This window comes from Rhizobium mesosinicum, from assembly GCF_019511345.1.
Lineage (GTDB): Bacteria > Pseudomonadota > Alphaproteobacteria > Rhizobiales > Rhizobiaceae > Rhizobium > Rhizobium mesosinicum.
The window spans coordinates 56649-166895 of the sequence record NZ_JAEUAK010000004.1; the positions used below are offsets into that span (position 1 = coordinate 56649).

The following is a 110247-nucleotide window of genomic DNA, read 5'->3' on the forward strand; positions in this document are numbered from 1 at the left end:
AAATCCGATACTGTGCGCAGATGCGCGATCGCTTCCTTATACTTCGTGTCGCCGTAGAGCTTGCGATACCGCTCGCCGAAAATATCGGCGATGAAGTCTGATTGCCGGAAGGTTTCCACCGCCGTCAGGAAATCGTGCGTCAGCCGCTTCACGCCCTCCGGCATGTGGGCGGGTGTCGTTTCCTCGCCGGGATCGAGATCGCCGTTCAGGCCGAGCAGCATGCCGCCAAGGATGGCCGCCAGCAGCAGATAGGGATTGGCATCGGCACCCGCCACGCGATGCTCGATGCGCGCCGCCGGCCCGTTGCTGTCAGGAATCCGGATCGCCGTGCCGCGATGCCCGTTGCCCCAGGTCAGGTCGGTGGGTGCGAAGGATCCCGGCTGGAAACGGCGATAGGAATTGGCGAAGGGCGCAAAGACGAGCTGTGCCTCCTGCATGGTCTGCAACAGGCCTGCCGTCACCGATTTCAGAAGCTTCGGTTCGCCTCCTTTGGCGTCGAGGATATTATTGCCGTGACTGTCGATGATGCTCGCATGCACATGCAGCCCTGAGCCGGCTTGGTCCGAATAGGGCTTGGCCATGCAGGTGGATTTCAGCCCGTGCTTGCGCGCCGCCTGCTCGGCGACGCGCTTCAGGTAGAGGCAGTCGTCGGCGGCCGCCAGGGCATCAGGTCGGTGCAGCAGGTTCACTTCGAACTGGCCGGGACCGAATTCCGCCGTCGTCGCCTCCGCCGGCAGGTCCATCGCCTTGGCATAGGCGCGCAGTGTCTGCAGGTAGTCGTCGAGTGCATCGGCGGCGCGCATGTCATAGAGCTGGAAGCCGTTCGGATCGCCGCGATAGGTCAGGCTTGCAGGCGGGGAGGGGATGCCGGTCTCGCGCCAGCTTTCCTCGATCACATAGAATTCCAGTTCCGTCGCCACGACAGGCGTCAGCCCGCGCTCGGCATAGCGTTCGAGAACGGAGGCGAGAATACCGCGCGGGTCCATGAAGCTGCGCCTGCCGTCGAATTCGTGCATGGTGGCAAGCACCTGCATGGAACCCTCCGGCGCCCAGGGCATCGACGTCAGGCTGCGCTTGTCGGGAACGAGATTGCCGTCGGGGTCGCCGATCGTCAGCGACAGGCCCGTGATATCGTCATTGTCGTCGCCCCAGATATCGAGCGACTGCGTCGAGGTCGGCAGGCGAATATCGCCGGCCCAGACCTTCTTTTCGGCCGAAAGCGGCAGCTGTTTGCCGCGCAGATCGCCATTCATTCCGACAACAAGGATCTCGAAACGCGGATCGCCCGCTTCAGCCTCTTTGCCCTTGCTCGTCATGACCTTGAAAATCCTCTCGCAGAAGGCCAAGGTCGTAAACCATCACCGGAAGCCTTTCAATCCGAAGGTCTAATCATGTCCGATACTTACCCGCTGCCCAATCTTGCTGCGATCGATGCCGCCCATCATCTGCATCCCTTCTCCGACATGAAGAAGCTGAATGCCGAAGGCACGCGCATCATCCAGCGCGGTGAGGGCGTGCATATCTTCGATAGCCACGGCAAAAAGTATCTCGATGGCTTCGCAGGCCTCTGGTGCGTCAATATCGGCTACGGCCGTAAGGAAATCGCCGATGCCGTTGCCAGGCAGATCAACGAGCTTCCCTATTACAATACCTTCTTCGGCACGACCTCGCCGCCGACTACGCTGTTGGCGCAGAAGGTGACCTCTAAGGCCGGCCCGCGCTTCAACCATATCTTCTTCACCGGTTCTGGTTCGGAGGCGAACGACACCTGGTTCCGCATGGCCCGCGTCTACTGGGCTGCCGTCGGCAAGCCGCAGAAGAAGACGGTCATTGCGCGGCGCAACGGCTATCACGGCTCGACGGTTGCCGGCGCCAGCCTCGGCGGCATGAAATACATGCATGAACAGGGCGACCTGCCGATATCAGGCATCGTCCATATCGGTCAGCCCTATTGGTATGGCGAGGGCGGCGATCTCTCGCCTGCCGAATTCGGCCTGAAGGTTGCCCGCGAGTTGGATGCCAAGATCGATGAACTCGGCGAAGAGAATGTCGCAGCCTTCGTTGCCGAACCGGTCCAGGGCGCTGCCGGTGTCATCATCCCGCCGGAGACCTACTGGCCAGAGATCGACCGCATCTGCAAGGCCCGCAACATCCTGTTGGTCACTGATGAGGTCATCTGTGGCTTCGGGCGGCTGGGCGAATGGTTCGGCCATCAGTATTTCGGCGTCGAGCCGGATTTTGCACCGGTCGCCAAGGGACTTTCCTCGGGTTACCTGCCGATCGGCGGCGTGCTCGTCAGCGATCGCATTGCCGACGTGCTGATCAACGAGGTCGGCGATTTCAACCACGGCTTCACCTATTCCGGCCACCCGGTCTGCGCTGCCGCAGCGCTTGAAAACCTGCGCATCCTGGAGGAGGAGAAGGTGGTCGAGCGTGTGCGCGACGATATTGGCCCCTATTTCGCCAAGAAATGGGGCGCCCTTGCCGAGCACGATTTCGTCGGCGAGGCGCAAAGCATCGGTCTGATGGGTGGCCTGCAGCTCGCCTCTGACAAGAAGACCCGCACCCGTTTCGAAAAGCCCGATCCGATCGGCGCGCTGGTGCGCAATCATGCTCTCGCAAACGGCCTGGTGCTGCGCGCCACCGGCGATCGCATGCTGGCCTCCCCGCCGCTCGTCATCAGCCATGAGGAGGTCGATGAGATGGCGCGCATCGCCAAGATTGCGTTGAATGCTGCCTGGAAGGAGTTGCGGGCTTGAAGCCTGTCGCGCAAAGTGTGCAGCGGTTTTGCGACAACGACTGCGTCAAGCAAAGGCTTAAAGCGTGGCAAGCAATCCGAAGGATTGCGACACGCTTCAGGGATGGGCGACAGCATAAGCGAATTGATAGGTGTCACCCGGCCGGCCATAGATATAGGGCAGGGCAACGATATGCGTCTCCGGCTGCTTCAAGCCGTTTTGCGCAATGACATCCTTGAAATAATATTCTGGCCAGGCGGGCGGCGTTCTGCCCTTGTCATCGCGCCAGACGAAGACGACGGGATGTTTAGCATCCACCTGGAACGTCGGCTTGAAGTCCGGATAGAAATAGGACTGCACCGGGGTGCCGGGCATCTGCAGCCGCATATTGCCGTCCAAATGCGGATCGTATCCGACGATGAGCCCCGGCTCGCCGCCGATCTCCTTGCGGATGGTCTCGGCGAAGCTCGCGTACGGGATGTTCAGCCGCTGATACTTGCCGAAGAGCGGGCCATAATAGGCGCGCATGGCGAGCACGGCCAGGACTGCACCCATGATGACGCCACCGACAGCGATCGATTTGCGCAGTGGCGCTCCTGCATCGACTTCGGCACTTTCGGCCTTCATGCAGATATAGAGCGGCAGGATGAGGAAGAGCGGCGTCAGCCATCGGTCGGCGACGTTGTCGACGCCGGCAAGCAGGATCATCAGCGCAATGGCGCCGATCTCGATCAGCAGGATGCGACCTGCAATTCTTGTCCAGCGGCTGGAGGTGCGCCACATTGCCGGCAGCGATTTGGCAAAGAGCGCCAGAAAGATGAAGACCGAGACGCCGGCGATGCCGATCATCGCGGAGATGAAGCGGAGAAAGCCGGTCGATACCTGCGACAGAAAGCTCTCCTCGTCACCGGTCATCTTGTGCAGCGTTCGGTCGAGCGCAAGGTCGAGGTGCTGCAGGAACCACACCGCGTGCGGCAGCACGATAGCGACCGACAAGACGATCGTCAGCCCAAGTCGCCAGTCGAAAATCCGCTTGCGGAAATCGGTGTCGATGAGGGCGGCGACCAGGGCAGCGGCGGGAAGAAGCGCAAAATTATACTTCGATATCACGCCGATGCCGGTCGCGATGCCGACGATGGCATAGGAGATTGTCGAGGGCGTCTTCAGCGTGCGGAAAAAGCCGTAGAGGAACAGCGAGCCGGCAAAGATCGTCGCCACCGAATGCGTCAGATCGCGCTGCGCCTCGAAGACGACCTGCGGCACGGTAAGCAGGCCGAGCGTCGCCACCACCACCAGGCCGTTGTTCTTCAATGTCAGCCGCGCCGTCAGCCAGTAGAAGACGTAGGAGAGGAACAGCATGCTGCATTTGAGGAACGACAGCGAAAACAGCGACACGCCGATGAGCGATGTCACGCCGTACTGCATCCAGTTGTAGAAGGGCGGCTGTGAATTATAGCCGAAGGCGAACCATTGCGAGAGCAGCATCTGCTCCGCCTCGTCGAGCTCCAGCGCATTGGGAATGCTGAGCCGCACGATCAGGTGGAGCAGAAAATAAGCTCCGAGTACCGCCAGGATCAGATGTGGCCGGCGGCTGAAAAGACTCTTCACGTTCAGCTTTCTCGGGAGAAGATCTGGCGCACGATGTAGTTCGGCGAAGCATCGTCGCGGTAATAGGTCCGAGCGATCATTTCCGACAGAATGCCCGTCGTGATCATCTGCACCGAGGACAAGAGCAGCACGACGCCGACCATCAGCATCGGCCGCGTGCCGATATCGTTGCCCATGATGAACTTGTCGAAGCCGAGATAGATGAGGATCAGGGCTGCAAGGCCGCCGAGGCCAAGGCCGAGCGAGCCGAAGAAATGGCCCGGACGCGCCTTGTAGCGCATGAAGAACATCACAGACAGCAGATCGAGGATCACACGGAAGGTGCGTGAGATGCCGTATTTCGAGGTGCCATGCTGCCGCGCGTGATGGGTGACGGCCATTTCGCCGATGCGCGAGCTCGGCACGACGCCGGCAACCCAGGCCGGGATGAAGCGGTGCATTTCGCCCATCAGCTTAACCTGTTTGATGATCGAGGCGCGGTAGATCTTCAGGCTGCAGCCATAATCGTGCAGCTTGACGCCGGTGATGCGGCCGATGAGATAGTTCGCGCACCAGGAGGGGATTTTGCGCAGCAGCAGCCCGTCCTGGCGGTTCTTGCGCCAGCCGACGAGCAGGTCGAGTTCGCGCCGTTCCAGCTCCGAGACCATCGAAGGGATATCCTTCGGATCGTTCTGCAGGTCTCCGTCCATGGTGGCGATGAGCCGTCCCTGCGCTGTATCGATCCCGGCCTGCATGGCGGCGGTCTGGCCGAAATTGCGCTGCAGCTCGACGATGCGCAGCGCCAGCCCTTCGCGGTTGACGAACTTGCGGGCATTGACGAGCGTTGCGTCCGTGCTGCCGTCGTCGACGAGGATCAGTTCCCAGCGATGCGGATAGTCGGTCATGGCCGCGGCAATGCGCTCGACGAGCGGGCCGATGCTTTCTTCCTCGTTGAAGACAGGAACGACCAGCGATAGTTCGAGCGGTTGCACCTGATCATTCGTACCGCGAATGGACTCTACCGTTGTCTGCAACTTTCATTTCTCCTAAAAGGCGCGGCAATGGAAGACCGATGAAAACCAGCCGCCGCAGCCAAACTTAGGAAGCCTGATACATGAAGACCCCGAGTGTTGAAAGCGGGCAATCCTGGTTTCTGCGCAATCGCATGAGCCTGCTGACGGTCGCAATCGTCGCAGCTTACGCGCTTTTCATCGAATGGTTCTGGGGCTGGCCGGTCATATTGGAACAATGGGCCGCTGTCGGCCCGCGTCCGGTCATCGGCGCGCTGATACTCCTGACCAGCACCTATTTCCTGCGTACATGGCGCATCTACGATTATTTTCCACGGGAGACGGCGGGCCGTTTCGCAACGCTCTTCCGCGTCACCCAGATCCATAACCTCCTGAACATCATGCTGCCCTTCCGCGCCGGCGAGACCAGCTTTCCGGTGCTGATGCGCACGGAATTCGGCATTCCCCTGACGCGCGGCACCTCCGCTCTGCTGGTCATGCGGCTGTTGGACCTGCATGCGCTATTGGCGGCTGCCGGCCTCGGCTTTGCTGTAGCCGCCTCGAACGCAGCTCTTGCATGGCTTGTCTGGGTCATCTTCCTGTTCCTGCCGGTCTTCGCCTTTGCTGCCCGCAAGCCGCTGCTGCGCTTCGGTGCAAAACTTCTGCCGGGCAAGGCGCAGGTGCTGCTTCATGAAATCGAGAATGGACTGCCTTTCGATGCCGTCGCCTTCAGCCGCGCCTGGGCGATGACGATCGTCAACTGGCTGGTGAAGGTGCTGGTGCTCGCCTGGGCGCTCGGCCTGATGGGCGTCATGCCGATGGCGGCAAGCTTCGGCGGCGCGTTGGGCGGTGAGCTTTCCTCCGTCCTTCCGGTCCATGCGCCCGGTGGCGTCGGCACCTATCCCGCCGGCATCACCGCCGGTGCGGTCGCCTTCGGCGCATCGAGCGAACGCACGGCGCTGGATGCGCTGGCCCAGGCAAGCGTCAACGCCCACCTGCTCATCATCGTCTCTGCCCTGACCGGGACCGCCATCTCGCTTCCGCTCGGCCGCCGAAAAGCCTGACGACATCTCCGCAAATTCTGTCATATTAACAACGTGAGATTGCGATAGTTTCTGTTTTCGCTTGAATTCCATGACGAGGGAGGGGCTTCATGGTGGATCTGCGGACTTTCGGGGAAGTTGAGAATGTCGTCCGCAGCCGCCTGCGACGGATGAAGCCGGAGATCGAGCGATCGCTGACGCAGATCGCCGAGGGCAACCCGCTCGCAGCCGAGACCCAGACGACGAGGCGCATCGACAGACTCCAGGTCAAGGCCGGTCTCAGCCGCGAAGAAGCGGGATTGATATCGTCGGCGATCGACATGATCGCCAGGGACAAGGGCGCGCGCGCCGGAAAAATGCCGGGGCCGGAAGCCATTCTCGGATCGACGCTCGATTTCGTCGGCGTTTCCTTTCTGGAGCGGGGCCGCCGCGCCGCTGATGCGGTCGGCCGTATCGCCTTCCTCAACGAAGGACCGCAGGGAACCGGCTTTCTGGTCGCGCCCAACCTTCTGCTGACCAATCATCATGTGATTGAATCGGCCGCCGCTTCCGGCAAGTTTCAGGTTCAGTTCGATTACGAATATGACGTTGCCGGCCGGGCGCGCAATCCGACGTCTTTCCTGTTCGATCCCACGCTTTGTTTCGTGACCGACAGTATCGAGGGATTGGATTTCACGCTGATCGGCATCGGCGAACGACGATCAGGCACCCGTCGCCTCGAAGAGTTCGGCTTCATTCCGCTCTCCGATGCCAGCGACAAACATATGCTCGGGGAGATCGCCAACGTGATCCAGCATCCCGATGGGCGGTTCAAGGAACTGGTGCTGCGCGAGAACCATCTCGTCGCCCGCGACGAGACCCAGCAGGTTCTGCATTATGTCGCCGATACCGAACAGGGCTCTTCCGGTTCGCCGGTCTTCAACAATGAATGGGAGCCGATCGCCCTTCATCACTGGGGCGGCCCCTGGCTGGAGGTGATGGGCACAGACGGCAGGCCGTTGGCGCGCGAGATCAACGAAGGCATTCGCATCAGCGCCATCGTCAGGTATTTGCGCGAAGCAAGGCTCGCCGGCGCCGGAGCAGAGGCCGTGCGCCGCGCGCTCGCTGCGTGGGACAGCGCGCGGCGCCCGGAAACCAATGCGACAGGTGCGCCGCTGAAGCCGACGGAAGAGAGGGTTCCGGAGGGACCGCAGGCCGCTGCCATACCAAAGCCGGGAACACCCAATCCACGCCACAATCCGGACGGCTCGGTAACCTGGACCTTTCCGATCGAAATCAGCGTGCGTGCGCCGCTGGCCGCTCCGCCTGTCGTGGGGCGGACGGGTGGTGGCCAAGCTCACCTGAAGACTGGTCCTTTGACGGGTGGTGCGGCCGAAGCCGCCAGCTGGGAGACGGAGGATTTCAGCGATCGCGGTGGCTACGAGCCGGGCTTCGTTCCGGGACATAGCATTCCGCTCCCCGATTTCAGCGGCACGGGATGGCGGCCCGCCAAGAATCAGATCCCGCCGGCTGGCGGCGATCCGAACGAGCTGCCCTATCACCATTTCTCTATCGTCATGAATGCCGACCGTCGCCTCTGCGGCGTCACTGCCGTCAACATCGATGGCGGACGCATCAAGGCGATCAATCGTCAGGACAAGACCGTCATCGACGAGCCTTCGCTGAAGGATCTTGGCGTCGAATCCATCGGCGCCGATGGCGCGGAGGCAAGTGACGATTTCCGCCCGGACCGTCGCGTCCTGCTCGAGGAACAGATGAACCGCCCGTTCTACGAGAAGCAGATCGTGAAGGGCTTTCTCGATACGAAATCGCCGGAGCGCACAGCGCGCATCTTCCAGAAAGGACATATCGTCCTGCGCGGCGATCCGGCATGGGGTTCGGAGACCGAAGCGCTGAGCGCGGAACGTGATACGTTCTTCTATACGAATGCAGCTCCGCAGATTGGCTTCTTCAATCAGGGCAGCGCGCTCGACCGGCCGGGTTCCAAAGGCAAGCTGCGCTGGCGGGCCGTGGAAACATATGTGCTGCGAAACGCCGTGACCATGAAGCAGCGTGTCAGCGTATTTGCAGGCCCGGTCTTCGACGAAGCCGATCCGCCGTACCGCTTCGCCAGCAAGGTGCCGCTGCGCTTCTGGAAGATCGCCGTCTGGAGCGATCGCGACAGCTTGCGCGCGATCGCTCTGCTTGCCGATCAGAAGCCGGTGCTGCAGATCATGCCGGAGGCAATCTCCGCCGAAGTGCTCGGACCGGAAGCCTATGGCGACGAGGAAGAACTGGCGCGCGTTTCCGAGTTTCTGTCGAGCGTCGAGGAAATCGAAGCATTGACGAAGCTCGATTTCGGCGATCAGCTTCGCACAGCCGATATTCGCGCCGGTCGGGCAGCCACACCGGCGATCACGCTCGACCCTGCCGATCTGGAGCCGCCACGCTCCGGAACATCATCAGGCGCAGGCCCGGCGGGCAGGGCGCGGCCGCGGCGTAAACGTTCCTCATAAGGAAGCCGCGAGCTCTTCGATACGCCTGAGCAGAAAGACCCGTTCCGGTTCCTGCCGGCAGAATGTGAGCGCCGTCTTGTAAGCTTCGATCGCTTCGGCCCGGCGTCCAAGCCGGCGTAGGAAATCCGCCCGCGCCGAGTGGGCGAGATGATAGGTCGAAAGCTGACCCTTGCCGATGATGGCGTCGACGAGCGCAAGCCCCTTTTCCGGCCCTTCCGCCATGGCGATTGCGACCGCACGATTGAGCTCGGCGATATCGGACGGATGGGCAGCAATCAGCAGGTCGTAATAGTAGGCGATCCGCCGCCAGTCCGTTTCCTCGATGCTGTCGGTCTTGGCATGCTCGGCGGCGATGGCCGCCTGCACCGTATAGATGCCGATCTCAGGTGTCCGCATGGCGCTCGCGAGCAGCGACAGCCCCTCGGATATCTTGCTGCGGTCCCAGCAAGAGCGATCCTGATCGGCAAGCAGCACCAGCGCCCCGTCACCGTCCTGCCGGGCAGCGCGGCGCGATTCCTGCAGCAGAAGTAGTGACAGGAGGCCCGCGACATCCGGGTGCGGCAGCAGAGTCGCCAGCAGCCGCGCCAGCCGGATCGCCTCCGCCGTCAGGTCGGCGCGCACGATCCTCTTACCCGAGGATGCCGAATAGCCTTCGTTGAAAACGAGGTAGATGACATGCAGTACCCGGTCGAGCCTTTCGGGCAGCTCCGCTCCTACAGGCACTTCATAAGGGATTTTCTCCGTTTTGATCCGGTTCTTGGCACGAACGATGCGTTGAGCGACGGTCGGCGCCGGCACCAGAAAGGCATGGGCGATCTCTTCCGTCGTCAGTCCGCAGACCTCGCGCAGAGCCATCGCCATCTGAGCATCGGCGGCAAGGGCCGGATGGCAGCAGATGAAGATCAGCCGCAGCATGTCGTCCTCGATCGGTTCCATGTCGCCGATTTCCGTTTCCGTTCCACCAGGGTAAAGCCCGTCTTCGATATGCTGCAGCGAGGCGTTGAAGCGCGCCCGCCGCCTGATATGGTCGATCGCCTTGAAGCGGCCGGTCGAAACCAGCCAGGCAACGGGATTGTTGGGCAGGCCGTCGACCGGCCATGTCCGGGCCGCCGCCGCAAAGGCATCGTGCAGTGCTTCCTCCGCCCGGTCGAAATCGCCAAGCAGGCGGATCAGCGTTGCGAGCACACGGCGCGAATGCTGTCGATAGAGGTCCTCGATCACCCGTTCCAAGTGCCTATCCTCACTGCGGCAGGGTGAGCGTTCTCACCGGCCGCAATTCGATCGACCCGACCCGGACGCTTGGAATGCCCGCGACGACCTTGCGCGCCTCTTCGAGATCAGCCGCCTTGATGATGTAGATGCCGGCCAGATGTTCCTTCGTCTCGACATAGGGGCCATCGGTCGAAGACAGAATGCCTTGGCGCACTCTCAGCACCGAGGCACTGTCAGGACCCTCCAATGCATCGGAGTGAATCATGATGCCCTTGCGCTCAAGCTCCTCGTCATACTGGAAATGCGCCCTCACGAGTTCATCGCCTTCGGCCTGCGTGAGCGTGCCGTCCACATCGGCGGAATTATAGATGAGGCAGACGAAGCGCATGGCTATCTCCCATCCCTTATCGAATAGGCCGGCCGGATTTCGACCGATGCATATTTGAGGATAGGGAAGGTGGAAATGATCGACTGTGCTTCCGCCATATCCTCGGCCTCGATCACCACGAAGCCGCCGAGATGCTCCTTGATTTCGGCGAAGGGGCCATCCGTGGCAGTGACGGTGCCGTTGCGAACGCGGAGCGTCACAGCCTGCTCCGGCTCGTAAAGCGCCAGCGCGCTCAGCATATGGCCGCTGGCGCGCCATTGGTCGTCGCTGACGATGCATTCCTGCGTGAGTGTATCCCACTCCTCGCGGGGGACGCGTTTGCTTTTTTCGGTATCGAACCAGATCTGACCCAGAAACTTCATGATATGACCTCCTCAGCCAAATTCGTGGATAGGGCGAACCTCGATCGCGCCGAGCTTTGCCAGCGGAATGCCGGCGGCAATACGGATAGCGTCATTGAGGTCCTTGGCGTCGATCAGGATGAAGCCGCCGAGCGCTTCCTTCGTCTCGATGAAGGGGCCGTCGGTGACCGACATCTCGCCGCTGCGCACCCGGACGGTGACCGCCGACTGTGGCGACTGCAGCGCCTGGGCGACGATCAAGTGACCGCTCTCGGCAAGATCGCGGTCATAGGCAAGCGAATCCCGGTCGAGCTTGTTCTTCTCTTCCGGAGACATGGCCGACAGCGCCGTGCCGGCGAACCAGACCTGGCAAAGATATTTCATTGCTTATCCTCCACGCAGTGCTTTCACAGCCCTTGGACGAACAGCGTAAGCGCTTTTCGACAGGGAAGAAAAATATCTTTTTAGCGGCCTGCGTGTCGAAAGATCGAGGCAACACTCGACAAGGCTCCGTCTGACAACATCGAGGAGATGGAGCAATGAGCATGCTTGAATTCGGAATAGCACATCTGATCGTCACACGCGGTGCACGCAAGATGCCGCCGCTCGAGAATGCCGAGGTGATGAAGGTGCTGGTCAGGACCGTGATCGCGCTCGCCGCGCTTGCCGGCCTTGTCGAGGCGCTGCAGCTCGCCGCAAGCGCCTAGATAAAAGGCAGCCCGGCTGCCGGGCTGCCCTCGATATCTTACTGGAATGCCGTTTCGAAGAAGCTGCGCAGCTTACGCGAATGCAGGGCTTCCGGCGGCATGGCGGCAAGCTTCTGAATTGCTCTTATGCCGATCTGCAGATGCTGGTTCACCTGCGTGCGGTAGAAGGCGGTCGCCATGCCGGGCAGCTTCAATTCGCCATGCAGCGGCTTGTCGGACACGCAGAGCAGCGTTCCGTAGGGCACGCGGAAACGGAAGCCGTTGGCGGCGATCGTTGCCGATTCCATATCGAGCGCGATGGCGCGGGCCTGCGACAGGCGCTTCACCGGGCCTGCCTGATCGCGCAGTTCCCAGTTTCTGTTATCGATCGTACCGACCGTGCCGGTGCGCATGATGCGTTTCAGCTCGAAGCCTTCGTAGCCGGTGATCTCGGCAACGGCAGCCTCGAGCGCCACCTGCACTTCAGCAAGTGCCGGGATCGGCACCCAGACCGGCAGGTCGTCGTCGAGCACATGGTCTTCGCGCATATAGGCATGCGCCAGGACATAGTCGCCGAGCCGCTGGCTGTTGCGCAGGCCGGCGCAATGGCCGAGCATCAGCCAGGCATGCGGGCGTAGCACGGCCACGTGGTCGGTAATCGTCTTGGCATTGGAAGGACCGACGCCGATATTGATCATGGTGATCCCGGCATGGCCCTTCTTCTTGAGATGATAGGCCGGCATCTGCGGCAGGCGGGCAAGTGTGGCATCCGTTTCCGGAACGCTTGATCCTGCCAGCGTGACGATGTTGCCGGGCTCCACGAAGGCCGTGTAGCCTTCGCCGCCTTCAGCCATCAGCTTGCGTGCCCAGGTGCAGAACTCGTCGATGTAGAACTGGTAGTTCGTAAACAGCACGAAGTTCTGGAAGTGCTCGGCACCCGTCGCCGTATAGTGCGACAGGCGGGCCAGCGAATAGTCGATGCGCTGTGCGGTGAACGGCGCCAGCGGTGAGGGCTCGCCCGGCGGCGGCAGATACTCGCCGTTGGCGATCTCGTCGTCGGTCGTGTTGAGGTCAGGCGTATCGAAGAGATCGCGCAGCGGAATATCGACGAAAGCCGCCGCAGACGCTTCCACATGGGCGCCTTCGCCGAAGGCGAAATGCAGCGGGATTGGCGTCGAGGATTCGGACACGACGACAGGCACGTTGTGGCTCTTCATCAGGAGCAGCAGCTGCTCCTTCAGATAATGCTTGAAGAGCTTCGGCCGCGTCACCGTCGTCGTATAGACGCCCGGTGCCGTAACATGACCATAGGAGAGGCGGGAGTCGACATGACCGAAGCTCGTCGTCTCGATGCTGACCTGCGGATAGAGGGCGCGATAGCGGCAGGTGATCGGCGCCCCTTGCGCGAGCTTCGTGAAGCTGTCGATCAGGAAAGAGGTATTGCGCTCGTAGAGCTCGGTCAAAGCTTCGACGGCTTTTGCCGGATCATTGAAGGCCTGCGGCTCGAAAGGGGGAGGGGACGAAATGTCAAAAACGGACAGAGGATAGATTCGTTTGCTCATGAGGCATTATAGAGAGTCGTTTTTAACAAGCAAACGACGCGCGGAGGCTGAGACCCGGATTTTTCAGATATGCTTCCAGGTCTCAGCGGATGGTGGTGCAGTAACCGCCGCTGCTTGCGAGGCACGTATAGTTCGCGCCGAAATGCGACTGCTGTGCGCCGCCGCCGCCGGTACGCACGACGACTGCCGAAAACGAAATCGCGAAGATCGCCGCAAACAGCGTTATGATTGTAAACCGTCTCGCCAGAATGAACACGTCCACGTCCTTACCCCGATATACGCCCTTCATGGTGCTGTTTTGCCATGGTGCGGCTGAACGGGTGCTGAGATGGCGGTTCATTTTGCGTTCAGTTTCTGAGGCCGGCTAAGGTTCTCAGAACCTGCCTGCGCGAGGCGGGTCTCAAAGGCGAGTCCAGGTCTGCGTTTTACAGAAGACCTGCATCACGCAGCCCTGCATCCTGAGCGAGCTGCCGGAGATGCTGCCCGAGCCGCTATAGGTCTTGTCGTCGGCCGGATCGGTGATTTCACCGCTATAGCTGCCGCCGGTGCCGGATAGTCTGCCGATCTTCTTGCCGGCATATTTGCCCGTCTTCAGCGTGATGCAGTAAGCGCCGCCGCAGGGCGCAATGGCCGCCGTATCGCCGGCGCGGGTCTTCCAGTTGCCGACGATCGGTTCGTCCGCCTGTGCAAAGCCTGCCAGTAGTGCCAGCGCGCCGGCAATAACGAGGGTACGGATCATCTCTTCCTCCATGAGATATGAAATGGCGCGAAAATAACTGACGCGAACGTAAAGGTAAATACGGCGCGGGAAGCGCGTGAAATCGCTCTTTCGTGGACTGTTTTTTATCGGGATCGTCTGGTCGACGCTGACTTCACGGTAAATGAATCCTCAATTTCCAAGTCTGAATTTTTCGTAAAAGGCATGCGAAAATCCTTAGTTCGCGGGGATTCCGATGTTTAACAAAAATCCAATTTTACCAAGCGTTTGCACTTTGTTTGCGTCAAATTAAGCATGCATTTTAGGCGTTTTTTGAAAGCCGTTTGGCATAGTGAACCCATCAAACGAGCGGGGCAAACCCGCCGGACCGGAAAGGCCGGAAGCTACAGAAGATGGCAAGGCCCGAAGGTAAAACAGGGTACGTCTTGACAGGCTAAACAGGGATAGAACCGATGGCACGCTTTGAAATGCACAATGCTGAAACGGCCACCATGGGTGGCGAAAACAACAGCGCCGATGTCTTCTGCGAAATGGGTCTGATGTATGCGACCGGCCGTGGTTGCGCGATCGATCTCGTCTCCGCTCACAAGTGGCTGAACATCGCCGCAATCAAGGGCAACGACCGCGCAGCCGAGCTGCGCGCCGATGTCGCCGCGACGATGAGCAAGATGCAGCTTGCCGAAGCGCTGCGCGCTGCCCGCGAATGGATGACGATCCACTAAGATCGTCCCCTCCGGTAACAAATCGACAAGAGCAAAATAACAACCTCAAAAGAGGGGAACTGGCGGGCACCTTGGACGGGGCCGATGCCAGGAGAAGGAAACCGCGACCGGCTTGTCCTCTGCCGGCCGCGGTTTCTCCGTTTGGCTTACTCGTTTTCAGCCGAGCTTCTTCAGCACCAGCGGCAGCGCCTCTTCGAGCAGCGCCATGTCCGCTTCCGGCCCGACGCTGACACGAATGCAGCGGTTGAGCGGCGCCACACCCGGCATGCGGATGAAGACACCGTGTTCCATCAATCCATCGACGATCGCCCGCGCGTAAGCGCCATCGCGTCCGGCATCAACGGCCACGAAATTGGTGGCGGATACCAGCGGCTGCAGGCCATTCGTCCTGGCAATACCGGCGATCCTGTCGCGCGCGGCATGGATTTTCCCGATCACTTCGGAAAGATAGGCCTGATCCTTGAGGGCTGCGAGCGCCGCGACCGTCGCAAGCCGGTTCATGCCGAAATGATTGCGGATCTTGTCGAAGGCCTGTGCCGTGCCCGGTGTCGAGATGGCATAGCCGACGCGGGCGCCGGCAAGACCATAGGCTTTGGAGAAGGTGCGGGTGCGCACGACATTCGGCAGGTCGATGAGGGATTGGATCGACGGCAGCGCCGAGGCTGGGCCGGTCTCGCTATAGGCTTCGTCGAGGATCAGCAGGCAGGTTTCCGGCAAGGCGCGCGCAAAGGCGACGATCTCTTGGGCATCCCACCAGCTTCCCATCGGATTGTCGGGATTGGCGAAATAGACGAGCGGCGCGTTCTCGCGCTTGACGGCGTCGAGCAGCGCCTCGAGATCCTCACGGTCGCCGGCATAGGGAACGGTGACCAGCCGGCCGCCGAAACCGTTCACATGGAAGTTGAAGGTGGGATAGGCGCCGAGCGAGGTGACCACGGTGCCGCCGGGCTCGATCACCAGCCGCACGATCTGCCCCAGCAATTCATCGATGCCGCCGCCGATGGCGATATTGGCCGGTGTCACTCCGAGATGGGCAGCAAGCGCCTCGCGCAAAGCGTAGTTTTCCGGATCGTTGTACTTCCAGATATTGCCGGCCTGTTCCCGCATGGCTGCAATGACCGAGGGAGCCGGGCCGAAGCCGTTTTCATTGGCGCCGATGCGCGCTTCGACCTTTAGGCCACGCTGGCGCTCGATGGCCTCGGGGCCGACGAAAGGGACAGTGGAGGGCAGGGCGCTGGCAAGCGGCGTGAAGCGCGAGAAGGCAGACATGCGAGGGCAATTTCCCGAAACTGTTGAAAAAGCCGCGCAACAATAGGCTCTCGCTTTGCCAAGGCAAGCAAGATTATTTCACACCCTGCGCTTAGACGCGGCTGCCGTTGCGGCGCGCGTCGATCGCCTCGGTATTGCCGATCATGAAGTCGGCGCGCACGACCTTGCGCAGGACATCCAGCTCGATGAGGTTGATGAAGCGAACACCGATCCGTTCGTGATGGCGGTAGACCTCGGCACAGCCGATGCGGTAGGCGAGCCCCAGGATATTCAGGTAATAATGCTTGGGCAGGCCGGCCGTGGTGGACACGACGAAGGTCGCGCCGCCCTGGGAAATCTCGAGAATTTCGGCGCTGCGTATGGAAATTCCGGTCAGGCAGGGACGAACGGCGACGATGCGGGCCGGCCGCTTGACGTTGAATTCCTCCCAACGAATGTCGTAGACAGCCGACTTCACCGTGGCGAGGTGCGTTGCGCGGAGCATTTCCATTTCGCATTCTCCGTCAGGCAATTCAAATTTCGGGCTGTTCGACGAAAGGCTCACACGAATGTTTTTCACATTCGTCAAATATATAAGTACCATTTTAACGAGTTCGACATTTGTGCGTTAGCGGCACATCCATTGTGCCGTCTTGGGAACGAGCCGTCGTCGCTCAGGCCAGCATCTTGCCGCGCAATAGCCGCCGGCAGCGCCAAGTGCCGTCAGAAATGTTCCCCAGGCCATATCCACCAGGCTCATCGCGAGGGGCGAGCCTTTGGTGTCGACAGATGAGGGATGTCGCAGGGCTGCGAGCCGCCAGTCCCAAAATGGCACCATGGAGAAGTGCCGTGCCGACCGAGCCGCTCGAAAGCCCTGGCAAGACCGCAAGTATGACGACGGCGGCCGCGAAGAACAGATAGTAAAGCGCCGCGATGCCGAGGTTCGGCTCTGGAAGCTTCAAATCGCCCAACTGGTCCCGATAGAAGGTGCGGGCGATGATGCCGAGCCGTAAGGCGTCAACGACGGCAAGGGTGAAAAGGCAACCGGCATAGGCAACAACAGCAGTTTTCATCGTCTCTGATCTCCCGCTTTGCCCGTTCTACGCCTTGGCCCGCCTTGCGGATCGCCGTCGATTCTCTTTGCGTGGATTTTTCCCGAACTCTTTCAACTGTCCGGCGTTTTTCCTTAGCGACGCGTCGCCTCCAATCATCAAAGCGAGGAAAACTCAAATGACAGATGTCAAAGTTCCCTGGGAATCCTGGGTCGTCGTGTGCGATGGGGCGAAAGCCCTGATCCTGCAGAATGCCGGCGACACCGAGCTGATGAACCTCCAGGTCCGTGAAACTCTCACGCAGCCCAACCAGCCGACTCGCGAAATCGGTACCGACAAGCCGGGCCGATCCTATGCGCCGGACGGTCTGAGCGGCAGCGCGATGGAGGAGACCAACTGGCAGGACCAGGCGGAAGAAGAGTTCCTGAAGGAGGTAGCCGGAAAACTCGATGAATTGGTGCATGAGAAGGAAGCGCGCCGTATCCTTCTCGTCGCTCCGCCGCGCGCGCTCGGTGCGCTGCGCCCCAATCTCAGCGCCGATGTGCAGGCGGCGATCTCAGCCGAAGTCGCGAAGGATTATACCAACCTTCCCGTCGACCAGATCGAGCGGCACCTCGCCGCCTGATCGCGATAAGACATCACCTTCGAACGCGGGCCACGTGGCCCGCGTTTTTCGTGCGGCCGAGAATCGGGCAATCAGAGGCTAGTTTCGAAACTCAGCCGCAGCACGTGATGAAGGAACTCGGGGTTCAGCAGCATGTTGAAACTGATCGTCACGAACTCGTCTTCGCGCTTGACCATGGTCGCGCCGATCTCGTCGTGAATTCCGAGGATCTCCAGGAAGAAATTCTGCGGCATCTCCACGCTGGGGCTGACCTCCAGCAGCGCGCCGGCAAGCGTGATCGTACGGATCAGGCAGCGGACTTGCGTACCTGTGCTGAGATGATGGCCGACGAAGATGATGTTGCCGGGCCGGTCGAGGCTGAATTCCTTATAAGCCTGTTCGGGCTTGGGATGTTCTGTGTCGGGCTGTATCTGAAAGGCCATATCAGCCTCCGCTTATTGTACGATCGGAGTTTAACGCAGGATTGCTGACAACTGCTGAACAACATCTTTAAAATTGGAACCTTGTGCAAAATTGAACGGCAAAACGCATCTGTTGCCGGCAATATTGTCCTGAATCCGCCCAATTTTTCAGAGGCCTTGTGCCGCCATTGACTTATGGCCTGTCGTCACGCATAGAGAAGCCGGTTCGAGGCACCGGCCGCTCGCGGATGAATATCCATGGTGAAGCCCTCGCGATCATGGTCACAGCCCCTGTGCATGCTGACTGACGGCAATGCGAGCCCCCCTGACAGTCGAATGGCATGCCTTTGAAAGGCTGAACCCATGACTATGACTTACCCTGCGGTCGACGAGCTGAAAGCCCAGGCAAAGCGCCTGCGCCAGGCCATGGCCGAACGCGGCAGCGAGATCACCCACGCCGCCGCCCTGGAACTGATCGCCCGCCAATATGGCCTGCGCGACTGGAACACGCTCTCTGCCCTTGCTGCCAAGCCGAACGACAAGTCGTCGTCGCCGATCTTCGTCGGCGCCCATATCCGCGGCCGTTACCTGAACCAGCCGTTTGCCGGCAGGGTTCTGGCATTGTCGGCCGTCCCGGGCAGCGAGTTCTACAGGATCACCATCCATTTCGATGAGCCTGTCGACGTGGTGACCTTCGAGAGCTTCTCGGCCTTCCGCCAGCGCATCCATGCCCAGATCGACGAGAACGGCATCTCGCCGCGCAAGACCTCCAACGGTCTGCCGCATCTCGTTCTCGATATCTGACAGCCTGATCGCTGCCCGCAACACCCGGATTCCGTCCATGACTTCAACTTCGCAAACGAATGCATTCCTGATGGGCTCGCTGCCTTCGGTCTTTGCCCGCACGGCGCTGCCGATCATCCTGATCACGACCATAAACGGCCTCTTCGCCGTGGTGGACGCCTACTTCCTCGGCGCTTATGTCGGGGCCGGCGCTCTCTCTGCCGTTACCCTCATCTTTCCCGGCCTGATGATGCTCATCGCCCTGCAGTCGCTCGTCTCGAACGGCATGGCGAGCATCCTTGCCCGCGAGCTCGGCGGCGGCAATCGCGATGCCGCCAGGCGCACCTTTGCGGCCGCCCATGTGCTGGCAATCGTGGTGGTGCTTGTCATCAACGTGATCTACTGGACTGTCGGCTGGAGCATCGTCGGCAATGTCGCGGCAGGCGACCTCACTGTAACCGAAAATGCCCGTACCTTCATCGGCATCATGGTCGGTGCAGCACCCGTTGCCTTCTTCCTGTCGCTCAATATCGACGCCTTGCGCAGCGAGGGCCGGATCGGTTTCATGACGATGGTGATGCTGGCCGCTACGGCGCTCAACATCGCCGCCAACTGGTTCTTCATGGCGGTCCTGCAATGGGGCGTGGCGGGTTCGGCGCTCGGCTCGGTGCTGGCGCAGGCGATCTGCCTGGTTGCCGTGCTGATCTATCGCTGGCGCGATGAGCGCGCACTTCGTCCGGCATCCCGTTTTCCGCTTGCGGACTGGTGGCCGATCCTGGCGCTCGGGGCGCCGATGAGCCTCGGCTTCATCGGCATCTCGCTCTGCTCGGCAGCCGTGATCTTCAATCTCTCGATCTGGGGCGAGGGCGATTATGTCGCGACTGTTGGCGCCTATGGCATCATCACCCGCGTCATGACTGTCGCCTATCTGCCGCTGCTCGGTCTCAACATCGCCTTCCAGACGATCTGCGGCAATAATTATGGGGCAGGCCTTTCCGAGCGCGTCGGCCACAGCCTGCAGATTGCCCTGATCGCGGCTCTTATCTATTGCACCGGCGTCGAGATTACGGTCGAGCTGCTGGCAAGCCGCCTCGGCCACGTCTTCGTTGCCGACCCCGTCGTCATCGCCGAGGTGTCCCGCATTCTGCCCTGGACGGTCGGCGCCTATTTCCTGTTCGGCCAGATGATCGTGCTGTCAGGCTATTTCCAGGCGATTGGCGATGCCAGACGCGCGGCGGTGTTCGGCCTGTCGCGCGCCTATCTCTTCACGTTGCCGCTCACATTCCTGCTGCCGCATCCCTTCGGTGAAATGGGTATCTGGATGGTGCCAGTCTTTGCCGAAGCCTGCATGTTCCTGCTGGCCCTCACTGTTCTAGCGCGTAACGCTAGGCGGCTCGGCTGGCGCTATGGATTGTTGCCCGCGTAGGCAAACGAGGCCGCGCCCGTCCGGCGCGGCCTCGTTTTTCAATCCTTGCTGGCTGCGGATGCTGCAGCAGCCTCCGCTTCCCCGAGTGCCTGCGCACATTCTTCGCAGCAAACCTCGACCGTCTTGCCGCCAAGCTTGACGCTGATGGCGTCAGGTCCGAGTTCGCAGTCGCAGGCAGCGCACGTGGTCTTCTTCATCTCATCATCCTCCGGTTGGCTCCCGTTTGGGGCAGGATCATAAGACCACTGCTCGCCTCTCGCCGCTGTCGAATTCTTTAGCGACTTTAGGCCCGCAGCCGCGTCGCGCGCTGGAACTCCGCCGGCGTCTGGCCATAGGCCTGACGGAAGGATGCGGTGAAATGGCTGTGGCTGGAAAAGCCGAGATCGAGGCCGAGCGCCGTCAGATCCTCGTACTCGCCGAGAAGATCGAGCGCGCGGGCGAGCCTGAGCCGAAGCTGGTAGCGATAGAGCGGGGTTGCCTCCACCTGCTGGAAGACCTGCGTGAGATAGACGGGCGAAACGCCGACTTCCGTTGCGATCTCGGCAAGCGTCCAGCGTCGCGCGAGATCGGAGGAAAGCACGAGCTTTGCCCTGTCGACAAGCTTCTGGCGACCGGCACTGGCGCCCGCCGAATGTGAGGTGCGCTCGCCGAGCGAGCGGCGCACGAGAGTGAGCGCCAGCGTTTCCGCTTCCAGGGTCTCGGCAACACCTCGGCGCAGCCCATGGCGAAGAAGCGCAACAAGCGCCTGTGCGCGCGGATCGATGCGCCGGCGCTGGCGTTTGAAACCGAACAGCTCGCCCGCCTGCACCTGATCCCTGGGCGCAAGTTCGGCCAAAAGGCATTCGTCGATCGAAAGATCGATACAAGCATCGCCGCCCTCGACCGGATGGCTGATGCGATAGCCTTGCCCGGCATTGAAGAACAGCATCTGATTGGCTTCCGCCACCGTGTCGGTGCGCCCGACATGACGCATGAACACGCCGCGATAGGGATAGACAAGGCTCGTCTTGTGGGCGCATTCCTCGTCGCTCTTGTGACGGCATTCCCCATTGCAGACAATGTCACGGATCGCGACAGTCTTCGTCGTCAAGAGCAATACGGTCGAAAATTGCGACATCGGTCTTTCCGGATTTTTGCGCGGCGAGCAGTGCCCACCGAGGCACCTTATCACAATCCCTTGTTGCTCCAGTAGTGGCTTGAGATATGCACGTCGCTTTCGATCTGGCCGCGGGAAAGACCGATATCCTTCAGCTGATCGTCGGACAGCTCCAGTACGGCGCTGCGACTGCGATGCTCGGCGAGCTTGCGTGCCGTCCAGCGGAAAGCAGCGACGATGCCTGCAACAAGCCGTGATTGCCGGGCTTCCGTCGGGTGGGTGGTCTGGGCATAGGCTGTAAAGCTAGAGCCGCGCATGGTGTTCCTCCATCCATTGCGTTTGAATGGGGAGATTGAACCATCTGCGCGGCTCGCCCGCTGTCAGATTATTTAGCGATCTGCAACCGGATCAGGCTTTCAGCAGCCATTCATGCTCAGGCGCATTATAGAACTTCCAGACGCGCTTTGGCCCGGCCATGACATTGAGATAATAGAGGTCATAGCCATGCGTCGCGGCGCAAGGGTGATATCCTCTGGGCACCAGCGTCACGTCGCCGTCTTCGATGGCCATCGCCTGATCAAGTGAGCGGTCATCCGTATAGACGCGCTGGAAGCCGAAGCCCTGCGGCGGATTGAGGCGGTGGTAGTAGGTTTCTTCCAGCATGCTCTCGTGCGGAAGATTGTCCTGGTCATGCTTGTGCGGTGGATACGAGGAGGTGTGGCCGCCCGGCGTGATCACCTCGACGACGAGCAGCGAATGCGCCGAACTATCATCCTCAGGCATGATATTGTTGACGTAGCGTACATTCGTGCCCTTGCCGCGGGTCAGCGGCGGGTGCGTGCCGGGCGGAATGGCCTTCGCCTCATAGGTTCCGCCGCCGGGTGCGGAGCAGACGGCAAGCTCGAGATCCGTCTCGGCCGTCACCGACCACGTCGATTCCATCGGGATATAAAGAGCATGCGGTGCGCCGTCGAACGGGCTCATGCGCTCGCCGAGCGTGCCGAAATCCCTGGTACCGGCCGAAGCCTTGCCCTTGCCGCTCACCCAGACGAGGCAGACCTCGCGTTCGCCGGTTTCGCCCGATGCCGTCTCGCCCGGTTTCAGGCGGTACATATCGAAGCCGACATAGGTCCAGCCGGCGCTTTCCGGCGTGACATGGGTGACGCGGCCATGCGTGCCTGATGGTTTTACCTTGAGGTTTGGCATTGGTGTTTTCCTCCTGAATTGGTGGATGGGGCCCCCTCATCCGGCTGCCGCCACCTCTCCCCGGCGGGGAGAAGGGACATGCCGCACCGCCTCGTTCCCCCTTCTCCCCTGGGGGAGAAGGTGCCCGAAGGGCGGATGAGGGGGGCTCCGGGCTCCAGCAGTTTTGTAGTTATCCCTTCGGGAAACCTTCCGTCTCCACCGTGTAACCAGCCGCGGTCATCACCCGCATCAATTCCGCATGGCCGATCTCCGCCATCTTCTGCGGCGGCGCCTTGCGCGGATCCTGTTCGGCTTCGACGACGAACCAGCCTTCATAACCGTAATCGGCAAAGCGCCTGACGATCGCGCCGAAATCGAGCGAGCCGTCGCCCGGCACGGTGAAGGCGCCGAGCGCCACCGCATCGAGGAAGGACTGCTTGCTGCGGTCGAGCCCATCGACGACAGACTTCCTGATATCCTTGACGTGCACATGGTTGATGCGGGCGTGGTAATTGTCGATGGCGCGCAGCACATCCCCGCCGGCAAAGGCCAGATGCCCGGCATCGAGCAGCAACGGAATGCCCGCACCCGAATTCTTCATGAACGCATCGAGCTCAGGCTCGGTCTCGACGACAGCCGCCATATGGTGGTGATAGGAAAGCGGCATGCCCTGCTCGGCGCACCATTCGCCGAATTCGGTGACGCGGCGCGCATAGGTCTTCATCTCGTCATCGCCAAGCCGCGGCTTGGTCGCGAGCGGCTTCGAACGGTCGCCCTGGATGGAGCGGCCGACTTCGCCATAGACGATGCAGGGCGCATTGACGGCCTTGAACAGCTCAATCATCGGCGCGATGCGATCCTTATTGGCCGCAAGCTCCTCGTTGACCAGCGTGCCGGAGAACCAGCCGCCGCAGAGCGTCACGTCGGCAGCGCGCAGGATCGGCAGCATTTCCTGAGGGTTGCTGGGGAAACGTCGGCCCTGTTCCATGCCGGTGAAGCCGGCGCTGCGGGATTGCCGCAGGCATTCTTCCAGAGATACGTCGTCGCTGAGTTCGGGAAGGTCGTCGTTCCACCATGCGATCGGCGACATGCCGAGTTTGGCCTTCATCTATAGTCTCCTTGAAAACATTGCGGAGGAGCGTTTCCGCTCCTCCAGAAATTGAGAATGATCGATCAGCCGACGCGCTGGGCGGCGCGTGCCTTGACATAGGCCTCATGCGCCTTGTTGACCTCGCCGCGCGGGCTGACTTCCGGCACCGCGACATCCCACCAGTGGCCGCCGGCATCCGTGGTGATCAGGGGATCGGTATCGATGACGAAGACCGACGTCCGGTCGTTCTTCTTCGAATCGGCGATCGCCTGTTCGAGTTCGGCAATTGAGGAAACCTTGACAGCAATCGCCCCCATCGCTTCGGCATGCGCGCGGAAATCGATCTCGGGCATGACTTCGTGATAGGCGTCCTTCAGGAGATTGTTGAAGTTGGCGCCGCCGGTTGCCATCTGCAGGCGGTTGATGCAGCCGTAGCCGCGGTTATCGAGCAGCACGATGTTGAGCTTGAGGCCGAGCATGACCGAGGTCGCAAGCTCGGAATTCATCATCATGTAGGAACCGTCGCCGACCATGACGACCACGTCCTTTTCCGGATGCGCCATCTTGGCGCCGAGGCCGCCGGCAATCTCATAGCCCATGCAGGAGAAGCCGTATTCCATGTGGTAGCTGCCGGGGATGGTCGCCGGCCACAGCTTGTGCAGCTCACCCGGCAGGCCGCCGGCTGCGCAAAGCAGCGTGGTCTTCTCGCCGCCGATCGAGCGAACGACCGCACCAATGACCTGTGCGTCGGAGGGCAGGGCGGCATTGGTGGCGCCCATCGCCTTGGCGGCGGCCTCCAACCACATGTTCTTCTCCTTCGTTGCCTTTTCGGCAAGGGCTGCCGGCGCCTTCCAGCCGGAAAGACCCGCGGAGAGCGCCTTCAGTCCCTCGCGCGCGTCGGCAACCAAGGGATGGCTGTCATGCTTCAGCGCGTCATAGGCCGCGATATTCAGGCTGAGCAGCTTGAAGTTCTCATTCTTGAAGAGCGCCCATGAGCCGGTCGTGAAATCCTGGCAGCGCGTGCCGACGGCAATCACCAGATCGGTTTCCTCGGCAATCGCATTGGCAGCCGACGTGCCGGTCACGCCGACGGAGCCGAGTGCCAGCGGATGACGCTCATCGATCGCCGATTTGCCCGCCTGTGTGACGACGACGGGAACGTCATGGGCTTCCGCAAAAGCCGTAAGCTCCTTGGTGGCCTGCGAATAGAGAACGCCGCCGCCGGCGACGATCACCGGCTTCTGCGAGGCCTTGATCAGCGCAATGGCATTGGCAAGCTCATCGGCGTCCGGCTGCGGACGGCGCACCGTCCAGACCTTCTCGTCGAACAGGCTTTCCGGATAGTCGAAGGCTTCCGCCTGAACGTCCTGGCAGAGCGACAGCGTCACCGGACCGCAATCGAGCGGATCGGTCAGCACCTGCATGGCGCGCTTCAGCGCGGTAATGATCTGTTCGGGCCGGGTGATACGGTCGAAATAGCGTGAAACAGGACGGAAGGCGTCATTCGCCGATACCGTGCCGTCGCCGAAATCTTCGATCTGCTGCAGCACCGGATCGGGCGCACGATTGGCGAAGATATCGCCGGGCAGGAAGAGGACGGGAATACGGTTCACATGCGCCACCCCGGCAGCCGTCACCATGTTCAGCGCGCCGGGGCCGATGGAGGTCGTGCAGGCCATGAAACGCTGGCGGAAACTCGCCTTGGCATAGGCGATTGCCGCATGCGCCATACCCTGTTCGTTGTGCGCACGGTAGGTCGGCAGTTCCTGGCGGACCTGGTAGAGCGCTTCGCCCATGCCGGCGACATTGCCGTGACCGAAGATCGCCCAGACGCCGCCGAAGATCGGCACTTTCTTTCCGTCCACGATCGTCATCTGCTTCTTAAGGAAATGCGCGACAGCCTGCGCCATCGTCAAACGGATTGTCTTACCCATCGGGTCCTCCCGCACCTTTACTCTATCTGTTTTCCCCTCCCCAACCCCTCCCCACAAGGGGGGTTAACCTGCCGGGCTCTCCGCGTTTCATCACACCCTCACATCCGCAAGAACGTTAGTTTGTGATGTCAGGCGGAGCCTCAAGCTAAGTCCCTCCCCCTTGTGGGGAGGGGTTGGGGAGGGGTCTAAATTCTATCTCTACCGAAGCCCACGCGTTTTCAGCCAGGCCTCTGTCAATTCCTTGAAGCGGCCTGCCATGTCGGCAATCGCTTCCTCGTCATTCAACTTCCCCGAAAGCCAGCCGCGCGCCGCGTCGGCAAAGATCGTCCGGCCAACTGCAAAGCCCTTGACCGAGGGCGCAGCCAGCGTCGCCTCGAATCCTCTGACCAGTTCGTCGGCAGGAGCCTCCAGCCCGAGCAGCACGATACCGCGGCACCATGGATCATTTTTGGCAATCACGGCATTGATCTTTTTCCAGGCGCCGGTTGAGGCCTGCGGCTCCAGCTTCCACCAGTCCGGCTTGATGCCGAGCGCGTAGAGTTCTTCCAGCGCCGTCGACACCGTGTCGTCTGTCAGCGGCCCGTTCTTGCTGGAGATGATCTCCACCAGCAGCTCACGTCCGACCTTGCGCGCGGCTTCGAAGAGCGTGCGCAGCTTCTCCTGCTGCTCCGTCTTGAGCGCAGCCGGGTCGTCGGGATGATAGAAACACAGGCACTTGATGCAATGGTCGAGCGGCCACTCCACCAGTTGCGAGCCGATATCCTGGCTAAATTCGAAACGCAGCGGCTTGGAGCCAGGAAGCTCGACCGGCCGACCAATCCAGGTGAAATCCTTCTTGGCTGCATCGAAGAAGGCATCGCGGCCGAAGCGCTCGTCGATCAGCATGCCGTAACCCCGACGGCCATCGGCAACGCGGGCAGCAGCTTCCACCGCCAGTCGCTTGAAGGCGACGATCTGGTTATAGTCGACGCTGAGCTCGTCGCAGACAGCGGTCAGCTGCGAACGATGGTCGATGGCGAGCGCCATCAGAAGCGGGATGTCGCCCTTGCGGGTCGAGGCCCAATGGATGTGGTTGATCGCCTCGTCCTTGCGCAGCGCGCGGTGGTTGCTGCCGTTCTTCAGGAAGAAGTCGAGTTCCGCCCAGGTCGGATATTCCGGCGAGCAGAGAAGACGGGAGACGGCAAAGGCCCCGCAGGCATTCGCCCAGGTGGCGCAGGTCTTCAGCGGTTCATCCTTCAGCCAGCCGCGCAGCAGGCCGGACATGAAGGCATCGCCCGCACCAAGAACGTTGAATACCTCGATCGGAAAGCCCTGGCCGACGATGCCGTCTTCCAGATTGTCACTGATCGGGCCATCATAGACGATGCAACCCATAGCCCCGCGCTTCAAGACGATGGTCGCAGGCGAAAGGCGTCTGATCTCCTTCAACGCACCGAGAACGTCATCGGCACCCGATGCAATCAGGATTTCCTCTTCCGTGCCGACGATCAGGTCGCAATCGGGCAGCGTCTCCTTCATCTTCGAGGAGACGCGGTCCGACTTCACATAACGCTCGAAACCCTCGGCATGGCCGGCAAGGCCCCAGAGGTTTGGCCGGTAGTCGATATCGAAAATCACCTTTCGACCGTTCGCCTTGGCAAGGCGGATCGCCTTGCGCTGCGCGGCCTCGGTATTCGGCCGGGAAAAATGCGTGCCCGAGACGAGCACGGCGCGTGAGGACTTGATGAAATCCTCGTCGATATCGCCTTCGTCGAGCGCCATATCGGCGCAGTCGGAACGATAGAAGATCATCGGCGAGACGCCCTCGGCCTCCACTGCCAGCAGCACAAGCGCGGTCAGCCGATCCTTGTCGGTCTTGATGCCTTTCGTCTCGACGCCTTCGCGCGCCGACTGCTCGATGATGAAGCGCCCCATCTGCTCGTCGCCGACGCGGGTGATCAGCGCCGATTTCAGCCCGAGCCGCGCCGTGCCGATCGCGATATTGGCCGGGCAGCCGCCGACGGACTTGGCAAACGAGCCGATATCTTCGAGCCGTGAGCCGATCTGCTGCCCGTAAAGATCGACGGAGGATCGGCCGATAGTGATCACGTCAAGTGACGGCTCCGGCTGCGATCCCGGATTCGATTGTGCCATGATGTCCTCCCGCTAGATTTTTACGCGGCCTGGACCGTCCGCGAATTTTGAATAATGAAACATTGGTTCCGTCTGTTTGTCAATTCGGAATATTTATTCCATTTTGGTCTTCACGGGCTTTGCGTGCTGTAATTTGCGTCGTCGCTCGGCAATGGCAACCGGCAGCGCCATGGTGAGCGCCATGGAGGCCGACAATGAACGGAAGCCGGCGAAATCGGCCTCCGCTATTTCAAACCAGTGCGTGGCGCAGGCAGCGAGCGGCGAGAAGGCCGAATCGGTGATCGCAATGACCGGCACACCGCGATCGGCAAGCTCCTGGCTCTGATTGAGGCTGTCGGCCGCATAGGGAGAAAAGCTTGCCGCAATTGCCGCATCGCGCGGCGTGGCGAATTGCACCATCTCCGGATCGACGCCGTTTGGCGAGGCGACGATCTGATGGCGGATGTTCAGCTTCGAAAAGGCATAGGTCATGTGCGCCGTCAGCGGATAGGAGCGCCGCTTGGCGATGAGATAGATGGTCTCCGCCGCCGCCAGGATATCGACGGCCTTCGCAAACGTGTCCGTCTGCACGGTCGCCGCAAGCCGGTTCACCGACTGGCTGGCGGCCGAAATGAAGCCGGTCAGCAGCGTCGCATCCTCGTCATCCCCGCCGGACTGTTCCAGCGTGACGAGGCGTTCCTCATAACTTAGCGTCCGGTCCCGCAACCGCTCGCGAAAAATGCTCTGGAGATCGGAGAAACCCTCATAGCCCAGGTGATGGGCAAGGCGCACCAGCGTGGAGGGCTGAACTTCCGATGCCGCGGCAATGCTGGCCGTCGTGCCGAAGGCGATTTCATCAGGGTTGCCGAGCGCGAAGGCAGCCACCTGCGCCAGCCGCTTCGGCATGCTCGCCTTGCGCTCGATGATCGTACTGCGCAGGCTTTCGAAATCCCGCGGCACGCGCGGTCTTTGGGTGTCACTGTCCATGCTGATGGCTCAGAAGATGAAACAAATATTCCATATTTCGGAGCTTAAACGATTTCCATGAAGGCGCACAATTGTTTTTATTGAGCTGAAACTCAAGGGTTTTAGACAGTTTCGAGAGGGTGGGGATGGAATGATGGTTCAGGAGCTGCTTGTCAAAATGATCCAAATATTCCAAAAATTCTCAAGGAGTTCAGGAGGAGACCCAGTATGAAGCCACTCGGCATCGGTTTGATCGGCACCGGCTATATGGGCAAATGCCATGCGCTGGCATGGAATGCGGTGAAAACGGTGTTCGGCGATGTCGAGCGGCCGTGTCTCGTGCATCTTGCGGAGGCGAACGCGGAGCTCGCAGGCGTCCGCGCTGCCGAATTCGGCTTCGAGAAGGCGACGGACGACTGGCGGGCGCTGATCGCCGATCCCGATGTCGATGTCGTCTCCGTCACTACGCCCAACCAGTTCCACGCCGAAATGGCGATCGCCGCCCTTGAGGCCGGCAAGCACGTCTGGTGCGAAAAGCCGATGGCGCCCGCCTATGCCGATGCCGAGCGCATGCTGCAGACCGCCAGGCAGTCCGGTAGGGTCGCCGTACTCGGCTACAATTATATCCAGAACCCGATCATGCGGCATATCAAAACGCTGATAGGCGAGGGCGCGATCGGCTCCGTCAATCATATCCGCGTCGAAATGGACGAGGATTTCATGGCGGATCCGGATGGACTCTTCTATTGGAAGAGTGAGTTGTCGGTCGGTTACGGCGCACTCGACGATTTCGCCGTCCATCCGCTGTCGCTGCTCTGGTATCTCTTCGGCCATGTGGAAGCGGTTGCCGCGGACATGGTCAAGCCCTATGCCGATCGCCCGCTGAAAGAAGGCGGCCGCCGCGCGGTCGAGAATTACGATGCGGCCAATGTTCTGATGCGCCTCGGCGGCGGTATCTCGGCGGTGCTCATGGCAAACCGCGCAGCCTGGGGCCGCAAGGGTCGCATCGCGCTGCAGATCTACGGCTCGAAGGGGTCGATCCTCTACGATCAGGAGCGTATGAACGAATTCGAGCTCTATCAGGCCGAGGGACGAGGCTCCGAGCAGGGCTTCCGCAAGATACTGGCGGCTCCCGCCCATCAGCCCTATGATCGCTTCATCCCGGCCCCCGGCCACGGCCTCGGCTTCAACGATCTCAAGATCATCGAATGCCGCGAACTGATCCGCGCGATTTCCGGAGAGCCGGCGTCTATCGTGACATTCGAAGACGGTCTCAGGATAGAGAAGTCGGTTCATGCCATGGCACAGTCTTTCCATGAGCGCCGCTGGATCGAGATCGGCTGAGGCAAAACCTACGCTTCCGTTGACGGCGTTTGGGGCAGGGGATAGGCCTTGTCTCTGTCGAAGGACTGATATTCGGGAGTGACATCGTGACGGACAGACTGGTGATCATCGGCGCGGGGCAGGCAGGCTTCGCATTGGCAGCCAAGCTGCGTGCGCTGAAGGATGAGCGTCCGATCACGCTGATCGGCGCCGAGGACGTGCTTCCCTACCAGCGCCCGCCGCTATCGAAGAAATATCTGCTGGGCGAGATGTCCTTCGACCGCCTGCTCTTCCGTCCCGAGCATTGGTACCCAGACAATAATGTCGAGATCCGCCTTTCGACCTGGGCCGAGCAGATCAAGCGTGATGCGAAGCAGGTCTTGCTGCAGGATGGCTCGGTTCTCGACTATGGCACGCTTGCAATCGTGACGGGCTCGACGCCCCGCCGTCTGCCGGCAGCCATCGGCGGTGATCTGGAAGGCGTCTATGTCGCCCGCGACAAGCGCGATGCCGATCTGCTGGCAGAGGAAATGCGGCCCGGCCGCCGTGTCCTCATCATCGGCGGCGGTTATATCGGCCTTGAGGCTGCTGCCGTCGCCCGCCATCTCGGCCTGGAGGTAACCGTCATTGAAATGGCCGACCGGATTCTGCAGCGTGTCGCTGCCAAGGAGACGGCCGATATCATGCGCGCGATTCACAAGAGCCATGATGTGACGATTCGCGAAAAGACCGGACTGAAGCATCTCATCGGCAAGAATGGCCGCGTTTCCGGTGCCGAGCTTTCCGACGGCGCCACCATCGAAGTGGACTTCGTCATCGTCGGCATCGGCGTCGTGCCGAACGATCTTCTAGCGAAGGAGGCAGGGCTGGAAGTCGGCAATGGAATCATCGTCGACGAATTCGCGCGCACATCCGACCCTTCGATCTATGCTGCCGGCGATTGCGCCAGCCTGCCGTGGCAGGGCGGCCGCATTCGGCTCGAATCTGTTCAGAATGCCGTCGATCAGGCAGATGCCGCAGCCGCCGTCATCGCCGGCGGCAACGAACCCTATGACCCGAAGCCCTGGTTCTGGTCTGATCAGTATGATGTGAAGCTGCAGATTGCCGGCTTCAATATGGGCTATGATGACACGCTGCTGCGCCCCGGGGCCCGCGAAGGAGCGAGCTCCGTCTGGTATTTCCGTGAGGGCAGGCTGATCGCCGTCGACGCCATCAACGACGCAAAAGCCTATGTGACGGGCAAGAAGATGCTGGAATCAGGCATCAATCCGGATCGGGCGATGCTCGCTGATCCCTCCGTCGATCTGAAGCAATTGCTGAGCTAGGCGGAGCCAGTTCGCCCGGCTCTGCAGGCAGTTCCAGTTTTGAACTGTCACCATCGCGTTTGCCGCCTAAATAAAGCAGGTGTGAAAACTTCAAAAAAAGCTTGATCGTACCGGGGAATACCCATATCAGGGCTCCCACCGGAGAGGTGGCCGAGTGGTCGAAGGCGCTCCCCTGCTAAGGGAGTATACCAGAAATGGTATCGTGGGTTCGAATCCCATCTTCTCCGCCATCTGTCTTTTCATTAATGAAGTCAGATGGATGCAGCCGGTATCAATCCAGTCATAACATTTGCCGCGACACGATTTCGCTTGCCGCAAATCGGGCTGCGCGACGGCCGTAGAATGCTGCGCCCTACGATATGGCGGACAAGTGTCGCCGGTTAGAACCGAAAATACAAACTCACTCCTGACCGCGGACGGTAGCCGTAGTAATCCCGATAGCCGTAATAATCGCGATCGTAATACCGCGGGTATCTATAGCCGTAGCGGTGATATCTGTAGCATCTGTCATAATATCCGCAGGAACGGTAGGCGTATCGGTGGTTCCAGTAGCGATCCGCACGCCAATGCCGGTGGCTCCGATGTCTGACTTGCTCGACATTGCCGATCTGCACTTGCTCTGCTCTCGGCACGAACATTGGAGCCGCGTTTAGCGGCGGGGCGAAGGATGCAGCCAGGACGACGGCTGCGAGTGCTGATAATAGCTTCCTCATCGACGTATCCTCTCAGGGTTTCAGCTTGAGCCCCCTGGCGTGAACCTCCGATGAACAGCATCACCGATCGAACGGCCCTGGAATCGCGTCCACATACCTCGCTCCCGAATCGCGATGATCGCCGGGCGAATCGCATGCGCAAACCGAATCGCCGCTCGTTGGCTAAGGCTGAATGCGGTTTCGATTTTTGCACTGGCGAGCTCCACCAGTCGTTGGCGGGTTTTTTCAAAAAATCGGAATCGGGCAGAAAAATGGTGCCGATTTGGCACAGAGGGCCGCGCTGCCCCTCTTATGAAAGCCCGATAAATATCAGGAAAATAAGCACTTTCTTAATAAAGCCTAAACAAGCGGCTACCCTGCTGCCCAATTTGTGGCCTTTCAGCAACAGGGTTTCGGTAAGGCTTTCGTAAACCCCTCTCGAACACAAGTTGGTGATTGCGTGACAGCCGCCGTCTTGTATTTTCAGCCTCGGAAGCAAGGGCTTGACCGCCCGACTTCTTAAAGCACCGGGGGTAAGGCAGGGAAACGTCGTAAGGCGTGATCTTACCTCCGATCGAAACTTGAATTGGAGGTCATTATGAACATCAAGAGCCTTCTTCTTGGCTCTGCTGCCGCTATGGCAGTAGTTTCCGGCGCTCAGGCTGCTGACGCTATCGTTGCAGCCGAGCCGGAGCCGGTTGAATATGTTCGCGTCTGCGACGCTTACGGCACCGGCTACTTCTACATCCCGGGCACGGAAACCTGCCTGAAGATCAACGGCTACATCCGTTTCCAGGTTGACGTTGCTCCGAGCGCAAGCTCGATTAGCGCTTCTGGCGGCGGTTCTGTTGATAACGACTCGAGCTGGGACGCTCGTACCCGTGGTCAGGTTCAGTTCACGGCCAAGAGCGACACCGAATACGGCCCGCTTACCGGCGTTATCGTTCTTCAGGCAAACGCTGATAACGCGTCCAACCAGAAGACGATCCTCGACTCGGCTTACCTCGACATCGCTGGCTTCCGTGCCGGTCTCTTCTACTCCTGGTGGGACGATGGTCTCTCCGGCGAAACGGACGACATCGGCTCCCCGGTTACCCTGCATAACTCTATCCGTTATCAGTACGAAACCGGTGACTTCTACGCTGGCATCAGCGTCGACGAACTGGAAGACGGCCCGTTCTACAACGGCGAAGAACCTAACAACTTCGGCGTAGCAGTTGGCCTCGGTGGCAAGGCTGGTGCCTTCACCTACCAGATCACTGCTGGTTACGACACCGACAACGAAGAAGGCGCTGTTCGCGCTATGGGTACCGTTGCTATCGGCCCGGGCACGCTCGGTCTCGCAGCTGTTTACTCCACCAACCCGAACGCTTACTACAACAAGTCTGAGTGGGCAGTTGCTGCTGAATACGCGATCAAGGCGACCGACAAGCTGAAGATCACCCCCGGCGTTCAGTACTACGGCAACTACGGCATCACCGCTGGTGAGTTCAACGACGACGTTGATGCTTGGAAGGCTGGCGTAACGGTCGACTATCAGATCGTTGACAACTTCTCGGCTAAGGTTTCGGTTCAGTACCTCGATCCGGACAACGCTGACGATGTTACCTCGGGCTTCTTCCGCCTGCAGCGCGCATTCTAATCTGATCCGACTTCGGTCATTCAGAGAAGCCCGACTTTCGAGCCGGGCTTTTTCATTTTATGCCGGAAGGCCGATGCATATTGGCAATCTCAAAATAGGGGAAGCCAGACGCGAACGATTTGAGCCGCGAGATCAGCTGAGTTTGCTGACAAACCTGCCGATCGTCTCCGGAATGCCTCCTAAATGCAGAAGCGGCGCGTGACCTTGGCCTTTCGCCGTGATCTGCACTATCCGCGGATGCCGCTTCGTCATCTCGTCGGTCGTCTGCCGCGACAGCAGATTCGAATTCTCTCCCCTGATAACCAGTAGCGGTATGGAGCGCAGACTTTCGAATTGCGGCCAGAGGTCAGGGAGAGGGTTGCTGAAATCGACTGCTTTCAGCTGCTCGGCAATGGCGTGGTCATAATCGGCGACAGGTACGCCATTCTGTTCCCGATAGATGGCATTCGCCATGCCATCCCAATCGGTGAAACCGAGTGCCGGAAAGTAAGCGCCGTGATTCTCCTTGAGGATATCGACCGCCTCACTCCAGCTTTGAGGTCTGCGGTCACGGTTGAGATAGTCCCTGATCGCCATAAGCCCGGCTGCCTCGATGACCGGGCCGATATCGTTTAAAACGGCGCCTGCAAGCAGCTCCGGCTTTATGGCTGCCAGCAGATGCAGAATCAGTCCGCCGCGCGAAGTCCCAATGAAGATGGCTCGATCGATGCCGAACGCAGCGCAGGCGGCAATCACATCGCTGCATTCGACAGCGAGATTGTAATTCGCCTTGTTCGCGTCCCGGTCGGACAGGCCGCGCCCGCGATAATCCAGAGCGATGACACGACGGGGAGAAAGTGGGTCTCCTGACAGCAGCAACGCGATTTCGTGGAAATCGCGGGCATTGCGCGTAAGGCCCGGCAGGCAGACGATCGGCAGCCGGTCGGGCTCTCCGCCAGTCGGCTGGTAATGACGGGCATAGAGCTTCAGCCCGTCGGTCGATCCATAGAATTTTTCGGTAAACCCGTTCGTGACCGCCTCGCCCATGACATCTCCGTTCCGTCTGCCAGAACGAGATGTAACGCGCTTTCGGCAAGTCTGCCAACCGGTCTCAGGTCGCGCCGCGGCCTCCGATGAGGTCGCGCTCTATGTCAGGCGTCTGTCCGAGGCGAGCCTTATAGACCTCGTAATTCTCCATCACCCGCTGCACATAGTTGCGCGTCTCGGGGAAGGGGATACGCTCGATCCAGTCGACGATCTCGTCAACCGGCTTGCCGCGTGGATCGCCATAGCGGCCGATCCATTCCGGCACGCGCTTTGGGCCGGCATTATAGGCGATGAAGGTCAGGATATAGGAGCCGCCGAAGGCTTCGATCTGCTCGCCGAGATAATGCGCGCCGAGCGTCGCGTTGTAGCCGGCATCGGCCGTCAGCCTGTCCTTGGAATAGGTAATAGCGTGCCGCTTGGCGACGGCCTGAGCCGTGCCCGGCAGGAGCTGCAGGAGTCCTCGGGCGTTGGCTGCGGAGACGGCAGCCGGGTTGAAGGCGCTTTCCTGTCGGGCAATCGCATAGGCGAGCGCCTTGCCCGAGCCGGAAATATTAGCGTTCGCAGGAATGACGCCGACCGGGAAGGCAAGTGCTGCGACATCGATGCCGCGTCCATAGGCGATCTTGCCGATCTGCAGTGAAAGATGATGGTCGCCTGCCTGCTCGGCCTTGGCCGTCAGGATCGCAAGCTCGCCGGGGCTCTGGAGTTGATCGGCGAGCGCCAGATAGAGGGCTGCCGCGCGCCAACCATGACCTGCGGCCTCCAACCGTCCGATCGCCTGCACGGCTTCGCGCTTTTGGAGATTCTGACGGTCGGCTGTCGTGGGCGACGGATAGGTGACGTTCAAGGTCTTCCGTCCAAGTCGCTCGGCAGCCAGTTGTCCGTAGAAGGTGCCCGGAAAATTTGCGGCCTTGGCGAAAAATTCGCTGGCCTTGCCCGGCCCGCCGGCCTCCGCTGAACGCCCGAGCCAGTACCAGGCGCGGGAGACGGAAAGCGGGCCGTTCGAAACCTGCAGGATCTTGCGGAAATGCGTCTCGGCCGTCGTCGGGTCCTGCAGTCCGCGCAACGCATACCAGCCGGCATGGAACTCCGCTTCGACGATATCCGTCGGCACCGTTGCAACGGAGGCGGCGACGATCTGGTAGGCCGCCTTGAATTGTCCCTGGTCGACGAGGCCCCGGCTGATGATCCGCTGTTCGTTCCACCATTCGCCGGAATTCATCAGTTCACTGCGGTCGCGCGGTATCTGCTGCAGGAGCTTGGCAGCTTCGAGATACTTGTCCTGCTTGCGCAGATATTCGATGCGCGCGAAGAGAAAGCCGGGATCGCTGCGCCACTTGGCATCGACCGCGTTCAGCAGTGCGCCGGCGTTACCCGCACTGGCGTCGACGGCGGCCCATGCCTTGTAGAGCGACTGCGCCTGACCCATGTCGCCGAAGCGCTTGGCCTGCGCCACGCGACCGCGATACATCAGGTAATCCATCCGCGTCTTGTGGTCGGCTGCGGTTAGCAGGCCGGCAAATTCGGCGAGGATCTTGTCTTCGGTTGCCTTGTCGAGCACCTGTCCGCGCCAGATCCCGCCGATATATTTCGTCGCCTGCGCAGACTTGCCGGTCGCCACGAGCGCGCGCGACACAATCATCGCGCCCTGCGGCGTCTCGGGGGCGGTATCTCCGAAAGCGTTCAGCACGGCGGCAGGAGCAGGGTTCTCGTCATAGAGCGCGCGCTCGGAATTGCCGCGCAGGCGTTCCAGACCCGGCCAGCCCTTCAGTTCGTCCGAAGCACTGGCGATCTCATAGGAGGGTACGCCCTTCAGGCCGGAGGTCGCGATTGCCCAGGTCAGGATGTGGCGATCGAGCGTTCCCGCCGCCATGGTGTTGCGGATGGCGAGCGCCTGTTGCGGATCCTTGCTGGAGAGCGCGTCGAGACCTGCCTTCAGATCGCCGTTGACGGGCGCGATCACTGGATTGCGCGGGATGGCGCCAGTCGTGATCGACTCGGGGAAGGATGCGGTTTCCGGTATGAAAGCCAGCGGCTTGACGGCGGGGAGGGGCGCGCCTTCGCCGGGCAGCTGCGATGCAGCACTGCCCCAGGCCGCGGCCACCAGACCGAAGACGGACAGGATCAGAACGGCTCTCTTCATCCGGATGACTCGCAACGAAAATACGCCCTTCCATTTGGCTGTAGGCACATTAACGAAACCTTACCAAAGCAGGTAAAATTCATTCACATTTGCTATCGGATTTTGCCCTAAACCGATCTATGCGCGCTTGTCGCGGCCATATTGCCGCTCTATGGTGCGCAACTCTTATTCATGGAATGCGGCTGAAGCAAGGATATCGGCCGTGAGGAGCTTTGCATGTTCAATGGGTCCATTCCCGCCCTCGTAACCCCCTTCACTGATGCGGGCCTGGTCGATGAAGACAGCTTCGCCGCTCATGTCGCCTGGCAGATCGGGGAGGGCAGCAGCGGTCTCGTCCCGGTCGGCACGACCGGCGAGTCGCCGACGCTGTCGCATGCCGAGCACAAACAGGTGGTGGAGCTGTGCATCGAAGTGGCCGCCAAGCGTGTGCCCGTCATGGCCGGCGCCGGCTCGAACAATACGCGCGAAGCGATCGAACTTGCTCAGCATGCCCAGAGAGTCGGCGCGGACGCGGTTCTGGTCGTCACGCCCTATTACAACAAGCCGACACAGAAGGGCTTGATCGCTCATTATTCGGCAATCGCCGAAGCCGTCGATCTGCCGATCTATATCTACAACATCCCCGGCCGTTCGGTCATCGACATGACGCCGGAGACGATGGGCGCGCTTGCCAAGGCGCACAAGAACATCGTCGGCGTCAAGGACGCGACCGGCAAGATCGAGCGCGTCTCCGAGCAGCGCATCACCTGCGGCAAGGAGTTCCAGCAGCTTTCCGGCGAGGATGCGACGGCGCTCGGCTTCAACGCCCATGGCGGCGTCGGCTGCATTTCGGTCACGGCCAACATTGCCCCACGTCTCTGTGCGGAATTCCAGGCGGCGACGGCCGCCGGCAATTACGCCAAGGCGCTGGAGCTGCAGGACCGGCTGATGCCGCTGCACAAGGCAGTATTCATGGAGCCTGGCGTCTGTGGCGCGAAATACGGCCTCGCAAAGCTTGGCCGCATGAGCCGCATGGTCCGCTCGCCGCTGATGTCCTCGCTGGAGCCCTCGACCGAAGCGGCAATCGACGCCGCGATGCGTCACGCCGGTCTGCTGAACTGAGGCCAAAACAGGCCCGTGCCTTCACAAAACTGGACCGTTCTCTTACATAGACGACAGGAAGTGAGGGCGCGGCAGTCGCGCCCTGGAATGGAATTATCGTCATGGCCCCCAAAGGCAGCCAGCGTATCGTGAAGAAGGTCGTCGCGGAAAATCGCAAGGCCCGCTTCAACTATGAGATCATCGATACCTATGAGGCGGGCTTGGTGCTGAAGGGCACCGAGGTCAAGTCGCTGCGTGAAGGCAAGGCCAATATCGCCGAATCCTACGCTTCGGATGAGGATGGCGAGATTTGGCTGATCAATTCCTATCTGCCGGAATATCTGCAGGCGAACCGTTTCAACCATGAGCCGCGCCGCCGCCGCAAGCTGCTCTTGTCCGGGCGTGAGATCAACCGTCTGCGCGCAGGCATCAATCGCGAGGGCATGACGCTGATCCCGATGAAGATCTACTTCAACGATCAGGGCCGGGCCAAGCTGGAGCTCGCGCTAGCCAAGGGCAAGAAACTGCATGACAAGCGCGAATCCGAGAAGGAGCGAGATTGGAACAGGCAGAAGAGCCGTCTGCTGAAAGACAATGGCTGAGCAATCGCCTGCAAGGTCAGGCTATTTGTGAATGAAGGCTCAGTCTTCGAAATCGCTAGCCGGCGCCACTTCGGCGGGACGCGGCGGACGTTCGGAAGGATCCCGGCCGATCTCGGCTTTCAACGAAAGAAGATCGATGAAGTGATCGGCCTGGCGGCGCAGGTCGTCGGCGATCATCGGCGGCTGGGTCGACATGGTCGAAATGACCGAAACCTTGCGTCCCTTGCGTTGCAGCGCTTCGACCAGATTGGTGAAATCGCCGTCGCCGGAGAAGATGACGAGATGGTCGACCGTTTCGGACTGTTCCATGGCATCGATTGCGAGCTCGATATCCATATTGCCCTTGATCTTGCGCCGCCCCATGGAGTCGGTAAATTCCTTCGCGGGCTTCGTCACGACCTTGTAACCGTTATAATCGAGCCAGTCGATGAGCGGGCGGATAGAGGAATATTCCTGGTCTTCGATAAGCGCGGTATAGTAGTATGCGCGCAGCAGATATCCACGTTTCTGAAATGCTTTCAAGAGCTTGCGGTAGTCGATATCAAAGCCCAGACTCTTGGATGCAGCGTAAAGGTTGGCGCCGTCTATGAATAGTGCAATTTTTTCGCGTGGGTCAAACATCGCTTACCAATCCAAAGAGAGTAATCGAAATCCATAAGCCACTTAGCCCAATAAAAACAGCGGCTTGTGGACGTGGCGTCGAGCTGTTCCGTACTTTATGAATTATTCATATATGAAAGATTTAGGGCACGATTCGGGATATTCCAAGCAACCTTCGGTGGAAATGTCATATTGTGCATGGAAATTTAGACCAGCCGCGGATAAAGGCGAGGGGACCCTAACGAAAAACTTGAATTTGCCCGGTTTTAATTGTATCGGGCGTTTTAATCCTGAAAAGACGACCGCAAAGGACAGGCAATGGCCCGTGTCACAGTAGAAGATTGCATTGACAAGGTAGAGAACCGCTTCGAGCTGGTTCTGCTCGCCAGCCACCGCGCCCGGCTGATTTCCCAGGGTGCATCGATCACCATCGATCGCGACAACGACAAGAACCCGGTTGTGGCTCTGCGCGAAATCGCCGATGAGACCCTGTCGCCCGATGACCTGAAGGAAGACCTGATCCACTCGCTGCAGAAACATGTGGAAGTGGACGAGCCCGAGCCCGATCCGGCAAGCCTGATCGCCGCCGGCGCTGCTGCATCCGCCGACAGTGAAGATCAGGACGACCTGCCGGAAACGGTCACCTTTGACCAGATGTCGGAAGAAGAGCTTTTGGCCGGTATCGAAGGTCTTGTTCCGCCGGAAAAGAGCGACGATTATTAAGCGCATCCCCGACCTTTGAGCGGTCGGGGTTTTCCTGCGCGGCAAAAGATCGGCGATTACCAATCATCAATCTTGCGCTTGTAAAGCTTAGGCATAATATTGCCCATGTGTGCGCCAATCTGCGATTGGCGCGCTTTTATTTTATTGGAGTGGCCTTGGAATGATGCGGCAGTACGAGCTCGTGGAACGGGTTCAGAAATACAAGCCCGATGCCAACGAAGCTCTGCTGAACAAAGCCTATGTCTACGCCATGCAGAAGCATGGGCAGCAGAAGCGGGCGAGCGGCGACCCTTACATCTCGCATCCGCTCGAAGTGGCCGCCATCCTGACCGACATGCATCTCGATGAATCGACGATTGCGGTCGCTCTCCTGCATGACACGATCGAGGATACGACGGCGACGCGCGCCGAGATCGACGAACTCTTCGGCGAAGATATCGGCCGCCTGGTCGAGGGCCTGACGAAGATCAAGAAGCTCGACCTCGTCACCAAGAAAGCCAAGCAGGCGGAAAACCTGCGTAAGCTGCTGCTTGCCATCTCCGACGACGTGCGCGTCCTGCTGGTCAAGCTCGCCGATCGTCTCCACAACATGCGCACTCTCGACCATATGTCGCAGGAAAAGCGTGCGCGCATTTCCGAAGAGACGATGGAAATCTATGCGCCGCTCGCCGGCCGCATGGGTATGCAGGACATGCGCGAGGAGCTGGAGGAACTTTCCTTCCGGCATATGAACCCGGAAGCCTACGAGACCGTCACCAAACGCCTCGAGGAACTGTCGAAGCGCAATGAAGGCCTGGTCAAGAAGATCGAGGCCGAACTGCGCGATCTCCTGATCGCCAATGGGCTGACGAGTGCCTATGTCAAGGGCCGGCAGAAGAAGCCCTATTCGGTGTTCCGCAAGATGCAGTCGAAGTCGCTCTCTTTCGAGCAGCTTTCCGACGTCTACGGTTTCCGCCTCATCGTCGAGGATATTCCTTCCTGCTACCGCGCGCTCGGCATCGTACATACGCGCTGGCGCGTCGTGCCCGGCCGCTTCAAGGACTACATCTCGACGCCGAAGCAGAACGACTACCGGTCGCTGCACACCACCATCGTCGGCCCGTCGATGCAGCGTATCGAGCTGCAGATCCGCACCAAACGCATGCATGAGATCGCCGAATTCGGTATCGCCGCTCATACGCTCTATAAGGACGGCGCCACCAATGCCGATGGCGATATCCTCTCGCGCGAAAGCAACGCCTATTCCTGGCTCCGGCACACGATCGAGGCGCTCGCCGAAGGCGACAGCCCCGAAGAATTCCTTGAGCACACCAAGCTCGAGCTGTTTCAGGATCAGGTCTTCTGTTTCACGCCGAAGGGCAAGCTGATCGCCCTGCCGCGCGGCGCGACGCCCATCGATTTCGCCTACGCCGTCCACACGAATATCGGCGACACCACCGTCGGCGCCAAGATCAACGGCCGCATCATGCCGCTGGTGACCCGTCTCAACAATGGCGATGAAGTGGAGATCATCCGCTCCGGCGTGCAGGTGCCGCCGGCCGCCTGGGAAGAGATCGTCGTGACAGGCAAGGCGCGCGCCGCCATCAGGCGCGCGACGCGAATGGCGATCCGTAAGCAATATGCGGGTCTCGGCCACCGTATCCTGGAGCGCACTTTCGAGCGCGCCGGCAAGATCTTCTCGCGTGATGCCATGAAACCTGCCCTGCATCGTCTGGGGCAGAAGGACGTGGAAGATGCGATCGCGGCCGTCGGCCGCGGCGAGATGTCCTCGCTTGACGTGCTGCGCGCCGTCTATCCCGATCACCAGGACGAGCGCGTCACGGTCAAGCCGGCCGGCGACGAGGGCTGGTTCAACGTCCGCAGCGCCGCAGGCATGATCTTCAAGATCCCCGGCAAGACCAAGGCCGATCTCGACGGCGGGCGCGCCTCCACCGAGGGCGATCCCGATATCGTGCCGATCCGCGGCCTCTCCGGCAATGTCGACGTCAAGTTCTCGCCGGCCGGCGCCGTGCCCGGCGATCGCATCGTCGGCATCATGGAAAAGGGCAAGGGCATCACCATCTACCCCATCCAGTCGCCGGCGCTGCAGCGCTTCGATGATCAGCCGGACCGCTGGATCGACGTGCGCTGGGATCTCGACGAGGCCAACAAATCCCGCTTCATGGCCCGCATTATGGTCAACGCGCTGAATGAACCGGGCACGCTCGCCAAGGTGGCGCAGACGGTCGCAAGCCTGGATGTCAACATCCGCATGCTGAACACCGTGCGTGCGGCGACCGACTTCACCGAAATGGTGCTGGAGGTGGAGGTTTGGGACCTGCGGCAGTTGAACCAGCTTCTTGCCCAACTCAAGGATCTGGATTGCATCGCGACGGTCCGGCGCCTTTACGATTAGGATTCTATTAAAGTGTTGCGGATCGCGAATTGCGTTTTGCATATTTTGTGATCATTTCACGACTAAAAAGGCATATTGAAATGGCAAGCCATGCGCAGTACGCATGGCTGTGCTCAGGTTACAGCGGTGGTAATTAATCATTGCCGGGACTATCTTCTGGTCATCGAAAAATGAAACGAAGATGAGGCAAAGCAATGTTTGAACCGATCAGGAAGTTCGCCCGCGCCCTTCGCGCTCCGACCGCTCAGGAACGTGAAATGGCATATCTCAACGGCTCGCAGGATCGTATTGATCTTGAATATCGTCAGCGTCAGGTCGATCGCGGTATCTTCCGCAATCGCTAATCGCTGAGATATACTTGAGGTAAGGAAGGGGGCGTTATGCAGGATTTATGCCCCTTGGAATAAGGAAAATAGACGGCCTGTTTGTGAAGCGGTTCCATTTGCCGCTCTTGTCATGGTCATGTGCGCTGCACTAAATACGCGCCATGTTGTTTCGCCGTCGCAAACCCGCGGGATATAAGGAAAAGCTGCGAGAGCTCGTATGGCCTCGTAAGGGTTTTCTGCGTCCGCCAAAATATCTGATGATGCGCATCCTGCGCCTGACTGCCTCGCCGCATGCCGTTGCGGTGGGCGTTGCTGCGGGTGTCTTCGTGTCGTGGACACCCTTTATCGGCGTGCATTTCGTCATGGCCTTCGTCATCACCTATTTCCTGTCGGGAAATATGGTGGCGGCAGCGCTTGGCTGTGCGGCCTTCGGCAATCCGCTGACCTATCCCTTCATTTGGGGCATCACCTGGGAAGTCGGCCACCTGCTGCTCAGCCGGCAGGACCAGATGGCGGGGCAGACGATCGATCTCGCCGAACTCTTCCATAAGCTGCATTTCATCGAACTCTGGAAGCCGGTGCTGGAGCCGATGCTGATCGGCGCCATCCCGCCGGCAGCCGTCACTTCGGTTGCGCTTTATGTACTGACATTCTACACCGTCAGGGGCTTTCAGGCGCGCCGTCGCGCCCGGCTGGTGGAGCGTGCGCGGCTACGGCTCGCCGATCCCGCCGCCGAGATGCCGACCGTCTGAGCCCGAAGCAGTTCTTTCCCGAAAGGCCTCTTGCATGATCATCGGCATTGGCAGCGACCTCATCGACATCAGGCGCGTGGAGAAATCCATCGAGCGCTTCGGTGACCGGTTCACGCATCGCTGTTTCACGGAGATCGAGCGCGCTCGCTCGGATCGCCGCGCCAACCGGGCCGAATCCTACGCCAAGCGCTTCGCCGCCAAGGAGGCCTGCTCCAAGGCGCTCGGGACCGGGCTTTCACAGGGCGTTTTCTGGAAGGATATGGGCGTCGTCAACCTGCCGAGCGGAAAGCCGACGATGCAGTTGACGGGCGGTGCGGCCGTTGTGCTGCAGGCCATGCTGCCGGCGGGCCACAAGCCCGCCATTCATTTGACAATAACCGATGATTATCCCTTGGCTCAGGCTTTTGTGATCATCGAAGCGCTGCCGGATGCCGTATGATAGCGGCCTCTCGTCGCTTTTAATGCGGTCGTTATTGCCGCCACCGGCCGAAGCCGCTAGAGAGAACATCAGAAAGAAATGCGCCTTGATGGCGTCTTGAAGGAATAAGACTGCGTGTCCGAAAAAGTCCAAGCCAAGCCGAATGCCCTCTGGGAAAATATCAAGGTCATCATCCAGGCTCTCGTCCTGGCGATGGTTATCAGGACTGTCCTATTCCAGCCCTTTACCATTCCCTCGGGCTCGATGATGCCGACCTTGCTGGTTGGTGACTATATCTTCGTCAACAAGTTTGCTTACGGCTATTCGAAATATTCGCTGCCTTTCTCGCCCGACATTTTCAGCGGCCGCATTTTCGGTTCCGATCCGAAGCGCGGGGATATCGTCGTTTTCCGCTTCCCGCCGAATCCCGATGTCGACTACATCAAGCGCGTCGTCGGCCTGCCGGGCGATCATATCCAGGTAACCGACGGTATTCTCTACATCAACGGCAAGCCGGTTCCGAAGGTGCCTGATGGAGCCTTCAATTCCGACTACAAGCTCGACCCGGGCCAGGACGTGCCTGTGTTCCGCGAGACGCTTGATGATGGCAAGACCTATGACACGCTCGACCAGTCGCCCGTCTCTCGCGGCGACAACACCCGCGAGTTCATCGTTCCGGAAGGCCATTACTTCATGATGGGCGATAACCGCGACAACTCGCTCGACAGCCGCTTCGATGTCGGCTTCGTCCCGGCGGAAAATCTTGTCGGCCGCGCGAGCGTCATCTTCTTCTCGCTCGGCAACGACACGTCCTTCCGCGAAATCTGGAAATGGCCGACCAACATGCGCTGGGATCGCCTCTTCAAGGTTGTTGAATGAGCAAGGCGCAGGCGCTCTCAGCGGCGGACCGCGCAAAGCTCGAAAGCCTGATCGGGCATGAATTTGCCGAGAAGGAACGTCTGGACCGTGCGCTGACCCATGCCAGCGCACGCACCGACAAGGGCAACTACGAGCGGCTTGAATTTCTCGGCGACAGGGTTCTCGGCCTCTGCATCGCCGACTTGCTGTTCCGCACCTTCGGGACTGCGGCGGAAGGCGAACTTTCAGTGCGTCTGAACCAGCTCGTCAGCGCCGAAACTTGCGCGGCAGTTGCCGACGAACTCAATCTCCATCTCTATATCCGCACTGGCGCCGACGTGAAGAAGCTCACCGACAAGCGGATGATGAACGTGCGCGCCGATGTCGTCGAAAGCCTGATCGCTGCGCTCTATCTCGATGGCGGCCTGGAGGTCGCCCGCCGCTTCATCCTGCGCTATTGGGAGGGCAGGGCGGTGCGCGCCGACGGCGCCCGCCGTGATGCAAAGACCGAGTTGCAGGAATGGTCGCATGCCAAATATGGCGTCACGCCCGTCTACCGGGTTGAAGAACGCAGCGGACCGGATCATGATCCGCGCTTCAAGGTGACTGTAGAAGTCGCTGGTGTCGCACCGGAAACAGGCATAGAGCGCTCCAAGCGCGCCGCAGAACAGGTCGCCGCGACGAAAATGCTCGAGCGCGAAGGCATTTGGCAGTCAGCATCTGCCGGAAACTGACGGGATCAATGACAGAAGAAAACGAATTGGCGGCCGAGAACGCCGCTGAAAGCAATCCGACCCATTCCGGCTTCGTCGCCCTGATCGGCCCGACCAATGCCGGCAAGTCGACGCTGGTCAACCGCCTCGTCGGTGCCAAAGTGTCGATCGTCAGCCATAAGGTGCAGACCACGCGCGCCATCGTGCGCGGCATCGCCATTCATAACAATGCGCAGATCGTCTTCATGGATACGCCCGGCATCTTCAAGCCGCGCCGCCGCCTCGATCGCGCCATGGTCACCTCTGCCTGGGGTGGCGCCAAGGATGCCGATCTCATCATGCTGCTGATCGACAGCGAGCGTGGCCTGCGCGGCGATGCGGAAGCCATCCTTGAAGGGTTAAAAGACGTTCCCCAGAGGAAGATCTTGGTTCTCAACAAGATCGACCGCGTCAATCGCGAATTGCTTCTGGCGATCGCTGCCACCGCAAACCAGAAGGTCGACTTCGACCAGACCTTCATGATTTCGGCGGAGAACGGTTCGGGCTGCGACGACGTGATGGACTATCTGGCAAAAACTCTGCCGGAAGGCCCATGGTACTATCCGGAGGATCAGATCTCCGACCTGCCGATGCGCCAGCTGGCCGCCGAAATCACCCGCGAAAAGCTCTTCCTTCGCCTGCATCAGGAGCTTCCTTATTCCTCGCATGTCGAGACGGAAAAGTGGGAAGAGCGCAAGGATGGCTCCGTGCGCATTGAACAGGTCATTTATGTCGAGCGCGATAGCCAGAAGAAGATAGCGCTTGGCAAGGGCGGCGAAACGATCAAGGCGATCTCGTCGGCGTCGCGCCGTGAACTCTCTGAAATCCTCGAGCAGCCCGTCCACCTCTTCCTGTTCGTCAAGGTCCGCGAGAACTGGGGCGATGATCCCGAGCGCTTCCGTGAAATGGGCCTCGAATTTCCGCGCTAAGGCATGTCGCGAAAAAGTGTGCGGGGGTTTTAAAAATCGCGACGCGCTTTAGTTTGACAAGAAAATTGACAAGGGGCACTCAGCTCTTTGTTTTTTTATAAAAATCGCTGCCTGTTCCAAGGAACAAATCGGCCTGCTGGCGCATTGATATGGCAACGGCGCTGCACCCTGCAGCGCCGATTTTTGCGACGGGGCGAGATGGCGACGGCAAAACCCACCCATTCCTTCAAGACGCCCTGCGAGCAGTGTCCGCTGCGGCCATTGCCGCATTTCCGGGAGTTCAGCCGCGAAGAGCTGGAATTCGTGTCGAAATTCAAAAGGGGCGAACTGGCTGTCGACGCCGGCGCGACGATCCTGGTCGAAGCTGCTCACAGCGCCCATCTCTTCACGGTGCTCTCAGGCTGGGGCTTCCGCTACAAGATGCTGGAGGATGGCCGCCGGCAGATCCTGAACTACGTCATGCCCGGCGATCTGATCGGTCTGCAGGGCACGATCATGGGCGAGATGCAGCATTCGGTGGAGGCTTTGTCGCCGGTAACGCTCTGCGTCTTCGAGCGCGACAAGCTGATGACCCTTTATAACAGGCATCCCTCGCTCGCCTTCGATATCACCTGGATCGCGGCGCAGGAGGAGCGCATTCTCGATGAGCACCTGTTGAGCATCGGCCGTCGCACGGCGCTCGAAAGAGCCGCCTATCTCATCGCCTTCCTTTTTGAGCGCGCAAGGAAGCTTAGCCTTTTCAACGGCGGCAATGTCATTCCGATCACGCAGCAGCATATTGCCGACACCCTCGGTCTTTCGATCGTTCACACCAACAAAACGCTGAAAAAGCTTGCAGGGCGCAACCTGATCCGCTGGCAGGAGCGCGGCTGCGACGTGCTGGACGGAGAGGGGCTGATGCAGGTGGCCGGCTGGGAAGGAATGCTCGAAGGAAAGCGTCCTTTCATCTGAAGCATGCCCGCAAAAGCGTGCAGCAGTTATTTTGCGATAACGACATGCCAAACAAGAACTTAAAGCGTGGCGGGGATTTGAAGGATCGCGATGCGCTTTTAGAGCACTGTCCGCCATTCGGACGCACAAAGGATGCTCCAGCTCATTGAATTTCCCAACAGGCTTTCCGAAAATCGATTCCGATTATCGAGCCGATACTGTAGACTCTCTCCTGTTCGGATTGCTCTGCCTTGATGTCTTTTTTAAATGCAAATTGGCTTCGGAAAAAATAGAGTCGCGTCATCTTTTCCGACGACTTTCGTTTTTATCGACCGGAGGCGAAAATGTGGCTATTCAGTAGTGGTGGGCAATCACCGTCAACGGTCGAGGTGGGGCAACGGCGGAATGATGTTTGCAAAAAGGCCGAAGCGCCGCATAGTCTGCGCTTCACGAGGGGCATGGAGATCATGAACGCAAGAACCCGTGTTCTGGTCCTGGAAGACAGTCTTATCATCGCAATGGAGGCGGAGGATATCCTGCGTCTCGTTGGTGCCGATACTATCGATATTGCCAATAGCGTCGACCAGGCCAGGGACGCAATCCGGGTCGCAGATTACGATTTCGCGCTTCTCGACGTGAATCTGGGAGAGGCTATGAGCTTCGATTTCGCGCGGGATCTGTCGCTGGCCAATATTCCATTCGGCTTCGTCAGCGGCTATTCCGATACGCAGGATTTTCCGGCCGACCTTCAGGATGTGCCCCTTCTCGTCAAACCTTTCGACGAGAATGCTATGCGCGACTTCCTCCAGAAGCTTTTCCCGTCGCCGGCGGAATGACATAGCTCGAACCGTGCTTTAAAATGAATCGGCAGGCTGAAGGACGGTTTTCCGATGCAATGGCAGGATCAGGCGATCATTCTTGGCGTCAAGCGCCACGGTGAGACGAGCGTCATCGCCGAGGTGATGACGCGTGAGCGCGGCCGTCATCTCGGTCTCGTCCGGTCCGGCCGTTCGCGCACGATGCAGCCAGTGCTGCAGCCCGGCAATGAGGTGGAGATCACCTGGCGTGCCCGGCTGGATGAACATCTCGGTGAATTCCGCCTCGAACCGGTAAAGCTGCGCGCCGCGCGGCTGATGGAGACGGCAACAGCCGTCTACGGTGTGCAGGCCATGGGTGCCCTTCTGCGCCTACTCCCCGAACGCGATCCGCATCCGCATCTCTTCGAGGCGCTGGAAGTCATTCTCGACCATCTTCACAACCCCACCGACGCCGGCGAGCTTTTCGTACGCTTCGAGCTTGCCGTATTGAACGACCTCGGCTTCGGGCTCGACCTCTCGGAATGCGCGGCGACCGGAACCCGCACCGATCTCGCCTATGTCTCGCCGAAATCCGGCCGTGCCGTGAGCCGCGGTGCCGGGGAGCCTTGGGCCGACAAGATGCTGCTTTTGCCGGCTTTCCTGAATGCAGGGGAAAACTACGCGGCCGATTTCGAAAGCCTCGCAGCAGCATTCCGTCTGACAGGATTCTTTCTGCATCGCCATGTCTATGAACCGCGTGGCCTGGAGGCTTCGGCAGCGCGCGAGGGCTTCGTTCAGGCGGCGCTCAAGGCGCTGAATCCGGCTGCGCGGACGCTTTTACGGCCGGATGAACTTTCTGCCTGAGCGGCTTTTTCATTCCTGCAAAACAGTCTTCAGTTTTGGCGGTTTACCCTTATGCGCCGCACCCCTATCTCTCCGTCGATCAGGAAAGTCCTTAGCGCTCAAGGAGGAAGCCATGCTAACCAAGCCCGATACATCGACCACCATCACGCTATGGAACGGACAGGAGGTTCCCCGCCTCGGCATGGGTTGCTGGGCGATCGGCGGTCCGTTCTTCGCCGGCGACACGCCGCTAGGCTGGGGTGAGGTGGACGACAATGAATCCATCGCCGCGATCAACCGCGCGATCGACCTTGGCATTCGCTTTTTCGATACGGCCTCGAATTACGGTGCCGGCCATTCGGAAGAGGTTCTGGGACAGGCGATCGGCAATCGCGCCGATATCGTCATCGCCACCAAGTTCGGTTTCGCCACCAATCCGGAAACGAAGCAGGCGACCGGCGCTTTTGCCGATCCGGCCTTCATCCGCCAGTCCGTCGAGACGTCGCTCCGCCGGCTGAAGCGGGAGCGCCTCGATCTCCTGCAATTCCACATCAACGATTTTCCGCTGGACCAGTCCGACGAAGTCTTCGATACGCTGCAGGTCCTGCGGGCGGAGGGCAAGATCGATGCCTTCGGCTGGAGCACGGATTTCCCCGATCGCGCCGCCCGCCATGCCGGCCGGCCTGGCTTCGTCTCGATCCAGCATACGATGAACGTCTTCGAGCCTGTACCCCAGATGATCGACGTCGTCGAAAGGAACGGTCTCATCTCCATCAATCGTGGTCCGCTTGCCATGGGCCTGCTGACCGGCAAGTTCACACCAGATCAGGCCGTCGGCGCCAAGGATGTGCGCGGGGCGGCACTCGAATGGATGGTCTATTTTAAGGATGGCCGTATCGCGCCGGAATTTGCTGCAAGGCTGGATGCCGTGCGCAGCCTGCTCGCATCGGATGGACGCACGCTGACGCAGGGCGCGCTTGCCTGGCTCTGGGCGCGCTCGCCGCGCACCCTGCCCATTCCCGGTTTCCGGACGGTGGCGCAGGTCGAGGAAAATGCCGGCGCACTGGAAAAGGGTCCGTTGCCGGGAGATGTAATGGCTGAGATCGACGCGGCGCTGGCCCGCGTCTGAGGTTTTAAGCTCGGGCGCGAACCTTGAAGGCCCAGCCTTCGGACCGTGCTTCGATGATCTTCACCTCGTCGTCGATTGCGACCCTGCCTGTCCCGCGCGGGGTCACGTTCCAACCGAAAAGCGGGCCGGGCACACGCCGGTCGCCCGACATGCGGATGCGACCCATGGCAGGCATGGGGTTCGCGACATCGCGCGAACCCGTCAACTGGTCCTGCGTCGTCATGATGCAGCGGGCGCAGGGCTTGACGAGGTCGAAGCGGATGCCGGCGATCTCGACTGCAGCCCAGCGGTCCTCGGCCCAAGCCTCGTCCGTGTCGATGACGATATTCGGCCGGAAACGCTCCATCCCGACGCCGCCTTCGGCATGGGCTGCGAGATCCGCGTTGAGTGCCTTCAGTGATCCAGTCGTCGTCACCAGTATCTGGTAGCCGTCGGAAAAGGTCACCGGCGTGCCTTCGCCTGCCCATTCGGCATTGGCCGTTCGTTGAGCCTGACCGTCGAAGAAGACGAGCTTTACCTCGCGGCCGAGCCATTCCGAAAGCCTGTCGTTGCTGTCATCATCGGCAACGGCAGCGCTGACGACCGATTTCCAGACGGTGACATCGAGCCGCCGGTCCGGATGTGGCGGCGGCACGGCGATGTCGGGCTTGCCCTGCATCAGCAGCCGGAAGGCGCCGGCTTCGGGCCGTACGTCGATGCGGGCAAGGGCCGGCAGCTCGCGTTGCGTGATGAAATATCCGTCTGCGTCCGTCACCATGGCACGCCGGTCGCCGGGCAGGCCATGGGCATCGATCTCGGTAGCGGGCAGGGCGATGCCTCGGGCACTCTTGAGCGGATAGATGAAGAGATCGCTGACACGCATCATAGGCTCCTAGATTTCGTCCATAAATGCCGAGAGGAAGTCGCGCAGGCTCCTGTCGCGGGCGGCGGCCAGTTCGCGGCCGGTCCGGGTCTGGAAGCCATCGGCCAGTTTGAACAGCTTCGTCTGGAAATGGTCAACCGCATAACGCTTGTCATCAAGCGCCCGATCCTTGGCAGAAGGATCGAACGGATCGTAGAGGCCCGATCCGAGCCGTCCCGCTATGTAGAAACAGCGCGCCGCGCCGACCATGCCGATGGCATCCAGCCTATCCGCATCCTGCAGGATTTTCGCCTCCAGCGTTTCCGGTGGCACGTTCGCCGAGAAGCTGTGCGCGGTCACCGCATGGGCGACATCAGCGATATCCTCGTCGCCCCATCCAAACTCTTTCAATATCCGCGAAGCCTTCTCGGCGGCGAGCGCCGAGGCATGGGCGCGCATCGGCGAGTTCTTCTCGACGGCGACGCAGTCATGCAGCAGTACGGCAGCCGCCAGCACCTGGCCCTTGCCGCCTTCCGCAGCGTGGATACGCATGGCGTTGCGGAAGACACGCAGGATATGGGCAAGGTCGTGAGACCCGTCGTCACCCTCGGTTGCATGTGGAATGAGCTCGACCGCCAGAGACTCGTGGGGAAAGAAGGCTTCGGCCTTGAACATCGTCGTCACCGGTTTTCAAAGGGTTCGCATACAGTCGATAACGGCTTGGCCGGCGAGTCGCAACGTGCCGAGATCAGCGCCGGAGCTTGGCGAACGGCGTAGCGCCATTCTTCTTTGGCGGCATGGACAGCATGTGTGCCGCATCGCCGAACGGTTTCGGGGGGCTGATATGATAGCCCTGGATCTCGTCGCATGCCTCGCGTTCGAGTAGTGCCATCTGTTCGGCGGTTTCCACACCCTCCACGGTCACGCGCATACCGAGCGCATCACCGAGCAGGATGATCGCGCGCATGATCGCATGCGCTTCCTTGTGATCGACGATATCGTTCACGAAGGACTTGTCGATCTTGATCTTGTCAAAGGGGAAGCTCGATAGATAGCTCAGCGACGAATAGCCGGTTCCGAAATCGTCCATCGAAATGCGGATGCCGCGCTCCTTGAGCGCATGCAGGATCGGCAACGCCTCATCGCGATTTTCCATCAGCACGCTCTCGGTGATTTCCAGTTCCAGACGTGACGGCGAGAGTTCTGCGGCTGCAAGCGCCTCGTTGACATCCTGCAGCAGGTCGCTGCTGCTGAACTGGATGGCCGAGACATTCACTGCGATCTTGATATCTTCGGGCCATCGCGCTGCATCGTTACAGGCGCGGTGCAAAACCCAGCGGCCGATATCGACCACGAGGCCGACCTCCTCGGCAAGCGGGATGAACTCCATCGGCGGGACGCGACCGCGCATCGGATGATTCCAGCGGATCAGCGCCTCGAAGCCGCAGATGCGATGCTGCGCCAGATCGTAGAGCGGCTGGTAGTGAAGCTCGAATTCCTCGTTCTGCACGGCGACGCGCAGATCGGCCTCCAGCGCATGGCGAGCCTGCATCTTCTCGTCCATCTCGCCGGTGAAGAAGCGCTGGTGCCGGCGCCCGTCCGCCTTGGCGTGGGAAAGAGCGACCGCCGCGTTGCGCAGCAGCTTATCGCTTTCTGCAGCATCGTCTGGAGCGATCGAAATGCCCATGGAAACACTGAGTTCCACCTGCTTGTCGCCGCGGAAGAAGGGTTCGCTGAGTTCCCGTCGGATCTGATCGGCGAGTGCCGTGATATTCCACGGCTGCTGGCGGTGTGTCTGCAGGATCGCGAATTCGTCCGAGCCGAGACGGGCAAGAATATTTTCCGAGCCGGCCGAGGCGCGGATGCGCTCTGCGACCTGCTGCAGGATCTTGTCGCCGGCAGAGACGCCCAGCGTATTGTTGATCGACTTGAACCGGTCGAGATTGAGATGCACGAGGGCGATCTGCTCGTCTTGCCTGCGCTCGGCAAGAGCCGCATCGAGCTGCTCGCGGAAGCGAATGCGGTTCGGCAGGCCGGTCAGCGGATCGTGGTGGGCGAGATAGGTAATGCGCTCGGCAGCCTTGCGGTCTTCGGTAATGTCGGCATGAATGGCGATATTGCTGCCATCGGCAAGAATGGTAACGACGCTCTGGATGATGCGGCCGTCATCCATCAGCCATTCGCGCCGGCGGATGCGCCCTGCCTTCGAAGAAGCCTCCTGGCCTTCCTTCCTGCTGCGTGTCCTGGCACCGGTTTGCTCAGTGCCACGCGTCTTGTGCATCAGGTCGGCAATCGTCGTGCCGGGCGCAACATCGCCGTCGCTAAAGCCGAAGAGCTGGCGGAAGCGCAGGTTGGAAAGGGTCAGCCGCTGGTCGGCATCGAACACGCTGAGCCCGAGCGGCAGATTGTTCAGGACGATTTCGAAGAGCTTGTGCTGTTCTGCAAGCGCCTGGGCGGTGGAGCTGATAGTGTCCCGAAGTTCGCGATTTTCGGTAAGCAGCATCTCGGCGCTGCGCTCGATCTCGTCATATCCGCTTTCATGGCTGCGATAGGTCGCGATGACGAGCTCCATCAGATGCTCTGCATCGATAGATCCGTCCTCATTGACGGCCTGCGTGCACTGTTGCCAGAAAAGCGTCTCAGCTTTCATGCGCGCAGGTCCCCTCGCGGGACGGTTGCGATGCAAGCATGGCAAAAGGCGAAGACCTCTTCGATTGGCAAAGGTGCCATATCGCGCCTGGCATAAAAAAGACCTTTCTAAAATGAATATGAATCAATTTTTGTAGGCTGCAAATGGCCATTTCCGGCAACCTGCATGCGGCATCTTCTACCGCTCCGATTAATAATCGGTTGCAACCGGGCGGCTCTTTATACCTTGCCGGTAATTTGCTTGTATCTCACAAACTACTGAAATAACGAACAAACCTGGCTTATCGAGCTGAAATGAAACTGCCGTCGATGCAGGCAGTTACACTTTGTCAACTATGGTTAATCGTGAGTTAACAGCTTATTGACCGAGGCCGCAAATCAGTTTAACCAGCAAGCCAGCCTTTGATATTTTCCACTCGCGTACTGCGTACAGACCCTCACCGTAAGAAGCGGTGAATGGAGATTTGTATGACTGCTCTTTCATCAGTTCCAGACATCTCTTATGCATATTTGGCAACGCTCTCGCGGCTCGATGCCAATGGCGACGGCGTGTTGAGCCGCACCGAGCGCGCCGCAGATGAAAAGCCAGGCATCATCAGGGAATTTCTCGAAGACGGTGATGCCGACAATTCGGCGCCGAAATATCCGAGCAGCCTCGTCGCGCTCATGATGGAATACAGTGACAGCGGCTCGGCGAGCAGAACGGCCGTTCCCTATGCGCTGCAGCAGCTTGCCCCCGATGCCGATGACCAGGCGATGCAGATCTATCGCAATACCTACGGCGAGTTCGATCTCGGTGCCGCCGCCTGACCCTTCGTCAGCTTGTTTCGTCAGCCGGCCTCCGCGGCCGGCTTTTTCTTGCCTTTTATGCAGACCGGAACACCTTCCTTTGTAAGGCGTTGGGACTCAGTCCCCGAAACGGAAGGAAACCCGATGAAAATCATAGGCATCATCGCCGTCCTCGGCCTGCTTGGGGCGGCGTCCCAAGGTTTTGCTCAGGACAAGCAGACGGCGACGGCGAATTTTATCGGCCCCGATGGCAACGAGGCAGGCCGCGCCACGCTGACCGCTGCCGCCAATGGCGGCGTTTTCATCGAGGCGGAAATTTCCGGCCTGCCGGCCAATAAATGGGTCGCCTTTCATATCCATGAAACGGGCCGCTGTGACGCAGCATCCCATCATGAATCGGCTGGGGGTCATTTCAATCCGACCAAGGCCGAACATGGTTTCCTGGCGGCCAAGGGACCGCATGCAGGCGACATGCCGAACCAGTATGTCGGTCAGGACGGTATCCTGCGCGCACAAATCTTCGACACCATGATCTCGCTCGATGGCAAGGAGGATGGCGTGCGTGGCCGGGCGCTGATGGTGCATGCCGATTCCGATGATTATCGAAGCCAGCCATCCGGCGGCGCCGGCGACAGGATCGCCTGCGGCGTGATCAAATAGTTATGGCTGCGTCTGGTCGGCGCCGGCGGCTGTACCCGATAGGCCGAGCGGCTGATGGGGCTCGCCATCACCCAGCCCTCCTGTTCCAGGTGCTCCTCGAGTGCCTCGTCGAAGCCGGATGGAGCAGCAGGCGACGCGCCTCAACCATTTGAATTGTCCCTGACGGGCAGCACGAAAGGTGCATTGCCATTAGCCTCCGCGCCGCGACCGATGGCTCTCACGGCGTCGACGAGCCGGCCGCGCCGGTCAAGCAGTGCATCGCCGATTTCGACGATCCGCGCGTTCGGCGTCGCATAGCGCGAGGCGGTTCGCAGCCGCCGCGCAAGCGCCATATCCTCCTGCTCGGGCGCGAGCGAGAGAGCTGCTATCAGCGCCGCGGCAGGCGAGCGGGATACACCCATCCAGCAATGGACGAGCAGCGGTGCCTCCTGCTGCCAGCCGGCGGCAAAATCGATGATCGCCCGCACGTGCTTTTCGTCGGGCGCCACGAGATCACCCGTACCCTTGAAGACAATATCGTTCATGTTGAGCAGCAGATGCCGGTCGGCCTGGATGACGCCCGGCCGGTGAAAGGCTTGCTCCTTCGCCATCAGGCTGATCATCTCGCGCGCCTTGTGCCGCACGGCCATTTCGCCGATCCGCGCCAGGGGAGAAACCACGATCACGGTCACGCGCCGACGCTCCGCTTCGCCTCGATCTCGGCAAAACGCTCGCAGAAGAGCCGCTGCGCTTCGAGCGCGGGGACGGGATCGATCGCGAGCATGTCTCGCGTGATGCCGCGCGGCTGGCCGAAGAATTTCTGCGCTTCGGCCGGCGTGAAGCCGGCAAGAACAGTCGCCTCGAAATAGGCGGCGATCGTATCAGCCTTCTTGATCTTGTCCTTGAGCTCGCGGGAGGGGTGCGGCGGCAGGCCGAAGCGCAGGTGCACAGCCGCCTCCAGCCGCTTCTCGACGGTCTTGTATCCGCCGCCGACGACCGCCTTGAAGGGGGAGATCATGTCGCCGATCACATATTCGGGCGCGTCATGCAGCAGTGCCATCAGGCAATCGGCGGCTGTGGCCTCATTGAAATGCCGGAAAATGGATTCGACGACAAGGCAGTGTTGCGCCACGGAAAAGGCGTGATCACCTGCCGTCTGGCCGTTCCAGCGGGCGACGCGTGCAAGTCCGTGGGCGATATCGCTCAATTCGACGTCGAGCGGCGAGGGGTCTAGCAGATCGAGCCGCCGGCCGGACAGCATGCGTTGCCAGGCACGTGGAGCCTTCGCATTCGTCACGCGCTGGCCTCGTCCGAGGAGGTCGGGAAGCTTAGCCCGGACCAGGCCGGCAGGCTGAGCGTCACCGAAACATCGCCGGCAAGCAGAGGCGTGCCGGATGCCATGGCTTCGCCGGCGCGGTCGATGCGCACGATCGCCAGTCCGCTCGTCCCCTCGACGGAGCCGAGCGTGCCGACCGGCTTGCCATTGGCGGTGATTTCGGTGCCGCTGGCAGGCAGTGCGGCGCCTGCCGAAACGGTCACGACGCGGCGCCGCGCCGTGCCGCGATGCTGCATGCGGGACACCACTTCCTGGCCGACATAGCAGCCCTTCTTGAAGGAGAGGCCGCCGTCGATATCCATCAGTACGTCATGCGGAAAAGCGTCCTGAAGCGCATAATCGGGTCCTGACGTGACGATGCCATTCTCGATGCGCAGCGCATCGTAGAGCGCCGCATCGTCGCCGCCATGATGACCGATACGACGCAAAACAGTAACATTGGCCTTGGCAAAGCGACTGTCCTTGACGCCATCTTTGGCATCCTCGCCCCAGGAAACGGTCACGCCGTCCTCGGCAACCGGCGTCAGCGTTACCGGCGCACGCAGGCGATACATGATCAGTCGCTTCAAGAGGGCATCTCGCTGGGCCGCATCCGTTTCGATGACGAAGCCGTCGTCGTCGCGCCAGATCATGAAGTCGAACAGGATCTTGCCCTGCGGCGTCAGCAGCGCGCCCGGCCTCGCCTCGTCCGCACCCAGCGAAACGATGTCGGTGGTGATGAGATTCTGTAGAAAAGCTTCTGCTTCCGTACCGCCGGCGGCAATGAGCGAGCGGTCTTTCAGGAATACGGCTGGCATGGCGAAACCTGTCGCGTTGATGGTCGCTCAGAGGTAGGTCTTTGAAGCTGAAGGTGCAAGAACCGCGACGTCAGTCGCCGGCCGTGAAGAACTTCCATTTACCGTCAGGCGCGATGCCGACGCGATAGAAATTATAGCCACCGAATTCCTGCATATCCGAGAGATCGCCTGCGGTGACGATGCGCAGCAGCTCCACGCGTTCCGGCGGCGTCAGCGTTTTCAGGTCTTTTTCGGCAAAATAAGGCCAGACATACATTTCGTCGGGCGTGCCCTGGCCGACATGCACGAAGCCGGTCGAGATGACGTCGAGCATAATAGCAAGGATCTCGTCGCCATCGGGATCGCCCGAGAGATCTTTCAGTGTGCCGATCGGATCGTCCGTGGGTTCGCCGACAGTCACCTGCGTCTGACCGGCGCCGGTACCCATCAGCGGGCGCAGGCGTTCGAGATCGCCTGAGGCGGCGGCCTCGACGATCTGTTCGCGCATCTTGCGCACCGGTTCCGGCGCCTTGCTGATGTCGTAGATCACTTCGACGGGTTTGGAATCGTCCAATGCGCCTGGAGTCTTGTCGACGCTCTGGCCGCTCTCTTTGTTGACGAGTGGGTCCGGTTGGGGAACACCGGAAGAGCCGTTCTGCGGTGCAGCCGGCGGCTGCGGGCTCTGCTGCGCCGCGTCACGCGCATCGGGCTGACCCGGGATTTTCTGAAGTTCGGAAAGCGCGTAGGCGGAAGAAGCAGACAGCATGCTGCCTGCGGCGATGCCAATGGCAAGCAGGACCGGCGCGAGAGGGATTCGCGGGGAAAGATCTTTACCGGTACGCATGAGACTCTCTTTATTGCCCTTATTGCAGGGTCCTGTTGGTGGAAAACTCACCTGCCAGCATGCGGTCGCGAAGCGAATCGAGCAAGGCCTCGGCGCTACCTTCTCCATGCAGTCTGATCGTCTCGCGCAGTGCATGTGCAATTGCAGCATCGGCAATGATTTCAGGCTCGATGCCATCGGCCATGCCATCGGCCCAAGCCTCGTTCTGGTATTCCAGAGCCGCCTGCATCTTTTCGTGGACGATCATGTCGTCGATGTCGTTGAGGCTTGGTTCCATTATCTTTTCCTCAGAACTTCTCATGTCTTACCGCTACGTTAACAACACTAACAGCCTTTTCCCAAAACGACACGTGCGCATGCGAAAACAGGTTAATTAAACGTTAATTTCCAAAGCGCGAAGTAATTTCTGTGGCAAGTGTTGCACCTTCGTTACGGTACCGCTCTTCCGCCACGATGGCCGCCTGCGTGCAAACCGTGTAAACCGAAGCGAATGCCCGGTAGCCGCGATTGAAGGCTGCGGTCAGTTTTTCCTTGCGCTGCGGCTCTCCATTCGTTTCGGAATCAAGCAGTTGCTGCATGTCGGCCCGCCATTCGTCCGCCCCTGGCGCCTTGCAGAGCGTGCGCAGATAATGCACCGAGCCCAGAACCTCGGCCAGCCGCGCCAGCTTGTCGTCATAGGGCACGATCGCAACCTGCGGCACTATTTCCTCCGGTGGCGGAGGCGCATTCTTGCCGCCCTGCACCCCATTTTGCGCGCCCCCTTGCGCCATTGTGGCACCGGCCCAGACGAGGCCGCCAAAGACAAGAGATGACAAGACGACGCGTCGAACGGGAATCATGCTTCCAGTTGATACGGGGAGGATGACCGGAACAAGGCGCATGCGGCAGTTTCCACTTCTATTCTCGTGATGGCCTCATTCTCCGGCCACCAACCGCTCAGCGCATTCGAGCACGCTTTGCGGCACCGGCATGCGCCGGATCTCTTCCACGCTGTACCAGCCGATCGCTGCCGCATCGTCAGCGGCTTCAGCCATCAGATGGCGGTCCGCCTCGACGCGGAAGACGGAGAGGAAGAAATGGCTGCTGATGCTGCCATCGGGCGTATGCGTCTTCAGGTCATAGGTGGAGAACAGGCGCGGGTTTCGTGCCTGAATGCCGGTCTCCTCGAGAAATTCCCGCAGCGCCGTTTGCTCGGGCGTCTCGCCGGGTTCGCCGCGTCCGCCCGGAAAGGCATACATGTCGGCAGACGGCGGGTTTCGCCTGAGCACGAGAAGGAACCGGCCATCACGTTCAAGGATGGCGGAAGAGGCGGGTTTGGCTTGGGAGGTCATCGCTTCGCACGCTTTGCTGTGATGCCGCCTTATCCCACGGGCGGCTCACCTTGCGCAACCGTCGGCATTGCGTGGATTATGGCTCATGATTCCTGCGAGACGCGCTTGACCTACCTGATCTACACCTTTGCCGCCCTCTTCGAAATTGCCGGCTGCTTCGCCTTCTGGGCTTGGCTGCGACTGGCAAAGCCCGTCTGGTGGCTGGCGCCGGGCATGGCGTCACTGGCGCTCTTTGCCTGGTTGCTGGCGCTGGTGCCGAGCGAGGCGGCCGGCCGCACCTTCGCGGCCTATGGCGGCATTTACATCGTCGCCTCGCTGCTGTGGCTCTGGCTGGTGGAGAATCGCGTTCCCGACCGCTGGGACATCGGCGGCGGGCTAGTCTGCCTCGCCGGCACCGCGATCATCCTCTGTGCGCCGCGCGGTTAGCACAATTCCACAAAAGATGTGCAGCGCCTGCCATTTGCAATTGCACGAGGGCAAACCGCCTTGACCCATCCGGGGCAGGGTGCAAAGAAACCCTTATGTGTGGACGTTTTGCCCTGACAGAAGTAGTCAAGGATATCGCCGAAGCCTTCAGCCTTGCCGAGCTGGAAGGCTTTCCGGCGCGTTACAACATCGCGCCGACACAGCCGATTCTGGTCGTCATCGCCGGCGAGGGGCAGGAGCCGGGCAGCAACCTGCCGGATCGCCGCGCTCTTCTGGTGCGCTGGGGTTTCACCCCGGGCTGGGTCAAGGATCCCAAGGAATTTCCGCTGCTGATCAACGCGCGCGCCGAAACCGCCATCGGTAAGGCCTCCTTCCGCGCCGCCATGCGCCATCGCCGCATCCTCATACCCGCCTCCGGCTTCTATGAATGGCATCGCCCTTCGAAAGAAAGCGGCGAGAAGGCACAGGCCTACTGGATCAGGCCTCGCAGGGGTGGTGTAATCGCCTTTGCCGGGCTGATGGAAACATGGTCCTCGGCCGATGGTTCTGAGGTCGACACCGGCGCCATCCTGACGACGAAGGCAACCGGTGCGATCTCCTCGATCCATGACCGCATGCCCGTCGTCATCCAGCCGGAAGATTTTTCACGCTGGCTGGATTGCAAGACGCAGGAGCCGCGCGAGGTCGCGGGCCTCATGCAGCCGGTTCAGGAGGATTTCTTCGAGGCGATTCCGGTTTCTGACAGGGTCAATAAGGTCGCCAATATGGGGCCGGATCTGCAGGAGCCAGTGCCGCTCGAAAAGGCGCCGAAGCCGCCGCAGAAAAAAACACCGGATGACGGCCAGCTCAGCTTCTTTTGAAGCCCAGCTCCACTGTCGGGTTGAATGCAATCCGGTGATGTCTGCCGGCTAATTTTGGCTAACAGATGCGTCGCTTGCAGCCCCTTTCGCGAGATACGCCGCATGGCAAGTACCGATGTCATGATCGGCATCGTCAGGAGCTTGCAGGCGATCATCCTTCTCGTCGGGTTTTTCGCGCCCGCTTAGGCTGACTTCTTGACCGACGCCGGCTTCGCCATCATCGAGGCCGCAGCGACCGCTTTGAGGCCGAGCGGGCGGTAGTTGGTCGCGAGATCCGGCTTGGCTGTCTGCTGCTGTTCCGTTGTCTTCTTCGAGGTCACGATACTCTCCTTACGTGTTTCCTAGAATTTTATCTGTTCTGTTCTTTTGTCTTTAATAGCGACAAAAGAGAGGCATCGCCGATCAGGAAATGTAAACACGAACCATAATTCGCGAGGCTTAACCGAAGCCTGCGTTCGTTAATACTTACTTAATAAAGTGGATGCTCAGATGTGGCGACCGATGTCGTCCTCGCCGATACCAGGTTCCTCGATGGTCAGCGTGCCATATTTGCGCTTCCACTTTCGCGCGCCGAAGGGCAGCGAAACGAGGTAGGCGCAGACGGTGAAGACCATCACTTCCCAGGTAAAGCTCATCAGCATCGCGACATAGAGCACGACGCCGAGCATCGCCGGCAACACGAGATCGCGCCGCATCCGGCTCTCGGATTTACCGGACCAAACCGGCAGGCGGCTGATGAGCAGAAAGGCGATGAGGACCGTGTAGCCCGAGGAGAGAAAGGCGAAGATCCGGTCGGTGGTGAGGCCGAGAAAGCCGAGATAGACAGGCAGAAGCACGAGCATCGCGCCGGCAGGAGCCGGCACGCCGACGAAATATTCCGATTGCCAGGGCGCGCGGTTCTCGCGCTCCGACATCACGTTGAAGCGCGCCAATCTGAGGCCGGCAGCGATCGTGTAGATGAGCGCGGCGATCCAGCCCAGCGAACGCGCTTCGTCAAGCGCGTAGACATAGACCACGAGGGCAGGGGCGACGCCAAAATTGACGATGTCGGCGAGCGAATCCATCTGCGCGCCGAATTTCGACGTGGCCTTCATCAGCCGCGCCACACGCCCGTCGATGCCGTCGAGGAACGCGGCGAGGAGCACCATGGCGACAGCCAGCTCATACCGGCCTTCGAAAGCAAGCCGGATGCCGGTCAGGCCGGCGCAGATGGCAAGGATGGTGATGAGGTTCGGAACGACGAGCCGGATCGGAATCTCGCGCAGGCGCGGTCCGCGGGCGGAATCGTCCTTCGGGCCGTTCGGTTCGAAGGGCGGAAAGGGTGGTTCCATATCGCGCTCTCCTGAAAAATTAGCTGCGGCGGCTGATGACCGGGCCCTTCGACGATGCGAATTCGGCGATAACCGTCTCGCCGGCAACCGCTGTCTGGCCGAGCGAGACGCGCGGTGCGGCACTAGCCGGCAGGAAGACATCGAGGCGCGAGCCGAAGCGGATAAGACCGAAACGTTCGCCGGCATCGACGGGTTCATTGACGTGCGAGAAGCAGAGGATTCGTCGTGCGACGAGGCCGGCGATCTGCACCACGCCGATCTGGCCGTGGCTGGTCTCGATCACAAGACCGTTGCGCTCGTTCTCTTCGCTCGCCTTGTCGAGTTCGGCATTCACGAAGGTGCCGGGGCGGTAATTGATGCTGACGATGCGGCCGCGCATCGGCGCGCGGTTCACATGGCAGTTGAAGACGTTCATGAAGACGGAGATGCGCAGCATAGGCTCGTTGCCGAGATTCAGCTCGGCAGGGGGCGTGACCATCTGTATCGAAGAAACCTTGCCATCGGCGGGCGAAATGACGAGATCATCGTCCTGCGGCGTCACCCGCTCCGGATCACGGAAGAAATAGGCGCACCACAGCGTCAGGATAAGCCCGACCCAGAAGAGCGGCTTGAAGATCCAGCCCAATACGAGCGACGCGACGAAGAAGGCGGCGACGAAGGCGTAACCCTCCTTGTGCACCGGTACGATCGTGTTGCGAACCGTATCGAACAAGCTCATGAATGCCGGCCTCCTGTCGTTTTTCGTATCCGCTGGTTACAGAAAAACGACAGGAGGAGCAATGGCGCGGACCTCAGGTCGCCTTCAAAGCGTCGGTTCTAAACAATAAAACGGACGATTTCGTCCGTTTACGGCGCTAGCTCGCCGGCGCCAGCCGGTTGACGATGCCGAGCTCGTCGCTCTCGCGAACCTGCTTGAGATGCTCCTCGGCCTGTGTCGCCTCGCGCTGGCGGTTCCACATCGAGGCATAGAGGCCGTTCTGTTCGAGAAGGGCGGCATGCGTGCCGCGCTCGGCGATCTCGCCGCTCTTCAAGACGATGATCTCGTCGGCCCCGATGACGGTGGAGAGGCGATGGGCAATGACCAGCGTCGTGCGGTTCTTGGAAACGACATCCAATGCCGTCTGGATCTCCCGCTCCGTCGTCGTGTCGAGCGCCGAGGTCGCCTCGTCGAGGATCAGGATCGGCGGGGCCTTCAGGATGGTGCGGGCGATGGCCACGCGCTGCTTCTCGCCACCGGAAAGCTTCAGTCCGCGTTCGCCGACCTTGGTTTCGAAACCCTCCGGCAGCATTTCGATGAAATGCCCGATCTGGGCGATTTCAGCCGCCTGCTTCACCTCGGCTTCGCTGGCCGAAGGCCGGCCGTAGCGGATGTTATAGGCGACGGTGTCGTTGAACAGGACCGTATCCTGCGGCACCATGCCGATCACCGAGCGCAGGCTTTTCTGCGTGATGGTGCGGATGTCCTGCCCGTCGACGGTGATGGAACCGCTCTGGATATCGTAGAAACGATAGAGCAGGCGCGACAGTGTCGATTTGCCGGCGCCCGACGGGCCGACGACGGCAACCGTCTTGCCGGCGGGAACGTCGAAGGAAATGCCTTTCAGGATCGGCCGGGCCGGGTCATAGGCGAAATGCACGTCCTTGAAGGAGATGGCGCCCTGGCCAATGACAAGGTCTTTCGCATCGGGCGCGTCCAGAACCTCCGCCTTCACTTCCAGAAGATCGAACATCTGCTCGATATCGATCAGCCCCTGGCGGATTTCGCGATAGACGAAGCCGATGAAGTTCAGCGGCACGGAAAGCTGCAGCAGCATAGAATTGACGAAGACGAAATCGCCGACCGTGTGCTCGCCGCGCTGGACCGACCAGGCCGAGAGGACGAGCATGATCGTCGTGCCGATGCCGAAGATCACGCCCTGGCCGAAGTTCAGCCAGCCGAGCGAGGTCCACACATCTGTCGCCGCCTTTTCATAGCGCTCCATCGACTTGTCGAAGCGTCTGGCCTCCATCTCCTCATTGCCGAAATATTTGACGGTCTCGAAATTGAGGAGTGAATCGATCGCCTTGGTATTGGCGTCCGTATCGCTGTCGTTCATCGCCCGGCGGATCGAGATGCGCCAGTCGGAAGCGCGGATCGTGAACCAGATATAGGCCCAGACGGTGAAGGCGGTAACGGCGAGATAGGAGAAACCGTAGCCCCACCAGAAGATCGCCGCCGTCAGCAGGAATTCGATGACCGTCGGGATCGAGTTCAGGATCGTGAAACGCACGATCGTTTCGATGCCCTTGGTGCCGCGCTCGATAATGCGCGAAAGCCCGCCCGTCTTGCGCTCCAGATGGAAGCGCAGGGAAAGTTCATGCATGTGCACGAAGGTGCGGTAGGCAAGCTGGCGCACCGCATATTGACCGACGCTGGCAAAGAGCGAGTCTCTGAGTTGGTTGAGGCCGAGCTGGATGAGACGGGTCAGGTTATAGGCGATGACGAGGGCGGTGGCACCGATCAGCAGCGGCGGCAGCGTGCCCTGCAGGTCCATCCTGCCGTTCAGCGCATCGGTCGACCACTTGAAGAAATAGGGCACCAGCAGCAGCACGAATTTCGAGATGAGCAGGTAGACCGAGGCCCAGACGACCCGCATCCTCAGATCCGGCCTGTCTTTCGGCCACATATAGGGCCAAAGATTGTAGAGCGTTCCCAATAGGTTGGAGTCTGAAACTGTCTTGCCGTTTGCCATGCTTGTCTCCAGCCCGGCGGGCCGCTGTCGCCGCGGCCTGTCGCCGCCCCCGCGAGATATGCCACCGGATGGCGGATTACAACATTGACAGGGATTTTATAGGCGAGGTGTTGTGCGTCGGTGCTAACGAAAACGGCGGCTGATGGGCCGCCGTTTTCGATTTAGAGATGCCCGCCCGAGAGCCGCTTGCGGTGCAGCTCCTCGGCATTCGGAAGCGCATCCTTCGGCAGGCCGAAGACCTGACCCGGACGGATGCGGTCCGGATTGAGGATCTTGTCCTCGTTGGCGATGTAGATCGTCGTATAGCGCACACCAAGGCCATAAGTACGCCGGGAGATCTGCCAGAGCGTATCCCCACGGCGGATGATGACAGCGTTGTTGTTTGCCGTCAGCGGCGCCTGCTCGATCGTCTTCGGCTGGCCGCCGGCCGATACCTCGTTTGAGGGCATCGGCGCGACATCGGCGCCGGGAGCCGTCAGTTCGGCAATGATCGCGCCGAGCTTGTCGAGCGCCGCGCCGACCGATTTGGCATCCTTCGGCAGGCTCTGCAGCATCGTCAGCGCGTTCGCCGCGACCCGAGAGGCCGAAGCCGATGCCTGCTTGAAGGCGTCGGTTGCATCGATGCCCGGACGGAAGTCGACGAGCGCGCGCAGCGCGAACTCGGTGGCGGAGCGGGCTGCTGCGAGCTGCTCCGCACCCGGTACCTTGCCGTCGGCGAAGAGGCCCTTCAGCAGGCCGAAGGCTTTCGTCGCATCGCCCTCGAGCTTGCCGAGCTGGCCCTCGTCGAGCGGCACCATCGCCTGATTGGCGTTACTGCCGGACTGCGCGGCAACCGTTACCTGATTGCCTTCCGGACGGTTGAAATTGACGGTCGCACGGACGAGGACCTTGCCCGAGCCATCGACGACATCGACACGGATCTTGTGATCGCCGACCGAGAGATTCATTGCGCCGCTGATAACGAAGTGACCGTCCGGCTCCGCCGTATCCTGGCCGATCAACGCATCGTCGGCGTAACCGACGACCTTAGCATTGCTTCGCGCCGTGCCGGCCACGAAGATCTTGTTGCCCTCGATCTCGACTGCATTGATCATCACGTCGGCGGCAGCCGCGTTGCCCTGCTGGGTGCCGGGAATGATCGCATTGTTCGATATTACGGGCGTGTTCGCCGTCTGCATCGCGACCTGGTCATTCGGAGCGCCATTGGGGGCAGGCTGCGTATTGTCGGCCGGCTGGTTGCCGGCGGCTGCCACGGCTGCGTCATTGGCAGTCGGCGTCTGGGCGTCGGCGACCTCGGCCTTCGGCGCGGTAATGATACGGCTGGCCGTGCCGGGCTTGGAAACCATGGCGAGCAACTCGCTGCCGCTCCCGTCCTTCGGCACGGAAACGGTCGCAACTTCTTCAGATAGCGTGGTCTTGCCATCCTTCCCGGTTACCTTCAGCACGAGCTGGTGATCGCCGGCTGGAAGCGGGTTGTCGAGAACGGCTGCGAAATCGCCGGTGCCATCGACATCGGTCGTCACGACCACTTTGTCGCCGTCGAGCACTTCCAGCTTGCCATTCGGCTCGGCCGAACCGGCAATGACGGTCGAACCGTCTGGCTCGACGCGAAGCACGTCGAATGCCGGGATCTTCGGGCCGCCGTTGGACGCGGTATCGGCGGCAGTCTGGCCATTGGCTGCGGCCGGCTGGCCGGCTGGCTCCGACGCACCGGTCAGCGCGGCTTCGGCGCGTGCGAGGGCGGCCAAAGCATCGACGGCATTTTCAGGAAGAGTCTGGACGATATCACGGGCCTTGCCCGCACCGTCCTTGGCCTTGGAGACGAGGCCGGCAGTGGTCGTGTCGAGACCTTCAGGGGCAGCGAAATCGACGATCGCGGTCAACGTGTTCACGGCTGCGGTCTTTGCGCCCGCAAGCGCATCGGCGGCGGGCACCTTGCCATCGGCAAACAGCGCCTTCAGGCCGGAGAGGGACCGGACGGCATCGGCAGTGAGGCTTCCGATCTTCTGGGCGGCCTCTGCGGCATCCGCGACAGCGGAACGGGAAGTCTTGGATGTTTCGTTAACCGTATTGTTGACCTCGGTGCCAGCCTGGTTGATGGCGTCACCAACCTTCGCCACATCAGAACCGAGCCGGGGCATGACGAAAAACACCATCAGTATGATTGCGATTACGAGCACTGCTAGGGCCAGCAAGCCGGCACGGTTTTTCATCATTGCGTCTCCAAAGGCGGCAAATTGCCGTAGTATTCAGAAATTGCTAGCGATTCCCGTTGCTTTGCACAAGCATTCAAAGCAAATACTCAAGCTCCGGACGTCGCTTTTCAGTCAATTTTCTTGACTGCATTGAAATGGAATAGTTGTTTTTCCCTTATGACCGAACAATCTGTACCGATTCGATCCATTTGCGTTTACTGCGGCTCTCGGCCGGGACGCGATCCTTCCCATATGGCTGCCGGCCGCGCGCTCGGAAAAGAGATTGCGGAATATGGCCTTCGCCTGATCTACGGCGGCGGCACAAAGGGCATCATGGGCGCTGTGGCCAGCGGGACCTTATCCAACGGCGGCCAGGTGACGGGCATCATTCCCGAGTTCCTGATCGATATGGAAGCGACTCGCCATTCGCTCGGCCAGCTCAACGAGCTTATTGTAACCCCTGACATGCATGCGCGCAAACACATGATGTTCGAGCGTTCGGACGCTTTTGTGGCCCTGCCGGGCGGTATCGGCACGCTGGAAGAGATCGTCGAGATCATGACGTGGGCGCAGCTCGGCCGTCACGAAAAGCCGATGGTCTTTGCCAACATCAACGGCTTCTGGGATCCGATGATGGAGCTCTTGCGCCACATGACGGGTGAGGGTTTCCTGCACACCGCTCATCGTGTCCAGCCGCTCGTCATCGACGAGATCTCCGGCATCATCCCCGCCATCATGGCGCAGGCGGCAGAGCTTGCCGCCGACCGTAGCGGCGAGGATGAGGTCATTTCGAAGATGTAGGCTTCATGCGATTCCAGCAAAGTGTGCGGCGGTTTGCGTCTGGAATTGCGTAGGAAAAACGCCGGGTCTAACGTCCGCGCGTCGTCCTCAACATCGACCAGCTGTAGAAGAACAGGCCTGCCCAGATCAGCGGGAATGCGATCATACGTGCCGTACCCATCTCTTCGTGAAACACGAAAACGGCGATGAGGAAGATCATCGTCGGCGCGATGTACTGCATGATGCCGATGGTCGAGAGCCGGAGCAGCTTGGCGCCATTAGCGTAGATCATCAGCGGTACGGCGGTGATCAGTCCGCAGCCAAGCAGCATAGCGGTATCGCTAAAGCCCGTGCGGTAGAAATGTCCTTCGCCGCTGACGAATTCCAGATAGAGGATGTAGAGCAGGGCCGGCAGGCTGAGGATCAGTACTTCCAGGAAGAAGCCCTGGTTCGGCCCGAGCGGCAACGTCTTGCGAAACAGGGCATAGAAGCCCCAGCTGAACGCCAGCGTCAGCGCCACCCAGGGAATGCCGCCGCTGTCGAAGGCGAGCACGATGACCGCAAGGCCAGCAAGGCAGATCGCCGCAATCTGCAACGGCTGCAGTTTTTCCTTCAGGAGCACGGCGCCGAGAAAGATGCTGAAGAGCGGATTGATGAAATAGCCCATGGCCGCATCGAGCGAATGGCCGGCGCCGATCGCCCAGACATAGGTGCCCCAGTTCACGGTGATCAATGCCGCGGTCATCATTGCCATGGCGAGCATGCGCGGAGAGCGCAGCGCGACCTTGATATCCTGCGTGCGTCCGAGCACCAGAAGCACGATGCCGGCAAGTGGCAGTGACCATAGAATGCGATGGGCGATGACTTCGGCAGGCGAAATATGCGCGACCGCCTTCATGTAGATCGGCAAAAAGCCCCATAGAAGATAGGCCGTCAGCGCGAAGGCAAAGCCGCGCGGACTGTCTTCGTTCTTGATAAAGGAGGCGCTTGCATCGGCAGACATCGGGTGTTTCCATCTTTGTTCTGTTTCTGATCCGCATTAGCTTAAGCGGCGTGAATAGGCCAATTCATTTCATTGAATGGAACCGCACCTGCAGGGCCGCGAAGAGAGGCAAGCATGGACGAAACCGAACTGGCGGTCTGCCGGCAAGCCTATGCCGCCCAGATGCTGGCAAAGATGGGTGTCGCTGATGACGAGCGGCTGCGGCAGGCCTTTGCGACGGTGCCGCGGGAGGATTTCCTGGACCCGCCGCCGTGGCGTATGCCAAACGGGTCCGGCTATCAGGACATGCCGTCCACCGACCCCGTCATCCTCTATCAGGATGTCCTGATTGCGCTGCAGGAGGAACGGCAGGTCAACAATGGCAGCCCTTCGCTGCATGCGCTCGGCCTCCACTGGCTTGCGCCGCAGCCGGGAGAAACGGCCTTCCATGTCGGTGCCGGCGGCGGTTATTACACCGCCATGCTGTCGTATCTGGTCGGAAGCGCCGGTCATGTCGTGGCGATCGAATATGACCGGGCGCTTGCCGCCCGCGCCACGGCTAACCTGGCTTCCTACGGCAATGTCGAGGTGATCTGCGGTAATGGTCTGGAATGGCCGCAATCGCCGGCGGATGCGGTCTACGTCAATTTCGCGGTCCATAGGCCCGCCGTAGCCTGGATCGACAATCTCGCCGTTGGCGGCAGGCTGATCTTTCCGCTCTGCGCACCCTCGCGTGACGGCAACGACAATCTGCGGCCACGCAGCGCCCGCGGCGGTTTCTTCCTGATCCAGCGCATGCCCCATCACTATCGCGCCCGCTATCTCAGCCCCACCTTCTTCGTCTGGGGTCATGCCGCGTCAGGCACGCTCGAGACTTACAAGGCGCTCGAAGACACCTTCCGGCACGGCGGCATGGACAAGGTCACGCGGCTGCGCTGGAAGACGCCAAGAGAAGAGGACGAATGGTACTCGGAGCAGGACTGGGGACTTCTCTGAACCTATTCGGCAGCGATCTTGCCGGCGAGCTGCCGGTTCTTCATCAGCTTGTAGATCACCGAATCCATCAGCGCTTGAAACGAGGCGTCAATGATGTTGTCGGAAACGCCGACAGTCCACCAGCGCACGCCGCTGGAATCGGTGGATTCGATCAGAACGCGGGTGATGGCCTCGGTACCGCCATTGAGGATACGCACCTTGAAGTCGGCAAGCACGAGATCGTCGATCTCGTGCTGATACTTGCCGAAGTCCTTGCGCAGCGCAAGATCGAGCGCATTGACCGGGCCTTCGGCTTCCGCCACCGACATCAGCGTCTGCCCGTCGATGCTGATCTTCACGACCGCTTCGGAGACGATCTTGATACGGCCGTGGGAATCGAAGCGCCGCTCGATCATCACCCGGAATCCGTCGAGTGTGAAGAAGTCCGGAATGGTGCCCATCGTGCGCCGCGCCAGGAGCTCGAAGCTCGCATCCGCACCCTCATAGGCATAGCCGGATGCCTCTCGCTCCTTCACGATCGAGATCAGGAGATCGAGCTTCGGATCATCCTTGGCAACGTCGATGCCGCGCCGTTTCAGCGCGTTGATGAAATTCGCCTTGCCGCCCTGATCCGAGACCATGACCTTGCGGAAATTGCCCACACTTTCCGGCGGCACGTGCTCGTAGGTGCGCGGATCCTTCAGCAGGGCCGAAGCATGGATGCCGGCCTTGGTGGCAAAGGCAGACGCACCGACATAGGGCATCTGATGATCCGGAGAGCGGTTGAGCAGCTCGTCGAAGGCATGTGACAGGCGGGTGAGGTTGGTCAGCCGCTCGGCGTCGATCGCAGTTTCGAAACGCGTATTATAGGCGCTCTTCAGCGCCAACGTCGGGATCAGGGTCACCAGATTGGCATTGCCGCAGCGTTCGCCGACGCCATTCAGCGTGCCCTGGATCTGGCGCACACCGGCCTCGACGGCGGCGAGCGAATTGGCAACCGCCTGGCCGGTATCGTTATGCGCATGGATGCCGAGATAGTCGCCCGGCACGCCGAAGGCAATCACGGCTTCGACGATGGCGCGGACCTCCGGCGGCTGCGTCCCGCCATTGGTGTCACAGAGCACCACCCAGCGCGCGCCATTCTCATAGGCCGTCCTGGCGCAGGCGAGCGCATATTCCGGATTTGCCTTGTAGCCGTCGAAGAAATGTTCGCAATCGACCAAAGCCTCCTTGCCGGCGGCAACGACGGCCTTGACGCTTTCGGCGATAGATTCGAGGTTTTCCTCGTTGGTACAGCCGAGTGCCACCTGCACATGATAGTCCCAACTCTTGGCGACGAAACAGACAGCGTCGCTGCGTGCTTGCAGCAGGCTTGCTATCCCAGGATCGTTGGAGACGGAAACACCGGGCCGCTTCGTCATGCCGAAGGCGACGAAGGTAGCCTGGCTGGTGCGCCTTTCCGCGAAGAAGGCGGTATCGGTCGGGTTTGCACCCGGATATCCGCCCTCGACATAGTCGATCCCGAACTCGTCCAGCATGCTTGCAATCGCAATCTTGTCCTCGACCGAAAAGTCGATGCCGGGCGTCTGTTGCCCGTCCCGGAGCGTCGTATCGAAGAGGTAGATTCTTTCGCGTGTCATGGATGTTTCCTGTCGCCGCTTGCGGCCTTTACTGTTTTCCTGCGAACCGGTCCGTCGCCCGGATAAGCTGGTCGAGAATCCCCGGTTCGGAGAAGGCATGGCCCGCGCCTTCGATCAGGTGGAAGTCGGCCTTCGGCCATGCCTTGTGCAGCAACCAGGCATATTTGGCCGGGCAGGGCATATCATAGCGCCCGTGGACGATGACGCCGGGAATATCTTTCAGCTTATAGGCATCGCGCAGCAGCTGGCCTTCTTCCATCCAGCCGGCATGAACGAAGAAGTGGTTCTCGATGCGGGCAAACGCATAGGCGAAATCGGCCTCCTCGAACTTGCCGCTGGTCGACTTCTCCGGCAGCAGCGTGATCGTTTCGCCCTCCCAGAGGCTCCAGGCCTGGGCGGCTTCCAGCGCAACTGCCCGATCCGGACCCGTGAGCCGGCGGTTGTAAGCGAGCATCATCTCGTGGCGTTCTTCCGTTGGAATGGGTGCCACGAAGCGCTCCCACTTGTCCGGAAACATCTCGGATACGCCGAACTGATAATACCAGTCGAGCTCGGCCCGTGTCAGCGTATAGATGCCGCGTACGATGAGTTCCGACACCCGCTCCGGATGCTTCTCGGCATAGGCAAGCGCCAGCGTCGAGCCCCAGGAGCCGCCGAAGACCTGCCATTTGTCGACGCCAACCATCTCCCGCAGCCGCTCGATATCGGCAACGAGATGCCAGGTGGTGTTGGCTTCAAGGCTTGCATGCGGGGTCGACTTGCCGCAGCCGCGCTGGTCGAACAGCAGGACGTCGTAGAGATCAGGATCGAACAGGCGGCGATGAACGGGCGAAATACCGCCGCCCGGACCGCCATGCAGGAAGACCGCCGGCTTTGCGCCTGAAGTGCCGCAGCGTTCCCAATAGAGCACATGGCCGTCGCCGACATCGAGATGGCCGGACGCATAGGGTTCGATCTCCGGGTAAAGCGTGCGAAGCGCTTCGGTCATATCTTCACGCCTTTCGCGGGCCAGACGGCGGTATCATGGTCGGGATGCTGGAAGGAGATGATCGCCTCCTGCCGGGCATAAAAGTCCGGATCTTTATGAATAGGCGCGTCGAAGATCGTCTCAACCCAGGGCAGGCGGGCATCGTAATTGACCTGGATTTGCGGGGCGAGATCGCTGCGGTCGTCGAATGTGCCGATCGCAAGCTCCAGTCCGCCCGGATGCCGATAGGTCATAGGCGTGCCGCAATCCCGGCAGAAGCCGCGCTCGATATTGATCGAGGACTGGAAATAGGCGGGCTCGCCGCGGCTCCACTCCATGCCTTCTTCCGGCGCCGTCACCAGCGCGGAAAAGAAACCGCCGAACTGCTTTTGGCACATGCGGCAATGGCAGATGGATGGGCGCCCGAGCTTGCCTGTGATACGGAAGCGCACGGCGCCGCACTGGCAGCCGCCTGTTCTCGTCGTCTCTGTCATGGATAAGCTCCTCAAGGCCAATGGGATGTATCGTGGTCGGGATGCTGACGGTTGCTCGCCGCAATCCTGTCCTCGCGATCGTTTGTTTCCGGTTCCTGCTCGACAGGCAAGCCGTCAAGTGTATGGAACCAGACCATTTTACTGTCGAGATTGGACTGCATGACCGGCGTTACCGCCTGCGGATCATCGAGCGAGCCGAGCATGATGTTGATGGAGTCGGCATCGGGACTATCGTAGAAAAGCGGCGTGCCGCAATCGCCGCAGAAGCCGCGCCGCACGAGACCGGAGGAGTGAAACCATTTCGGCTCTCCGCGCGTCAGCTCGAAATCGTCACGCATGGCCGCAGCAAGCGGCATGAAATAATTGCCGGCGGCTTTCTGGCACATGCGGCAGTGACAGATATGCGGATAGCCGAGTTCGCCGCGCGCCCGATAGCGAACTGCGCCGCACTGGCAACCACCAGTTTGCTCCACCGTTTCCATCAGGCGTGATCCTCCGGCGGCCAGACCGGCGTATCGTGGTCCGGATGCTGATAGGAGATGATCTCGCGGAGAAAGGAGCCTGCGGCGACATCCGCCTCGGTCCGTTCGCCCGGCAGTTCATGTAGATGATCGACGAATCCGATCTTGCCTTCCACGCCCCACTGAATGGTCGGTGGCAGCAGAGAAGGATCATCGAACGCGCCAGCCGCGACGGCCATACCGTCAGGCGCCTCATAGGTCAGCGGAGTGCCGCAATCGCCGCAGAAGCCGCGACTGACGAAATTGGAGGACCGGAAGGTCTTTCGCTGCCCTCGGGTCCATTCGAATTCCATACCGCGCACGGACACCAGCGGCGCGTAGTAGGCGCCGAACGCCTTTTGGCACATGCGGCAATGGCAGATTGAGGAACTCGGGAGCGTTCCCCGCACCCGGAACCGGATCGCTCCGCATTGGCATCCACCGGAATATGTCTCAGTCATGGCAGATCCTTTCCGATGGTGCTGATGATGTGGCTGCAAACATTATCGAGATCTCGGATGCGGCATGTTTAATCTCCCACCCTGGACACCCCCCTCTGCCCTGCCGGGCATCTCCTCCACAAGGGGGGAGATCGGCAAGCCGCGATAGCGTTGCCAAATCTCGACTGTGTGTAGAGCACTCCTCGCCAAGCGATATTGATGATCAGGGCGAGCGGGCGCCCCCAGCCAATCTCCCCCCTTGTGGAGGAGATGCCCGGCAGGGCAGAGGGGGGTATGTCCCGCCACCTGACTCATCCTACCGCTTTACCTCCCACGTCGTCACGCGTTCGCCCGTTGCCGGATCCTTGCCATCCTTGAGCTGGATACCCTCGGCAGCGAGCGTATCGCGGATCTTGTCGGCTTCAGCGAAATTCTTGGCCTTGAGCAACTCCAGCCGAGCCTTGACGCGCGCATCGATCTCGGCCGCCGCCGCCTCATCAATTTCCGTCTTCTTCGGCAACACGCCGAGCAGGGCCGCACTGGCCGCAAAGACTGCGTCGTTGCCGGATTGGGCAAGGGCATGCAGCGCTTGGACAGCGGCGACCGTATTGAGATCGTCGGCGAGCGCGTTCAGCACGGTCTCGTCCGGCTTGGCATCACCGGGTTCGGCCGCCGGCCACTTGGCGAGCAGACGTTCGGCTTCCTCCAGCCGCTTGACCGAAAAGTCGATCGGCTCACGGTAATGCGTCATCAGCATGGCAAGACGCAGCACTTCGCCCGGCCACCGACGGCCTGCGAAGGTCTCCGTGTGCAGCAATTCGTAAATGGTGACGAAATTGCCTTCGGACTTCGACATCTTGCGGCCTTCGACCTGCAGGAAGCCGTTATGCATCCAGACGTTCGCCATCACGTCAGTGCCATGGGCGCAACGCGACTGCGCGATCTCGTTCTCATGGTGCGGGAAGATCAGATCCAGCCCGCCGCCATGGATATCGAAGACGTCGCCGAGATAACGCCCGCTCATCGCCGAGCACTCGATATGCCAGCCCGGACGGCCACGGCCCCAAGGGCTTTCCCAGCCGGGCTCGTTCTCGTCGGACAGTTTCCAGAGCACGAAATCGCCAGGGTTCTTCTTGTGTGCATCGACGGCAACGCGCGCACCGGCCTGCTGTTCGTCGAGGTTGCGTTTCGAAAGCTGGCCGTAATCGGCCATCGACTTCGTGTCGAACAGCACTTCGCCGGATGCCTGATAGGCATGGCCACGCGCAATCAGCCGCTCGATGATTTCGATCATCTCAGCGATATTGTCGGTCGCACGCGGCTGCACCGTCGGCTCCAGAGAGCCAAGCGCCAGGGCATCGTCGAGAAACTGCTTCTCGGTCTTCTCCGTCACCGCCCGGATCGCCGCATTCAGCGGCAGGCCAGGATAGTCGCGCAGCGCCCGCGCATTGATCTTGTCATCGACATCGGTGATGTTGCGGGCATAGGTGACGTGACTTTCGCCATAGACGTGGCGCAGCAGGCGGAACAGCACGTCGAAGACGATGACCGGCCGCGCGTTGCCGATATGGGCGTAATCATAGACTGTCGGGCCGCACACATACATGCGGACGTTGTCGGCATCGATCGGCTTGAAGACCGATTTCTCCCGCGTCAGCGTGTTGTACAGCTTCAGTTCCGGCGTACCGCCCATTTCAATCTCCCGATATGCATAAGCACAAAATACTGCCACCGGCAGGCCGGGGCGTTTCGCATCTTGGACATTTGGGAGACGAAAACGGCCAGGCCAGCCTTGGGCTAGCGAATAATCTTCCGGCAAATAATGCAGGTAACCGTTTTCATGAGGCGTTTTATGGCGCGGGATCGGAGTTTGGTCAAGAGGGCGAGCAACGATCCCCGAGGCAACCTGAGTTATCTCGCCAATCGACTGCAGCGATGGACGCCAAGCGAAGGATGTGTGCTTGCCTTAAGATTCCTTGGTCATTTTCAAGACGTAACTCTCGCATAGCCAATTGCGAAGGCATTGAAGACAGGAGGAATGGGTGAGGGGAGTGGCACGATGGACAATCGGCGCGGCCGCAATTCTGGCGGTCGCGTCCGCCGCATATTTCGCCTACGATTTCGGTATGGTCCGTTTTAACAATCCGTCTCTAAGCCGCTATCCGATCCAGGGTATCGATGTCAGCCACCATCAAGGCGACATCGATTGGAAGATCGTCGCCTCGCAGCCGAACGTCCGCTTCGCGATCATGAAGGCGACTGAAGGCGGGGATCACCGGGATTCAAAGTTCGCCGAGAATTGGCAGCGGTCCGGAGATGCCGGGCTGGTAAGGGGCGCTTATCACTTCTTCACCTTTTGCCGCCCCGGCAAGGATCAGGCGCAGAATGTCCTCGCGACCGTGCCGAAGGAAGCGGGAACCCTGCCGATCGCCATCGACCTGGAGTTCTTCGGCAATTGCGACAAAATCCCGACGGTGGAGGAAATGGCTGCGGAAGTGAATGCATTTTTGACGGAGCTCAAAGGCACTTTTCCGGAAAAACCCATTTTTTACGTCACCGAGGAATTCTTCGATCAATATCTGAAAGGCAATGAGGCACGCTTTCCGGACCATTATCTGTGGCTGCGAAGCGTGTTCAAGGAGCCGACGCAGGAGGGGTGCAGTCGTTGGTCGATATGGCAATTCGCCGATAACGGCACCTTGGACGGCATTCAGGGACCGGTCGACCTCAACGCGTTGTGCGCGTCGGAGACGCGCTTGGCTCATCTGTTCTCGACGGTTGCAGCGAATTGAAGCGTTCCGCTATTCCGGCAGCCGATAATCCACCAGCTTGTGCTCGCGCACGATGAACAGCTTGCCGGTCTCGGTCACGCCGGGGCCAACCAACGGCAGGATCGCTTTCGCCACTTCGGAAGGATGCGGCAGGCTCATCGGATCTTCGCCGGGAACCGCCTGCGCGCGCATGGCAGTGCGCGTTGCGCCCGGATCGACACTGGTGATACGCAGCGGCGTCGTTTGCGTCTCGCCGGCCCAGGTGCGCGCCAGAGCCTCGACGGCGGCCTTCGATGCCGAATAGGCGCCCCAGAAGGGACGGCACTTGTGGGCAGCACCCGAGGACATGATGACGGCGCGGCCGGCATCCGAGTGGGTCAGCAGCGGATCGACCGAGCGGATCAGCCGCCAGGTGGCGTTGACGTTGATGTTCATCACCTTCTCGAAGACCTTCGCTTCGATATGGCCGATCGGCGAGATGACACCGAGCACGCCGGCATTGGCGACGAGAATGTCGAGCTTGCCCCAGCGCTCGAAGATCGAGCCGCCGAGACGGTCGATCGCTTCCATGTCGGCAAGATCGAAGGGAACGAGGGTTGCGGAACCGCCAACCGCCTTGATGGCATCGTCAAGCTCTTCCAGGCCGCCGACCGTGCGGGCGCAGGCAATCACATGCGCGCCGGCCTTGGCAAGTTCGAGGGCCGTGAAATAGCCGATGCCGCGCGATGCGCCGGTCACCAGCGCGATCCTGCCTTCAAGATTGATGTTCATCTGCCGCGGCTCCGGATATGCTTGAAAAGGTAAGGGGCGCAATAAGCGCCCCTGATCGGAAAGTCAAAGTCGAAGCGGCTCAGCCGTTGCTGGCAAGCATGGAAATCTTGTTGCCCATGGACTCGCCGTTCTTGTCGAGAAGGCGGGTCGGATAGTCGCCGGTGAAGTAGTGGTCGGTAAACTGCGGGCGGGCCGCGTTGCGATCCTCGCCGCCAACGGCGCGATAGAGGCCGTTGATCGACAGGAAGGCCAGGGAATCCGCACCGATATATTTCGCCATAGCTTCGACATCGGCATACTGGTTGGCGAGAAGCTTGTCGGCATCGGGAGTGTCGATACCGTAGAAATCCGGGAAAAAGATCATCGGGCTGGCAACGCGGATATGCACTTCCCTGGCGCCAGCCTCGCGGATCATCTGCACGATTTTCAGCGAAGTCGTGCCGCGCACGATGGAATCGTCGACCAGCACCACGCGCTTGCCTTCGATCATCGCCCGGTTGGCGGAATGTTTCAGCTTCACCCCGAACGCGCGGATCTGCTGGGTCGGTTCGATGAAGGTACGGCCGACATAGTGGTTGCGGATTATGCCATATTCGAAGGGAATGCCGCTTTCCTGCGCATAGCCGAGCGCAGCCGGCGTGCCGCCGTCAGGAACGGGCACGATGACATCGGCATCGACTGGCGATTCCTTGGCAAGATTCATCCCCATGTTCTTGCGCGTCGTATAGACGTTGCGGCCGCCGACGACTGAGTCCGGACGAGCGAAATAGACATATTCGAACAGGCAGAGGCGTTCGGGCTGCTGCTTGCTTGGCTTGCGCGCATCGATGCTGGTCGAACCGTCGGGCTGGATTTCGCAGATGACGACTTCGCCATTCTCCACGTCGCGGATGAACTTCGCGCCGATAATGTCAAGTGCGCAGGTTTCAGAACAGAAGATCGGCTTGCCGTCGAGTTCGCCCATGACCAGCGGGCGGATGCCGGTGGGGTCGCGCGCTGCGATCAGCTTGGTTCGCGTCATGGCGAGCATCGAATAGCCGCCTTCCATCTGCCGGATGGCGTCGATGAAGCGATCGGCCGTGGATGTATGGCGGGAGCGGGCGATGAGGTGGAGGACGACTTCGGTATCGGATGTCGACTGACAGATCGCGCCGGTTGCGATGATCTGGCGGCGCAGCGTCAGGCCGTTGGTGAAATTGCCGTTATGGGCAATGGCGATACCGCCTTCTTCCAGTTCGGCAAAGAGTGGCTGAACGTTGCGCATCGCCACTTCGCCTGTTGTGGAATAGCGCGTATGGCCGATCGAGATGGTGCCGGGCAGGCGGGCAAGCGTCATCGGATTGGTGTAGTGGTCGCCGACCAGGCCCATATGGCGTTCCTGATGGAAGCGCTTGCCGTCGAAGGAAACGATACCGGCTGCCTCCTGCCCGCGATGCTGCAGGGCGTGCAGGCCGAGCGCCGTGAGTGCTGCGGCATCAGGATGTCCCAGAATTCCGAAAACGCCGCATTCTTCATGCAGCGTATCTCCGTCCAGCGGATCGTCAATCGGGAAGGAATGGGACTGGTTCATTTCTGCGGGCCTTTGCTCTCACAAGAATGGATCGGCATTTCCAAGTGTATGATATCGGAAATCTTGCAGCTTTCCGATAGTTTCATGCTGAACGACGTCTGTTTCAAAGCCCGCCGGCTCTGAAACAGTTGAGGCCCGGCAAAGCGAAATGCCCGGCCGGACCTTTGTTCTTACGTCCCGCTCAAATGGCAACTGCCAGGCCGCGGGTCAAGCTAGTGAACACTGCGTCAATTCGATGGCTGCTGTGCGCCATTGTTAGGCGCGGGTGCTGCGTCTTCTGCCGGAGCCTGATCGTTGGCCGGCGCATTTTCATCCGTGGTCCGCGCGCCACCAAGCTTCTCGGTAATGCTCTTCTGGATCATTTGAGAAAATTCTTCCGGCAGGACTGCCTGCAGGCGAACGACGAGGGAATCCAGGAATGGCTTCGACTTGGCATTGTTGACCCAGGCCGGGCGATGATCTGCATCGACCAGCCAGTTCCAGAAGGCAACGGCGACGACGAGCAGAAGTATGCCTCGCGCCGCACCGAAGAGGAAACCCAAAGTGCGGTCGAGCGCGCCGATACGGCTGTCGATGATGAAATCGGCGATCTTCATCGTGATGAAGGAGATGACGATCAGCGCGATGAGGAAGACGACGGCAGCCGAACCGACGATAGCGATACGGTCGTCGTCGGTATATTTCTTCGCATAAGGCACGAGATAGGGGTAGAGGTAATAGGCGGCCGCCGCCGAGCCGCCCCAGCTCGCGATCGAGAGAATTTCGCGCGAAAAGCCGCGGACCATTGCCAATACGGCGGAGAAGAGCACGACGCCGATGACAATACCGTCGAAAATCGTAATGGGCATATAAATTCCACTCCAGACTGCCGCCTTGCGGGCCGCGTCGCGCCTTGTTTGGCAGATCCTATAGCATCTCCGCTATTGGTGATGAAGGATCAAACGTCTTCTTCCACACGCTGCAACGCCCCTTTCGAGCCGGCAATGCGCGCGACCAGATCCGGCAGGCTCTCGATCTCGCTCCAACGGCCGTTGCCCTTCGGCAGGTCGACGGAACCGGACGGTAGCAGAGCTGCCGAAAACCCCAGCTTTTCGGCTTCTTTAAGGCGCTGAGCGGTTTGTGCAACAGGCCGGACAGCGCCCGACAGGCTGACTTCGCCGAAATAGACGCAATCGGCCGGAAGGGCAATACCGGCAAGCGAGGAAACAAGGGCCGATGCGACGGCAAGATCGGCGGCCGGTTCGGAGATGCGGAAGCCACCGGCAATGTTGAGATAGACGTCATGCTGGCCGAGGCGAACGCCGCAATGGGCCTCCAGAACCGCAAGGATCATCGACAGGCGAGCCGAGTCCCAGCCGACGACCGCACGCCGCGGCGTGCCGAGCGATGTCGGCGCCACCAGCGCCTGCACTTCGACGAGAACAGGCCGTGTGCCTTCCATGCCGGCAAAGACTGCTGCACCCGGCGACTTCTCGTTGCGCTCGCCGAGGAAGAGTTCCGAGGGGTTGGCGACTTCGCGCAGGCCCTTGTCCGACATTTCGAAGACGCCGATTTCATCGGTCGGTCCGAAGCGGTTCTTGACCGTGCGCAGGATGCGGTAGTGATGGCCGCGGTCACCCTCGAAATAGAGTACGGCATCGACCATATGCTCGACCACGCGCGGGCCGGCGATCTGGCCGTCCTTGGTCACATGGCCGACGAGCACCATGGCCGCACCCGTCTGCTTGGCAAAGCGGATCATCGACTGCACGCCGGTGCGCACCTGCGTCACGGTGCCCGGCGCGGATTCGGCAAGCTCGCTCCAGAGCGTCTGAATGGAATCGATGATGACGAGATCCGGACGCTTTCCCTCCGCCAGCGTCGCGAGAATGTCCTCGACATTGGTTTCGGCCGCCAGCAGCACGTCGGTATCGGCGGCCGCCAGCCGCTGCGCACGCAGCCGCACCTGCGCTACCGCCTCTTCGCCCGAGACATAGATGATCCGGTGCCCGCGCCGCGAAAGGGCGGCCGCTCCCTGCATGAGCAGGGTCGACTTGCCGATGCCGGGATCGCCGCCAACGAGGACCGCCGAGCCGCGCACGAAGCCGCCGCCGGTCACGCGGTCGAGTTCTGAAATGCCGGTATGGATGCGCGGCGCCTCCTCGATCTCGCCCGACAGAGCTGTGAGCGCGACCGGACGGCCCTTCTTCGGCGTCTTGGCAGGCCCGCCGCCAATGCCGCCCATCGGGTCTTCCTCGACGATGGTATTCCACTCGCCGCAATTGTCGCATTTGCCGGCCCAGCGGTTATGCACTGCACCGCAGCTCTGGCAGATGAATTGTGTTCTGGCCTTGGCCATCGATGACTGCTTTCACGTAGGGCCGCCTGGGCGACCGAATCGGTTTCGCCCTAGATAATGGCTTCCTGCACCGATCAAAACTAATGATTTTCCTATCAGTGGTCGGGCTGGCAGCATCCGCAGGCTCTCAAGGGATAGGCCATGCTCGATTATTCGCTCGCTCACTGGATTGGTTTTTTGACCACGGCGGTCCTTCTAAACATCTCGCCCGGTCCGGACATGGCCTTCATTCTCGGCCATACGATCAAGAGCGGCACGCGCGCCGGCTTCTCCGCCGTCTTCGGCATCTGGACCGGCGCCTGCATCCACGTGCTTCTTGCCGCCTTCGGCCTGTCGGCGATCCTTGCCGCCTCGGCAATCGCCTTCTCCACTGTCAAATGGGTCGGCGCGATCTATCTCGTCTGGCTCGGTATTCAGGCGCTGCGTTCGAAAGGCGAGGGCGGTTTCGTGCGGGCAGCGGGCGAAACGCTTGGGCGTCGGCGCATCTATCGGCAGGGCGTGCTCGTCTCGCTGCTCAATCCGAAGGTAGCGATCTTCTTCCTCGCCTTCCTGCCCCAATTCGTCGTGGAAGGCGCAGGCCCGGCATGGCTGCAGCTCGCCGTTCACGGCGGGTTGATCATCGTCGTGGCGTTTTTCATCGAGCCGCCGCTGATCCTGGCCGGCGGCCGCCTTGCCGATCTTTTCAAGAGGAATGCGAAAATCGGGCTATGGCTCGACCGTGGCCTTGGAGCGCTGTTCGTGGCGCTTGGCGTGCGCCTCGCGCTCACCACACGCTAAAGCATGTCGCGCAAAAGTGTGCAGCGGTTTTGCGACAACGACATGCTTAAAAACAGAGACCTAAAGCGCAGCAAGCGGATCTGAAAGATCGCGATGCGCTTTAGAGACTATTCCTCGTCCATCTCGTATTTCCGCTCGTGGCGCAGGCCGATGCTCGTGAGCATCTCGTAACCGATCGTGCCTGCGGCCTTCGCGGCATCGTCGACGAGGATGTTCTTGCCGAAGAGCTCGATATAGTCGCCGGCTCGAATGGCACCTTCCGGCAGATCGGTCACATCGAAAATCGTCTGATCCATGGTGATGCGCCCTGCGACCGGCACCTTCTGGCCGGCAACGAAACCCTGTCCGCCCTGCGGCACTGCCTGGCGCAACGGCACGCCGTCGCTCGACTGGCTGCGCATATAGCCATCGGCATAACCGGCAGAAACGATCGCCAGCCGGCTGTCGCGCGTCAGCTGCAGCGCCCGCCCATAGCTAACGGTTTCACCGGCCTTGACCGTGCGGATCTGGATGATGCGCGCCTCGGCGGTTGCCACCGGTCGCATCGGGTTCGCTATGCCATTGACGGCCTGCCCGCCATAGAGCGCGATGCCCGGCCGGGTGAGATCGAAGTGATAATCATCCCCCAGAAAGATGCCGCCGGACGCCGCAAGACTTGAATCGATACCTTCATAGGCGGCGCTAACCACGCGGAATGATTCAAGCTGCTGCTTGTTCATCGCCGAGGAATGGTCGTCGCCGCAGGCCAGATGGCTCATGATGAGAACAGGCGCGAAACTCGCGGGCCGCGATACGTCGTCGGCGAGAGCGAGCGCTTCGTCCATCGTGAGACCAAGCCGGTTGAAGCCCGTATCCACATGGAGTGCGCACGGATAATCGCCATAATCGGCAAGCACCGCCATCCAGAAGGCAAGCTGCTCTTCCGAGGAGATGATCGGCACGAGATCGTTTTCGAAGAAGCGCCGCTCGGTACCAGGCCAGATGCCCGCCAGCACGAAGATGCGTGCCTCAGGCGCAAACATGCGCAGGGTGACACCTTCATCGACGGTCGCGACGAAGAAATCCCGCGCGCCGGCGAGATAGAGTGCTTCGCCGACATCCTCGATCCCCATCCCATAGGCATCCGCCTTGACGACGGCAGCCGTGCGCGCCTTTCCCGAGCGTCGGGCCATTTCCCGCCAGTTGTCGGTCAGCGCCGTCAGGTCGATGGTGAGCCGCAGGCCGGCGGAGGCGAAAAGGTCGTCATCTTCGAAGGGGATGGAAAAATCTGTCATGTATCGCCGCGCTGAAGGGAAAGGAAAATCGCTGCAAACACTCTAAAGACCATTGTGGCAAAGAGAAAGCATGAGGGGCGACATACCGGCCTTTCCCACATGCGATCACTTTTGTTCAAGACGGACAGCTGGCGGCGCGCTAATCTGGCGGGATGCAGAACGTTTCGCAGAAAGAGGCGGCAGACGCCATGCCGCTTGCCAAGGTGGAATCGGCCCGCTTCTGGCGGGATAGCCGTTTTCGCGACATGGAGTGCCTGAGCGCCAGTTTTCTTACGCATGAATACGCGCCGCACGCCCACGACACATTCAGCATCGGCGCGATCGAAAGCGGCAGCCAGATCGCGACACTGAGCGGAAGGCGGGAAGAAACCGGACCAGGAGACCTGTATCTGATCGACCCCGGCGTCGTGCACGACGGCGCTCCGGGTGGGGAAGGGTATCGCTACCGGATGATCTATCCGGACACGAAGCTGTTCATCGACATTCTCGAAGACGTCACCGGCAAGGCTTTCAACGCCACTCCGTCCTTCGCCGGGGCTCTGCCGCGCGATCCGCAGCTCGCCAAAGCCTTCCATATCGCCCACCGCACGCTTGAAAGCAGAGCAGGCGCGCTCGAGTCCGATGAGAACATGTTTTCGGTGCTGGCTGCGATCTTCGCCCGCTATGGCAGCACGATCGTTCTGCCCATCGATACCAAGGAGCGCAGTGCTGTCGCCCGCGCCCGCGATTACCTGATCGAGAACTTCGAAATTGATGTGGGACTGGAAGAACTGGCCAAGGTGGCGGGGCTCAGTCGAGCCCATTTGATTCGCGCTTTTCGCAGAGAGTATCACATCACCCCGCACGCCTTCCTGACGGACCGGCGCGTTCTTGTCGCAAGGCGGCTGCTGAGGGAGGGCCACATGCCCGCCGATGTCGCGCTTCAGTGCGGCTTCGCCGATCAGGCGCATTTCACACGCCACTTCAAATCCCGCACTGGCGTTACTCCCGGCCAGTTCCGTGTCGGTTGATCACTTTCGTTCAATACAGCCCTTAGCGGCCTCGGCTACCTCTCCGCCGTCTTGATGTGGAGGTTGCCGATGTTGCAACAGAGTCAGCCAACCGGCAAAAGTCTGATCCGCGAATTTCTTGGCGGAGTGCGCGCCATTTTTCCCCTGATCGCCGCGGTCCTGCCGATTGGCCTGGTCTTCGGCGCGGTCTCGGCCACCAAAGGGCTTTCGGCGCTGGAAACGACGCTGATGAGCGCGCTCGTCTTTGCCGGCGGTTCACAATTCGTGGCGATGGATCTCTGGACACATCCGGCAAGCTGGATCGGCGTCGGCTTCGCGGCCCTGCTCGTCAATATCCGCCATGTACTGATGAGCGCCTCGATCGGCACGAAGATGCAGTCCTTCTCCGGCATCAAGCGCTATATCGCCATGCTGTTCCTGGCCGATGAGCTGTGGGCCATGGCGGAATTCCGCGCCGGAACGACACGGCTCACACCCGCCTGGTATGCCGGTATCGTCACGCCCTTTTACCTTACCTGGGTCGGTTCATCGCTTGCAGGAGCGTTGCTCGGCGCCTTTCTCGGCGATCCCGCCGTTATCGGCCTCGACTTCGCCTTTCCGGCCGTCTTCATCGTGCTGGTGATGGGTTTCTGGAAGGGAGCGGAAACCGGCGCGGTGCTTGCCGCAAGCGGTATTGCGGCGGTTGCCGTCCACCAGTTCGTGCCAGGTGTCTGGTATATCGCAGCCGGCGCGCTGGCAGGGCTGGCAATGGCTCTCTGGAGAAGCACGATGCGGGAGCAGGCGGCATGACGCTCGATTTCAGTACTTTGCTCGCCATTCTTGCTATGGCTGCGGCGACGATCTTCACCCGCGTCAGCGGCCTCGTGCTGATCCGCTATGTGGAGATTGACGAACGCCGGAAAACGGCGATCGAAGCCATCCCACCCGCGGTGCTGATGGCTGTCATCGCACCAACCGCCTTTGCGACCGGCTGGGCGGAAACGCTGGCCTGCGCGGTAACGGCAATCGTTGCCAGACGCCTGCCGATGCTGGCAAGCGTCGTTATCGGTGTCGCGACAGTGGCCTTGTTGCGGGCATCTGGTTTCTGAAAGAGCATAGACGCGGAAAACCCGCGTCAATGCTCCTCATATTGCGTGAAGGAAGGATCGGCGAGATCGGCAAAGCGCGTGAATTCCGACTGGAAGGCGAGCTTTACCGTGCCGGTCGGTCCGTGACGCTGTTTGGCTATGATGACATCGGCCGTGCCCTTGACCTTGTCGAACAGCGCTTCCCATTCCGGATATTTCGGATCGTGGATATCGCGCGGTTCCATGTTCTTGACGTAATATTCCTCGCGGAACACGAAGAGCACGACGTCGGCGTCCTGCTCGATCGAGCCGGATTCGCGAAGGTCGGAAAGCTGCGGGCGCTTGTCTTCGCGGCTTTCGACGGCACGCGAGAGCTGGGAGAGCGCGATGATCGGCACGTTCAATTCCTTGCCGAGCGCCTTGAGCCCCGTGGTGATCTGCGTGATTTCCTGAACGCGGTTCTCGTTCGACTTGCCGGAGCCGGTCATCAGCTGCACGTAGTCGACGACGAGCACGTCGAGACCGCGCTGGCGCTTGAGACGGCGGGCACGCGCAGAAAGCTGGGCGATCGAGATACCGCCGGTCTGGTCGATGAACAGCGGCACTTTCTGCATCATCATTGAGCAGGCGACGAGTTTTTCAAAATCGGCATCGTTGATGTCGCCGCGGCGGATCTTCGAGGAGGAGACTTCCGTCTGCTCGGAGATGATACGCGTGGCGAGCTGTTCGGACGACATTTCGAGCGAGTAGAAGCCGACGACGCCGCCGTTCTTGGCCTTCATGCTGCCGTCCGGCTGCACTTCGCCTTCGTAGGCGGCTGCGATATTGTAGGCGATATTGGTCGCGAGCGAGGTCTTGCCCATACCGGGACGGCCGGCAAGCACGATCAAGTCCGACCGCTGCAGGCCGCCCATCTTGGAATCGAGCGAATGGATGCCGGTGGAAATGCCCGAGAGGCCGCCGTCGCGTTCCTTGGCGACGGCCGCCATGTCGATCGCGAGTGCCACGGCATCGTTGAAGGCCTGGAAGCCGCCGTCATAGCGGCCGTTTTCGGCAAGCTCGAACAGACGGCGTTCGGTATCTTCGATCTGCGCCTGCGGCGGCATGTCGAGCGGCGCATCATAGGCGATGTTGACGACATCCTCGCCGATGGTGATCAGCGCGCGGCGGATCGCCAGATCGTAGATCGCTCTTCCGTAGTCTTCGGCATTGATGATGGTGACGGCGCCGGTGACGAGGCTGGCGAGATATTGCGAAACGGTGATGTCGCCCACCTTCTCGTCGGCCGGCAGGAAGGTCTTGACCGTCACCGGGTTAGCGATCTTGCCCATGCGGATGATGTCGCCGGCGACCTCGAAGATCTTCCGATGCAGCGGCTCATAAAGATGGATAGGCTTGAGGAAGTCCGAGACGCGGTAGTAGGCGTCGTTATTCATCAGGATGGCGCCGAGCAGCGCCTGTTCGGCCTCGATGTTGTTCGGCGCTTCGCGATAGTGCTGCTCTGCGGGAGCAACGGCGGCAATCTTTCGTGCAGCTTCGTTCATCGTTATCCGTACTGTCTTTTTCCAAAACTCGGATTTGCAGGGCCGGCTACGCAAAATCAAGTGTTTCGCAGCAACAGCTTTGAAGCGGTCATCAAATCGACGGTCCTGTGCCCGTTGTTCGACTTCTCCACAGTCGGCGGGTCAGTGGAGAGAAAATATCCGAACTGTCACCTGTAGGACACGCCGCCTTTGGCGACTCACTTCCGCATCTTTTCATTTTAGCGTTCCCGGTTGCAGGGCGCAGCAAAAAAGCCCGGCGCGAGCCGGGCTTTCGGTCTGTATCCCCTGGGAAACAGAAATTATGCTTCGTCTTCGTCGATGCCGTCGGCTTCCGGATCGAAGAAGTCTTCCGGACGCAGGGCGTCTTCGTCAACGCCGTAGATGGCATCCACAGAGGTGAGCTCTTCGCCCTTGGACTGACGCTCGGCTTCTTCCGCAGAACGGGCCACGTTCAGCTCGATGCTGATCTCAACTTCAGCATGGAGCTGCAGCTCGACCTTATGCAGGCCGATCGCCTTGATCGGCGTGTTGAGATGAACCTGGTTCCGGGCGATGTTGAAGCCTTCGGCGGCCAGGATGTCGACGACGTCACGGGCGGCGACCGAGCCGTAGAGCTGGCCGGTTTCGCCGGCGGAACGTACGACGATGAAGGACTTGCCGTCGAGAACGTCGGCGACCTTCTGGGCTTCGGACTTGCGCTCGAGGTTGCGGGCTTCGAGCGTTGCGCGCTCGGCTTCGAAACGGGCCTTGTTGGCAGCGTTGGCTCGCAGCGCCTTGCCGAGCGGCAGGAGGTAGTTGCGTGCAAAGCCGTCGCGAACCTTTACGGTTTCGCCCATCTGGCCGAGCTTGGAGATGCGTTCGAGAAGAATGACGTCCATGGTGTTTTCCTTTCTTGTTCTCAGATTTCGGTATCGGTTTGTTTGGGGGCATCGGCATCCTTGGTCGGGGTCAGGGCGATCGCCTTGCGGGTATCGGCGAGACCAAGCACGAGGATGAAAAGAGCTGGCAGCATCATGGTGGATGCCAGGTAGCAGAGAATGAGGGCCGGCAAGCGCCAGTCCTTGCCGCGCGTGCGGAAATGCAGCGCGGCGAAGCCGGACATCAGGAAGCCGGCGCCGAAGGCTCCGACGACCGTGGCGCCGATCATCGCAGGAACTCCGCCCATGAAGGTGGCGGCAAGACCGGCGAGGAAGATGAAGATCGAATTGCGGTTCATGCGCAGCGACGAAGGGATATCCTCGCGCGGACGCAAGCTCCTGCCGGAAGCGGCAACGATGCGTGTCGCGATGTAATAGGCGGCAAACAGCATCACCACCCAGATGCCGCCTTGCAGCGCAGGTAGCATGAGGACGACGAGCGACTTCGTCTGCGCAGTCGCGGCCGGATCGGGAACGAATGTCGGCTGCTGCTCCTGCAGCGAGGCCATCAGCACATCGACCATCTGGTCGGTGATTTCAGGCCCGTAGCCGATCATGATGCCGGTCACGATCACGGCGAAGGTGACGAGACCGCAGAGATGCAGCAGGATATCCGAAAGCGGATACCAGGCGAGCAGATTGTCGGGGCCGCCGAGTTCGGAGGCCGGGCGCGCAAGGTTCGCAAGATGGCTCAGCCACCCTGCCGGCAGCAGCGTCACCAGCGTCATGACGATAGCGAAGGACGGGGAAATAGCGATCGCGCCGAGCACAGCAGCGGTGACGACGGCGGAAATGGCGGCGAGATTGCCCCAGCCGAGGCCGACGAGCAGGATCGGAAGTGCTGAAGCGGCATAGAGCACGGCACTGAACGACGGCTGCATGCTCGCGCCAAGCACCAGCAAGGCGGCGGTCAATCCGGCGAGTGCGCCGATCGCAAGCGTTTTCGGGTCAGGTCGTGTCACTTCGCTGTCCTGCTTATCAAGCAGTTAGAGGATTTCCCTAAAAGAGTTCGGGAGATGCCTCAACATGGGTTTTCGGGTTCCGATCCGCGCCCATCGCGGAAGGGAGGAAGCCTCGGATCCGAAGATCCGGGGCTCCAATATTCAATTAGGCGACGACGTACGGCAGCAGGCCGAGGAAGCGGGCGCGCTTGATCGCCTGGGCGAGTTCGCGCTGCTTCTTCTGGGAAACGGCCGTGATGCGGGACGGAACGATCTTGCCGCGCTCGGAAATGTAGCGCTGCAGGAGACGGACGTCCTTGTAGTCGATGCGCGGAGCGTTTGCACCGGAGAACGGGCAGGTCTTGCGACGACGATGGAACGGACGGCGGACCGGAGCGGAGGAAGATTCGGACATTCTTATTTCTCCTTATGCACGGTCTTCGCGGGGAGCGCGGTCCGGACGCGGGCCACGCTGGAACTCGCCGTCACGGCGCGGCGGACGGTCGCCGAATTCGCGGCGCGGGCCACGGTCGCCGCCTTCACGCGGGCCGCGGTCGTCGCGGTCGCGCTTCTGCATCATGGCAGACGGGCCGTCTTCGTGCTTTTCGACAGCAATGGTCATGTAGCGAAGAACGTCTTCGCTGATGCGCATCTGGCGTTCCATTTCCTGGATTGCAGCCGCCGGTGCATCAATGTCCATCAGGGCGTAGTGAGCCTTGCGGTTCTTCTTGATGCGGTAGGTGAGGGACTTGAGGCCCCAGTTTTCGATACGCCCGACTTTACCGCCGTTTGCTTCGATCACGCCCTTGTACTGTTCTACGAGGGCATCGACCTGCTGCGACGTGATATCCTGTCGGGCAAGGAATACATGTTCATAAAGAGCCATGACAGCTTTGCCTTTCTTGCGTTGATCAGAACCCGGCATTCGGCGGCTAAGCCTCAACGACTGCTCCTGAGAGGCGATAAGCGCCAAGCAAGAAAAGCGTTTCCGAGACGGTCGAGAGCGGAGACACGGGAGGCTGGAACGCTTCCGTTCCGAACGGTTTGCAAAATGCAAACCGGCCCTCCGTTCAGCCACCAGCCAGAAGACCGGGTTAACGAACAGGCGCGCTTATACGGGTTTTTGCGCGAAAGGCAAGCGCATATGGCCGAAAAGCCGGTCGTGTGCTTGCAAGCCAGAAACGGCAGGACACAAAGCGCCTGCTTGATGAGGCCCTTAAAGCGGCATCGGATACTGCCGGTGAACCTTCTCGATATCAGCAAGCACATCGCTGCTGAGCTCCACGTTCGCCGAGCCGATATCCGTCTTCAACTGCGCCATCGTGGTCGCGCCGATAATGACTGATGTCATGAAGCGGCGGGTCAGGCAGAAGGCGAGTGCCATCTGAGCCGGGTCGAGGCCATGGCGGGCGGCGATATCGAAATATGCCTTCGTGGGCGCCTCCTGCAGCGGCTGCAAGCGGCCGCCAAGGTCGCCGTTGATCGCAGCGCGGCTGCCGACCGGCTTCTCGCCATTGATGTATTTACCGGTGAGAATGCCTGCCGCAAGGGGAGAGTAGGCGAGCAGGCCGACATCCTCGTGGTGCGAAAGTTCTGCCATGTCCAGATCGAAGTGGCGGTAGAGAAGATTGTATTCGTTCTGGACGCTGGCGACGCGCGGCAGGTTCAGCTGCTCGGACAGCGTCACATACTTCTGGATACCCCAGGTCGTTTCATTGGAGAGGCCGAAGGCACGGATCTTGCCTTCCTTTACCAGTTCGCCCACCGTTTCCAGAATATCCGTCATGTTGGCGATGGCCTTGGCGCGATCCTGCCTGAAGGGATCGTAGTGCCAGCTCTGGCGAAAATGGAAATGGCCGCGGTTCGGCCAATGGATCTGGTAGAGGTCGATATAGTCTGTCTTCAGCCGCTTCAGGCTGGCCTCGAGCGCAAGGCGGATATTCTTGGCATCGGCACCTTCGCCGTTGCGGATATAAGAGCGTCCGGTGCCGGCAACTTTGGTGGCAAGCACGACATCCCTGCGCTTGCCGGTCTTTTCGAACCAGCTGCCGATATACTCTTCCGTGCGGCCCTGCGTTTCGGCAGAAACCGGCGTGGTCGGGTAAAGCTCGGCAGTATCGAAGAAATTGATACCTTCCCGTACGGCGTAGTCCATCTGTTCATGGGCTTCCGCCTCGCTGTTCTGTGTGCCCCAGGTCATGGTGCCAAGGCAAATCTCGGAAACGGAAATATCTGTGCGGCCTAATTTATTGTATTTCATTGGAAACCTTGGACGTGGTCTGGGAAAGGAAGAGCTTGGGAAGAGCCGCGCAAATCTAGGCCGGATTTGGTGAAGCGCAAGGGGAAAAACCGGGCGTTGCCGCTGGGGCGAAAGGCTTTGGAGAGAATCTGCCGCCACTTGACTCTGAAAGAAAGAATGTCAATTGGAGGCGAAATGGCCCCATGGGCACTATCGAGGGACTGAAAAATGACCATTGCTTTCACTTTTCCCGGCCAGGGCAGCCAGGCCGTCGGCATGGGCAAGGATCTCGCCGAAAATTTTGCGGAGGCCCGCGCCGTTTTCGAAGAGGTCGATGAAGCGCTCGGTGAAAAGCTTTCGGATGTCATGTTCAACGGTCCCGAGGACAAGCTGACGCTGACGGCGAACGCCCAGCCAGCGCTGATGGCTGTCTCCATGGCCGTCATTCGCGTTCTGGAAGCCAAGGGCCTCGACCTGAAGTCCAAGGTCGCCTATGTCGCCGGTCATTCACTCGGCGAATATTCCGCCCTCTGTGCCGCCGGCACCTTCTCCGTCGCCGATACGGCCCGTCTCCTGCGCATCCGCGGCAATGCCATGCAGGCCGCAGTTCCGGTCGGTGTCGGTGCCATGGCCGCCATTATCGGCCTCGAACATGCCGATGTGCAGGCGGTCTGCGAAGAAGCTGCGGCCACCGGCTCCTGTCAGATCGCCAATGATAATGGCGGCGGCCAGCTCGTCATTTCAGGCGAGAAGTCGGCCGTCGAGAAGGCCGCCGGCATTGCGACGGACAAGGGCGCCAAGCGCGCGATTATGCTGCCGGTCTCCGCTCCCTTCCATTCGAAGCTGATGGCGCCTGCCGCAGACGCCATGCGCGAGGCGCTCGCCGGCGTGAAGAAGGTCAACCCGGCCGTCCCCGTCATCGCCAATGTCCGCGCCGCACCCGTCACGGATGCCGAAGAGATCGCCAGACTTCTCGTCGAGCAGGTCACCGGACAGGTGCGCTGGCGCGAGACGGTGGAATGGTTTGCAGCAAATGGCATGACCACGCTTTACGAACTCGGCGCCGGCAAGGTGCTGACCGGTCTTGCACGACGCATCGACAAGAATATCAATGGTGTCGCGGTCAACGGCCCGGCCGATATCGACGCTGCCATTGCCGCTCTCACGGCCTGATTGCCCCACATTATAAGGAACGCTCTCATGTTCGATCTTTCCGGCCGCAAGGCTCTCGTCACCGGCGCATCGGGCGGTATCGGCGAGGAAATCGCCCGCCTTCTCCACAAGCAAGGCGCCGTCGTCGGCCTGCACGGCACTCGTGTCGAAAAACTCGAAGCCTTGGCAAACGAGCTCGGTGACCGCGTAAAGATTTTCCCGGCGAACTTGTCGGATCGCGACGAGGTAAAAGCGCTCGGCCAGAAGGCGGAAGCCGAGCTCGAAGGCGTCGATATCCTGGTCAACAACGCCGGCATCACCAAGGACGGTCTCTTCGTGCGCATGAGCGACGAGGACTGGGATGCCGTTCTCGAAGTGAATTTGACGGCGACCTTCCGCCTGACGCGCGAGCTCACCCATCCGATGATGCGCCGTCGGTATGGCCGCATCATCAACATCACTTCGATCGTCGGCGTCACCGGCAATCCCGGCCAGGCGAACTACTGTGCCTCGAAGGCCGGTATGATCGGCTTCTCGAAATCGCTTGCGCAGGAAATCGCCACCCGCAACGTGACGGTCAACTGCATCGCTCCGGGCTTCATCGAAAGCGCCATGACCGGCAAGCTGAACGAAAAGCAGAAGGAAACGATCATGGGCGCGATCCCCATGAAGCGCATGGGAACTGGTGCCGAAGTGGCGTCTGCCGTCGTCTATCTCGCCTCCTCGGAAGCGGCCTATATGACGGGCCAGACGCTGCATGTGAACGGCGGCATGGCCATGATCTGAAACGATTAGCTGCCGCAGCCGCCGATTTGAGCCAATAGCGTGTTGAGCAATCACGAACGGTTGATTTTCTGGCTTTGCGGCAGACTTAAAGCATGTTAAGCGGGCCATGACTGTCAACAGTCGTCCCGAAAAAAGCAGACGGACCGGCGGGCTTTTCGCAAGCCTGGGACTTCTCTAAAGCCGGGTAAACGAGTTTGCCGAGGATGTCTGAACGCATCGCAGGCTGAAACAGGGTAGGGGTGTCAGAAGGACATTCCGATCAGGACATAAGGTCGAGGAAACCGACATGAGCGATATCGCAGAACGCGTAAAGAAAATTGTTATTGATCATCTTGGCGTCGATGCCGACAAGGTCGTCGAGAGCGCCAGCTTTATCGACGATCTGGGCGCAGACTCGCTCGACACGGTCGAACTGGTCATGGCTTTCGAAGAAGAATTCGGCGTTGAAATCCCCGACGATGCCGCTGACTCGATCCTGACGGTTGGCGATGCCGTGAAGTTCATTGAAAAGGCTCAGGCCTGATTCTGCGCATTCGAGAAAGGGCGGGCCAAGAGTCCGCCCTTTTCTTTTGAGCATGTTTCTCCATAAAACATAACAGACGGGGGAAAGCAGTCGATGAGAAGGGTCGTCATTACAGGTACCGGCATGGTATCGCCGTTGGGATGCGGAACGGAAATTACCTGGTCTCGGCTGCTTGCGGGAGCAAACGGCGCCCGCCTCGTGACTGAATTCGAGGTCGACGACCTGCCTGCCAAAATCGCTTGCCGCATCCCCGTCGGCGATGGTTCGGACGGCACCTTCAATCCGGACGACTGGATGGAGCCGAAGGAACAGCGCAAGGTAGATCCTTTCATCATCTATGGCATGGCTGCCGCCGATATGGCGCTCGAGGATGCCGACTGGCACCCCGAGACCGATGAGGACCAGATCGCGACCGGCGTACTGATCGGCTCCGGCATTGGCGGTATCGAGGGCATTGTCGAAGCCGGCTATACGCTGCGCGACAAAGGCCCGCGCCGCATATCTCCTTTCTTCATTCCCGGCCGATTGATCAATCTCGTCTCCGGTCAGGTCTCCATCCGCCACAAGCTGCGCGGTCCGAACCATTCGGTCGTCACCGCCTGCTCCACCGGTGCACACGCCATTGGCGATGCTGCCCGCCTCATCGCGCTCGGCGATGCCGACGTCATGGTTGCCGGCGGCACGGAATCTCCGGTCAGCCGCATTTCGCTTGCCGGCTTTGCCGCCTGCAAGGCACTTTCTACGCAGCACAACGACGATCCTCAAAAGGCCTCGCGCCCTTATGACAGGGACCGTGATGGTTTCGTCATGGGCGAGGGCGCCGGCATCGTGGTTCTCGAAGAACTGGACCATGCGCTGGCACGCGGTGCGAAGATCTACGCCGAAGTGGTCGGTTACGGCCTCTCCGGCGACGCCTTCCACATCACCGCTCCGTCCGAAGACGGCGACGGCGCGTTCCGCTGCATGACCATGGCGCTGAAGCGCGCCGGCCTGACGTCTGCCGATGTCGACTACATCAACGCTCATGGCACTTCGACCATGGCCGACACGATCGAGCTCGGTGCCGTCGAGCGCCTGGTCGGCAATGCGGCGTCGAAGATTTCGATGTCGTCGACCAAATCCGCGACCGGCCACCTGCTGGGTGCTGCCGGCGCCATCGAGGCGATCTTCACGACCCTCGCGATCCGCGACAACGTCGCCCCTCCAACGCTCAATCTCGATAATCCTGAGCGGGAAACCGCAATCGATCTTGTTCCGCACAAGGCTCGTGAGCGAGAAATCAACGTGGCGCTATCCAACTCGTTCGGATTCGGCGGCACGAATGCATCGCTGGTGCTGCGCCGTTACGTCGCGTAACAGGCGGTTTCCGAGCGCGGGCGAACGTCAAACGGCGCCATGATGCGCGGCAGAACCTGTTTTTTGCCGCATTACTTCGCGAAATAGCGAAGCGGGCTTAGTTTTAAAGGATTGCCGGTGAGCGACACGACCAACCAGAGCAGCGATAACGGCCAGAACGGTCAGCCGGCGCAGAAGGGACCGATCATCCCGAAATCGCCGAGCGAAGCCCTGCGTCCGGAACGTGTTCCCGAGCCGCCGAAGCGCTCCAGGAATGCCCGCAGCCAGGTGGTGCTCTTCCTGAATTTCGTTATGACCATGGCGGTGGTCGTCTGCATCGCCGGTCTCATCGGCTTCTACTACGCTATCACCGCCTACCAGAACCCTGGCCCGCTGCAGACGAACACCAATTTCATCGTCCGCAATGGTGCAGGCCTTGCGGAAATAGCGACGAATCTCGAGCGCAATCTCATCATCTCGGATGCCCGCGTCTTCCGCTATCTGACCGCGACGCATCTGAACGCTGGCGAAAGCCTCAAGGCAGGTGAATACGAGATAAAGGCGCATGCCTCCATGAACGAGATCATGGAACTCCTGAAATCCGGCAAGTCCATCCTCTATTCCGTCTCCTTCCCCGAAGGGCTGACGGTGCGGCAGATGTTCGACCGTATGCTGGACGATCCGGTTCTCGAGGGCGACCTGCCGGCCGTTCTGCCGGCGGAAGGCAGCCTGCGGCCGGATACCTACAAGTTCTCGCGTGGAACCAAGCGATCTGAGATCATCGACCAGATGGCAGCAGCCCAGCAGAAGCTGGTCGACCAGATCTGGGAACGGCGTGATCCTTCGCTGCTCTTGAAGAGCAAGGAAGAGTTCGTCACCCTCGCCTCAATCGTCGAGAAGGAGACGGGTGTGCCGGATGAGCGCGCTCATGTCGCCTCCGTCTTCCTGAACCGTCTCGGCAAAGGTATGCGCCTACAGTCCGATCCGACCATCATCTACGGTCTCTTCGGCGGCGAGGGCAAACCAGCTGACCGGCCGATCTACCAGTCGGACCTGAAGAAAGAGACGCCCTTCAACACCTACGTCGTCAAGGGCCTGCCGCCCACGCCGATCGCCAATCCCGGCAAGGACGCGCTGGAAGCTGTCGCCAATCCCTGGAAGACGCAGGACCTCTATTTCGTCGCCGATGGCACCGGCGGCCACGTCTTTGCGGCAACGCTCGAGGAGCACAACGCCAACGTCAAGCGCTGGCGCAAGCTGGAAGCCGACAAGGGCGCGGATCCCGAAATTGCCGTCGACGGACAGCCGGAAGATCAGCCTGCGGACAATACATCCGCGGTTCCGCCGAAGAAAAAGAAGATTAACTGATATCGGGAGGCCTTTGATGGCATTGCAGTCCATGACTGGTTTTGCGCGGCGCGAAGGAACGACCGGCCGCTGGCGCTGGGCATGGGAACTGCGTTCGGTCAACGGCAAGGGCCTCGATCTTCGTCTCCGTCTGCCGCCCGGTCTGGAACGCCTCGAAACGGAAGTTCGCCGCATTGCCGGCGAGAAATTCAGCCGCGGCAATCTGCAGGCCACCCTGGCGCTGACGACGGGCGAAAGCCAGCTTGAAGCCGTGCTTAATCAGGATGCCTTTGCTGCCGTCCTCACCATGCGCGACAAGCTGGAAGGTCTTATCGATCCGGCGCCGCTAAGGCTTGATACCCTGCTTTCCATCCGAGGCCTCGTCGACTTCCGCGAGACGCAGGACAGCGAAGAGACGGTGGCCGCGCGCGATGCCGATATCCTGTCGGGACTGGCGGCGGCGCTTTCCGATCTCAAGGCCATGCGTGAACAGGAGGGTGCGGCACTGGCGCGTGTGCTTCTCGGCCATGTTGCTGCGATCGAAGCTCTGACAGGTGCGATCGAGTCCGATCCCTCGCGCTCCCCGCAGGAGATCGCGGCGAAGCTCTCCGCGCAGGTCTCGCTCCTCATGGAAGGAGCCGGCGCGCTCGACCGTGACCGGTTGCACGCGGAAGCCGCACTGCTCGCCACCAAGGCGGATCTCCGCGAAGAGATCGACCGGCTGAAGGCCCATGTCGCCGCCGCCCGCGATCTCGTGACAAAAGGTGGACCGGTTGGCCGAAAGCTCGATTTTCTTGCACAGGAATTTAACCGGGAATCGAATACAATCTGCTCGAAATCGAACGCTTCGGCCGTCACCGCAGCCGGCATCGAGCTGAAGGTGGTGATCGATCAGTTCCGTGAGCAGGTCCAGAATTTGGAGTAGGACATGAGCCCGGCGAAAATCTCGCCCGTCCAGATCGCCCGTCGCGGTCTGATGCTGGTTATCTCGTCGCCCTCTGGCGCCGGTAAATCGACCATCGCGCGTACGCTTTTGGAAACGGACAAACACATCGGCCTTTCCGTCAGCGTCACGACGCGCCAGCGCCGGCCGAGCGAAGTGGAGGGCGTCCATTATCATTTCAAGACGGTGCGGGAATTCGAGCGGCTGCGCGATTCCGATGCCCTGCTGGAATGGGCCGAGGTTCACGGCAATTTCTACGGCACCCCCCGCGAGCCGGTTGAGCAGGCGATGTCCGAAGGCCGCGACATGCTGTTCGACATCGACTGGCAGGGCGCCCAGCAATTGCAGCAGAAGATGCAGGCCGACGTGGTCTCGATCTTCGTCCTGCCGCCGACCATGACCGAGCTGCAGTCCCGCCTGCATCGCCGCGCCGAGGATTCCGAGGAAGTCATCCAGACGCGCCTCGCCAATTCCCGCGCCGAGATCGCCCACTGGCGCGAATATGACTACGTCATCATCAATGATGACTTGAATGCCGCCTTCGATGCGGTGCAATCGATCGTCAAGGCCGAGCGCCTGCGCCGCGACCGCCGCCACGGCATGTTCGATTTCGTCCGGGAATTGCTCGAGGAAACGCCGGTTCTTTAGAGCAACTCCAGAAAAAGTGTTCAGCGGTTTTTACGTCCGGAATTGTGTAGAAACAAAGCGATAAAGCATTTCCGTGATTCGAAGAAAACGGAAATGCTTTTAGAGGCTGTTGGCCAGCCGGCAGAATTCCTCCACCGACAGGGTCTCCGCACGTCTGGCCGGATCGATGCCGGCTTTGACAAGCAGGCTTTCGCCACCGATCGGCTTCAGGCTCTGGCGCAGCATCTTGCGGCGCTGGCCGAAAGCAGCCTGCGTGACCTTTTCCAGATTGGCGACAGAGCAGGGGGTCGGGGTTTCGTTCGGCGTCAGGTGGACTACCGTCGAGGTGACTTTCGGCGGCGGCGTGAAAGCCTGCGGCGGAATATCGAATGCCATGCGGGAATGCGTGCGCCATCCCGCAAGCACGCCGAGGCGGCCATAGTGGTCGTCGTCCGCGGAGGCGACGATTCGCTCGCCGACCTCCTTCTGGAACATCAGCGTCAGCGACTGCCAGAAGGGCGGCCATGCCTTCGGCAGCAGCCAGTTCACGAGAAGCTGAGTGCCGATATTATAGGGCAGATTGGCGATGATCTTGACGGGGCGGCCAGACGCCAGCGCCTCGAAATCGGTCTTCAGCGCATCGCCCTCGATGACGTCCAGCCGTCCGGGATAATGGTCGGCGATCTCGGCGAGAGCCGGCAGGCAGCGTGAATCGCGTTCGATGGCGATGACCTTCTTTGCACCGAGCGCGAGGATCGCCCGCGTCAAGCCGCCGGGACCTGGACCGACTTCAAAGACCGTCACGTCGTCAAGCGCGCCGGCCGTGCGGGCAACCTTCTGCGTCAGGTTGAGATCGAGAAGGAAGTTCTGCCCGAGAGCCTTGCGCGCATCGAGCCCGTGACGCTGGATAACCTCGCGAAGCGGCGGCAGACCGTCGAGTGCAGCCATTAACGATGACTTTCCGCAGTCCGGCCAAGCTGCGCCCCGAGCTTCAGCGCGGCAACGAGGCTCGTCTCGCGGGCAAGTCCCTTGCCGGCAATGCCGAAAGCGGTGCCATGATCGGGGGAGGTGCGTACGAAAGGAAGACCGAGCGTCACATTGACGGAATCGTCGAAGCCGAGCGCCTTGGCCGGGATCAGCGCCTGATCGTGGTACATGCAGACGGCAACGTCATAACGTGCGCGCGCTTCGTCATGAAACATCGTATCGGCGGGAAGGGGACCGATCGCATCGATACCTTCGTCACGAAGGATCTGCACCGCCGGATGGATGATGCTCTCATCCTCCTTGCCGATCGCGCCGCCTTCGCCCGCATGCGGATTGAGCCCTGCAATGGCGAGCCGGGGAGAGGCGATCCCGAACCGCTGCTTCAGATCCCTGTCTGCGATCCGGCAGGTTTCGATGATCAGGCCGAGCGTCAGCGCCTGCGGCACATCCTTGAGCGGAATGTGGATGGTAACGGGGATGGCGCGCAGTTTCGGTCCCGCGAGCATCATGACGGGCATGACAGTCTGACCGGTCGCATGCATTGCGAGATCGGCCAGGAATTCCGTATGACCTGGAAACTTGAACCCTGCCTCGTAGAGCACCGACTTGGCGATCGGGTTGGTGACGACCGCAAGCGCTTCGCCTTGTATGACGAGCGCTACTGCCGCCTCGATCGAGGCGATCGTACCTTTTGCTGTCGCGACATGCGGCTCTCCTGCCGCAACATCGACGCCGGCCGGTATCGACATGACTGGCAGCGCGTCCGCAAACACACCGGGGCTTTCGGCTGCATTGCCGATGGTGTGAAGGGGAATATCTAGGCCAAGCTTTCGTGCCCGCACAGCAAGCACATCGGGATCGCCGATCAGGAAAAATGGCGGCAGTCCAAGCTCGCGCCTGCGAAGCCAGGCCAGCAGGGTGATATCAGGCCCAACGCCGGCCGGGTCGCCCTGCGTCAGTGCAAGCGGTCTCGAAAACGGTATCGCCATGGAGAAATCAGCGATAGACGATCTGCGCACGCTTGCGCAGTTCATCCAGATATTTGGTGCTGTTTTCGTTTTCCGGCGCTGCCGATTTGTTTGCCTTGTTCTTGTCCAGGTCCTCCTGACGGAACACCATTTCGGCCGCCTGGTCATCCGAGACCTGACGTTGGCTGCAGATCGCAAGATACTCTACGCCCTTGTCGGTCACGCGCGTAGCCGTGGTATTGCCCTTGGCTCCTGTGACCAGATCCTTCCAGTCCGCCGGAATTTCCGGGGCCAGCATGCGGCCGAGATCGCGGATCGAAACGTCCCGCATCGTGGCGGCGAAAGTCTTGGCCTGATCGCAGCCCGGATATTTGGAGCGCGATGCCTCAGCCTCGCTCTTGCGCTTGCCGGTAATCGCGTTGCGCTTGGATGCCGGAACGACGAAAATGACCTGCTGCAACATATATTCTGTCGTCACCGGCTTCTGCTTGTTGTTCTGCATCATGCGGTTGACCAGATCGTAATTCGATATTCGCGCGGCGGAACCGTAACGCGCATTGACGACACGCGGCCAACTCATCTGCACGGCAATGAAGTTCTTGAAGTGGTCGACACCGACGCCGGCGCGATCGAGGATCTGTCCCATCTGCTCGACGGAAAGCTTGTTGCTGGCGGCAAACCGGGCGAAGGAGGCGTTGACGTCGTCCTGCGAGACCGACATACGCACCCGGGAAACCTCCTGCCGCTTCAGCGCCTCGTCGATAAGCTGCTCTTCGGCGGCTTTTGGATCGCCCTTCTGGCGCTGCAGCCGCATGAAGGCCTGTCGCTTGGCGACATCCCCGCTGGTAATCGCGGTACCGTTTACCACGGCCTTGACCTCGCTCGCAGCGAAGACAGGGCTGCTGAAGGCAGCAAGCATGAAGGCTGCGCCTGCAACAAGCGTGGTTACGGTTTTCTTCGCGTCAATCATCTGTTGACCTCCCGATAGCGCCGCACGATCCAGCGCGCGGCGTTCTTACCATAGACTGAGACGAGCGGAAATCGCATCTCCGCGATATCCCATGCCTCGCATAACGACTGCTCGCAATGTCCTGCACAGGCTTACGGCGAAAGAATGGCCCGGCCGGAGATTTCCGGCCGTCCATTTGTCATCAGAGATTATTCGCGGCGTCACCCGTGCCCAACCTGATGTCGCCGAGCGTGCGGAAGGTGAGGCGGGCAGCGATCGTCCAGTCGCTTGCCGTTTGGTCCGTCGTATCGCGGGCATCCGTATAGGCGATGGTGAAGATCGTGCACTCGTCCTCATAGGAAATGCCGAGCGTGCGCCTGGTGACGACACTATTGTTCAGATCCCAGGCAATGCCGCCGAAGATCGACCAATAGTCCTTGAACTTGATTCTGCTACTCGTCTGAATCTCGTCTTGGTCTTCGGCAAAGCCATATTCCGGCTGGGCGGTAACGTGCGTATAGGTGACTTGGCCCGTGAAAGTGTCGTTCTGATAGGCGGTGGTCAGATCGCCGCGATTGAAGGCGAAATCCTTCTCGTCCAGACGGTAGGAAGCCGCCACCGAAAGACCGAAAGGCATTTCGATGCCGCCGAGGCCGACATAGTCGGAGCGATCGGTCTCCAGACCCGAATCGGCGCCGACATTCACGAGGTCGTCGGTCGCAAACGAGTTCTGACCCGCGAGCTGATAGGACTGTCCGAAGATGCCGTGCAGCTTGTAGCCGCTGTCGAAGGTGCCGGTGTACTGGAAGCCGACGTTTGCGCGCGTCCCGCCTTCGATGCGATCGTAGCCGGAGAACCGGTCGCGGTCGAAAAGGTTGGTCGCATCGAAAACGAAGCTCTGCGCATCTTCATTCGGCAGGCGACCGGCGAGCGGTTCATCCGGTCGCGCATAGATCTGGGCGATCGGCTCCAGAACATGCGAGCTGTTGCTGGTCGTGAACAGGATCGGATAGCGCATTTCCAGCCCAGCCGTGACCATTCCGCGCGTTGCCGCACTGTCGTCGAGATAGTTGCCGGCATACGGAACGCCGTCAGCGTTGACAGGACTGTCCATGTTGAGCGCGAAGGCATCGCCGCGCGCTGCGAGCAATGGAGTGATCACCAGGCCGGTCGGCGTCACGTAGGTGCGCTTCCACTGCACTTCCGTAGTCAAGCGGGTCGTCTGACCCTCCAGGCCGCGGAAGCGGTCGAAACCTGCGACGTTGTAAAAGTCGTCGTGGGTGCGCGAAATGTTGGTGAGATTGACATCTGCGGAAAGCTCGCCGCCTGCGAGAGGCTGTGGCGCGACATAGTGATAGTCGAGCGTCGGGTAGACGATCGCCTGCTGCTTTTCCGCCGTGTCGTGGCGGTCGGCATCCTGGACGTCGAAATAGAAGGCGCGCAGGTCGAAGTAGTTCCGCTTGCCAAGACCCGTCAGGTAAACGTTGTTCGCGTAGGGGGTCCCGGAATAACCCTGGATCTTGTAGGTGCGCGAGAAGTTGTTGTCGCTCTGCACCATCACATCCCAGCCGAATGTCCAGCGGGGATTGATCCTGAAGTTTGCTCTCGAGGCGACCATGCCGCGCTGTTCGACTTCGGCATCGCTTGTACCGGTGCTGAAGTTGCCGGGACTCATCTGGTCGATGCCGGCAATGTGCATGGTCAGCGTGCCGTTTTCAAAGCGACGGCGATATTCCCCTTCGAGCATGAAGCCCTGGGATGTATAGCCGGTGCCCGTAACGGTGAAATCCGAGCTCGGCGAAATGACATAATAGTAGGGAACGGAAAGACCGTAGCCGAGATTTTGCGAGACGCTCATCGACGGGAACAGAAAGCCCGACTTGCGCTTGACGGTATTGTCGGGGACCGTGATCCACGGAACGTAGGCGATCGGCTGGCCAAGCAGCTCGAAACGGGCGTGCTCCAGCCGGATCGTGTGTTTTTGGCCGTCCTGAATGACGCGTTGTGCCTTGACCTGCCAGAAGGGGGCGCGATCGGGTTTTTCGGCGCAAGGCAAACAGGCGGTATAGACGCCTTTGTTCAGAATCATCTGCGTGCCGCCGACCCTTTGGCCGGTCTCTGCAACGAGGCGAGTATTGTCGCTCGTCTCGATTCGCAGCGCGTTCATGAAACCGTCTGCGAAATTGTCGGTCACATCAAGGCTGTCGGCGTAGATACGGTTGCCGTCCGGGGTCGCCAATTCGATGTTACCGGTCGCCATCATGCGACCAGTCTTCTGGTTATAGTCGACCTTTTGGGCGACCATCCTGTAGCCGCCGTAATTGATCTGCACGCCGCCGATCACGGAGACGATCTCCTGGTCCTTGTCATAGACCAGCTCGTTTGCCGACAGCATCAGTTTTGCGTCCGGCGAGATATTCTGGCCGATCGCAGGCATGCCTGTAGTGTTCTCCTGGGCATACGCCAGAGGAGCGCTCTCGAAATAGGAACACAGAGCCGCACCTAGGAGCAGGGCAACCAACTGTTTACTAAAATTCTTGCGGTCGCCTACCGCCACTAGCCATCCTCCTGATGAAGCAGAATCGTTGCGCCTAAAGCGAGCGCCACGACCACGGGTATCCAAGTCGCCACAAACGGCGGCACGACACCGCTGCTTCCGAATGCTTTTACAAGCACGGTGACGACATAAAGCATGAAGCCTGAAAGGATTCCACCCAGAATCACAGAGCGCGATTGGTTGAACCGGCTAAATTTTAGAGACACTGTTGCAGCAATGAGAGTCATGGCCACCAAGAGCAGCGGCTGCGACAGCAGAGAGTTGAATTGAGTCTCGAGCGCCTTCGTGGAGATTCCGAAGGACTTGGCGGCTGCGATACGGTTGGAAAGGTCAAAGAAACCAATTGTTTCCGGCGCTGTCAGCCGCTCCTTGATGAAGTCTTGCTTCAGATTGGTACGAAGCTGTTCCGCAGCCTTACGCACCGGGATTTCGCCAGGCTTGCGTTCGACGACGTTGTTAAGCTGCCAGTAACCATCTTCCAATTTGGCCGATGAGGCATCCTGCCTCAGAATGACCTGACCGGCGGAATCGAAGTGGACAAGCACGGCGTCCATGAGCAGCGTGCCGTTCTCCAGAACGGTCTTGGCGCCGATGATGACATCGTCCCGGCTACTGATCTGGCGCAGCCACGGAACCTGCAGCGCCCTGATCATGGCATTGTCCTGACCGCGCCAAGCCGTTTCGAATTGCGTGGCCTGCCTCTGGCCCCAAGCGGCGAGCGGATTGAGCGCCACCACCGTCAGCACGCCGAGAATCAGAGACCCGGCGATAAAAGGCAGCATGAACTGCCAGACCGATATGCCTGCCGCACGGGTGACGACGAGTTCATATTTCCGGTTGAGGCCGATCAGCACAGTGATGCCGACGAACAGCGCCACGAAGGGGATGGTCTGTTGCAGGATCAATGGCAGGCGAACGGCGGTGAGCAGTACGGCACCACCCAGCGTGTAGCCGGGGAAGTTGGAAATGCGGCTTGCCGTTTCGCTGAAGTCGAGCAGGAAGGTGATGGCGCTCATGCCGATCAGGAACCACATGGTGGTCACGACATACCGGCGGAAGAAGTACCGCGACAATGTCCCGAAAATCATTGGACAGTGCCTCCGCCGCTCCGGTCCGTGGCGGCAAGGACTCGGTCCTGCGCGCGCTTCCAAACCGTCGAGGTTCGGTTGCGGAGCGCAAGCGGCACGGAAAGCCGTTTATGCAGATTGAGGAAGATGATCGACGCGATGCCGGTGACGACAGGGATCGCGTAAAGGATCGGGATATAGATCGGATGGTCGTCGATCTGGTTGGCCACATAAAATGCCGCCCAGCGCAATGTGAAAGCGAGGCCGAGTGCGCCGATCATCGGATGCATGCGCGCCTCACGGTGTGAGCGTGCGTCGCCTGCGATGGCAAGGGAAAAGAGTGCGAAGACGAAGGGAAGCGCCCAGTCCGTCAGGCGGCGATGCAGTTCGGCGGTATAGGTGCCGGGCTTGGCGATATAATCAGGATCTTTCGGATCGGGATGCAGCAGAAAGCCAAGATCGCGGTCGCTCGCGCGCAGCGTCGCCTGTCCGTTATTTTCCGTCATGTCGGAAAGGTCGAAGGAATAGGAATCGAACTTGATGACCGAGACGTTTCCATCGGGCGTTTTGCGATGGACTTCGCCGTCATGCATGATCAGCGACGTGCCAACGTCATCCACTGCGCCCTCACGAGCGTAATAGATGAGCTCGTTATTCGGCTCGCGCTCGTCGGCGACGAAGAGGCCCTTCAGCATGCGGCCGGCGAGCCGCTGCGAGATCTGCACATAGAGGCCTTCGTCGATCTTGCGGAAGGTCTTTTCCTCGATCACCGACGAAAGAAGGTCGGCATAGGTGGCGGCGATCATCTGCCGCACGACCGTCTTCGCACGCGGCTCGACGACATTGTCGACGAAGAACGAGAAAACGCTGACAAGGATCGCGAGCATGAGGATCGGCCGCGCCAGGATAGTGCGGCGGGCGCCCGCAGCATCGATCACGGTCAGTTCGGAATCGTTGTTCATCGTCGTCAGCGTTTGGGTAATGCCGATGACGAGTGCAAAGGGCAGCACGACGGGAATGATCGATGGCAGGATCAGCGTCGCAAGCATGGCGAAGGAGCCGATCGACTGGCCGCTGTCGGTCACCAGGTTGATGCGCTGCAGGACCTGGGTGGTCCAGATGATCGCGAGCACCGGGAGCAGGGCCACAAGAAACATCTGGCCGACACGCCGCAATATGTATGTCTCGAGTAGTTTCATGCTCGCCCTTGAACGCGCCTGCAGGTCGATATGATCAGCAGGAGATTCCCTCTACGCTGTTTGTCTCGGTTTTGCGACAAGTCAGTGTCAAAAATTCATTCAAATTTCAGAATTTTTTTGTTGCCGTGGCGACTCGGCAAGTGCCATCAGCGCCGCGAATATGACGACCGAAGACAGCCATCCCAGCACAACGTCGGATAGATAATGTGCGCCGAAGGAGAGCCGCATGGCGGGTGTCAGGATGGAAATGGCAGCAACAGGTCCAACAAGTGCATAACGTACGGACTTCGGGACGAAGATCAGCAGGCAGAACAGCCAGCCCGCGCTCGCCGCCTCACCGGAAATGAAGGAGCAGTTGGAGACGCACTTGCCGGCCAATGAACCGGCCTCGGCGAAATGCAGCGTCCCGCCGAAGAAATCCGTCTGGACCGGCCGCGGCCGGCCCCAGTGTTCCTTGAGGATTACATTGACGAGAAGAACAGGACCGATCAGCAGCGTGCCGAGCGCAACCTTCAGATCGCGGGCGCGCGGCGCGTTGAATGTCGCACCATGCTGCTGATAACATTGGGCGAGCTTCCACAACATCACCGCGGTCACGACATAGGGAACGTAGAAGAAGAGCGTGCGTAAGAGACCGAGGATCGCCTGGCTCCGATAGGGGAAGGAGCCGCAGATCTCGGTTGCCGCGGCCGACGCATCGCAGGCCGCCTGCACGAAAAAAAGCTGGGAAAAATAAATGTCTATTTCGGGAAAGGCGCGGAAGAGCGCAAGCAGCAGCCACCACATCCAGAAGAGCAGCACGAACACGCCGAATGCCGTTTGCGGCAGGCGAATTGCCGGACCCCGCCATCGATTTTTCGAAAAAATTGTCAACGGAAACATCTACGAAACTGGCAAAAACCTTATCGGCCGGGCGGCCGCGCGGAACATAACAACAGTCGCCGGCCATTGACAGACCTGTCGAACGCGAAATTATCCCTTCCGGAACGGATTTCATGAATCCCATCGGAGAAGACATGTCTGCAAAATTCGAAATTTCATTCTCAAAATCGGCAAAGCTCAGCGGCGGCCTTGCGATTCTTCTGAAGACATCCGAGGCCGACACCGCGGCTGGGGCCGATATTGCCGATCCGGCGGGGGTGATCGCCAAGGCGTCGAAGATTGCGCGCTTCTCGGCAAAGTCGTTGGCTGCTCTCGATCTGGTGGCGCCGGAAGGCGCGCCTGTGGAGCGCATCATCGTCCTTGGCCTCGGCAAGCCGGCGGACCTGACCGTCCACGACTGGCTGAAGGCCGGCGGCAGCGCTGGCTCTCGGATCAAGAATACTGAGAAAGCGACGATCTTCATCGATGCGCCGGGCGCAGATGTCAGCGCCAAGGCTGCGGCCGATTTCGCTCTCGGCATGCTGTTGCGCGCTTACAGCTTCGATACCTATAAGACGAAGAAGAATGACGACGAGGAGAAACAGGCGAAGTCGGTCAAGGTGACGATCGTCACGGCCGATGCGGCCGCTGCCAAAAGAGCCTTCGCCGATGCCGAAGCGGTTGCTGACGGCGTCAATCTCGCCCGCGATCTCGTCAACGAGCCGCCGAATGCGCTCGGCCCGGTGGAATTTGCCGCCAGGGCCAAAGAACTGGAAAAGCTGGGTGTCGAGGTGGAAATCCTCACCGAACGCGAAATGCGCCGTCTCGGTATGGGCGCTCTGCTCGGCGTTGCCCAGGGCTCCGTTCGTCCGCCGCGCCTTGCGGTCATGCAGTGGAAGGGCGGCAAGAGCAAGGACCGGCCGATCGCCTTCATCGGCAAGGGTGTGGTCTTCGATACCGGCGGCATCTCGATCAAGCCGGCTGCCAACATGGAGGACATGAAGGGCGACATGGGCGGTGCGGCAGCCGTCACCGGCCTCATGCACACGCTCGCCGCCCGCAAGGCGGAGGTCAATGTCGTCGGCATCATCGGACTTGTGGAAAACATGCCCGATGGCAACGCCCAGCGTCCGGGTGACATAGTGACCTCCATGTCCGGGCAGACGATCGAGGTGATCAACACAGACGCGGAAGGCCGTCTCGTGCTCTGCGATGCGCTCTGGTATTGCAACGACCGCTTCAAGCCGCGGTTCATGATCAATCTCGCGACCCTGACGGGAGCCATCCTGGTCGCACTCGGCAATAGTCATGCAGGTCTCTTCTCGAATGACGATCCGCTGGCGGCGCAATTGACAGCAGCCGGTCTCGTGACGAACGAGAAACTGTGGCGCATGCCGCTTGGCAAGGAATATGACAAGATGATCGACAGCAAGTTTGCCGATATGAAGAATACCGGCGGCCGCCTTGCCGGCTCCATCACTGCGGCCCATTTCCTGAAACGATTCGTGCAGGATACGCCCTGGGCGCATCTTGATATCGCCGGCACGGCGATGGGTTCCGTGCAGGACGAGATCAACCAGTCCTGGGGCTCCGGCTTCGGCGTGCGCCTGCTCGATGAACTGGTGTGTGCGAACTACGAAACACGATGACGGAAATTCTCTTTTACCATCTGACGGAATCGAAGCTGGAAGACGCGCTTCCGCCACTGCTCGACAAGAGCGTCGAGCGCGGCTGGCGCGTCGCCGTCCAGATGAAGGACGCTGAGCGGCGCGATGCGCTGGATACGCATCTGTGGACCTACCGGGAAGACAGCTTCCTCCCGCATGGCACGGATGAGGGAGATTTCGCAGGGGATCAGCCCGTTCTCCTGACCATTTCGTCTGACAATTCGAATGCCGCCACCGTCCGCTTCATCATCGACGGCGCCGAGCCGCCGGCAATCGTGGACTATGAGCGGATCGTCTTCATGTTCGACGGTTACGATCAGGAGCAGCTTGAAGGCGCGCGCGCCCAATGGAAGAAGCTGAAAGGTGAGGGGCACAACCTCACCTATTGGCAGCAGACGTCGGAAGGGCGGTGGGAGAAGAAGGCCTGACCTCGATTGTCAGGCCAGACCGGCTTCCGTCAGGACCTTGTCGATGAAATCCTTCTTCGCGACGGTATAGGCAGCGCGGCTTTCGGCAAATTTCTGCGCCAGTCCGATCTTCAGTCCCTCATAGGCGAGTGCCAGAGCCGGATCGTTTCGCAGCCTGTCGCGGAAAAAGATATCCCGCCTCCAGTTGAAGCCCTGATATTCGACGACATGGGCGAGATGCGTGCGCGTCTCGCCCATGACACCGCGGCCGAAGAGATGGTCGTCGGGCACGATGTCTGCGCCAGCATAGTCGTAGCCGATCGCTTCCATAGGCTTGATGCAGGCAAGTCCGTCATCAAGGCGGCGGACGCCGATCAGGATGTCGATGATCGGCTTCGCCTTGATGCCGGGGATGGCAGTGCTGCCGAAGTGCTGTATGTCGATTGCCAGAGGGCCAAGCGCGTCCCGGATCCTGGCCTCTTCCAGCAGATAGGCCTCCCGCCATTTGGCGTTCGGGTCGGCTAGTCTCACCGCCAGGTGTGGGACGCCCAATCCAAACGATTCATCCTGCTCCTGCTGCATGGAAAACGTCCCTCGCGCTTCGTTTTCCTATTCTAACATTCTGCAGGCGCAATGGCATCTGCCCGTAAGGTTGATCAGTCGTAGAACGCCTCGACGAATTTCCGCTTGCCGAGCATGAAGGCATCGGCGACGTGACGCAGCGGTGCCAGATCGACATCCGACTTGCCTGCCTTGATGAGCTCGGCAAAACGGCGATAGAGTGCCGGATATTCGGCTTCCGGCGCGGAGAACTTCAGCTCGCCATCGACCGAAAGCTTCGAACCGCCTTCCGACAGAACCATCTGACCGGCAGCCGTTTCCGCGATGATGTCCCAGCTCTGCTTGCCCGTCTGGCGCCAGTCGAATTCGGCATGGACGGGAACATAGTCGACATTGCGGAAATGCAGGTCGGCAGCGATCGGGGAGTCACGGTTTTCAGGGAATTCCAACGTGCCGGCGCTGAGGAACATCGCCTTTGGCAGGATATGCGTGACGATCGACAGCGCATTGATGCCCGGATCGAAAACGCCGAGACCGCCGGCCTGCCAGATCCATTCCTGGTTCGGATGCCAGTGGCGCACGTCTTCCTTCCAGATCACATGCACGCTCTTGATCTCGGTCGAGGCAAGGAAGGATTTTGCGGCTTCGACGGCGGCTGCGTAGCGCGAGTGCCAGCTCGCAAACAGCGTCGCGCCCTGCTTGTTCGCGAGATCTTGGAGATCGGCTACTTCGCTCAGCGTCGCGCCCGGCGGCTTTTCGAGGAAGACGTGTTTGCCGGCGACCAGCGACTTGTAGGCGGCCTCATAGCGATACTGCGGCGGCATGCAGAGCGAAACGGCATCGATCGAGGGTTCGGCGTCGAGCATATCGTCGATCGACGTATAGGCGGTTACGCCATCGACTGTGCCGTGGCGGCTTGCCGTCGCCACCAGCTTGAAATCGGTATTGGCGGCGATGGAGGGAAGGTGCTGGTCGCGGACGATCTTGCCGACGCCGACGATGGCGAGATTGATGGCTGACATTGTAAAGCTCGCGTTCGGTGTTTCGCTAAAAGTATGACTTATTGCGCGCCGTTTTATCAGAAAGCGGTCCGCGGGCAAGTCTGGCCTATAAGAACAGACGACCGATTTTTGGGCAATTGTCTAGCTCTTGAAGACTGCGATGGCTCTTACGCCGCGCAAGGAATCTCCAGACAGTTCTTATGCTGGCAGGCGCCTCAACTCGCCATGGCTCCTTCATATTCAGCGGAGAGCTCAAGCCACTGCTCCTCGGCAGCGGCGAGTTTTGCCGCGGCCTCGCCGCGCTGCTTTGCCTTTTCGGCCGCCTTCGCGGGCGCCTTTTCATAGAGCGCAGGATCCGCAAGTTCCGCATCAAGAGCCTGAATCAATTTCTCCAGCTTGCCCGTCAAGGATTCGATTTCATTGATCTTTTTCTTGAGAGGCGCAAGCGAGGCACGCTTGTCAGCATTGAGCTTGCGCTGGTCGGCCTTCGAGGACTGCTCTTCAGACTGCTTCTGCTTTTCGTCGTCTTTTTTTTTGCCCGAAGCGACGATGAGGTCGCGATATTCTTCCATATCGCCTTCGAAACTCGTCACCGTGCCGTTGTTGACCAGCCAGAGGCGGTCGACGGTCGCTTCGATCAGGTGGCGATCGTGCGAGATCAGGATGACCGCGCCGTCATAGTCGTTAAGCGCCTCGATCAGCGCGCGGCGGCTGTCGATGTCGAGATGGTTGGTCGGCTCGTCGAGGATCAAGAGGTTCGGCGCATGAAAGGCGGCAAGACCCATTAGCAGGCGCGCCTTTTCGCCGCCTGAAAGATCTTTCGCCGCCGTCGCCATCTTCTCGGTCGCAAGGCCCATCT

General features: G+C 60.4%; 112 protein-coding genes, 1 tRNA gene and 2 pseudogenes (2 of these 115 running past the window's edge). 46 read left to right on the forward strand and 69 right to left on the reverse strand.

Annotation, left to right across the window (positions count from 1 at the left end):
- Positions 1 to 1346, reverse strand: the 5' portion of a protein-coding gene (locus tag JNB85_RS11130; protein ID WP_220334425.1) for a glutamine synthetase family protein. Its footprint begins 31 nt before the window's first position; only the first 1346 of its 1377 coding nucleotides appear in the window; its start codon is at positions 1344 to 1346; its stop codon lies off the left edge, out of view.
- A gap of 45 nt (positions 1347 to 1391) precedes the next feature.
- On the opposite strand from JNB85_RS11130, the gene JNB85_RS11135 reads away from it, so the two are divergent.
- Positions 1392 to 2759 carry an aspartate aminotransferase family protein gene (locus JNB85_RS11135; RefSeq protein ID WP_220334426.1) on the forward strand — a complete coding sequence of 456 codons (1368 nt, stop codon included), beginning with the start codon at positions 1392 to 1394 and terminating at the stop codon, positions 2757 to 2759.
- A 96-nt stretch (positions 2760 to 2855) separates the two neighbouring features.
- Here JNB85_RS11135 and JNB85_RS11140 read toward each other — a convergent pair whose 3' ends face one another.
- Both JNB85_RS11140 and JNB85_RS11145 read right to left on the reverse strand, forming a co-directional pair.
- The gene (locus JNB85_RS11140; RefSeq protein WP_220334427.1) at positions 2856 to 4346 is read right to left on the reverse strand and encodes an ArnT family glycosyltransferase; all 1491 of its coding nucleotides are present in this window, start codon (positions 4344 to 4346) and stop codon (positions 2856 to 2858) included.
- A 2-nt stretch (positions 4347 to 4348) separates the two neighbouring features.
- Positions 4349 to 5359, reverse strand: a complete 1011-nt coding sequence (locus JNB85_RS11145; RefSeq protein ID WP_220334428.1) for a glycosyltransferase family 2 protein — start codon at positions 5357 to 5359, stop codon at positions 4349 to 4351.
- Between the two features lie 80 nt (positions 5360 to 5439).
- Between JNB85_RS11145 and JNB85_RS11150 the strand changes: the two genes are divergently transcribed.
- Both JNB85_RS11150 and JNB85_RS11155 read left to right on the forward strand, forming a co-directional pair.
- On the forward strand, positions 5440 to 6399 hold the full coding sequence (locus JNB85_RS11150) for a lysylphosphatidylglycerol synthase domain-containing protein (RefSeq protein WP_220334429.1): 960 nt from the start codon (positions 5440 to 5442) through the stop codon (positions 6397 to 6399).
- 89 nt (positions 6400 to 6488) lie between these two features.
- A complete protein-coding gene (locus tag JNB85_RS11155; RefSeq protein WP_220334430.1) occupies positions 6489 to 8873 on the forward strand; it encodes a DNA/RNA non-specific endonuclease in 2385 nt (794 codons plus the stop codon).
- Here JNB85_RS11155 and JNB85_RS11160 read toward each other — a convergent pair.
- The 4 genes from JNB85_RS11160 to JNB85_RS11175 are packed head-to-tail and all read right to left on the reverse strand — an operon-like array spanning position 8868 to position 11198.
- Positions 8868 to 10103 (reverse strand): RNA polymerase sigma factor, encoded by a 1236-nt coding sequence (locus JNB85_RS11160; RefSeq protein WP_220334431.1) that lies wholly within the window; start codon positions 10101 to 10103, stop codon positions 8868 to 8870. The genes JNB85_RS11155 and JNB85_RS11160 overlap by 6 nt on opposite strands.
- Positions 10104 to 10113: 10 nt before the next feature.
- On the reverse strand, positions 10114 to 10473 hold the full coding sequence (locus JNB85_RS11165) for a YciI family protein (protein WP_220334432.1): 360 nt from the start codon (positions 10471 to 10473) through the stop codon (positions 10114 to 10116).
- 2 nt (positions 10474 to 10475) lie between these two features.
- A complete protein-coding gene (locus tag JNB85_RS11170; protein ID WP_220334433.1) occupies positions 10476 to 10835 on the reverse strand; it encodes a YciI family protein in 360 nt (119 codons plus the stop codon).
- 12 nt (positions 10836 to 10847) lie between these two features.
- Positions 10848 to 11198 carry a YciI family protein gene (locus tag JNB85_RS11175; RefSeq protein ID WP_220334434.1) on the reverse strand — a complete coding sequence of 117 codons (351 nt, stop codon included), beginning with the start codon at positions 11196 to 11198 and terminating at the stop codon, positions 10848 to 10850.
- A gap of 155 nt (positions 11199 to 11353) precedes the next feature.
- Between JNB85_RS11175 and JNB85_RS11180 the strand changes: the two genes are divergently transcribed.
- Positions 11354 to 11521: a hypothetical protein gene (locus JNB85_RS11180; protein WP_220334435.1), complete on the forward strand. Its 168-nt coding sequence runs from the start codon at positions 11354 to 11356 to the stop codon at positions 11519 to 11521.
- 38 nt (positions 11522 to 11559) lie between these two features.
- On the opposite strand, the gene amn is transcribed toward JNB85_RS11180, so the two are convergent.
- From amn to JNB85_RS11195, 3 genes are all read right to left on the reverse strand, one after another.
- Complete coding sequence (gene amn / locus JNB85_RS11185; protein ID WP_220334436.1) at positions 11560 to 13062, reverse strand: AMP nucleosidase; 1503 nt, start codon at positions 13060 to 13062, stop codon at positions 11560 to 11562.
- Between the two features lie 82 nt (positions 13063 to 13144).
- Positions 13145 to 13324, reverse strand: a complete 180-nt coding sequence (locus JNB85_RS11190) for a hypothetical protein (RefSeq protein ID WP_220334955.1) — start codon at positions 13322 to 13324, stop codon at positions 13145 to 13147.
- Positions 13325 to 13462: 138 nt separating this feature from the next.
- Entirely contained in the window at positions 13463 to 13801 is a 339-nt protein-coding gene (locus tag JNB85_RS11195; protein ID WP_220334437.1) for a DUF2147 domain-containing protein, read from the reverse strand.
- Positions 13802 to 14232: 431 nt separating this feature from the next.
- Here JNB85_RS11195 and JNB85_RS11200 point away from each other — a divergent pair, with 431 nt between their 5' ends.
- Positions 14233 to 14502, forward strand: a complete 270-nt coding sequence (locus JNB85_RS11200; RefSeq protein ID WP_220334438.1) for a sel1 repeat family protein — start codon at positions 14233 to 14235, stop codon at positions 14500 to 14502.
- 156 nt (positions 14503 to 14658) lie between these two features.
- On the opposite strand, the gene JNB85_RS11205 is transcribed toward JNB85_RS11200, so the two are convergent.
- The 3 genes and pseudogenes from JNB85_RS11205 to JNB85_RS11215 all read right to left on the reverse strand — a co-directional run bounded on the left by JNB85_RS11205 (position 14659) and on the right by JNB85_RS11215 (position 16823).
- On the reverse strand, positions 14659 to 15771 hold the full coding sequence (locus JNB85_RS11205) for a pyridoxal phosphate-dependent aminotransferase (RefSeq protein ID WP_220334439.1): 1113 nt from the start codon (positions 15769 to 15771) through the stop codon (positions 14659 to 14661).
- Between the two features lie 91 nt (positions 15772 to 15862).
- On the reverse strand, positions 15863 to 16261 hold the full coding sequence (locus JNB85_RS11210) for a PilZ domain-containing protein (protein WP_220334440.1): 399 nt from the start codon (positions 16259 to 16261) through the stop codon (positions 15863 to 15865).
- Positions 16262 to 16378: 117 nt separating this feature from the next.
- Positions 16379 to 16823 (reverse strand): annotated as a pseudogene (locus tag JNB85_RS11215) (DUF2177 family protein).
- A 157-nt stretch (positions 16824 to 16980) separates the two neighbouring features.
- Here JNB85_RS11215 and JNB85_RS11220 point away from each other — a divergent pair.
- Positions 16981 to 17427 (forward strand): baeRF12 domain-containing protein, encoded by a 447-nt coding sequence (locus JNB85_RS11220; RefSeq protein WP_220334441.1) that lies wholly within the window; start codon positions 16981 to 16983, stop codon positions 17425 to 17427.
- A gap of 71 nt (positions 17428 to 17498) precedes the next feature.
- Here JNB85_RS11220 and JNB85_RS11225 read toward each other — a convergent pair whose 3' ends face one another.
- The gene (locus JNB85_RS11225) at positions 17499 to 17837 is read right to left on the reverse strand and encodes a hypothetical protein (protein ID WP_220334956.1); all 339 of its coding nucleotides are present in this window, start codon (positions 17835 to 17837) and stop codon (positions 17499 to 17501) included.
- A gap of 354 nt (positions 17838 to 18191) precedes the next feature.
- Here JNB85_RS11225 and JNB85_RS11230 point away from each other — a divergent pair, with 354 nt between their 5' ends.
- Positions 18192 to 18632 carry a glyoxalase superfamily protein gene (locus JNB85_RS11230; RefSeq protein WP_220334442.1) on the forward strand — a complete coding sequence of 147 codons (441 nt, stop codon included), beginning with the start codon at positions 18192 to 18194 and terminating at the stop codon, positions 18630 to 18632.
- Positions 18633 to 18669: 37 nt separating this feature from the next.
- Positions 18670 to 20037 carry an MATE family efflux transporter gene (locus tag JNB85_RS11235; RefSeq protein WP_220334443.1) on the forward strand — a complete coding sequence of 456 codons (1368 nt, stop codon included), beginning with the start codon at positions 18670 to 18672 and terminating at the stop codon, positions 20035 to 20037.
- Positions 20038 to 20075: 38 nt separating this feature from the next.
- Here the strand turns inward: JNB85_RS11235 and JNB85_RS11240 are convergent, their stop codons facing one another.
- From JNB85_RS11240 to JNB85_RS11275, 8 genes are all read right to left on the reverse strand, one after another.
- Positions 20076 to 20234, reverse strand: a complete 159-nt coding sequence (locus tag JNB85_RS11240) for a hypothetical protein (RefSeq protein ID WP_220334444.1) — start codon at positions 20232 to 20234, stop codon at positions 20076 to 20078.
- Between the two features lie 86 nt (positions 20235 to 20320).
- Positions 20321 to 21154, reverse strand: a complete 834-nt coding sequence (locus JNB85_RS11245; protein WP_220334445.1) for a helix-turn-helix transcriptional regulator — start codon at positions 21152 to 21154, stop codon at positions 20321 to 20323.
- A 50-nt stretch (positions 21155 to 21204) separates the two neighbouring features.
- Positions 21205 to 21450 carry a DUF1127 domain-containing protein gene (locus JNB85_RS11250; protein ID WP_220334446.1) on the reverse strand — a complete coding sequence of 82 codons (246 nt, stop codon included), beginning with the start codon at positions 21448 to 21450 and terminating at the stop codon, positions 21205 to 21207.
- Positions 21451 to 21541: 91 nt separating this feature from the next.
- Entirely contained in the window at positions 21542 to 22339 is a 798-nt protein-coding gene (gene iolB, locus JNB85_RS11255; RefSeq protein ID WP_220334447.1) for a 5-deoxy-glucuronate isomerase, read from the reverse strand.
- A gap of 169 nt (positions 22340 to 22508) precedes the next feature.
- Positions 22509 to 23426: a myo-inosose-2 dehydratase gene (iolE, locus tag JNB85_RS11260; RefSeq protein ID WP_220334448.1), complete on the reverse strand. Its 918-nt coding sequence runs from the start codon at positions 23424 to 23426 to the stop codon at positions 22509 to 22511.
- Between the two features lie 65 nt (positions 23427 to 23491).
- The gene (gene iolD, locus JNB85_RS11265) at positions 23492 to 25342 is read right to left on the reverse strand and encodes a 3D-(3,5/4)-trihydroxycyclohexane-1,2-dione acylhydrolase (decyclizing) (protein WP_220334449.1); all 1851 of its coding nucleotides are present in this window, start codon (positions 25340 to 25342) and stop codon (positions 23492 to 23494) included.
- A 198-nt stretch (positions 25343 to 25540) separates the two neighbouring features.
- Positions 25541 to 27475: a bifunctional 5-dehydro-2-deoxygluconokinase/5-dehydro-2-deoxyphosphogluconate aldolase gene (locus JNB85_RS11270; protein ID WP_220334450.1), complete on the reverse strand. Its 1935-nt coding sequence runs from the start codon at positions 27473 to 27475 to the stop codon at positions 25541 to 25543.
- Between the two features lie 93 nt (positions 27476 to 27568).
- Complete coding sequence (locus JNB85_RS11275) at positions 27569 to 28441, reverse strand: MurR/RpiR family transcriptional regulator (protein WP_220334451.1); 873 nt, start codon at positions 28439 to 28441, stop codon at positions 27569 to 27571.
- Between the two features lie 207 nt (positions 28442 to 28648).
- Here JNB85_RS11275 and JNB85_RS11280 point away from each other — a divergent pair, with 207 nt between their 5' ends.
- From JNB85_RS11280 to JNB85_RS11290, 3 genes are all read left to right on the forward strand, one after another.
- On the forward strand, positions 28649 to 29764 hold the full coding sequence (locus JNB85_RS11280; RefSeq protein WP_220334452.1) for a Gfo/Idh/MocA family protein: 1116 nt from the start codon (positions 28649 to 28651) through the stop codon (positions 29762 to 29764).
- An 86-nt stretch (positions 29765 to 29850) separates the two neighbouring features.
- Positions 29851 to 31068, forward strand: coding sequence for an NAD(P)/FAD-dependent oxidoreductase (locus JNB85_RS11285; protein WP_220334453.1), 1218 nt, complete (start codon positions 29851 to 29853; stop codon positions 31066 to 31068).
- A 140-nt stretch (positions 31069 to 31208) separates the two neighbouring features.
- Positions 31209 to 31298: transfer RNA gene (locus JNB85_RS11290), tRNA-Ser, on the forward strand.
- A gap of 150 nt (positions 31299 to 31448) precedes the next feature.
- Here JNB85_RS11290 and JNB85_RS30655 read toward each other — a convergent pair.
- Complete coding sequence (locus JNB85_RS30655) at positions 31449 to 31781, reverse strand: hypothetical protein (RefSeq protein WP_223216484.1); 333 nt, start codon at positions 31779 to 31781, stop codon at positions 31449 to 31451.
- Positions 31782 to 32358: 577 nt separating this feature from the next.
- Here JNB85_RS30655 and JNB85_RS11295 point away from each other — a divergent pair.
- Positions 32359 to 33402, forward strand: a complete 1044-nt coding sequence (locus JNB85_RS11295; RefSeq protein ID WP_220334454.1) for a porin — start codon at positions 32359 to 32361, stop codon at positions 33400 to 33402.
- 132 nt (positions 33403 to 33534) lie between these two features.
- Here JNB85_RS11295 and JNB85_RS11300 read toward each other — a convergent pair whose 3' ends face one another.
- Entirely contained in the window at positions 33535 to 34428 is an 894-nt protein-coding gene (locus JNB85_RS11300) for an alpha/beta fold hydrolase (RefSeq protein WP_220334455.1), read from the reverse strand.
- A 64-nt stretch (positions 34429 to 34492) separates the two neighbouring features.
- Positions 34493 to 36571, reverse strand: a complete 2079-nt coding sequence (locus tag JNB85_RS11305) for a lytic transglycosylase domain-containing protein (protein WP_220334456.1) — start codon at positions 36569 to 36571, stop codon at positions 34493 to 34495.
- Positions 36572 to 36787: 216 nt separating this feature from the next.
- Here JNB85_RS11305 and dapA point away from each other — a divergent pair, with 216 nt between their 5' ends.
- Both dapA and smpB read left to right on the forward strand, forming a co-directional pair.
- A complete protein-coding gene (dapA, locus tag JNB85_RS11310; RefSeq protein ID WP_220334457.1) occupies positions 36788 to 37672 on the forward strand; it encodes a 4-hydroxy-tetrahydrodipicolinate synthase in 885 nt (294 codons plus the stop codon).
- Between the two features lie 101 nt (positions 37673 to 37773).
- Positions 37774 to 38253 (forward strand): SsrA-binding protein SmpB, encoded by a 480-nt coding sequence (smpB, locus tag JNB85_RS11315; protein ID WP_220334458.1) that lies wholly within the window; start codon positions 37774 to 37776, stop codon positions 38251 to 38253.
- A gap of 39 nt (positions 38254 to 38292) precedes the next feature.
- On the opposite strand, the gene JNB85_RS11320 is transcribed toward smpB, so the two are convergent.
- The gene (locus JNB85_RS11320) at positions 38293 to 38874 is read right to left on the reverse strand and encodes a LabA-like NYN domain-containing protein (RefSeq protein ID WP_007820126.1); all 582 of its coding nucleotides are present in this window, start codon (positions 38872 to 38874) and stop codon (positions 38293 to 38295) included.
- A 297-nt stretch (positions 38875 to 39171) separates the two neighbouring features.
- On the opposite strand from JNB85_RS11320, the gene rpoZ reads away from it, so the two are divergent.
- The 12 genes from rpoZ (at position 39172) to JNB85_RS11380 (ending at position 49705) form a co-directional block, all read left to right on the forward strand.
- Positions 39172 to 39576 (forward strand): DNA-directed RNA polymerase subunit omega, encoded by a 405-nt coding sequence (rpoZ, locus tag JNB85_RS11325; RefSeq protein ID WP_220334459.1) that lies wholly within the window; start codon positions 39172 to 39174, stop codon positions 39574 to 39576.
- A gap of 160 nt (positions 39577 to 39736) precedes the next feature.
- The gene (locus JNB85_RS11330) at positions 39737 to 41971 is read left to right on the forward strand and encodes a RelA/SpoT family protein (RefSeq protein WP_220334460.1); all 2235 of its coding nucleotides are present in this window, start codon (positions 39737 to 39739) and stop codon (positions 41969 to 41971) included.
- Between the two features lie 194 nt (positions 41972 to 42165).
- Positions 42166 to 42315: a DUF3563 family protein gene (locus JNB85_RS11335; protein ID WP_183744396.1), complete on the forward strand. Its 150-nt coding sequence runs from the start codon at positions 42166 to 42168 to the stop codon at positions 42313 to 42315.
- A 143-nt stretch (positions 42316 to 42458) separates the two neighbouring features.
- A complete protein-coding gene (locus JNB85_RS11340; RefSeq protein WP_220334461.1) occupies positions 42459 to 43049 on the forward strand; it encodes a DUF2062 domain-containing protein in 591 nt (196 codons plus the stop codon).
- Positions 43050 to 43083: 34 nt separating this feature from the next.
- Positions 43084 to 43488, forward strand: a complete 405-nt coding sequence (gene acpS, locus JNB85_RS11345) for a holo-ACP synthase (protein ID WP_220334462.1) — start codon at positions 43084 to 43086, stop codon at positions 43486 to 43488.
- A 114-nt stretch (positions 43489 to 43602) separates the two neighbouring features.
- On the forward strand, positions 43603 to 44346 hold the full coding sequence (gene lepB, locus JNB85_RS11350) for a signal peptidase I (protein ID WP_183744388.1): 744 nt from the start codon (positions 43603 to 43605) through the stop codon (positions 44344 to 44346).
- Positions 44343 to 45059: a ribonuclease III gene (gene rnc / locus JNB85_RS11355; RefSeq protein WP_220334463.1), complete on the forward strand. Its 717-nt coding sequence runs from the start codon at positions 44343 to 44345 to the stop codon at positions 45057 to 45059. The genes lepB and rnc overlap by 4 nt, the downstream gene beginning before the upstream one ends.
- A gap of 8 nt (positions 45060 to 45067) precedes the next feature.
- The gene (era, locus tag JNB85_RS11360; protein ID WP_220334464.1) at positions 45068 to 46006 is read left to right on the forward strand and encodes a GTPase Era; all 939 of its coding nucleotides are present in this window, start codon (positions 45068 to 45070) and stop codon (positions 46004 to 46006) included.
- Positions 46007 to 46204: 198 nt separating this feature from the next.
- The gene (locus JNB85_RS11365; protein ID WP_220334465.1) at positions 46205 to 46957 is read left to right on the forward strand and encodes a Crp/Fnr family transcriptional regulator; all 753 of its coding nucleotides are present in this window, start codon (positions 46205 to 46207) and stop codon (positions 46955 to 46957) included.
- A gap of 446 nt (positions 46958 to 47403) precedes the next feature.
- The gene (locus JNB85_RS11370; RefSeq protein ID WP_220334466.1) at positions 47404 to 47772 is read left to right on the forward strand and encodes a response regulator; all 369 of its coding nucleotides are present in this window, start codon (positions 47404 to 47406) and stop codon (positions 47770 to 47772) included.
- 54 nt (positions 47773 to 47826) lie between these two features.
- Positions 47827 to 48597, forward strand: coding sequence for a DNA repair protein RecO (gene recO, locus JNB85_RS11375; protein ID WP_220334467.1), 771 nt, complete (start codon positions 47827 to 47829; stop codon positions 48595 to 48597).
- 112 nt (positions 48598 to 48709) lie between these two features.
- Positions 48710 to 49705 (forward strand): aldo/keto reductase, encoded by a 996-nt coding sequence (locus JNB85_RS11380; protein WP_220334468.1) that lies wholly within the window; start codon positions 48710 to 48712, stop codon positions 49703 to 49705.
- A 4-nt stretch (positions 49706 to 49709) separates the two neighbouring features.
- On the opposite strand, the gene JNB85_RS11385 is transcribed toward JNB85_RS11380, so the two are convergent.
- The 3 genes from JNB85_RS11385 to JNB85_RS11395 form a co-directional block, all read right to left on the reverse strand.
- Entirely contained in the window at positions 49710 to 50567 is an 858-nt protein-coding gene (locus JNB85_RS11385; protein ID WP_220334469.1) for an MOSC domain-containing protein, read from the reverse strand.
- 9 nt (positions 50568 to 50576) lie between these two features.
- Positions 50577 to 51221 carry an HD domain-containing protein gene (locus JNB85_RS11390; protein WP_220334470.1) on the reverse strand — a complete coding sequence of 215 codons (645 nt, stop codon included), beginning with the start codon at positions 51219 to 51221 and terminating at the stop codon, positions 50577 to 50579.
- Between the two features lie 73 nt (positions 51222 to 51294).
- The gene (locus tag JNB85_RS11395; RefSeq protein WP_220334471.1) at positions 51295 to 53196 is read right to left on the reverse strand and encodes a putative bifunctional diguanylate cyclase/phosphodiesterase; all 1902 of its coding nucleotides are present in this window, start codon (positions 53194 to 53196) and stop codon (positions 51295 to 51297) included.
- 467 nt (positions 53197 to 53663) lie between these two features.
- Between JNB85_RS11395 and JNB85_RS11400 the strand changes: the two genes are divergently transcribed.
- A complete protein-coding gene (locus JNB85_RS11400; RefSeq protein WP_220334472.1) occupies positions 53664 to 54005 on the forward strand; it encodes a hypothetical protein in 342 nt (113 codons plus the stop codon).
- A gap of 123 nt (positions 54006 to 54128) precedes the next feature.
- Complete coding sequence (locus tag JNB85_RS11405) at positions 54129 to 54644, forward strand: superoxide dismutase family protein (RefSeq protein WP_220334473.1); 516 nt, start codon at positions 54129 to 54131, stop codon at positions 54642 to 54644.
- 140 nt (positions 54645 to 54784) lie between these two features.
- Here the strand turns inward: JNB85_RS11405 and JNB85_RS11410 are convergent, their stop codons facing one another.
- The 7 genes from JNB85_RS11410 to JNB85_RS11440 form a co-directional block, all read right to left on the reverse strand.
- Positions 54785 to 55315 (reverse strand): tyrosine phosphatase family protein, encoded by a 531-nt coding sequence (locus tag JNB85_RS11410; RefSeq protein WP_220334474.1) that lies wholly within the window; start codon positions 55313 to 55315, stop codon positions 54785 to 54787.
- Positions 55312 to 55920: a YfbR-like 5'-deoxynucleotidase gene (locus tag JNB85_RS11415; RefSeq protein WP_220334475.1), complete on the reverse strand. Its 609-nt coding sequence runs from the start codon at positions 55918 to 55920 to the stop codon at positions 55312 to 55314. The genes JNB85_RS11410 and JNB85_RS11415 overlap by 4 nt, the downstream gene beginning before the upstream one ends.
- Entirely contained in the window at positions 55917 to 56756 is an 840-nt protein-coding gene (ygfZ, locus tag JNB85_RS11420; protein WP_220334476.1) for a CAF17-like 4Fe-4S cluster assembly/insertion protein YgfZ, read from the reverse strand. The genes JNB85_RS11415 and ygfZ overlap by 4 nt, the downstream gene beginning before the upstream one ends.
- A 70-nt stretch (positions 56757 to 56826) precedes the next feature.
- Positions 56827 to 57579 (reverse strand): hypothetical protein, encoded by a 753-nt coding sequence (locus JNB85_RS11425; RefSeq protein WP_220334477.1) that lies wholly within the window; start codon positions 57577 to 57579, stop codon positions 56827 to 56829.
- 19 nt (positions 57580 to 57598) lie between these two features.
- Positions 57599 to 57856, reverse strand: a complete 258-nt coding sequence (locus JNB85_RS11430) for a hypothetical protein (protein WP_018115578.1) — start codon at positions 57854 to 57856, stop codon at positions 57599 to 57601.
- 103 nt (positions 57857 to 57959) lie between these two features.
- The gene (locus JNB85_RS11435) at positions 57960 to 58442 is read right to left on the reverse strand and encodes a TIGR02301 family protein (protein WP_220334957.1); all 483 of its coding nucleotides are present in this window, start codon (positions 58440 to 58442) and stop codon (positions 57960 to 57962) included.
- 51 nt (positions 58443 to 58493) lie between these two features.
- The gene (locus JNB85_RS11440; protein WP_220334478.1) at positions 58494 to 58910 is read right to left on the reverse strand and encodes an NUDIX hydrolase; all 417 of its coding nucleotides are present in this window, start codon (positions 58908 to 58910) and stop codon (positions 58494 to 58496) included.
- 105 nt (positions 58911 to 59015) lie between these two features.
- Between JNB85_RS11440 and JNB85_RS11445 the strand changes: the two genes are divergently transcribed.
- A complete protein-coding gene (locus JNB85_RS11445) occupies positions 59016 to 59336 on the forward strand; it encodes a YnfA family protein (RefSeq protein WP_220334479.1) in 321 nt (106 codons plus the stop codon).
- A gap of 95 nt (positions 59337 to 59431) precedes the next feature.
- Complete coding sequence (locus JNB85_RS11450) at positions 59432 to 60196, forward strand: SOS response-associated peptidase (RefSeq protein WP_220334480.1); 765 nt, start codon at positions 59432 to 59434, stop codon at positions 60194 to 60196.
- A gap of 182 nt (positions 60197 to 60378) precedes the next feature.
- Here the strand turns inward: JNB85_RS11450 and JNB85_RS11455 are convergent, their stop codons facing one another.
- From JNB85_RS11455 to JNB85_RS30935, 5 genes and pseudogenes are all read right to left on the reverse strand, one after another.
- On the reverse strand, positions 60379 to 60516 hold the full coding sequence (locus JNB85_RS11455; RefSeq protein WP_220334481.1) for a hypothetical protein: 138 nt from the start codon (positions 60514 to 60516) through the stop codon (positions 60379 to 60381).
- Between the two features lie 165 nt (positions 60517 to 60681).
- The gene (pssA, locus tag JNB85_RS11460; RefSeq protein ID WP_220334482.1) at positions 60682 to 61527 is read right to left on the reverse strand and encodes a CDP-diacylglycerol--serine O-phosphatidyltransferase; all 846 of its coding nucleotides are present in this window, start codon (positions 61525 to 61527) and stop codon (positions 60682 to 60684) included.
- Positions 61528 to 61546: 19 nt separating this feature from the next.
- Positions 61547 to 62248, reverse strand: a pseudogene (locus JNB85_RS11465) (phosphatidylserine decarboxylase); the annotation flags it as partial.
- 133 nt (positions 62249 to 62381) lie between these two features.
- Positions 62382 to 64259, reverse strand: a complete 1878-nt coding sequence (locus JNB85_RS11470) for an ABCB family ABC transporter ATP-binding protein/permease (RefSeq protein WP_220334484.1) — start codon at positions 64257 to 64259, stop codon at positions 62382 to 62384.
- 161 nt (positions 64260 to 64420) lie between these two features.
- Positions 64421 to 66475 carry a LysM peptidoglycan-binding domain-containing protein gene (locus JNB85_RS30935; RefSeq protein WP_220334485.1) on the reverse strand — a complete coding sequence of 685 codons (2055 nt, stop codon included), beginning with the start codon at positions 66473 to 66475 and terminating at the stop codon, positions 64421 to 64423.
- A gap of 156 nt (positions 66476 to 66631) precedes the next feature.
- Here JNB85_RS30935 and JNB85_RS11480 point away from each other — a divergent pair, with 156 nt between their 5' ends.
- Positions 66632 to 67255: an LOG family protein gene (locus tag JNB85_RS11480; protein WP_220334486.1), complete on the forward strand. Its 624-nt coding sequence runs from the start codon at positions 66632 to 66634 to the stop codon at positions 67253 to 67255.
- Positions 67256 to 67322: 67 nt separating this feature from the next.
- On the opposite strand, the gene rarD is transcribed toward JNB85_RS11480, so the two are convergent.
- Complete coding sequence (gene rarD, locus JNB85_RS11485) at positions 67323 to 68237, reverse strand: EamA family transporter RarD (protein WP_220334487.1); 915 nt, start codon at positions 68235 to 68237, stop codon at positions 67323 to 67325.
- Between the two features lie 114 nt (positions 68238 to 68351).
- Between rarD and JNB85_RS11490 the strand changes: the two genes are divergently transcribed.
- Positions 68352 to 69212 (forward strand): protein-L-isoaspartate O-methyltransferase family protein, encoded by an 861-nt coding sequence (locus JNB85_RS11490; protein WP_220334488.1) that lies wholly within the window; start codon positions 68352 to 68354, stop codon positions 69210 to 69212.
- 2 nt (positions 69213 to 69214) lie between these two features.
- On the opposite strand, the gene cimA is transcribed toward JNB85_RS11490, so the two are convergent.
- The 6 genes from cimA to cysS form a co-directional block, all read right to left on the reverse strand.
- Positions 69215 to 70831: a citramalate synthase gene (cimA, locus tag JNB85_RS11495; RefSeq protein ID WP_220334489.1), complete on the reverse strand. Its 1617-nt coding sequence runs from the start codon at positions 70829 to 70831 to the stop codon at positions 69215 to 69217.
- 28 nt (positions 70832 to 70859) lie between these two features.
- Positions 70860 to 71819, reverse strand: a complete 960-nt coding sequence (gene pip, locus JNB85_RS11500; protein ID WP_220334490.1) for a prolyl aminopeptidase — start codon at positions 71817 to 71819, stop codon at positions 70860 to 70862.
- Positions 71816 to 72292, reverse strand: a complete 477-nt coding sequence (locus tag JNB85_RS11505) for a GFA family protein (protein WP_220334491.1) — start codon at positions 72290 to 72292, stop codon at positions 71816 to 71818. The genes pip and JNB85_RS11505 overlap by 4 nt, the downstream gene beginning before the upstream one ends.
- 11 nt (positions 72293 to 72303) lie before the next feature.
- Complete coding sequence (locus JNB85_RS11510; protein ID WP_220334492.1) at positions 72304 to 72774, reverse strand: GFA family protein; 471 nt, start codon at positions 72772 to 72774, stop codon at positions 72304 to 72306.
- Positions 72774 to 73253, reverse strand: coding sequence for a GFA family protein (locus JNB85_RS11515; RefSeq protein WP_220334493.1), 480 nt, complete (start codon positions 73251 to 73253; stop codon positions 72774 to 72776). Before JNB85_RS11515 ends, JNB85_RS11510 begins: the two co-directional genes overlap by 1 nt.
- A 295-nt stretch (positions 73254 to 73548) precedes the next feature.
- Positions 73549 to 74925: a cysteine--tRNA ligase gene (cysS, locus tag JNB85_RS11520; RefSeq protein WP_220334494.1), complete on the reverse strand. Its 1377-nt coding sequence runs from the start codon at positions 74923 to 74925 to the stop codon at positions 73549 to 73551.
- Positions 74926 to 75274: 349 nt separating this feature from the next.
- On the opposite strand from cysS, the gene JNB85_RS11525 reads away from it, so the two are divergent.
- Positions 75275 to 76024 carry a glycoside hydrolase family 25 protein gene (locus tag JNB85_RS11525; protein WP_220334495.1) on the forward strand — a complete coding sequence of 250 codons (750 nt, stop codon included), beginning with the start codon at positions 75275 to 75277 and terminating at the stop codon, positions 76022 to 76024.
- Between the two features lie 9 nt (positions 76025 to 76033).
- Here the strand turns inward: JNB85_RS11525 and JNB85_RS11530 are convergent, their stop codons facing one another.
- The 4 genes from JNB85_RS11530 to radA form a co-directional block, all read right to left on the reverse strand.
- Positions 76034 to 76774, reverse strand: a complete 741-nt coding sequence (locus JNB85_RS11530) for an SDR family NAD(P)-dependent oxidoreductase (protein WP_220334496.1) — start codon at positions 76772 to 76774, stop codon at positions 76034 to 76036.
- Between the two features lie 79 nt (positions 76775 to 76853).
- Positions 76854 to 78344 (reverse strand): amidophosphoribosyltransferase, encoded by a 1491-nt coding sequence (purF, locus tag JNB85_RS11535; RefSeq protein WP_220334497.1) that lies wholly within the window; start codon positions 78342 to 78344, stop codon positions 76854 to 76856.
- A gap of 227 nt (positions 78345 to 78571) precedes the next feature.
- Entirely contained in the window at positions 78572 to 79192 is a 621-nt protein-coding gene (locus tag JNB85_RS11540; protein WP_183744285.1) for a CvpA family protein, read from the reverse strand.
- Between the two features lie 89 nt (positions 79193 to 79281).
- The gene (gene radA, locus JNB85_RS11545; RefSeq protein ID WP_220334498.1) at positions 79282 to 80682 is read right to left on the reverse strand and encodes a DNA repair protein RadA; all 1401 of its coding nucleotides are present in this window, start codon (positions 80680 to 80682) and stop codon (positions 79282 to 79284) included.
- Positions 80683 to 80823: 141 nt separating this feature from the next.
- Here radA and JNB85_RS11550 point away from each other — a divergent pair, with 141 nt between their 5' ends.
- Complete coding sequence (locus tag JNB85_RS11550) at positions 80824 to 81459, forward strand: LysE family translocator (RefSeq protein ID WP_220334499.1); 636 nt, start codon at positions 80824 to 80826, stop codon at positions 81457 to 81459.
- A gap of 107 nt (positions 81460 to 81566) precedes the next feature.
- Here the strand turns inward: JNB85_RS11550 and alr are convergent, their stop codons facing one another.
- Positions 81567 to 82733 (reverse strand): alanine racemase, encoded by a 1167-nt coding sequence (alr, locus tag JNB85_RS11555; RefSeq protein ID WP_220334500.1) that lies wholly within the window; start codon positions 82731 to 82733, stop codon positions 81567 to 81569.
- A gap of 188 nt (positions 82734 to 82921) precedes the next feature.
- Here alr and JNB85_RS11560 point away from each other — a divergent pair, with 188 nt between their 5' ends.
- The 3 genes from JNB85_RS11560 to JNB85_RS11570 all read left to right on the forward strand — a co-directional run bounded on the left by JNB85_RS11560 (position 82922) and on the right by JNB85_RS11570 (position 84831).
- Positions 82922 to 83743: an AraC family transcriptional regulator gene (locus tag JNB85_RS11560; protein WP_220334501.1), complete on the forward strand. Its 822-nt coding sequence runs from the start codon at positions 82922 to 82924 to the stop codon at positions 83741 to 83743.
- Between the two features lie 69 nt (positions 83744 to 83812).
- On the forward strand, positions 83813 to 84532 hold the full coding sequence (locus tag JNB85_RS11565; protein ID WP_220334502.1) for an AzlC family ABC transporter permease: 720 nt from the start codon (positions 83813 to 83815) through the stop codon (positions 84530 to 84532).
- Complete coding sequence (locus JNB85_RS11570) at positions 84529 to 84831, forward strand: AzlD family protein (protein ID WP_220334503.1); 303 nt, start codon at positions 84529 to 84531, stop codon at positions 84829 to 84831. Before JNB85_RS11565 ends, JNB85_RS11570 begins: the two co-directional genes overlap by 4 nt.
- 26 nt (positions 84832 to 84857) lie before the next feature.
- On the opposite strand, the gene JNB85_RS11575 is transcribed toward JNB85_RS11570, so the two are convergent.
- From JNB85_RS11575 to JNB85_RS11600, 6 genes are all read right to left on the reverse strand, one after another.
- A complete protein-coding gene (locus JNB85_RS11575) occupies positions 84858 to 86354 on the reverse strand; it encodes a replicative DNA helicase (protein WP_220334504.1) in 1497 nt (498 codons plus the stop codon).
- 299 nt (positions 86355 to 86653) lie between these two features.
- Entirely contained in the window at positions 86654 to 87232 is a 579-nt protein-coding gene (gene rplI, locus JNB85_RS11580) for a 50S ribosomal protein L9 (RefSeq protein ID WP_220334505.1), read from the reverse strand.
- A 20-nt stretch (positions 87233 to 87252) separates the two neighbouring features.
- Complete coding sequence (locus JNB85_RS11585) at positions 87253 to 88233, reverse strand: DUF2232 domain-containing protein (RefSeq protein ID WP_220334506.1); 981 nt, start codon at positions 88231 to 88233, stop codon at positions 87253 to 87255.
- A gap of 145 nt (positions 88234 to 88378) precedes the next feature.
- Complete coding sequence (gene rpsR / locus JNB85_RS11590; RefSeq protein WP_007531286.1) at positions 88379 to 88627, reverse strand: 30S ribosomal protein S18; 249 nt, start codon at positions 88625 to 88627, stop codon at positions 88379 to 88381.
- Positions 88628 to 88639: 12 nt separating this feature from the next.
- Positions 88640 to 89098 (reverse strand): 30S ribosomal protein S6, encoded by a 459-nt coding sequence (gene rpsF / locus JNB85_RS11595; protein ID WP_183744258.1) that lies wholly within the window; start codon positions 89096 to 89098, stop codon positions 88640 to 88642.
- Positions 89099 to 89428: 330 nt separating this feature from the next.
- On the reverse strand, positions 89429 to 90472 hold the full coding sequence (locus JNB85_RS11600; RefSeq protein WP_220334507.1) for an aldo/keto reductase: 1044 nt from the start codon (positions 90470 to 90472) through the stop codon (positions 89429 to 89431).
- 207 nt (positions 90473 to 90679) lie between these two features.
- Here JNB85_RS11600 and fabD point away from each other — a divergent pair, with 207 nt between their 5' ends.
- The 7 genes from fabD (at position 90680) to gmk (ending at position 97185) form a co-directional block, all read left to right on the forward strand.
- Positions 90680 to 91624 (forward strand): ACP S-malonyltransferase, encoded by a 945-nt coding sequence (gene fabD / locus JNB85_RS11605; protein ID WP_220334508.1) that lies wholly within the window; start codon positions 90680 to 90682, stop codon positions 91622 to 91624.
- A 27-nt stretch (positions 91625 to 91651) separates the two neighbouring features.
- Positions 91652 to 92389 (forward strand): 3-oxoacyl-[acyl-carrier-protein] reductase, encoded by a 738-nt coding sequence (fabG, locus tag JNB85_RS11610; RefSeq protein ID WP_220334509.1) that lies wholly within the window; start codon positions 91652 to 91654, stop codon positions 92387 to 92389.
- Between the two features lie 286 nt (positions 92390 to 92675).
- Complete coding sequence (locus JNB85_RS11615; RefSeq protein ID WP_003547058.1) at positions 92676 to 92912, forward strand: acyl carrier protein; 237 nt, start codon at positions 92676 to 92678, stop codon at positions 92910 to 92912.
- 93 nt (positions 92913 to 93005) lie between these two features.
- On the forward strand, positions 93006 to 94268 hold the full coding sequence (fabF, locus tag JNB85_RS11620) for a beta-ketoacyl-ACP synthase II (protein ID WP_183744250.1): 1263 nt from the start codon (positions 93006 to 93008) through the stop codon (positions 94266 to 94268).
- Positions 94269 to 94385: 117 nt separating this feature from the next.
- Positions 94386 to 95615, forward strand: coding sequence for an endolytic transglycosylase MltG (mltG, locus tag JNB85_RS11625; protein WP_220334510.1), 1230 nt, complete (start codon positions 94386 to 94388; stop codon positions 95613 to 95615).
- A gap of 16 nt (positions 95616 to 95631) precedes the next feature.
- Positions 95632 to 96519, forward strand: coding sequence for a YicC/YloC family endoribonuclease (locus tag JNB85_RS11630; protein ID WP_220334511.1), 888 nt, complete (start codon positions 95632 to 95634; stop codon positions 96517 to 96519).
- Positions 96520 to 96522: 3 nt separating this feature from the next.
- The gene (gene gmk, locus JNB85_RS11635; protein WP_220334512.1) at positions 96523 to 97185 is read left to right on the forward strand and encodes a guanylate kinase; all 663 of its coding nucleotides are present in this window, start codon (positions 96523 to 96525) and stop codon (positions 97183 to 97185) included.
- Between the two features lie 99 nt (positions 97186 to 97284).
- On the opposite strand, the gene rsmA is transcribed toward gmk, so the two are convergent.
- The 7 genes from rsmA to JNB85_RS11670 all read right to left on the reverse strand — a co-directional run bounded on the left by rsmA (position 97285) and on the right by JNB85_RS11670 (position 105764).
- Positions 97285 to 98112, reverse strand: coding sequence for a 16S rRNA (adenine(1518)-N(6)/adenine(1519)-N(6))-dimethyltransferase RsmA (rsmA, locus tag JNB85_RS11640; RefSeq protein WP_220334513.1), 828 nt, complete (start codon positions 98110 to 98112; stop codon positions 97285 to 97287).
- Complete coding sequence (pdxA, locus tag JNB85_RS11645; RefSeq protein ID WP_220334514.1) at positions 98112 to 99140, reverse strand: 4-hydroxythreonine-4-phosphate dehydrogenase PdxA; 1029 nt, start codon at positions 99138 to 99140, stop codon at positions 98112 to 98114. The genes rsmA and pdxA overlap by 1 nt, the downstream gene beginning before the upstream one ends.
- 7 nt (positions 99141 to 99147) lie before the next feature.
- Complete coding sequence (locus tag JNB85_RS11650; protein ID WP_220334515.1) at positions 99148 to 100089, reverse strand: SurA N-terminal domain-containing protein; 942 nt, start codon at positions 100087 to 100089, stop codon at positions 99148 to 99150.
- A 181-nt stretch (positions 100090 to 100270) separates the two neighbouring features.
- Positions 100271 to 102625 (reverse strand): LPS-assembly protein LptD, encoded by a 2355-nt coding sequence (locus JNB85_RS11655; RefSeq protein ID WP_220334516.1) that lies wholly within the window; start codon positions 102623 to 102625, stop codon positions 100271 to 100273.
- Entirely contained in the window at positions 102625 to 103713 is a 1089-nt protein-coding gene (lptG, locus tag JNB85_RS11660) for an LPS export ABC transporter permease LptG (protein ID WP_220334517.1), read from the reverse strand. Before lptG ends, JNB85_RS11655 begins: the two co-directional genes overlap by 1 nt.
- Entirely contained in the window at positions 103710 to 104891 is a 1182-nt protein-coding gene (locus tag JNB85_RS11665) for an LptF/LptG family permease (protein ID WP_220334518.1), read from the reverse strand. The genes lptG and JNB85_RS11665 overlap by 4 nt, the downstream gene beginning before the upstream one ends.
- 99 nt (positions 104892 to 104990) lie before the next feature.
- Positions 104991 to 105764 (reverse strand): phosphatase PAP2 family protein, encoded by a 774-nt coding sequence (locus JNB85_RS11670; RefSeq protein ID WP_220334519.1) that lies wholly within the window; start codon positions 105762 to 105764, stop codon positions 104991 to 104993.
- Positions 105765 to 105907: 143 nt separating this feature from the next.
- On the opposite strand from JNB85_RS11670, the gene JNB85_RS11675 reads away from it, so the two are divergent.
- Positions 105908 to 107401, forward strand: a complete 1494-nt coding sequence (locus JNB85_RS11675; RefSeq protein WP_220334520.1) for a leucyl aminopeptidase — start codon at positions 105908 to 105910, stop codon at positions 107399 to 107401.
- The gene (locus JNB85_RS11680) at positions 107398 to 107847 is read left to right on the forward strand and encodes a DNA polymerase III subunit chi (protein WP_220334521.1); all 450 of its coding nucleotides are present in this window, start codon (positions 107398 to 107400) and stop codon (positions 107845 to 107847) included. The genes JNB85_RS11675 and JNB85_RS11680 overlap by 4 nt, the downstream gene beginning before the upstream one ends.
- 9 nt (positions 107848 to 107856) lie before the next feature.
- On the opposite strand, the gene JNB85_RS11685 is transcribed toward JNB85_RS11680, so the two are convergent.
- The 3 genes from JNB85_RS11685 to JNB85_RS11695 all read right to left on the reverse strand — a co-directional run.
- On the reverse strand, positions 107857 to 108408 hold the full coding sequence (locus JNB85_RS11685) for a GrpB family protein (protein WP_220334522.1): 552 nt from the start codon (positions 108406 to 108408) through the stop codon (positions 107857 to 107859).
- 74 nt (positions 108409 to 108482) lie between these two features.
- The gene (locus JNB85_RS11690) at positions 108483 to 109409 is read right to left on the reverse strand and encodes a Gfo/Idh/MocA family protein (RefSeq protein WP_220334523.1); all 927 of its coding nucleotides are present in this window, start codon (positions 109407 to 109409) and stop codon (positions 108483 to 108485) included.
- Positions 109410 to 109603: 194 nt separating this feature from the next.
- Positions 109604 to 110247, reverse strand: partial view of an ABC-F family ATP-binding cassette domain-containing protein gene (locus JNB85_RS11695; RefSeq protein WP_220334524.1) — the 3' end only. Its footprint extends 1243 nt past the window's final position; only the last 644 of its 1887 coding nucleotides appear in the window; its start codon lies off the right edge, out of view; the stop codon is at positions 109604 to 109606.

What these genes read in the sequence shown, in the direction of transcription:
- alr (WP_220334500.1), bottom strand. Translation starts at nt 82,733, where the DNA reads ATGACAGATTTTTCCATCCCCTTCGAAGATGACGACCTTTTCGCCTCC.
- JNB85_RS11675 (WP_220334520.1), top strand. Translation starts at nt 105,908, where the DNA reads ATGTCTGCAAAATTCGAAATTTCATTCTCAAAATCGGCAAAGCTCAGC.
- JNB85_RS11175 (WP_220334434.1), bottom strand. Translation starts at nt 11,198, where the DNA reads ATGAAATATCTTTGCCAGGTCTGGTTCGCCGGCACGGCGCTGTCGGCC.
- JNB85_RS11135 (WP_220334426.1), top strand. Translation starts at nt 1,392, where the DNA reads ATGTCCGATACTTACCCGCTGCCCAATCTTGCTGCGATCGATGCCGCC.
- JNB85_RS11425 (WP_220334477.1), bottom strand. Translation starts at nt 57,579, where the DNA reads ATGCGTACCGGTAAAGATCTTTCCCCGCGAATCCCTCTCGCGCCGGTC.
- recO (WP_220334467.1), top strand. Translation starts at nt 47,827, where the DNA reads ATGCAATGGCAGGATCAGGCGATCATTCTTGGCGTCAAGCGCCACGGT.
- JNB85_RS11150 (WP_220334429.1), top strand. Translation starts at nt 5,440, where the DNA reads ATGAAGACCCCGAGTGTTGAAAGCGGGCAATCCTGGTTTCTGCGCAAT.
- JNB85_RS11405 (WP_220334473.1), top strand. Translation starts at nt 54,129, where the DNA reads ATGAAAATCATAGGCATCATCGCCGTCCTCGGCCTGCTTGGGGCGGCG.
- fabG (WP_220334509.1), top strand. Translation starts at nt 91,652, where the DNA reads ATGTTCGATCTTTCCGGCCGCAAGGCTCTCGTCACCGGCGCATCGGGC.
- JNB85_RS11280 (WP_220334452.1), top strand. Translation starts at nt 28,649, where the DNA reads ATGAAGCCACTCGGCATCGGTTTGATCGGCACCGGCTATATGGGCAAA.
- rpsF (WP_183744258.1), bottom strand. Translation starts at nt 89,098, where the DNA reads ATGGCTCTTTATGAACATGTATTCCTTGCCCGACAGGATATCACGTCG.
- purF (WP_220334497.1), bottom strand. Translation starts at nt 78,344, where the DNA reads ATGAACCAGTCCCATTCCTTCCCGATTGACGATCCGCTGGACGGAGAT.
- JNB85_RS11195 (WP_220334437.1), bottom strand. Translation starts at nt 13,801, where the DNA reads ATGATCCGTACCCTCGTTATTGCCGGCGCGCTGGCACTACTGGCAGGC.
- JNB85_RS11330 (WP_220334460.1), top strand. Translation starts at nt 39,737, where the DNA reads ATGATGCGGCAGTACGAGCTCGTGGAACGGGTTCAGAAATACAAGCCC.
- cysS (WP_220334494.1), bottom strand. Translation starts at nt 74,925, where the DNA reads ATGGGCGGTACGCCGGAACTGAAGCTGTACAACACGCTGACGCGGGAG.
- JNB85_RS11440 (WP_220334478.1), bottom strand. Translation starts at nt 58,910, where the DNA reads ATGACCTCCCAAGCCAAACCCGCCTCTTCCGCCATCCTTGAACGTGAT.
- era (WP_220334464.1), top strand. Translation starts at nt 45,068, where the DNA reads ATGACAGAAGAAAACGAATTGGCGGCCGAGAACGCCGCTGAAAGCAAT.
- JNB85_RS11540 (WP_183744285.1), bottom strand. Translation starts at nt 79,192, where the DNA reads ATGCCCATTACGATTTTCGACGGTATTGTCATCGGCGTCGTGCTCTTC.
- JNB85_RS11250 (WP_220334446.1), bottom strand. Translation starts at nt 21,450, where the DNA reads ATGCGCGGCTCTAGCTTTACAGCCTATGCCCAGACCACCCACCCGACG.
- JNB85_RS11395 (WP_220334471.1), bottom strand. Translation starts at nt 53,196, where the DNA reads ATGAAAGCTGAGACGCTTTTCTGGCAACAGTGCACGCAGGCCGTCAAT.
- JNB85_RS11245 (WP_220334445.1), bottom strand. Translation starts at nt 21,154, where the DNA reads ATGTCGCAATTTTCGACCGTATTGCTCTTGACGACGAAGACTGTCGCG.
- JNB85_RS30935 (WP_220334485.1), bottom strand. Translation starts at nt 66,475, where the DNA reads ATGATGAAAAACCGTGCCGGCTTGCTGGCCCTAGCAGTGCTCGTAATC.
- JNB85_RS11320 (WP_007820126.1), bottom strand. Translation starts at nt 38,874, where the DNA reads ATGTTTGACCCACGCGAAAAAATTGCACTATTCATAGACGGCGCCAAC.
- JNB85_RS11205 (WP_220334439.1), bottom strand. Translation starts at nt 15,771, where the DNA reads ATGTCTGCCTTCTCGCGCTTCACGCCGCTTGCCAGCGCCCTGCCCTCC.
- iolE (WP_220334448.1), bottom strand. Translation starts at nt 23,426, where the DNA reads ATGAAGGCCAAACTCGGCATGTCGCCGATCGCATGGTGGAACGACGAC.
- JNB85_RS11430 (WP_018115578.1), bottom strand. Translation starts at nt 57,856, where the DNA reads ATGGAACCAAGCCTCAACGACATCGACGACATGATCGTCCACGAAAAG.
- fabF (WP_183744250.1), top strand. Translation starts at nt 93,006, where the DNA reads ATGAGAAGGGTCGTCATTACAGGTACCGGCATGGTATCGCCGTTGGGA.
- JNB85_RS11450 (WP_220334480.1), top strand. Translation starts at nt 59,432, where the DNA reads ATGTGTGGACGTTTTGCCCTGACAGAAGTAGTCAAGGATATCGCCGAA.
- JNB85_RS11230 (WP_220334442.1), top strand. Translation starts at nt 18,192, where the DNA reads ATGACTATGACTTACCCTGCGGTCGACGAGCTGAAAGCCCAGGCAAAG.
- JNB85_RS11365 (WP_220334465.1), top strand. Translation starts at nt 46,205, where the DNA reads ATGGCGACGGCAAAACCCACCCATTCCTTCAAGACGCCCTGCGAGCAG.
- JNB85_RS11370 (WP_220334466.1), top strand. Translation starts at nt 47,404, where the DNA reads ATGAACGCAAGAACCCGTGTTCTGGTCCTGGAAGACAGTCTTATCATC.
- JNB85_RS11515 (WP_220334493.1), bottom strand. Translation starts at nt 73,253, where the DNA reads ATGACTGAGACATATTCCGGTGGATGCCAATGCGGAGCGATCCGGTTC.
- JNB85_RS11690 (WP_220334523.1), bottom strand. Translation starts at nt 109,409, where the DNA reads ATGTCAGCCATCAATCTCGCCATCGTCGGCGTCGGCAAGATCGTCCGC.
- JNB85_RS11560 (WP_220334501.1), top strand. Translation starts at nt 82,922, where the DNA reads ATGCCGCTTGCCAAGGTGGAATCGGCCCGCTTCTGGCGGGATAGCCGT.
- JNB85_RS11155 (WP_220334430.1), top strand. Translation starts at nt 6,489, where the DNA reads ATGGTGGATCTGCGGACTTTCGGGGAAGTTGAGAATGTCGTCCGCAGC.
- JNB85_RS11390 (WP_220334470.1), bottom strand. Translation starts at nt 51,221, where the DNA reads ATGTTCAAGGCCGAAGCCTTCTTTCCCCACGAGTCTCTGGCGGTCGAG.
- JNB85_RS11530 (WP_220334496.1), bottom strand. Translation starts at nt 76,774, where the DNA reads ATGAACATCAATCTTGAAGGCAGGATCGCGCTGGTGACCGGCGCATCG.
- JNB85_RS11600 (WP_220334507.1), bottom strand. Translation starts at nt 90,472, where the DNA reads ATGAAATACAATAAATTAGGCCGCACAGATATTTCCGTTTCCGAGATT.
- rnc (WP_220334463.1), top strand. Translation starts at nt 44,343, where the DNA reads ATGAGCAAGGCGCAGGCGCTCTCAGCGGCGGACCGCGCAAAGCTCGAA.
- pip (WP_220334490.1), bottom strand. Translation starts at nt 71,819, where the DNA reads ATGACCGAAGCGCTTCGCACGCTTTACCCGGAGATCGAACCCTATGCG.
- JNB85_RS11575 (WP_220334504.1), bottom strand. Translation starts at nt 86,354, where the DNA reads ATGAACGAAGCTGCACGAAAGATTGCCGCCGTTGCTCCCGCAGAGCAG.
- JNB85_RS11340 (WP_220334461.1), top strand. Translation starts at nt 42,459, where the DNA reads ATGTTGTTTCGCCGTCGCAAACCCGCGGGATATAAGGAAAAGCTGCGA.
- JNB85_RS11615 (WP_003547058.1), top strand. Translation starts at nt 92,676, where the DNA reads ATGAGCGATATCGCAGAACGCGTAAAGAAAATTGTTATTGATCATCTT.
- JNB85_RS11665 (WP_220334518.1), bottom strand. Translation starts at nt 104,891, where the DNA reads ATGAAACTACTCGAGACATACATATTGCGGCGTGTCGGCCAGATGTTT.
- rsmA (WP_220334513.1), bottom strand. Translation starts at nt 98,112, where the DNA reads ATGGCTGCACTCGACGGTCTGCCGCCGCTTCGCGAGGTTATCCAGCGT.
- JNB85_RS11650 (WP_220334515.1), bottom strand. Translation starts at nt 100,089, where the DNA reads ATGATTGACGCGAAGAAAACCGTAACCACGCTTGTTGCAGGCGCAGCC.
- iolD (WP_220334449.1), bottom strand. Translation starts at nt 25,342, where the DNA reads ATGGGTAAGACAATCCGTTTGACGATGGCGCAGGCTGTCGCGCATTTC.
- rarD (WP_220334487.1), bottom strand. Translation starts at nt 68,237, where the DNA reads ATGTCTGCCGATGCAAGCGCCTCCTTTATCAAGAACGAAGACAGTCCG.
- JNB85_RS11380 (WP_220334468.1), top strand. Translation starts at nt 48,710, where the DNA reads ATGCTAACCAAGCCCGATACATCGACCACCATCACGCTATGGAACGGA.
- JNB85_RS11510 (WP_220334492.1), bottom strand. Translation starts at nt 72,774, where the DNA reads ATGGAAACGGTGGAGCAAACTGGTGGTTGCCAGTGCGGCGCAGTTCGC.
- JNB85_RS11680 (WP_220334521.1), top strand. Translation starts at nt 107,398, where the DNA reads ATGACGGAAATTCTCTTTTACCATCTGACGGAATCGAAGCTGGAAGAC.
- JNB85_RS30655 (WP_223216484.1), bottom strand. Translation starts at nt 31,781, where the DNA reads ATGAGGAAGCTATTATCAGCACTCGCAGCCGTCGTCCTGGCTGCATCC.
- JNB85_RS11565 (WP_220334502.1), top strand. Translation starts at nt 83,813, where the DNA reads ATGTTGCAACAGAGTCAGCCAACCGGCAAAAGTCTGATCCGCGAATTT.
- JNB85_RS11200 (WP_220334438.1), top strand. Translation starts at nt 14,233, where the DNA reads ATGGCACGCTTTGAAATGCACAATGCTGAAACGGCCACCATGGGTGGC.
- JNB85_RS11490 (WP_220334488.1), top strand. Translation starts at nt 68,352, where the DNA reads ATGGACGAAACCGAACTGGCGGTCTGCCGGCAAGCCTATGCCGCCCAG.
- JNB85_RS11385 (WP_220334469.1), bottom strand. Translation starts at nt 50,567, where the DNA reads ATGCGTGTCAGCGATCTCTTCATCTATCCGCTCAAGAGTGCCCGAGGC.
- JNB85_RS11300 (WP_220334455.1), bottom strand. Translation starts at nt 34,428, where the DNA reads ATGGGCGAGGCGGTCACGAACGGGTTTACCGAAAAATTCTATGGATCG.
- smpB (WP_220334458.1), top strand. Translation starts at nt 37,774, where the DNA reads ATGGCCCCCAAAGGCAGCCAGCGTATCGTGAAGAAGGTCGTCGCGGAA.
- pssA (WP_220334482.1), bottom strand. Translation starts at nt 61,527, where the DNA reads ATGGAACCACCCTTTCCGCCCTTCGAACCGAACGGCCCGAAGGACGAT.
- acpS (WP_220334462.1), top strand. Translation starts at nt 43,084, where the DNA reads ATGATCATCGGCATTGGCAGCGACCTCATCGACATCAGGCGCGTGGAG.
- JNB85_RS11480 (WP_220334486.1), top strand. Translation starts at nt 66,632, where the DNA reads ATGACCGAACAATCTGTACCGATTCGATCCATTTGCGTTTACTGCGGC.
- cimA (WP_220334489.1), bottom strand. Translation starts at nt 70,831, where the DNA reads ATGACACGCGAAAGAATCTACCTCTTCGATACGACGCTCCGGGACGGG.
- JNB85_RS11550 (WP_220334499.1), top strand. Translation starts at nt 80,824, where the DNA reads ATGCTCGATTATTCGCTCGCTCACTGGATTGGTTTTTTGACCACGGCG.
- dapA (WP_220334457.1), top strand. Translation starts at nt 36,788, where the DNA reads ATGTTCAATGGGTCCATTCCCGCCCTCGTAACCCCCTTCACTGATGCG.
- JNB85_RS11335 (WP_183744396.1), top strand. Translation starts at nt 42,166, where the DNA reads ATGTTTGAACCGATCAGGAAGTTCGCCCGCGCCCTTCGCGCTCCGACC.
- pdxA (WP_220334514.1), bottom strand. Translation starts at nt 99,140, where the DNA reads ATGGCGATACCGTTTTCGAGACCGCTTGCACTGACGCAGGGCGACCCG.
- JNB85_RS11570 (WP_220334503.1), top strand. Translation starts at nt 84,529, where the DNA reads ATGACGCTCGATTTCAGTACTTTGCTCGCCATTCTTGCTATGGCTGCG.
- JNB85_RS11220 (WP_220334441.1), top strand. Translation starts at nt 16,981, where the DNA reads ATGACAGATGTCAAAGTTCCCTGGGAATCCTGGGTCGTCGTGTGCGAT.
- JNB85_RS11470 (WP_220334484.1), bottom strand. Translation starts at nt 64,259, where the DNA reads ATGGCAAACGGCAAGACAGTTTCAGACTCCAACCTATTGGGAACGCTC.
- JNB85_RS11210 (WP_220334440.1), bottom strand. Translation starts at nt 16,261, where the DNA reads ATGGAAATGCTCCGCGCAACGCACCTCGCCACGGTGAAGTCGGCTGTC.
- JNB85_RS11505 (WP_220334491.1), bottom strand. Translation starts at nt 72,292, where the DNA reads ATGACAGAGACGACGAGAACAGGCGGCTGCCAGTGCGGCGCCGTGCGC.
- rpsR (WP_007531286.1), bottom strand. Translation starts at nt 88,627, where the DNA reads ATGTCCGAATCTTCCTCCGCTCCGGTCCGCCGTCCGTTCCATCGTCGT.
- JNB85_RS11270 (WP_220334450.1), bottom strand. Translation starts at nt 27,475, where the DNA reads ATGGCACAATCGAATCCGGGATCGCAGCCGGAGCCGTCACTTGACGTG.
- iolB (WP_220334447.1), bottom strand. Translation starts at nt 22,339, where the DNA reads ATGCCAAACCTCAAGGTAAAACCATCAGGCACGCATGGCCGCGTCACC.
- JNB85_RS11235 (WP_220334443.1), top strand. Translation starts at nt 18,670, where the DNA reads ATGACTTCAACTTCGCAAACGAATGCATTCCTGATGGGCTCGCTGCCT.
- JNB85_RS11295 (WP_220334454.1), top strand. Translation starts at nt 32,359, where the DNA reads ATGAACATCAAGAGCCTTCTTCTTGGCTCTGCTGCCGCTATGGCAGTA.
- ygfZ (WP_220334476.1), bottom strand. Translation starts at nt 56,756, where the DNA reads ATGCCAGCCGTATTCCTGAAAGACCGCTCGCTCATTGCCGCCGGCGGT.
- lptG (WP_220334517.1), bottom strand. Translation starts at nt 103,713, where the DNA reads ATGATTTTCGGGACATTGTCGCGGTACTTCTTCCGCCGGTATGTCGTG.
- amn (WP_220334436.1), bottom strand. Translation starts at nt 13,062, where the DNA reads ATGAGCAAACGAATCTATCCTCTGTCCGTTTTTGACATTTCGTCCCCT.
- JNB85_RS11165 (WP_220334432.1), bottom strand. Translation starts at nt 10,473, where the DNA reads ATGCGCTTCGTCTGCCTCATCTATAATTCCGCCGATGTGGACGGCACG.
- JNB85_RS11630 (WP_220334511.1), top strand. Translation starts at nt 95,632, where the DNA reads ATGGCATTGCAGTCCATGACTGGTTTTGCGCGGCGCGAAGGAACGACC.
- rplI (WP_220334505.1), bottom strand. Translation starts at nt 87,232, where the DNA reads ATGGACGTCATTCTTCTCGAACGCATCTCCAAGCTCGGCCAGATGGGC.
- JNB85_RS11400 (WP_220334472.1), top strand. Translation starts at nt 53,664, where the DNA reads ATGACTGCTCTTTCATCAGTTCCAGACATCTCTTATGCATATTTGGCA.
- JNB85_RS11240 (WP_220334444.1), bottom strand. Translation starts at nt 20,234, where the DNA reads ATGAAGAAGACCACGTGCGCTGCCTGCGACTGCGAACTCGGACCTGAC.
- JNB85_RS11170 (WP_220334433.1), bottom strand. Translation starts at nt 10,835, where the DNA reads ATGAAGTTTCTGGGTCAGATCTGGTTCGATACCGAAAAAAGCAAACGC.
- JNB85_RS11685 (WP_220334522.1), bottom strand. Translation starts at nt 108,408, where the DNA reads ATGCAGCAGGAGCAGGATGAATCGTTTGGATTGGGCGTCCCACACCTG.
- fabD (WP_220334508.1), top strand. Translation starts at nt 90,680, where the DNA reads ATGACCATTGCTTTCACTTTTCCCGGCCAGGGCAGCCAGGCCGTCGGC.
- radA (WP_220334498.1), bottom strand. Translation starts at nt 80,682, where the DNA reads ATGGCCAAGGCCAGAACACAATTCATCTGCCAGAGCTGCGGTGCAGTG.
- JNB85_RS11180 (WP_220334435.1), top strand. Translation starts at nt 11,354, where the DNA reads ATGAGCATGCTTGAATTCGGAATAGCACATCTGATCGTCACACGCGGT.
- JNB85_RS11275 (WP_220334451.1), bottom strand. Translation starts at nt 28,441, where the DNA reads ATGGACAGTGACACCCAAAGACCGCGCGTGCCGCGGGATTTCGAAAGC.
- rpoZ (WP_220334459.1), top strand. Translation starts at nt 39,172, where the DNA reads ATGGCCCGTGTCACAGTAGAAGATTGCATTGACAAGGTAGAGAACCGC.
- gmk (WP_220334512.1), top strand. Translation starts at nt 96,523, where the DNA reads ATGAGCCCGGCGAAAATCTCGCCCGTCCAGATCGCCCGTCGCGGTCTG.
- JNB85_RS11305 (WP_220334456.1), bottom strand. Translation starts at nt 36,571, where the DNA reads ATGAAGAGAGCCGTTCTGATCCTGTCCGTCTTCGGTCTGGTGGCCGCG.